Consider the following 111,232-nt stretch of genomic DNA (forward strand, 5'->3'; position numbering starts at 1 on the left):
ACATCGGGAAGGACAACTACTGGTCGTTCACCCCGACGCGCGAGGGTACGTACGCCGGCAAGTGCGCGGAGCTGTGCGGCGAGTACCACTCGATGATGCTGTTCAACGTGGAGGTCGTGAGCGAGGCCGAGTACGAGGACTACCTCGACTCGCTGCGTGACGCCGGTCAGACCGGTGACATCGACGACGCGTACGACCGCCTCCAGAACCTGCCCGGCACGGGCGCGGGGACCGAGGCGTCCGAGGAAGAGGGAGACCACTGATCATGGCGACGACGCTTCCGCTCCAGGAGACGACACCGGGTCGCCCGACCACCCTGCCGCCGCGTCAGGCGGCGCTGCTCAGCGCTTCGCGCGTCGAGCAGAAGGGCAACATCATCGTCAAGTGGATCACCTCCACCGACCACAAGACGATCGGCTACCTGTACCTCATCGCATCCGTCATCTTCTTCCTCCTCGGAGGAGTGATGGCGCTCATCATCCGCGCGGAGCTCTTCGAGCCCGGCATGCAGGTCGTGCCGACCAAGGAGCAGTACAACCAGCTGTTCACCATGCACGGCACGATCATGCTGCTGATGTTCGCGACGCCGCTGTTCGCCGGCTTCGCGAACGCGATCCTGCCGCTGCAGATCGGCGCCCCCGACGTGGCGTTCCCGAGGCTGAACGCGTTCGCGTTCTGGCTGTTCCTCTTCGGGTCCACGATCGCCGTCGCGGGCTTCCTCACGCCGCAGGGTGCCGCGTCCTTCGGCTGGTTCGCGTATCAGCCGCTCGCGAGCGCGACGTTCTCTCCAGGCGTCGGCGGAAACCTGTGGATGCTGGGCCTCGGCATGAGCGGTTTCGGCACGATCCTCGGTGCCGTGAACTTCATCACCACGATCATCACGATGCGCGCGCCCGGCATGACCATGTGGCGGATGCCGATCTTCTCGTGGAACACCCTGATCACCAGCATCCTCGTCCTGATGGCGTTCCCGGTGCTGGCTGCCGCGATCCTCGCTGCAGCGGCTGACCGAGTCCTCGGCGCCCACATCTACGACCCGCAGAACGGCGGTGTGCTGCTGTGGCAGCACCTGTTCTGGTTCTTCGGGCACCCCGAGGTGTACATCATCGCGCTGCCGTTCTTCGGCATCGTGTCGGAGATCTTCCCGGTGTTCAGCCGCAAGCCGATCTTCGGGTACAAGACCCTCGTCTACGCCACGATCGCGATCGCGGCTCTGTCGGTCGCCGTGTGGGCCCACCACATGTACGTCACAGGTGCGGTGCTGCTGCCGTTCTTCGCGATCATGACGATGCTCATCGCGGTCCCCACCGGTGTGAAGATCTTCAACTGGATCGGCACGATGTGGCGAGGGTCGGTGACCTTCGAGACGCCGATGGTGTTCGCGCTCGGCTTCCTGGTGTCGTTCGTCTTCGGCGGTCTCACCGGCGTCATCCTCGCCTCCCCGCCATTGGACTTCCACCTGTCGGACTCGTACTTCGTGGTGGCGCACTTCCACTACGTGGTGTTCGGAACGGTCGTGTTCGCGATGTTCGCGGGCTTCTACTTCTGGTGGCCGAAGTGGACAGGCAAGATGCTCAACGAGCGTCTCGGCTACGTCCACTTCTGGATGCTGTTCATCGGCTTCCACATGACGTTCCTCATCCAGCACTGGCTGGGCGTCGACGGCATGGTCCGCCGCTACGCCGACTACTCGGCGGCCGACGGCTGGACGTGGCAGAACCAGGTGTCGACGATCGGCGCCATGCTGCTGGGCGCGTCGATGATCCCGTTCCTGTTCAACGTGTGGATCACCTCGCGCAAGGCGCCGAAGGTGACGGTGAACGACCCGTGGGGCTATGGCGCGTCGCTGGAGTGGGCGACGTCGTGCCCGCCGCCGCGGCACAACTTCACGTCGATCCCGCGCATCCGCAGCGAGCGGCCCGCGTTCGATCTCAACCACCCCGAAGCCGGCATCCCGGTGGGCGTCGGCCCGGCGAAGGACGCCCCCGAAGCCCCGGTTGCAGACCTCGCCGAGGGAGAGGTGAAGTAAGTGCGCACCAACACCGGACTCTGGTGGCTGCTGTCGGCGTTCTTCCTGCTGGTTGCGCTGCTCTACACCGGCTGGAACCTGCTCGAGAACTGGGCCGCCGCGGTCGATGCGAACCCCGAGGGCACTTGGTGGACCTACTTCACCGACTCGGTCGAATGGGTCGGCACGGTCGGGCTGTTCTTCACGGCCTTCATGGGCGCGCTCATCGCGTTCTACGTCGGCAAGGTGCACAAGGCCCAGGGCGGCGAGCTGCCCGAAGACATCCTGACCGCTGACATCGACGACGGCGACCCGGAGCTGGGCGAGTTCAGCCCCTGGTCGTGGTGGCCGATCGTGCTGGCCTTCTCGGCCGCGCTCGCCATGATCGGACTCGCCGTGGGCGCCTGGCTCATGCCGATCGGCATCGCCGTGTTCGCGGTCGCGATCGTCGGCTGGGTCTACGAGTACTACCGCGGACACTTCGCCCGCTGATCCCGCCCATGCTGTTGCGGCACGCGCGCGTGAGGCTCCTCTGCTGAGGGGCGCTCACGTGCGCCTGCGTGCGGCCGCCGTCTCGGATGTCGGACCGCACCGGTCGACGAACCAGGATGCGGCGTTCACCGCCTCCTGGGGCGCGGCCGTGGCCGACGGGGTCGGTGGGGGACCGGCCGGAGACCTCGCGTCCGCGGCCTTCGTGCACCGCGTCGCCGCAGGGCATCTCCGCGGCGTCCATGCCGAGCAGCTGACCGACAGCATCCGCTCCGCGAACTGGGACCTGCGGCTGCACGCGCAGCGCGACCCCGCGCTCCGCGGAATGGCGACCACGTTCACCGGATTGTTCGTCTCGCGTGACGGCGAGCTCCTCCTCGCGCACACCGGCGACTCGCGCGCGTACCTGCTCCGCGCGGGTGCCCTGACGCAGCAGAGCCGAGACGATTCGCTCGTGCAGGCGCTCGTCGAGCAGGGCCTCGTCTCTGCGGAGGATGCCGCCTCCCACCCGCACCGGAACGTCATCACCGCGTCGCTCAGCGGAGCCGAGCATGACGGCGTGACCGTGGTTGCGCATGAGCATCGTCCGGGCGACCGATGGCTGCTGTGCAGCGACGGATTGACCGACTACGTGGCCGAGATCGATATCCGTGCGGCTCTGGCCGACCACGACTCAGTAGGGGCCGCCGCGGCGGCGTGCGTCGAGCTCGCACTCGAGGCGGGCACGCGCGACAACGTCACCGCCGTCGTCGCGGACGTGACGGCCGACGCCGGCGTCGCGGGAGGCTCGAGGTTCTACGGCGCAGCGGCAGATCGCTTCATGGAAGGCCTGGAGTCGGCCTGAACCGCCGGGTCGGCGCGTCGACCCTGGTCGACCGGCGACGAACCGGCGTCAACCGGAGACCCGCGCCCGGACGACCATGACCTGCGGGTCGAAGACGCGGGGGAGCTCTCCCTCGTCGTTCTCGGTCGGCTGGCCCTCGCGGATCCAGTACTCGTATCCGCCGATCATCTCGCGGACGGGGAAGCCCAACTTCGCGAACTCCACCGCTCCCTTCGCGCCGGCGTTGCATCCGGGACTCCAGCAGTACACCACGACCGGCGTGCCCTCGGGGATCTCACGGGGCGCACGCTCGGCGACGTCGCGGTACGGCATGTGGATCGCGCCCCTGACGCGGCCCTGCGCCCATGCCTCGTCGCCCCGGACGTCGACGAGCACGAACTCCTCGCCGGCCTTCTGCGCGGCGTACACATCGGAGGCGTCGGTCTCGAGGGTGAGCTTGGTGGAGAAGTACGTGAGGGCATCGATCATGCCTCCAGGCTACGGCGGCCGGCGCACTCCGGCGCGTGCGCGTGCCGTCAGCTCGCGCCGGAATCCTGCCGAACCGGCGGCATGGCGACGCAGCCCTGCCGGTGGAACGACGGATGCCCCGGCACGAACCGCTACGGTCGTGCCGGGGCATCCGGTCTGAGGGTGGGCGGCCTACTGGCCGGTCTCCTTCTCGCGGTTTCGCAGGGGCTTCGTGCCCGCTTCCGGCTCCGGGACGATCACGTTCGAAGGACGCACCGCCGTCTCGGAGTTGCGGCCGTCGTCGATCGGCGTGTGCGGAGCGTCGGGCACACCGGCGCGCACGTGCGCCGCCTCGAGCTCGGCGTCCTCCTCGGTGGCGATGTGCTCGAGCGTGTGGTGCTGGTGCGCCAGCGCCGCGTCGAGCTCGCTCTGCGTGACCGGCGTCAGCCGGTCTTCGAAGAACCACCGCGAGATGGCCGCGCGGACGTTCTCGTGCCACGGGATCCGGCCCTTCGCGTTCGGCCGGACGACCAGCGGGGCGTAAGTCTCGAAGTCGACCAGGCGATAGCGGTCGTACTCGTCGACGGGCTGATGCACCTCGATGTACTCGCCGCCGGGGAGGCGGACGATGCGACCGGACTCGTAGCCGTGCAGCGCGATCTCGCGGTCCTTCTTCTGCAGCGCGATGCAGATGCGCTTCGTGACGAAGTACGCGACCACGGGACCGACGAACAGCAGCGCCTGGAGAGTGTGGATGACGCCCTCCATCGTGAGCCAGAAGTGGGTCGCGATGATGTCGGATGCGGCCGAGGCCCACAGCACGGCGTAGAACGTGACGCCGGCGGCGCCGATCGCCGTACGAGTGGCAGCGTTGCGGGGGCGCTGCGCGATGTGGTGCTCGCGCTTGTCGCCCGTGACCCACGCCTCGATGAACGGGTAGATCAGGACGAGCACGATGAACAGACCCAGTCCGACCAGCGGCACGAGGATGTTGAACGACCAGGTGCGGTCGAGGAACACGACCTCCCAGCCCGGCGGGATCAGGCGCAACGCGCCGTCGGCGAAGCCGATGTACCAGTCGGGCTGCGTGCCCGCCGAGACCGGCGACGGGTCGTACGGACCGTAGTTCCAGATCGGGTTGATCGTGAACAGCGATGCGATCAGCACGATGACGCCGAACGTGATGAACAGGAAGCCGCCCATCTTCGACATGTAGACCGGCATCATCGGGTAACCGACCACGTTGCTGTTCGTGCGGGCCGGCCCGGCGAACTGCGTGTGCTTGTTGATCACCATCAGCATGAGGTGGACCACGAGCAGGCCGACGAGGATCGCCGGCAGCAGCAGGATGTGCAGCGTGTACAGACGTCCGACGATCGCGGTTCCGGGGAACTCGCCGCCGAACAGCAGGAACGAGGTCCACGTGCCGATCAGCGGGATGCCCTTGACCATGCCGTCGATGATGCGCAGGCCGTTGCCCGAGAGCACGTCGTCGGGCAGCGAGTAGCCCGTGAAGCCTTCGCCCATCGCGAGGATGAACATCACGAAGCCGATGACCCAGTTGAGCTCGCGCGGCTTGCGGAACGCCCCGGTGAAGAACACGCGGAGCATGTGCACGCCGATGCCGGCGACGAACACCAGCGCAGCCCAGTGGTGGATCTGGCGGACGAGGAGCCCGCCGCGCAGGTCGAACGAGATCTCGAGGGTCGAGGCCATGGCGGCCGACATCTCGATGCCGCGCATCGGGAGGAACGCACCGGTGTAGTGGGTCTCGACCATCGACGCCTGGAAGAAGAACGTCAGGAACGTTCCCGACAGGAGCACGACGACGAACGCCCACATGGCGATCTCGCCGAGCATGAACGACCAGTGATCGGGGAAGATCTTGCGGCCGAGCTCCTTGACGAAGCCCGACAGGCTGGTGCGCTCGTCGATGTAGTTCGCCGTGGCGCCGATGAAGCGGCCGCCCAGCGGCTTGTCACGCGGGGGAGGCGGCTCGGAAGAGACGGCCGGCTCCCGAGTGAGGTTCTCGGTGGGGTGAGTGGCGGTACTCAATGACGCTCCCAGAAGCTCGGGCCGACGGGTTCGGTGAAGTCGCTGCGTGCGACCAGGTAGCCCTCGTCGTCAACGGTGATGGGCAGCTGCGGCAGCGGTCGGGCGGCCGGGCCGAAGATGACCTTGGCGTGATCGGTGACATCGAACTGCGACTGGTGGCAGGGGCACAGCAGGTGATGGGTCTGCTGCTCGTAGAGCGCGACCGGGCAGCCGACGTGCGTGCAGACCTTGGAGTAGGCGACGATGCCGTTGTACGACCACTCCTTGCGCTCCTCCGACTCGACGAGCTGCTCGGGGAGGAGCCGGACGAGGAGGACGATCGCCTTCGCCTTCTCTTCCAGGTAGCCCTCGCTGTGCGACACGTCTGCGAGTGCCTCGGGGATGACGTGCACGGCGGAGCCGAGCGTCAGGTCGGCCGCGCGGATCGGCTCACCGGTCGGGTCGTGCGCCAGGCGCATGCCCTTCTTCCACATGGTGTGCTCGAGGAGCGCCACCGGGTTGCCCGCCTCGGGGTGCTCGGGCGAGTCGAACGGCGCGAGACCGCGGAAGAGCACGATGCCAGGCGCGATCGAGGCGACGAGCGCCGCGATCATCGAGTTGCGGATCATGACGCGGCGCCCGAAGCCGGACTCCTCGTTGGCGTCGGCGAACGCCTTGATCGCCGCGTCGCGCGTCGAATCCCGTCCGCGCGTCGCGTGACGGGGCTCGATGAACTCCTTGTCGGACACGACGGCCTTCGACCAGTGGATCGTGGCGAGGCCGATGGCCAGCAGCGCGAACGCGATGCCCAGGCCGATGAAGAGGTTGTTGGCGCGGATGTCGACGATCCGGCCGCTCTCGATCGGGAAGAGGAAGTAGGCGGCGATCGCCCAGATGCTGGCGCCCACCGACAGGTAGAAGAGCGTGTACACCGTGCGCACGGCACGGCGCATCGCGACCGGGTCCTTGTCGGTCATCCGCTCGCGGTGAGGGGGGAGCCCAGGGTTGCTCACCGGGTCGGGGACCGCGACGGCGAGCCCGGGGGAGGGCTTCCAGGAAGCCCTCTCGTGCTCGAGCGGGTCGTCCTCGTGGGCCATGCTGCTCCTCGTCAAGTGTTGCGTCTTGCGTACGTCGATCAGTTGGACTTCGCCGTGATCCACACGGTGATGGCGATCAGGGAGCCGATGCCGAAGATCCAGATGAAGAGGCCCTCGGAGACGGGGCCGAGCGAGCCGAGCGAGAACCCGCCCGCCGACTCGTTGTCCTGCAGGTAGAGCAGGTAGGTGATGATGTCGCGCTTCTCTTCGGTGGTCAGCGTCATGTCGTTGAACACCGGCATGTTCTGCGGACCGGTCACCATCGCCGCGTACATGTTGAGCGGGGTGGTGGTGTGAAGCGCGGGAGCGTACTTGCCCTCGGTGAGGGCGCCGCCCGCACCTGCGACGTTGTGGCACATCGCGCAGTTGATGCGGAAGAGCTCGCCGCCCTCGGATGCGCTGCCCTCGCCGTCGAGCACCTCTTCGTCGGGGAAGCCCGGGCCCGGAGCGATGGACTGGATGTAGGAGCCGATCGCGGCGATCTGCTCGTCGGTGAACTGCACCGGCTTCTGCGGGGCCTGCGGGCCCTGCATCTGCAGCGGCATGCGGCCAGTGCTCATCTGGAAGTGGACGGCGAGCTCGCCGACCCCGTAGAGCGAGGGGCCGTCCTCGGTGCCCTGGACGTCGAGTCCGTGGCACGTCGCACAGTTCGCCTGGAAGAGCTTCTCGCCGTCCTCGACGGTGAGCGCCGTCGAGGCGGCGGTCTCGGGAGCCGTGGCGGCCATCGCCGCGGATGCGCCGGCGTAGACGCCGCCGGTGATCAGCAGGCCGACGCCGATGAGGGCGGCGGCCGCCCAGGGGCTGCGGCGGCCTTTCGAGCGGCGCGTGGTCTCTCGTGCCATGTCGGGTTTCAGCTCCGCTCTCACTTCAGGAAGTAGATGACGAGGAACAGGGCGATCCAGACGACGTCGACGAAGTGCCAGTAGTACGACACGACGATCGAGGACGTCATCTCCTTGCGCCCGAAGTTCTTGACGGCGTACGCGCGCCCGATCACGAGCAGGAAGGCGATCAGGCCGCCCGTGACGTGAAGGGCGTGGAAGCCGGTGGTCAGGTAGAAGGCGGACGCGTAGGCGTTCGCGTCGATGGGCATGCCCTCCGCGACGAGCTGGGCGTACTCCCAGACCTGGCCCGACACGAAGATGGCGCCGAGCGCGAACGTCAGCCAGAACCACTCGACCATGCCCCACCGCTGCCAGAACGAGTTCTGCTTGACGGTGTACGGCTGGAACCGCTCTGCGGCGAACACTCCCATCTGGCACGTGACGGACGACAGCACGAGGATGATCGTGTTGACGGTCGCGTACGGGATGTTCAGCAGCTGCGTCTCTTCGGCCCACAGGTCGGGAGAGGTGCTGCGAAGGGTGAAGTAGATCGCGAAGAGGCCCGCGAAGAACATCACCTCGCTGCCGAGCCACACGATGGTGCCGACGGCGACCGGATCCGGCCGCTTGACGGACCGCATGGCCTGGGAGTAGGTCGCTGTGGAGGTCGTCACGCTCCCCATTATGGCCGATTCGGGGCCCCGATTTTCGCATCCGCGAGCACGCGTTCGCAGGGACCTCGACTTAGGGCGTCCTAAGAGAACGCCGCGAGTCGGCCGTGAACACGCGGTGAAGACCCGGAATCGCGCGAAGCGGGACCCCGTGTCACGAATCCGTTTCGATTCCCGCGCGCGGCTAGGCTTGTCAGCCATGGCGGAGCTGTACACCTGGCCGGGCATCCTCACGACGCTGCTCGAGCGGCGCGACCTCAGCGTCTCGGAGTCGACGTGGGCGATGCGGCAGATCATGTCGGGGTCCGCGACGCCGTCGCAGCTGTCGGGGTTCCTGGTGGCGCTGCGGGCCAAGGGCGAGACGGTGGACGAGATCGTCGGATTCCGCGACGCGATCCTGGAGGCCGCCGTGCCGCTTCCCGTGGACCCCGCCGTGCTCGACATCGTGGGCACCGGCGGCGACCGCTTCGGCACCGTCAACGTCTCGACGATGGCGGCCCTGGTGGCGGCGGCATCCGGGATCCCCGTCGTCAAGCACGGCAACCGAGCCGCCAGCTCGTCGTCGGGCTCGTCGGACGTGCTCGGAGCGCTCGGCGTCGATCTCGCGCTGTCGCCCGAGGCGGTCGCCGAGACGCTGTCGAGGGCGGGCATCACGTTCGCGTTCGCCGCCGCGTTCCACCCCGGGTTCAAGCACGCCGGCCCGTCGCGCAGCGAGCTCGGCGTGCCGACCGTGTTCAACTTCCTCGGGCCGCTCGTCAACCCCGCTCGCGCCGAGGCGAACGCCGTCGGCGTCGCGCAGCTCGACCGCGTGCCGCTCATCACCGGCGTGTTCCGAACGCGCGGCGCGACGGCGCTGGTGTTCCGGGGCGACGACGGCCTCGACGAGCTCACCACGACCGGCCACAGCCGCCTGTGGGAGATCAGCCTGGGAGACATCCACGAGCACGACCTCGACCCGCGGGATCTCGGCATCCCGCTGGCCGACATCGACGATCTGCTGGGCGGCGACCCCGCCCACAACGCCGCCGTCGTGCGGCGGGTCCTCGGCGGCGAGCAGGGTCCGGTGCGCGACATCGTGCTGCTGAACGCGGCGGCGGGGATCGTCGCGTACCGGCTGTTCCGCGACGCGACCCAGGTTCAGCGTCCGATCCTCGAGCGCCTCGCCGAGGCGCGCGACGACGCCGCGGCTGCGATCGACAGCGGCGCGGCGACGGCGACGCTCGAGCGCTGGATCGAGGCGACACGCGCGCTGGCGTCCTGACCGCGGCGCCCGCGGCGCGGCGCGACGGCCTCTTCCGTGCCGTCGGCGACTGCCGCTAGCGTGAGCGGCGGGGTTCCCGCACGCACATGGAGGATGCCATGACCGCTGAAACCACCGCCCACGTCGAGGGCTCCGTCGAGCCGCCGGCACGCAAGCTCGGCGGCGTGAAGGTCGTGGGCATACTGGGCATCCTCGCCGGGATCGTGCTGATCGTGGCCGGCATCGTGGTCTGGATCATGGTGTCCAGCCAGCTTCAGGCCGAGCGGATCACGATCCCCGACGACGCGATGGCGTTCCAAGGCCAGACGGTCGCGGGCCCGTTCACGGCCTACGTGCAGGCGGACGTGATCCAGCAGCACGCGCTCGAGGCGTCCAGTGGCAGGACGTATGCCGAGCTCGACCAGGACGATCCGCTTCGAGAGACCATGATGAACGCCTCGTTCCTGCGGGCGTCGCTGTTCACCTCGGTCGTGTCGTTCGGCGTCGCGGCCTTCGCGATCGGGATCGGCATCCTCTCGATCATGTTCGGCTGGGCGCTGCACCGGCTCGCGGGCGCGCCCGTGATCGTGCGGCAGGCGACGGTGGTGACGTGACGCGCGGGCACCTCGCGTGAACCCCCACGACGCGCTCACCGAGATCGCCACGCTCCTCGAGCGCGAGCGGTCGTCGCGCTACAAGTCGAAGGCGTTCCGCGCAGCCGCCGATGCGATCGCGGGCCTGAGCGAAGCGGAGCTGGCGGATGCCGCATCCCTGCGCCGCCGCAAGGGGATCGGCGAGTCGACCTTCGCGGTGATCCAGCAGGCGCTCGCCGGCGGGGTGCCGGAGTATCTGGCCGATCTGCGGGAGCGGGCAGGCGAGCAGCGCAGCTCCTCGATGCGCGGACTGCTGCGCGGAGACCTGCACTCGCACAGCGACTGGTCGGACGGCCTGACCTCGATCGATCTGATGGTCGACGCGGCACGGGCGCTCGGACACGAGTACCTCGCCCTCACCGATCATTCGCCGCGGCTGCGCGTGGCGAACGGACTCTCGCCCGAACGGCTCCGCGAGCAGCTGGACGTGGTCGCGGGCATGAGCGGCGACGGCTTCACCCTGCTGTCGGGCATCGAGGTCGACATCCTGGACGACGGATCCCTCGACCAGCTGCCCGAGCTGCTCGACGAGCTCGACGTCGTGGTGGCGTCGGTGCATTCCAAGCTGCGCATGGAGCGCGGTCCGATGACGCGCCGCCTCGTCGCGGCGGCGTCGGATCCGCACGTCGACGTTCTCGGGCATGTCACCGGCCGGCTCGTCCAGGGCTCCCGCGGGACGCGGCCGCAGTCGACCTTCGACGCTCGCGCGGTGTTCTCGGCCTGCGCCGAGCACGGCGTGGCGGTCGAGATCAACTCGCGGCCCGAGCGAGAGGATCCGCCCGACGAGCTCATCGTGCTGGCTATGGAGCTCGGATGCCTCTTCTCGATCGATTCGGACGCCCACGCGCCCGGTCAGCTCTCGCTCCTGGACTACGGTGCGGAGCGCGCCGAGCGTCTCGGAGTGCCGCCGGAGCGCATCGTCACGACGTGGCCGCTCGACAGGCTGCGCGCGTGGGCGACGCGCGAGCGCGGCGCCTGAGCCGTCCGGCCCGGCGCCGCGCCCGCGGCTGCGGGATCGCTCGCTCAGCTCGGCGCCGCGTTCGCGCGGATCACCTCGAGCCGCGCGCGGTACTCCGTCTCGTCGATGTCGCCCTTGGCGAAGCGTTCGGCGAGAGTCGTCTCAGCCTGGCGGACGGGGCTCAAGCGGCCGTGCGGCCCGTAGCCGTTCTCGGCAGCGGCCCGGCGCCAGCGGCGCCCGAAGATCGCGAACAGCAGCGCGATCAGGGCGATCCAGAACAGCGGGATCAGCAGGAACCACCACCCGAAGCCCCACGGGCCGGCCATATGGGCGGGTGCGGAGGCGATCCCTGCGGTCAGTGCAGCGGACATTGCGGATTCCTCTCTCTGGCATGGCCGCGCCGGGGCGGTGCGACCGGATGCGTCGAGTCAACGCGGGTCGCGGCATCCGCGAATCCGTCCGCCGGAGTGAATCCGCCTGCTCCCGGCGGAGTACTCCGGATCGGTCGGAGACCTACTGCCAGGGCGAGGCGAGGCCGGATTCGTACGCGACGATCACGAGCCTCACGCGGTCGCGGGCGTGGAGCTTCTGCATGATGCGGGAGACATGCGTCTTGGCGGTGAGGGGGGAGAGGTGCAGGCGGGCGCCGATCTCGTCGTTGGTGAGGCCCTCGGCGACGAGGCGGAGTACGTCGACCTCGCGATCGGTGAGCGCCTCGATGAGGCGGGGGTCGGGCGCCTCGCGCAGCCCGGAGGCGGCGCGCTCGAGCAGGCGCCGCGTGACGCTGGGCGAGAGCAGCGCGTCGCCGGCCGCCACGGCGCGGACGGCGCGGATGAGGTCGGCGGGCTCGGTGTCTTTCACGAGGAACCCGCTCGCGCCGGCGAGGACCGCCCGTGTGACGTACTCGTCGAGCTCGAAGGTGGTCACGATCACGACGCGGACGGCGCCGAGCCGCTCGTCGTCGGCGATCCGCTCGGTGGCCCACAGTCCATCGCCATCGGGCATGCGGATGTCGACGAGGACGACGTCGACGGGCGTCTCGCGCAGCGCGCGCAGCAGCTCCTGCCCGCCGGATGCCTCGGCCACGACCTCGATGTCGGGTTCCGAGCTGAGCAGCGCACGGAACCCCGCCCGCACGAGCTGATGGTCGTCGGCGAGGGCGACGCGGATCATGCCGGTCCCTCCCACGGCAGTCGCGCCACGACGACCGTGCCCTGTGCATCGCTCTCGACCACGAGACGACCGCCCGTCAGCTCAGCCCGCTCGCGCATGCCGCGCAGACCGCCGCGCTCGAGGGCGTCCGCAGGGATGCCCGCGCCGTCGTCCTCGACGGTGAGCACGAGGTCGCGGTCGTCGCGCTCGACCCGGACGGTCGCGTGCGACGCGGCGGAGTGGCGCACGACGTTGGTCAGGGCCTCCTGGGCGATGCGGTAGGCGGCGGTCTGGACCGCGCTCGGCGGCGCGTCGTCGAGCCTGTCGTCCAGGTCCACGGCGAGGCCGAGTCCGGTGCGGCCGGCGACCAGGCCCGGCAGCTGCGCGAGCTGCGGCTGCGGCGTGAGCGGCGCGGTGTCGGGAGCCCCGGCCTCGTCGCCGCGCAGGAACGCCAGCACGCCGCGGACCTCGTCGAGCCCTGTCGCGCTGAGCGACCGGATGTTCGCGAGGGCCTCGCGGGCGCGTTCCGGCTCGCGATCGAACAGGTGCAGTCCGACGCCCGACTGCACCGCGATCTGGCTGAGCGAGTGCGCGAGGACGTCGTGGAGCTCGCGGGCGATGCGGGATCGCTCCTCCTGCTCGGCGGCCCGCCGCCGCGCAGCCAGCTGCGCGCGCCGCTCCTCGGCGCCAGTGATGCGGGCGCGGATGCCCTCGCCGACCGCGAAGCAGATCGCGAGCCCGAGCGTCGCGATCGCGATCCGCAGGGGATGCCAGTCGTAGCCGGCGAGCTCGGCCCCGACGACGGCCGCGAGCCACGCGGCCCCGACCGCGATCAGTGCCCACAGCCGCGCGCCCCGCACCACGGCGCCGATGATCGCGAACACGAGCGCGATCGGGGGTGGACCCGTCAGGGGAGCGACGAAGAGATCGGCGGCGGCGAGCGCGGCGACGACGGCGATCGTCGGTCCCGGCCAGCGCCGCGCGGCGAGCAGAGCGAGGGCGGATGCCGCGGCGAGAGCCACGCTGATGAGTGCGAGGGGAAGCGGCACGCGCTGCCACCACGACATCGCGATCGTGCCCGGAACCTGCACGACGAGCGACACGAACACGGGGAGGAGCAGGGTCAGGGCGGGACTCGCGCGGAATCGCGGCGCGGTCTCGTCGGCCGCCCTCTCGCGCCACGTCCGCTCCGGCATGCGCTCGATGCTACGCCCGGGCCCGCAGCGGCGGATCCGCCCGACGGAGGCGTCGTGTACTCCCGCGGGAGTACACGACGCCGCTCACGGGACGTCGACCTCGTCGAGGGCGTCGAACGCGTCGACGATGCGGTTCATCGCGGTGCCGAGCGCCCACGTCTCGGCGAGCGCGACGGCATCCGCCTTCTGCTGCGCGCTGAGCGGTCGCAGCCGGGAGTCGGGAACGGCCAGCGGAAGGTCGCGGACGACGGCCACGACCCTCGGCGCGACCTCGAGGTAGGGGAGTGCCGCGAGGATCTTGGCGCGCACGCCGGCCGACATGCCCTCGCCCGCCGCGGCAGCCTCGATGATCCCCTCGAGATCGCCGTGCGCGGCGAGCAGTCCTGCGGCCGTCTTCTCGCCGACCCCGGCGACTCCGGGGAGACCGTCCGACGTGTCGCCGCGCAGCGTCGCGAAGTCGGCGTACTGCGACGGCAGCACCCCGTACTTCGTCACGACCGACGCATCGGTGAGCACTTCGAGGTTGCTCATGCCGCGCGCGGTGTACACCACGCGCACGTCGCGTGCGTCGTCGACGAGCTGGAAGAGGTCGCGATCGCCGGTGACGATGTCGACCGGCATCGTGGCGGTGGAGGCGAGAGTCCCGATGACGTCGTCGGCCTCGTGCTCGGGTGCGCCGATGATGCTGATGCCGACGGCCTCGAGGGCGGCGCGGATGACCGGCACCTGCACCTCGAGCGGGTCGGGGACCACCTCGACGTCGGGGCCGCCCGCGACCACCTCGGCCACGCGGTGCGTCTTGTAGGTCGGAATCAGGTCGACCCGCCACTGCGGGCGCCAGTCGTCGTCCCAGCAGGCGACGAGGTGCGTCGGCCGATACGTCGTGACGAGCTTCGTGATGATGTCGAGGAATCCGCGCACCGCGTTGACGGGTGTGCCGTCGGGGGCGCGCACCGTGTCCGGCACGCCGTAGAAGGCGCGGAAGTAGAGCGAAGCACTGTCGAGCAACATCAGTCGGTCTGCCACAACGGCCATCCTGGCACGCGGTGCCGACGCCACGAGCCGTTCACCTCGCAGACCCCCGCGCGTCGCCTGTCGGCACCCGTCTCGTTCACATCCGCCGCTCACCGTGGTGAGACAGCCGGCGGAAGGAGGCGACATGGGCAGGGACGACGTCCTCGCGTGGGTGGAGTCACCCCTCCAGCTCCTCGGCGCGGCGGAGTGGGCGGCGGCGCACCGCACCACGGTGCCCGTCGCCGGGCGGCTCACGCCGCAGATCTCCGAGACGGCCGACGAGCTGCTCGCGCGGGGCGCGCGCTTCGGAGCCCTCGAGCCCTACCTCGGCGTCCCGTGGAATCTGCTCGCGCGGCACGGGCACTGGCTCGTCGGCGACGGATTCTCGGGCCAGTTCCGCCTTGCAGTGACCGTGCTGCGCCCGCACCGCATCACCTTCCTCGACGACGGTGCCCTCGCGCTCTCCTTCGCCGACACGCTGCTCGGCCGCCGGCCGTACGCGCGGCCGCACGTGCAAGAGCGCGGCCTCACGACACTCGCCGCGCCGTTCGCGGCCGAGGTCGTGCATCGCCGCGCGGGAGCCCGACGTGCCGAAGTGTTCACGGCGTTCGACTTGGGCGCCGACCGCCTCGAGGCGCTCGGCGACCGCGGGTTCGGCATCCGTCGTCACGACTTCTCGTGGACGCGCGCGACGGCGCCCGTGGCGGCCGACCTGGGCCGCCGGATCGTGCTCGGCAGCGCGCGGCCGGTCGACGGCCGCATGTCCTTGACGGACTACCTCGCATGGGTGACGGATGCCGCAGCCGGCGGCGCGGTCTACCTGCCGCATCGCCGCGAGACGCCGGAGCAGCTGGCTGCGGTCGCCGCGATCCGGGGTGTCGAGATCCGTGAGACGCGGCTTCCGGTGGAGCTGGTGCTCGCCGGGGCGGCCGAGCCCCTCGACATCCGCACGCTTCCCTCGAGCACGACGAGCACGCTGCCGCTGGTGCTCGCGGGCACCGGTTCGACCATCCGCCCCAGCGCATCCCCCAGACGGAAGGCCGTCGCGTGAGCGAGGTCGTCGCGATCATCCCCGCGCGCGGCGGATCGAAGGGCGTCGTGCGCAAGAACCTGCGCCGCGTCGGCGGCGTGCCCCTCGTCGCACGCGCCATCGACGCCGCCCTGCGCTGCGACGCGATCGATCGGGTGGTCGTGACCACGGACGACGCCGAGATCGCCGCAGTCGCCGCCGAGTGGGGCGCCGAGACGATCGAGCGCCCCGCCGAGCTGTCGGGCGACGAGGCGAGCTCCGAGAGCGCGCTGCTGCACGCCCTCGAAGAACTCGAGGCGCGCCGCATCGACGTGGCGGTCGTCGCGTTCCTGCAGGCCACCTCGCCCTTCATCGACGTCGACGCCCTCGCGGGCGCGGTGCAGCTCGTGCGCTCGCGCCGCCGAGACAGCGTTTTCTCGGCGGTCGAGACCTACGGGTTCCTGTGGGAGAAGGGTGCGGGAGGCGCCGCGCAAGCCGTCAACCACGACGTCGAGGTGCGGCCGCGCCGGCAGGACCGTGAGCCCCATTACCTCGAGACGGGCAGCTTCTATGTGCTGCGCGCCGCCGGATTCCGCGCGTCGCGCCACCGCTTCTTCGGCAGCGTCGGCATCGCCGAGGTCTCGCCGCGCGGCGCGCTCGAGATCGACACGGCCGATGAGCTGGAGATCGCCCGTGCGCTGGCGCCGCTCGTGGACCGTCCGGCCCCGATCGTCGTGGACGCGGTGGTCACCGACTTCGACGGCGTGCACACCGACGACAGCGTCCGGGTGGACCAGGACGGCCGCGAGTCGGTCACGGTGAGCCGCTCGGACGGCATGGGCGTGTCGCTGCTGCGGGCCGCCGGCATCCCCTTCCTCATCCTCTCGACCGAGACGAACCCGGTCGTGTCGGCGCGCGCGCGCAAGCTCGGCGTCGACGTCCTGCAGGGACAGGGCGACAAGGCCGCCGCCCTGCGGTCGTGGGCGGCCGAGCAGCACCTCCCGCTCTCGCGCATCGCGTATCTCGGCAACGACGTCAACGACCTGCCCTGCCTCGACCTCGTGGGGTGGCCCGTGGCCGTCCCCGAGGCGCACCCGCTCGTGCTGGCGGCGGCGCGCGTCGTGCTCGGCCGTCGCGGCGGCGCGGGCGCCGTTCGCGAGCTCGCCGAGCGCGTGCTCGCCGCCGGCGCGACGGCCGCTGCGCGCGCCCAGCGCGCTCCTCGAGAGCTTCACACCCCGGGCGGCCACGAGGCGCCCGGTCCCACCACCGCACCACAGGAGGCATCATGACCGTCACGATCGGGAACCGCGTCGTCGGAGGCGGGCGACCCGCGTACGTCATCGCCGAGATCGGGCTCAACCACAACGGCGACGTCGAGCTCGCCAAGCGCCTCATCGACGTCGCGGCGGATGCCGGCGCGGACGCGGTGAAGTTCCAGAAGCGCACGCCGGAGATCGCCACGCCCGAGCACATGCGCGATGTGCCGCGCGAGACCCCGTGGGGCACGATGACGTACTTCGAGTACCGCCAGCGTGTCGAGTTCGACCGCGACCAGTACATCGAGGTCTCGGACCATGCCATGCTGCGCGGTCTCGAATGGTTCGCATCGCCGTGGGACGAGCCGAGCGTCGCCTTCCTCGAGGACCTCGGCGTCCACGCGCACAAGGTCGCCTCGGCATGCCTCACCGACCACGGCCTGCTGCGCGCCCTGCGCGACACCGGCAAGACGATCATCCTCTCGACGGGGATGTCGACCACGGACGAGATCGACGCGGCGATCGAGGTCCTGGGCACGGAGCGGCTGCTGCTCATGCACGCGACCTCGACGTACCCGATGGAGCCCGGCGAGGCCAACCTGCGCATGATCCCGGCCCTGCGGGAGCGGTTCCCGGGCGTGCCCGTGGGATATTCCGGGCACGAGCGCGGCCTGCAGATCTCGCTCGCCGCCGTCGCCCTCGGCGCGGTCGCGGTGGAGCGGCACATCACGCTCGATCGCACCATGTGGGGCTCCGACCACGCCGCGTCGCTCGAGCCCGCGGGCCTGCAGCACCTCGTGCGCGACATCCGCGTCATCGAGGCGGCCCTCGGCGACGGCGTGAAGCGCGTCTACCCCGGCGAGCTCGCGCCGATGGCCAAGCTCCGCCGCGTCCCGGCGTGAGTCCATCGCATCGGCGCGGGGATCGCCTGCGCGTCGTCGCGATCGCCGACACCGACTCGTACGTGAAGTGGGCGGCATCCCTCCTCGGCGGAATGGCGGGACGCTGGGATGTCACGGTGCTGGTGCTCAGCACCCCGGTCGTGGTGAGCGACGCGCAGCTCGTGTCGGCGCTGAGCTCCAGCGGGCTGCCGCGCGACCGGGTCGAGCGGGTCGAGTACTCCCGCCTCGCCGTGCGGTTGCGGGAGCTGCGGGCGGATGCCGTCGTGCTCGCCGCTCGCGGACCGCTCGTGCGCGTGCTCGCGCGCGACGCCGCGGCGCTCTCGCCGCGACCCGTGATCGCGACCGGCCTGCCGGGGATCTCGATCCCCGCGACGCGGAAGGCGATCCTCTACCGGCTGCAGAGCGACCTGTTCGTGGTGCACTCGCGCCGCGAGCTGCGCGAGTTCGGAGCGCTGTCGGCTCGGACGGGATACGCGCACCGCTACGCGCTCGCGACGCTGCCGTTCGCGCGCGTCCGCGACGAGCCCAGGCGCGCGGACGACGGCACCGACCTGGTGTTCGCGACGCAGGCGAAGGTCCCGGCGGAGCGGGCGGATCGGCTGCGCGTCGCGCGTATGCTCGTGCGCGCGGCCGAGGCGGCGCCTGACCGGCGGGTCGTGGTCAAGCTGCGCGCCGCAGACGGCGAGCACCAGACGCACGTCGAGCAGGACGGCTACCCCGAGCTGCTCGCGTCGCTCGGACCGCTGCCCGAGAACCTCGTGACCTCCACGGCGCCCATGGGTGCGGCTCTCGACGCCGCGGAGGGGCTCGTGACGGTGAGTTCGACGGCCGCCATCGAGGCGATCGCGCGCGGCGTGCCGGTGCTCGCCCTCGACACGTTCGGCGTGTCCGCTCGGCTCATCAACGAGACGCTCGCCGACGCCGACCTGCTCGGCTCGGAGGACGATGTCGTGGCGCGCCGGTTCCGGCATCCGGACCCGGAATGGCTGGAGGACAACTACTTCCATGCGCCGCACGCGGACGACTGGGAGGACCGGCTCGAGGAGCTCGTGTCGCAGCGTCGTGCCGGGACACTCGCACCGCGCCCGCCGTTCGCGCGCCGGGGTGGCGCGCTGCGCGACGCGTGGGAGCGCAAGATCGCTCTCGGGTCCGACGACACGTCCGCCGCCGGCGCGCTGGCCTACGCGATCGGGATGCCGCTGCGTGCGCTGGTGCGGACGGCGCAGCGGTCACGGCGCGCGGTGCGCACCGCACGCGGCTCAGCGGCCGGCACACTGGCCGAACGGAGCATGACCCTGCGATCATGACGGCATGAACCCTGGTAAAGCGCTCACCGCCGTCCTCGCCGCCACCGCCGTCGTCGTGCTCGTCGCGGGCTGCGCGCCCGCAGACCCGGTGATCGCCCCGGTCACCCGCGACGCGGGATCGCTGCAGGGCGCCACCGTGGAACTCGAGGTGGGGCAGGTGCTGAACATCGACACCGGCGACCTCGCCGTCGACAGCTACAGCGGCGAGGTCGACGACCCGTCGGTCGCACGGTTCGTCCCGGGCCGCGAAGAGGACGGCGCGACCTTCAACCCGGGCGTGGAGGGTCTCGCCGAAGGGGAGACGCGGGTCGTGCTCTCAAACTCCGACGGCGGCATCCAGGACGTCACGTTCACCGTCGAGGTCTCGGATTGAGGCCGCACGGCGTGAGCCCGGCAGTGCGCAGCGGGCGTACGCTTCTGCGATGACCTCCGCCGCGAGCAGGACCGAGCTGCGCGAGCTCCTCGACGAGCTGCGCGCGCACGCGACCGCGCGCCTGGCCGCCATGGATGCGACGATCGCCGAGCTGCGCGCCGACCGCGGCGCGGATGTCGCGGATGACGAGCACGACCCCGAAGGCGTCACGCTCTCGGGGGAGTGGGCGCGCGTGGTCGGGCTGCACGAGGCCGCGGCGCGCGAGATCGCCGAGATCGATGGTGCCGTGCAGCGCTGGGAGGCCGGGAGCTACGGCGTCTGCGTGGACTGCGGCCGGGACATCCCGATCGCCCGCCTGCGCGTACGCCCGTTCGCGACCCGCTGCGTCTCGTGCGCCGAGAAGGCGGGTTCGTGACGTGTCGTTCGGGCCTGCCGGCTCGACCGGAGAGTTCGCCCTGATCGCTGCCGGCGACCCGTGCCCATGCGGCAGCGGGGAACGATTCGGCGGATGCTGCGGCCCGCTGCTGGAGGGAGGCGCCGCTCCGACCGCCGAGACCCTGATGCGGTCGCGCTACACGGCGTTCGTCGTGGGCGATGCGCGCCACCTGGTGGCCACGTGGCATCCGCGAACCCGCCCGGACGACCTCACCCTCGACCCCGCGCAGCGCTGGATGGGACTCGAGATCGTCGACGCCGCGGGTGGCGGCGAGGGAGACGAAGAGGGAGTGGTCGAGTTCCGGGCGCGATGGCGCCAGGGTCGCCACGAGGGCGAGCTTCACGAGCGGAGCAGATTCGGCCGCCGTGCAGGCCGGTGGGTGTATGTGGACGGGACGGTCCACGAGTCCTGACGCGGCTCGCCCCGGGGGCAGCGCCGCACCGCTAGCGTGAAGCACGTGACCACCCAGCAAGAGAAAGCACAGACCCTCGCGCGACTGCATGCCGCGCCCGAGATCCTCCGCGTCGTGAACGTGTGGGACGCCGTCTCGGCGAGGACGATCGCGGCCCTCCCCGAGACGCGTGCCATCGCCACGGCGGGCCACTCGATCGCGGCGTCCTTCGGGTACGCCGATGGCGAGGTCCCGCTCGAGATCGCCCTCGACATGATCGGGCGGATCGTCGAGGCCGTCGGCGACCTGCCCGTGACCGCCGATCTCGACGCCGGGTACGGTGACCCCGGCGAGACCGTGCGCCGCGCGATCGGCAGAGGTGTCGTCGGCGCCAACGTCGAGGATCGCCTGCGGCCTCTCGACGAGGCCGTCGCGGCCGTCGAGGCGATCGTCGCGGCGGGTGAGGCCGAGGGAGTGCCGTTCGTGCTCAACGCCCGTACCGACGCGTTCGTGCGCGGCGGCGGGCGCCCGGTCGAGGCATCCGTCGGCGACGCCATCGAGCGCGGCAGGGCGTATCTCGACGCCGGCGCCGACCTCGTGTTCGTGCCCGGGATCCTCGACGCCGACGTGACACGTCGGCTCGTCGACGGCATCGGCGAGCGCAAGGTGAGCGTCATCGGGGTTCCGGGTGCACTCAGCGCGGCGGAGTACGAAGCGCTCGGCGTGGCCCGCATCTCGTACGGGCCCACGACGCAGCGCGTGGCGCTCACGGCGCTGCAGGACGTCGCGGCCGAGCTCTACCGCGACGGCGTGATCCCGACGTCGACCCGCAACCTCAACTGAACGCGGTGTCCGGCGGCGCGAGGCGCGCCGCCGGACACCGGCGCCGGCTCAGGTGTCGTGCTCGAGGGGCGCGACATCCTCGCGGTGATCGTCGGTCGCCCCCGGTGGGTAGTCCGCGACCTCGGGGCGACTGCGCAGGAACAGGACGCTCACGACGAGGCCGCCCCACACCACGACGATGGCGAGGATGAGGAACGTGATGGCGATGGGGGTCATGACGACGCCTCCTTCCGCTGCGCAGCGGTCACGGGATCGGCCACCGGGTACGCCGGCCACGGCTGGAAGTCGTCCGGCGACTTCCGCCAACGCAGCACGGTCATCACGAGTGTCGCCACGAGCAGGGAAACGATCGTGCCCCAGCCGAACAGTGCGAGATACCAGCCCGGCATGTCGGCGTAGCCGTCGACGACGAGGGTCACGATCCGCGAGATCAGCATGTAGCCGAGCACGACCGGGGCGAGCACGCCGACGAACGCGATCCAGAGCCAGCCGACCTTGAATGTCGAGACGGCGTTCAGGTGGGCGCGCAGCTCGGGACCGCGGCGGAGTACCCAGATCACCAGGATCGTCGTGAGGACCGCGGACGCCACGATCCCGATGTTGTTCGCCCACTGGTCGGTCACGTCGAGCGCGAGGAGCCCGGTCGTGGTGGAGAAGATCAGCACCGACAGGACGGCCGACACGATGCCGACCCCGGTCGCCGCCGCGCGGATCGAGAGGCCGAACTTCTCCTGGATGGCCGCCGACACCACCTGCAGCACCGAGATGAGCGAGGTGAATCCTGCCAAGGCGAGCGAGCCGAAGAAGAGCATGCCGAAGATGGGGCCGCCGGGCATCTGCGACACGATCGCGGGGAACGTGATGAACGAGAGGCCGACTCCCGTGAGGCCCTCCAGCTCGGCGACGGCGATGCCCTGCTGGAAGGCGAAGAACCCGAGCGTCGCGAAGACGCCGATGCCCGCGAGGATCTCGAACGAGGAGTTCGCGAACGCGACGACCAGGCCGGGCGACGTCAGGTTCGAGCGACGCCGGCGGTACGACGCGTACGTGATCATGATTCCGAAGGCGATCGACAGCGAGAAGAAGATCTGGCTGTAGGCCGCGATCCACACATCGGGATCCGCGAGCGCCGCCCAATCCGGCGTGAAGAGCGCGTTGAGACCCTCGGCCGCGCCGTCGAGGAAGAGCGCCCGCACGACCAGGACAGCGAACGCGACGACGAGCAGCGGCAGGCACACCACGTTGACCCGCTGAAGACCCTTCGCGACACCGGCGGCGAGCACCACGATCGCCGCGATCCACACGATCGCGAGCGGGATCAGCACGCCGGGCACGAACTCGAAGCTGATGCCGGGATCGCCGACCTGCAGGTACTCCCCGGTGAGGAAGCCCGCCGGGTCGTCGCCCCAGCGCAGGTCGAAGGAGAAGACGAAGTAGCTGAGCGCCCACGCGATGACGGCGGTGTAGTACAGGCCGATCACGAACGCGATGGCGACCTGGAACCAGCCGAGCGATTCGGTCCAGCGGCCGAACGCCCGCCCGACGCGGCGGAACGTGGTCGGGGCGGCGCCGCGGAACCGGTGCCCGAGGGCGTAGTCCAAGAACAGGATCGGGATGCCCGCGGTCAGCAGCGCCACGAGGTAGGGGATGAGGAACGCCCCGCCCCCGTTCTCGTAAGCGACACCGGGAAAGCGCCAGATGTTGCCCAGTCCGACCGCGGAGCCGATCGCGGCGAGGATGAAGCCGACCTGTCCGGTCCACTGCTCGCGGGGCCGTGCTCCTGGAGATGCGTCTATCCGACTATGCGATTCGGTCACGTCACTGTCCCTTCGCGTACTCAGGTCTGGGACTGCACGCTAGCAGCGGCGCCGGGGTCCTCACCAGGACGCGCGCCGTCCGCAGCAGCCGGTTCGGGGCGCGACGGCGTCGCGACCGCGTCCAGGAGCAGGTCCAGTGCGGCGTGCGCCGCCTCCCGCGCCCGCACGTCGGAGGGTCGCTCGGCGAGCCACAGCGCCGCTTCGTTCATCGCGCCGCTCAGCTGCTGCGTCAGCGCGTCGACCAGCGGGGCCGGCACCGTTCCGAGGGCGGCGACGGCCGCGCGCAGCTCGCGACCCGAGGCGTCTGCATCCAGCTCCCGCCACGTGGCCCAGCCGAGCGCAGAGGGCGCATCGGCCAGGAGCACGCGGGCCGCGCCGTCATCGGTGATCGCGTCGAGGAACGCATGGCTTCCGGCACGGAGCTGAGCCGCGGCATCCGTCTCGCGATCCGCTGCCGCGACCACGCGATCCGCGACCACTGATTGCAGGTGGGCGGCGACGGCGCGCAAGAGCCCGTGCTTGCTCGCGTAGTGGTGATAGACCGCGCCGCGGGTCACTCCTGCCCTCCGCGCGATGTCGTCGACGGATGCTGCGGCGAAGCCCTGTTCGGTGAATCGATCGCACGCGATCTCGAGCACTCGGCGTGCGGTGCGGGCGGCGTCGGCGGCACTGGCTCTGGGCATGACGGTTCCTTTACGTGCGATGTGTATGTATCGTTGGAAGCTATACGTACATCAAGAATGTAAAGGATGGTTCGCGAGATGGAGACCATGACGAGCTTCTATCCGGTCGTGATGACGACGGATGCCCCGGCGGCGGCGCGGTTCTTCACCGACCACTTCGGCTTCGAGGCGACCTTCGCGACCGACTGGTACGTCAGCCTGCGACGAGAGCAGGCGGAGCTGGCGTTCGTCGCCCATGATCACGAGAGCGTGCCGGCGGGATTCGGGACGCCCGCGTCGGGCCTGCTGCTGAATGTCGAGGTCGACGACGCCCGCGCGGCGCATCGGCGACTCGTCCTCGAGGGAAGCCTCGAGTGCGTCCTCGACCTTCGCGACGAGCCGTTCGGTCAGCGGCACTTCATCGTCGCCGCGCCGGGTGGTGTCCTCGTCGATGTGATCGAGCCGATCGAGCCGTCCGCGGAGTTCGTCGCCGCGTTCGCCTGAGCGGACGCGGCGACGGTGCTGCGCGATCTAGACTCGCTGGGTCGCGACCGCAGGAGGGTGACGCATGAGTCTCGCGAAGGAGCTGTTCCGCCGGCGGCCGATCACGCCGCCCGTGGCATCGCCGGGCGGGCTCACGCGCACGATCGGCACGTTCCAGCTCGCGATGCTGGGTGTCGGTGCGACGATCGGCACCGGCGTCTTCTTCGTCATGCACGAGGCGGTGCCGCTGGCGGGACCTGCGGTGATCCTTGCGTTCGTCGTCGCGGCGATCGCCGCGGGACTGTCGGCGGTCTGCTACGCCGAGATGGCGTCGGCGGTGCCGGTGTCGGGTTCGACCTACTCGTACGCATACGCCACCCTCGGCGAGATCGTGGCGATGGGCGTGGCGGCCTGTCTCATGCTCGAGTACGGCGTGTCGACCGCCGCCGTCGCCTCCGGGTGGAGCGGTTACCTCGACCGCCTCGTCGGGGATCTGTTCGGGTGGGACATCCCCGCCGCGCTGTCGGCCGGACCGTTCGAAGGAGGCGTCGTCAATCTCCCCGCCGTCGTCCTGGTGGTGCTGTGCGCGGTGCTTCTCATCCGCGGGACGCGGGAGTCGGCCGTCGTCAACACCGTCATGGTGATCATCAAGATCGGCGTGCTGGTGATGTTCGGCGCGATCGCGATGACGGCCTTCACCCTCGACAACTTCGCCGATTTCGCGCCACACGGCGCCGCGGGCGTGACCGCGGCGGCCGGAACGATCTTCTTCACCTTCATCGGGCTCGACGCCGTCTCCACAGCCGGCGACGAGGTGCGGGATCCGCAGCGGTCGCTGCCGCGCGCGATCCTCGTCGCCCTCGCGACGGTGGTGGCCGTGTACCTCTTCGTCGCGATCGCCGCGGTCGGCGCCCAGCCTGCTGCCGACTTCGAGGATCCCGCGCAGCAGAGCGCAGGCCTCGCCGTGATCCTCGGCGATGTCCTCGGCGCGCAGTGGCCGGGGACCGTGCTGGCCGCGGGTGCGGTGATCTCGATCTTCTCGGTCACGCTCGTGACGCTCTTCGGTCAGACGAGGATCCTGTACTCGATCGGGCGCGACGGCCTGCTGCCGCCGGTGTTCGCCCGGGTCGACCCGCGCACGCACACGCCGGTGTTCTCCACGATCGTCGTCGCCATCGCCGTCGCGCTGCTGGCCGGGCTCATCCCGCTCTCGAACCTGTGGGACATGGTCTCGATGGGGACACTGGTCGCGTTCATCGTCGTCTCGCTCGGGGTGATCGTGCTGCGCCGCACGCGTCCCGACCTGCCCCGCGGATTCCGCGTCCCCGGGTACCCGGTCACGCCGGTGCTGTCCATCCTGGCGTGCGGCTACCTGATCACGGGCCTCGGCTGGTCGACGTACGCGTGGTTCGCGCTGTGGGTGGCCGTGGTGCTGACCTTCTACCTGCTGTGGGGTCGGCGGCACAGCCTGCTGGCGCAGGGGCGTAGCGTGGAGAATGCGACGAAGGGACAGACATGACCCGCATCCTGATCTTCGGAGGACACGGCAAGGTTGCGCTGCTGCTCGAGCCGCTGCTCGTTGCGCAGGGGCACACCGTGACCGCCGTCATCCGCAATCCCGCGCACGAGACCGAGGTCGCAGCGACGGGAGCGCAGCCCGTCGTGGCCGACGTCGAGCTGCTCGACGTCGAACAGCTGACGAACCTCATCGCCGGCAACGATGTCGTCATCTGGTCGGCGGGCGCGGGCGGCGGCAACCCCGGACGCACGTACGCGGTCGACCGCGACGCGGCGATCCGCTCGATGGATGCGGCCGAGGCCGCGGGGGTCGAACGCTACCTGATGGTGTCGTGGCTGGGCTCGCGCGCGGACCACGGAGTTGCGGCCGGCTCGTCGTTCTTCCCCTACGCCGACGCGAAGTGGGCAGCCGACGAGCATCTCGCGGCGAGCGAGCTCGACTGGACGATCCTCGCGCCCGGCACCCTGACCTCCGATCCGCCGACCGGTCGGATCGAACTGGATCCCACGGGCAGGGGAGAGGTGCCGCGCGCCGACGTCGCTGCGACTGTCGCCGCCGCCATCGCCGACGACAGCACGATCGGACGCACCATCCGCTTCGGCGGCGGTGCCGAGGTCATCGGCCACGCCATCGCCGGCTGAGCTCAGTCGTCGCTCGAGTGGAGCCCGCGCCGCGCCGACAGCAGCGTGACCTCCGGTCGGTCCGAGACGAGCCTCTCGGCGCGATCGAGCACATCGCGCACGTGCGAGGACCCGGACGCGACCACCGACACGCCGATGCGCGCCCGACGGTGGAGGTCGTGCTCGCCCACTTCGGCCGCGGCGGCCTCCGTCCGGCGGCTGAGCTCGGCGACGATCGGGCGCAGCACGCTGCGCTTCTCCTTCAGGGAGCGCACATCGCCCAGCAGCAGGTCGAACTCGATCCACCCGATCCACATGGCTCCATCGTGCCAGCGGCCGGATGCGAGGGGCCGCAACCGCGACGCGCCCCGCGTGCCTCATCGCCAAACCGACGAAATGCCGGTAGAACAGCAGAGTCTGCGTTCTGGGGGGATCGCAGGTCCTCATCGACCCGAAGGGACCCCCACACATGAAGATCGTCAAGCGCATCATCATCGGGCTCGTGATCGCCTTCGCCATCTTCTACCTGGTGACGCGCCCGCAGGATGCCGCCAACGCCGTCCAGGGCGCCTTCGGCGCCGTCTGGGGCGCGGGCGTCGCCGTCACCGACTTCTTCGTGGCGCTCGCCGGAGGCTGAGCGTGCTCGATCCGCGCATCGATCGGCACCTGATCGCGGATCAGGGAGAGGTCGTCGTCGACGAGGTGCGCAAGCACTGGGCGGCGACGGTCGGCGCGGTCCTGGAGCTGTTCGCCGGCGTCGTCGTGCTGCTGCTGGGCTTCTTCGTGCCGCCGCAGGCGTGGTGGGTGCCGGCCCTCTTCGGCGGCGTCGTGGTGTCCCACGCCTGCTGGCGGATCCTGGAGCAGCGGATGGACCGGTTCGTCATCACCAACATGCGGGTGTTCCGCGTGCACGGCATCCTGTCGCAGCGCATCGCCACGATGCCCTTGTCGCGCATCCTCGACATCTCGGTGCACAAGCCGGTCGTCGGCCGCATGTTCGGATACGGGCATTTCATCTTCGAGTCCGCCGCCCAGGAACAGGGTCTTCGCGAGATCCGCTTCGTCGGCTACCCCGACGAGCGCGGTCTGACGATCCAGCGCGTGATCCAGCAGGCCGGCCTGCGCGGGTACGCAGGTCGCGGAGATCCGCTGCACCCGGCGCCCGTCGCCGCTCCCGTCGTCGCTCCGCCGCGCCCCCGGGTGCCGGCGTCCGTCGCCGCCGCCGCGGCGTACGATACGCTGCCGGTCGTCGCCGAGCGCGAGGCGCCCGCCGGGGCGGTGGGCTGGGACTGGCTCGCCGATGCCCAGCGGCGCGAGGTGGAACGGCTGGCCGAGCTGCGCGGCGAGCCGCCGCACGGGGAACGCGACGGGTCCGGCCCCGACGGCACCGACACCGCGCCCATCGATCTGCCGCGCTGATCGGCAGGCGTGCTGGACTCTGCGGGAACATCGCGGGCGACCCCCGCGTTCTGTTACCCTGGAGTGTCACTCGTGTGGCTGTTTCGCCACGCCTGTTGCCGGTTCGCGCCGGTCGCCGGATCCCGCAAGGGCTCGTGACATCGCATGACAACAATCCGCTTCGCCTCGGCTCGAGGTGTTCGCCCGCGCTCGCGCGGACCGGGCGCCGATGACGGCGGAGGCCCGAGAACCCAACCCAACAAGGACAACCCACTACATGACTAGCGCAACGACCGCCCCGGCCACCAAGCAGGTCGCGATCAACGACATCGGATCTGCCGAGGACTTCCTGGCCGCGGTCGAGAAGACTCTGAAGTTCTTCAACGACGGCGACCTGATCGAGGGCACCGTGGTGAAGATCGACCGCGACGAGGTCCTCCTCGACGTCGGCTACAAGACCGAGGGCGTCATCCCCTCGCGTGAGCTTTCCATCAAGCACGACGTCGACCCCAACGAGGTCGTCAAGGTCGGCGACGAGGTCGAAGCCCTCGTTCTCCAGAAGGAGGACAAGGAAGGCCGCCTCATCCTCTCCAAGAAGCGCGCGCAGTACGAGCGCGCGTGGGGCGACGTCGAGAAGATCAAGGAGAACGACGGCGTGGTCACCGGTCAGGTGATCGAGGTCGTCAAGGGTGGTCTCATCGTCGACATCGGCCTCCGCGGCTTCCTCCCGGCTTCGCTCATCGAGCTGCGCCGCGTGCGCGACCTCACGCCGTACCTCGGCCAGGAGATCGAGGCGAAGATCCTCGAGCTCGACAAGAACCGCAACAACGTCGTGCTGTCGCGCCGCGCCCTGCTCGAGCAGACGCAGTCCGAGTCGCGCACCACGTTCCTCAACAACCTGCACAAGGGCCAGGTCCGCAAGGGCACGGTCTCGTCGATCGTCAACTTCGGTGCGTTCGTCGACCTGGGCGGCGTGGACGGCCTCGTGCACGTCTCCGAGCTCTCGTGGAAGCACATCGAGCACGCGTCCGAGGTCGTCGAGGTGGGCCAGGAGGTCACCGTCGAGATCCTCGAGGTCGACCTCGACCGCGAGCGCGTCTCGCTGTCGCTGAAGGCGACGCAGGAGGACCCGTGGCAGGTCTTCGCCCGCACGCACGCGATCGGCCAGGTCGCGCCGGGCAAGGTCACCAAGCTCGTTCCGTTCGGCGCGTTCGTTCGCGTCGCGGACGGCATCGAGGGCCTCGTGCACATCTCGGAGCTGTCGGGCAAGCACGTCGAGCTCGCCGAGCAGGTCGTGTCGGTCGGCGAAGAGGTCTTCGTCAAGATCATCGACATCGACCTCGAGCGTCGTCGCATCTCGCTCTCGCTCAAGCAGGCGAACGAGTCGGTCGACCCCTACGGCACTGAGTTCGACCCGGCCCTCTACGGCATGGTCACCGAGTACGACGAGAACGGGGAGTACAAGTACCCCGAGGGCTTCGACCCGGAGACCAACCAGTGGAAGGAAGGCTTCGACGAGCAGCGCGAGAAGTGGGAGCAGGAGTACGCCGCCGCCCACGCTCGCTGGGAGGCCCACAAGGCCGCCGTCATCAAGGCCCTCGAGGCCGAGGCCGCCGCGCCGGTCGAGACCGGTGCCAGCTCCTTCTCGTCCGACAGCGGCCCCGCGGGCACGCTCGCGGACGACGAGGCTCTCGCCGCCCTGCGCGAGAAGCTCTCGGGTCGCTGACCGCAGAAAGCTGATCGAACCGGCCGCACTGCGACCGGTGCGATGACAGAGGGCCGGAACCTTCGGGTTCCGGCCCTCTCGTCGTCGCCGGCCCCGCGTCATGTCGGCGGCTCCGCGTACGCTCGGCGGGTGCCCTCGATCGTCCGTGCCCGACGCTGCCTGGCGGCAGGCGACGGGTGCCGCGGCACGGTGCCGGGCGACGCCCCGGTGGCGCTGTGCGAGGGGCACCTCGCCGCCGCATCCGACTGGGCCGACGCGGAGTACGGCGTGACCGACGTGCTGCCGTCGCCGTGCCTCGTGTGCGGCTCGCGGCTCGGCGTGCGGTATCGGTCCGGCTGGCTGTGCGCGGCGTGCGAATGGCGCCACGGCGACGTGCCCGACGCGGAGCTGCCGCCGCCGCGGGTCGACGTCGTGTACTACCTCCGGTTCGGCGACCGCGTGAAGATCGGCACGAGCTCCAACCCGCGGCAGCGGCTCGCGGCGATCTGGCACGACGAGCTGCTCGCCTTCGAGCGCGGCGGCCGCGCCCTCGAGCAGCGTCGGCACGTCGAGTTCGCCGGCGATCGCTTCCCGCGCACCGAATGGTTCCGGCTGAGCGACGACATCGCACGGCACGTCGCCGTGCTCGCTGCCGGGACCGACGACCCATGGCGGCTGCACGCGCGGTGGGTCAGCGAGGCCCTCGCGGCACGAGGCTGACCGGCTGCGACGGTGTCCAGGCGGTTCAAAGGAACGCCCCTTAGCCTGACGAGCCCACGCAGACGACGGAGGACACATGGGATTCCTGGACCGACTCTTCGGCGGGGACGACGCGGAGCGTCAGTCGCGCCCCGTTCCCCAGAACACGTACGGCCGCCAGGCATCGACTCAGCCGCCGCCGAGCGAGGACGAGGTCGCGATCGAGCGCTACCGCTATCTCCTGCGGACTGCGCCGCCCGAGACGATCGAGCAGGTCCACGCCGAGGCCTTCGCGAAGCTCACCGAGCCGCAGCGGCAGCAGGTGCTGGCCGACATCTCGGCGGGCCTTCCGGCCGCGGAGCAGCCGCGGTCGAGCGACCCGCAGTCCATGGCACGCGCGGCGACCCGGGCCGAGTACATGAACCCTGGGTTCATGGAGCGCACGCTCGGACCGCAGCGCCAGGGTCCTTCGTTCGGCTCCATGCTCGGCTCGTCCATCCTCGGCACCGTCGTCGGCTACGTCATCGGGTCGGCGCTGGTGAGCTCGTTCCTCGCTCCGACGTTCGCGTCCGACCCCGGGAGCCAGGACGATTCGGGGCAGGACGGCACCGCCGACGGCGGTGGCGACGCGGGCGCCGACAGCGGTGCGGATGCCGCGTCCGCCGACGCCGGTGGCTGGGGCGACCCGGGCTCCGGTTGGGGCGGAGACGCCGGTGCCGACGCCGGCGGATTCGGGGACTTCGGAGACTTCGGATTCTGACGTCGCAGTCCACCTCGTGACGCCGGAGCGCCGGCCGACGGGCGAAGCGACCGCGACGCAACCTCACACGGGGGTGGCGGCATCCGTTAGCGTCACGGTATGACCGCCGCGACGCCGGGAGACACGCACGCGCGTGCGGCCCGTGCGCGCAGGCCGAGTCGTGGCCACGACATCGCCGATCGCACGCGCGATCGCACGGCGACGCTGAACCAGCTGCTGCTCGCGGGCGTCGTGTTCGCGTTGGGCGGCCTCGCCGCCCTGACGCCGTTCACCGGCGACCGGGTGATCTTCTTCCTCGGCGTGGTGATGATCGTCGTCGTCACGGGCGCGACGCTGGTGGTTCCGTGGAACTCCCTGCCGTACGGCTGGGTCGCGGTCGTGCCGGCACTCGACATCGCGGCGATCACGCTGCTGCAGCTCGCCGCACCCGACTCGAGGCTCGGACTGCTGTGGATCTTCCCGGTCATGTGGCTCGCCGGCGGGTTCGGCATGCTGGGACTGTTGGGCGTCATCTTCGTGATCGCGGGGATCGTCGCCCTCTTCGCGACGCTGGAGGGCGAGGAGCTGACGTACCGAACGCTCCTGCTGCCGCTCGTGCTGCTCGCGGTGGCGACCACAGCCCACGTCACGACGCGTCGCTCCGACGCGCAGCGGACGCTCTTGGCGAAGCAGTCCCGGCTGCTGCGCAGCGTTCTGGCGCGCACCCGGCGCCAGGAGGAGGTGGTCACCGAGGTGCTCGACGCGGTCGACTTCGGCGTCATCCGCATCGACGCCGACGGCGGCACTGCGGTCACCAACGACGCGCACGGGCGCCTGCAGCAGGGGCTCGAGCCACATGAAGAGGGGGAGCTGGCGGTCTTCCGCGACGACGGGACGACGAGGATCCCACCCGATGAGCTGCCGCTCGAACGTGCACGCCGCGGGGAGTCGTTCGACGACGAGGTGGTGTGGTTCGGGGCCGAGCCCGGCGCGCGCCGGGCGTTGACGATCACGGCGCGGCGTCTCACCGATCCCGACGGCGCGGACGCCGGTGCAGTAGTCGTCTCGAGGGACGTGACAGCCGAACGCGACGCGCTCCGCGCCCGAGACGAGCTGGTCGCGTCGGTCTCGCACGAGCTGCGCACGCCCCTGACGGCGATCCTCGGCTACCTCGACCTCGCCATCGAAGACCCCGACACGCCGGACGCGGTCCGAGCCAACCTCGACATCGCGGAGCGCAACGCCGAGCGGCTCCTTCAGATCGTCGCCGACATCCTCGCCGCGTCGAGATCCTCTCCGTCCGCGCTCGGGACGTCGCTCACCCGCGCTCTCGTCGATGCGAGCGAGATCGTCCGCGCGGCGGCGACGGATGCCGTCACCCGAGCGGCCGCGCGAGCCATCACGGTCGACACCGCGGGCCTCGAGCCCGCCCCGGTCTGGGCGGATGCGCTGCGGCTGCGCCAGGTGGTCGACAACCTGGTGTCGAACGCGATCACCTACAACAAGGACGGGGGCACGGTGCGCGTCGGCACGGCCTCCGACGGGACCTGGAGCTGGATCCTCGTGCGCGACACCGGCATCGGAATCTCGGAGGCGGACCGGTCACGGCTGTTCCACCGCTTCTACAAGGCCGGCGAGCCGCGACGGGCGGGAACCGGCCTCGGGCTCGCGATCACGCGCGACATCGTGCGCGCACACGGCGGCGAGATCGGCTTGCACAGCTCGCCCGGAGTCGGATCGACCTTCATCGTCAAGCTGCCGGCCTCCCGCCCGGAAGGACCCGAGTCATGAGCCTCGACCTCGTCAGCATCCTCGTCATCACGGCGGTGGTCGTCAACGTCAGCGGCGTGCTGTTCATCCTCGAGACGCTGCTGCGCCGCGATGAAGGAGCGGGTCGGATCTGGTCGCTCGGCTTCCTTGCGGCGATGCTGACGACGCTGTCGTACGTCGTGTGGGCGCAGTACGACGACGCGTGGTGGGCGGTCGCCGTGGGCAATGCCGCCTTCGTCGCGGGGACCGGGTGCATGTGGCTCGGCTGCCGCCGTTTCAACGGGCGTCCGATGGCGTGGTCGTCGCTGCTGGTCGCGGCCGGAGTCGCCGGCGCGGCGGGGACGGTCGCGATCGAGGGCGAGTCGGGCGGGGACTGGGCGGGTGCGCTGTGGATGTTCGTCGCGCTCGTGGTGTTCGCGGGCCTCGGCGCTGCGGAATGCCTGCGCGGCGCGCTGCGCGCGTCGCGCACCGCGTGGGTGCTGGGTGTGGTGCTCGGGATCCAGTCGCTCTACTACGTCGCCCGCACGACGGCGTTCCTCATCTCGGGCCCCGACAGCACGCTGTTCCAGACGGCATTCGGGACGATCGCGACGAGCTTCCTCACGGTGACGCTGACGATCGTCGCCGTGGTGGTCACGTCGGTGCTGCGCGCGACGCGAGCGCCGATGCGCGGCTACGTGCGCCACTCCCGGCCGGATGGCGCCCCGGACGGCATCGCCCGGCAGGAGGAGTTCGCCGGCCTCCTCGCGGCGCTCTGCGACCGCGCGGCCGCACGATCGGAGCCCGTCGCCGTGACCGCCGTGCGCATCGACGACCTCGAGCAGATCTCGTCGGCGTTCGGAACCGAGGTGGCGGGTGCGATCGCCGAGGCGTGGCGCGCGGGCGTGCGCCGGCATGCGCCGGCCAATGCGCTCGTGGGGGAGGACGGCTCCAGCGGACTCGTCGTGGCGCTCGCGGTGTCCTCCGCCGAGGACGCGCGCCGCCGGGCGGGCGCGATCTATCGCGGGCTCTTCGACGATCTGGGCGCCGTCGACGGGGGAGTGATCCCCGTCCTCGGCGTCGGGGTCGCCGTCAGCGACGCGGTCGGACACCGTGCCGGCGAGCTCGTGCGCGTCGCCCGGGAGGCGGCCGGTCGCGCGGCGACGACCGTCGAGAGCTCGGTGCTGATGGCTGATACCGGGTGACGCTGTGTCCCCGTGGGCGCCGCGGCGATCGGCTCACGCCGTCAGGCGGTAGCCCACTCCTCGCACGGTCTCGATCCACCGGGGCTGTGCGGGGGATTCGCCGAGCTTGCGACGCAGGTTCGCGACGTGCACCTCGATCGCGCGCGCGTCGCTGTCGCTGACGAACTCGACGGCGGACTGCTCGCCGCGCAGCATGATCGCGAGGTCCGTCTTGGCCCTGACCCGCCGGCCGGCCGCCAGGAGGTCGGCGAGGATGTCGAACTCGCTGCGCGTCAGCACGATGTCCTCGTCATCCACGGTCACGATGCGACTGCCGGGATTCAGGCGCAGCCCGTGGTGCTCGAGCCAGGCGCCGTCGGATGCGGTCGCCGTCGGCGCGGTCTCCGTGCCGGAGCCGGCGACGTGCCTGGGGCGGCGCAGCATCGCGTCGATGCGAGCGCGCAGCTCGCGCGGGCGGAACGGCTTCGCGACGTAGTCGTCGGCTCCGGCCTCGAGACCCTGCAGCGCGTCGATCTCCTCGGTGCGAGCGGTCAGCATGACGATGTACGTCGAGCTGATGGAGCGGATGCGCTTGGCGGTCTCGAAGCCGTCCATGCCCGGCATGTTCACGTCCAGAGTCGTCACGACCGGTCGATGGACGCGGACGAGCTCGACGCCATCCGCTCCGTTCGACGCGCCGTGCACCTCGAAACCGGCCTGCGCCAGCACGGTCGACAGCAGCGAGCGGATGTCATGCTCGTCCTCGATCACGACCGCGACGCGTGCTTCCTGCACAGCTGCACCCCCCGAAGCCGGCGTCGCTTCCGCCGGCCGCTGGATGTCGGTCATGATATCCCACAACGCGCCGGGCATCAGGCGCGGCACGTCGGGCATCAGCCGTGGGGGACGCAGTCGGCGACCGGCGTCGTGCGAGCACCGGCGGGGTGGCGGGCGGCGGGTCCCGATCCGCGCCGCCCGCTCGTTCCGCCGGAACGAGAGGCCGCGCGGCGGGCGGGAAGCGTCCCCACAGCCCGCGCCGCGCGCGTCCTCGGTGCGCGGGTCGGAGTGGCGATCGCCCCCACGATCGCCGCTCCTCCGCGCCGGGAGCCGACCGCACCGCGCGTTCCGCCGCGCGAGGCGGTGGAGCGGCGCAGGCGGCGGGGTGGGATCATGCCGGGCGCAACGTCGTCGCGTCCGGTTCCCATGGCCCATCCTCCCCAGTCACCGCACGTGCGGATCTGCTCCTTCGGGTGCCCACGAGGCTACCCCCAGGCCCTCAACGGGGCCTCAGGCCCGGCTCAGGAACGGCCCAGTCTTGCGCGGCCCGTCGCCCTGGTGCGACCTCGCCGCGTGGCATCCTCGATTCATGCCCCTCGTTGCCCTCACCGGTGGCATCGCCTCCGGAAAGTCCACCATCGCCCGTCGGCTCGCGGAGCGCGGAGCGGTGGTGGTCGACGCCGATCAGCTCGTGCGCGAGGTGCAGCAGCCGGGCTCGCCCGTGCTCGCAGCCATCGCCGCCGAGTTCGGTCCGGACGTGCTGCGCCCCGACGGCTCGCTCGATCGTGCCGGACTCGGAGCACGAGCGTTCGGCGATCCTGCCGCGATCGCCCGTCTCAATGCGATCGTGCACCCGGCGGTGCGCGCGGAATCGGCGCGCCGATTCGAGGAGGCCTTCGCCGCCGACCCCGCCGCCGTCGTCGTCTACGACGTCCCGCTGCTGGTCGAGGCGCGCGTCGACGACCCGTGGGAGCTCGTGATCGTGGCGCACGCGCCGGCCGACGTGCGCGCACGGCGGCTCGTGGAGCTGCGCGGACTCAGCGAGGCAGAGGCCGCCGCGCGCATCGGCTCGCAGGTGCCCGACGACGCCCGGCTCGCGATCGCCGACGTCGTCATCGACACGTCCGGCACGCTCGAGCAGACGCGGCAGCAGGTCGACGAGGTGTGGGATCGACTGTCCGAGCACATCGCGCGCCGCGCTGCGCGGACCCGCTAGCGTCTGTGGCGCGGACGCCGGCGGCGCGGTTCAGCCGTCCTCCTTGGACGGCGGCGCCTGGCGCGCGGCACGACGCCGACGCGCGGTCCGCAGCGCGAGCACGGCGGCCACGACCAGACCGGCGATCACGAGCAGCGCGACGACGGGCACGACGATGGCGAGCACCGAGAGACTCAGCGACGTCACGTCCTCGATCGTGCTCACGACCGGCGCCGCCACCCCCGCGGTGGCGAGGTTGGCGACCGGGCGCACGGCGGCCTTGACGACGTGCACCGCCAGCGCGATCACCACGCCGAGCGCGATCGGCACCCACGCCGTGCCGGTCAGCAGGTCCGGATCGTCCACGCGCACCGTCTCGGCGCTCGACCCCGCTCCGAACGCGATGCCGCCCGCGGCCGGCCGCACGACGGTCTGGATGGCGTCATTGACCGAGTCGACCGCCGGGATCTTGTCGGCGACGATCTCGACCACCAGCAGTGCGCCCACGACCCAGAGCGCGACATCCGACGACAGCCACGCCCATCCCGGCGGCAGTTCGACCACAGGCACGAAGCGGTCCGCGAGACCGAGTACGAACAGCGGCATCCACGCGTTCAGCCCCGCCGCCGTCGCGAGTCCCGATCCGACGAGGAACTCCAGCACGCCCCCACTCTAGGCGCGACGATCCGAGTCCCGCAGTGTCGCCGCCGGTCGGAGCGGCGTACCCTGGGAGACACGTCATGGAGGTGTCGCATGGGCATGCTCTCGAGGTTCCGCCGGCGCAGGCAGCCGTACCGCGCCGTGACCGAGGAGGAGCGCATCTCGCGCTACGTCTACCTCCTCGGGACGCTGCCCGCGTCGGTCATCGAGAGCGCGCACGCGACGGCTTTCCAGGACCTGCCGCCGGAGCGGCGGCGCGAGATGTTCGAACAGCTGCGCCCGTTCATGTCGGAGTCCGAGCGCGACGTCGCCGCCGAGGACCCGACGGTGCTCGCCCGGCTGGTGCGGCGCGCGGAGGAGCACCGGGCGCGACGGGCGGCCGGTGGGGCGAGGGATGCCGTCACCGGCGTCCAGCTCGGCACCGTCGTGGCCGATCGACCCGACGCCGGCGACCCCCGCGACGCGGTCGACGTGCGGACGATGCTGGCCGGCGCCGGCGTCATGTCGCTGGTGGCGAACCAGTTCCTCGTCTCGAGCGCCGTCACCGCCTACTACACCATGGGGGCGGGATCGCTCCAGCTCTCCTCCGAGCCCGCCTGGATCGGCGACACCTATGATCCAGGATCCGCTGCAGGCTTCGACGGCGGCGGATTCGGCGGCGGCTTCGACGCAGGCGGATTCGGCGGATTCGACGCAGGCGGCTTCGGCGGCTTCGACGGGGGCGGAGGCGGCTGAGGCCGCGCGCACCCTCGAGCGCGCTCGCGCGCGCGTCGCGGCATCCGCTCGCCGCGAACGCCGCCCCGATGTCGGAGGCGCCGCCTACGCTGGGACAGATGCAGACCACGCGATCCGTGCGGCCGTTCGAGGTCGTGAGCGAGTACGAGCCGTCGGGCGACCAGCCGCAGGCGATCGCCGAGCTCGCCGCCCGCGTCAACGCGGGCGAGACCGATGTCGTGCTGCTCGGCGCGACGGGCACCGGCAAGTCGGCGACGACGGCGTGGCTCATCGAGGCCGTGCAGCGACCGACGCTCGTGCTGGCGCACAACAAGACCCTGGCGGCGCAGCTGGCGAACGAGTTCCGCGAGCTCATGCCGCACAACGCCGTCGAGTACTTCGTCAGCTACTACGACTACTACCAGCCCGAGGCCTACGTCCCGCAGACCGACACCTTCATCGAGAAGGACTCGTCGATCAACGCCGAGGTGGAGCGCCTGCGCCACTCGACCACCAACTCGCTGCTGAGCCGCCGCGACGTCGTCGTGGTGAGCACCGTGTCGTGCATCTACGGACTCGGCGCGCCCGAGGAGTACATGCGCGCCATGGTCGCGCTGCAGGTGGGCGAGGTGTACGACCGCAACGCCCTCATCCGCAAGTTCATCGCGATGCAGTACAACCGCAACGACGTCGACTTCTCGCGCGGCAACTTCCGCGTGCGCGGCGACACGATCGAGATCATCCCGGTGTACGAGGAGTACGCGATCCGCATCGAGATGTTCGGCGATGAGATCGAGGCGCTCTACATGCTGCACCCGCTGACGGGCGATGTCGTTCAGCGTCTCGACAGCGTGCCGATCTTCCCCGCGTCGCACTACGTGGCCGGCACCGAGACCGTGCAGCGCGCGATCGGCACGATCGAGGAGGAGCTGGCCGAGCGACTGAAGGAGCTCGAGTCGCAGAACAAGCTGCTCGAGGCGCAGCGGCTGCGCATGCGCACCACGTTCGACCTCGAGATGCTGCAGCAGCTCGGGTTCTGCTCGGGGATCGAGAACTACTCGCGTCACCTCGACGGGCGGTCGGCGGGCGAGCCGCCGCACACGCTGCTGGACTTCTTCCCCGACGACTTCCTCATGGTCATCGACGAGTCGCACGTCACCGTTCCCCAGATCGGCGCGATGTACGAGGGGGATGCCTCCCGCAAGCGCACGCTCGTCGAGCACGGCTTCCGGCTGCCGAGCGCGCTCGACAACCGGCCGCTGCGCTGGGACGAGTTCAAGGAGCGCGTCGGGCAGACGGTGTACCTCTCGGCGACGCCCGGCCGCTACGAGATGGGAGTGGCCGACGGCGTCGTCGAGCAGATCATCCGTCCGACGGGCCTGGTCGACCCCGAGATCATCGTGAAGCCGTCCAAGGGCCAGATCGACGACCTGCTCGAAGAGATCCGCGTCCGCGTCGAGCGCGACGAGCGCGTGCTCGTCACCACGCTGACGAAGAAGATGGCGGAGGAGCTCACCGACTTCCTCGGCGAGCACGGCGTCCGGGTGCGCTACCTGCACTCCGATGTCGACACACTGAGGCGCGTCGAGCTGCTGAGCGAGCTCCGGGCGGGCGTCTATGACGTCCTCGTCGGCATCAACCTGCTCCGCGAGGGTCTCGACCTCCCCGAGGTGTCGCTCGTGGCGATCCTGGATGCCGACAAGGAGGGGTTCCTCCGCAGCGGCACGTCGCTCATCCAGACGATCGGGCGCGCGGCGCGCAACGTCTCGGGCCAGGTGCACATGTACGCCGACACCATCACCGATTCGATGCGCAACGCCATCGAAGAGACCGACCGGCGCCGGGAGAAGCAAGTCGCGTACAACAAGGAGCGTGGCATCGACCCGCAGCCGTTGCGCAAGCGGATCGCCGACATCACCGAGGTGCTCGCACGCGAGGCATCCGACACCGACCGCATGCTGCGCGGCAAGGCTGCCGCGAAGACGAAGTCCGGCAAGGGCAAGTCGCCGACGCCGCAGCTGCGGCGGGAGGGGATCGCCGCCGAGGGCGCCGAGCAGCTCGAGGCGACCATCGCGGACCTCAGCGGCCAGATGCTCGCCGCGGCGGGCGAGCTCAAGTTCGAGCTCGCGGCACGGCTGCGCGACGAGGTCCAGGACCTCAAGAAGGAGCTTCGGGCGATGGAGCGGGCAGGCCACGCCTGAGCGCGCGCTGCGCGAACGTCCGGCTACGGGCAGTGCATGAGCGGCTTGGGTCCGGTGCGGTCGAATTCGTGCTGCGAGATCGGAGCCCCGCACAGCGGACACGCGCGCTCGGCGCGCTCGGCCGACGTCGGCGGGGGAGTCGTCTCGTACGGACCCACGGCGGCCGGCCCCGCCATGCGGATGAGCTTGGTGTTGAACCACGCGTACCACCCGCCGGCGTCGCGCACCCGCACGCGGAACGGGCGGCGGTCTGCGGCATCCGTCTCTGTCATAGTCATTAGTGTACTAACTGTTAGCGTCGCTAGAATCGCATGGTGACTGCGACCCCTCCCACCGCCGACGACCTCCTGAAGCTCGAGAACCAGGTGTGCTTCGCGCTGGTCACCGCCGCGCGCAACGTGGTGTCGATCTACCGGCCGATCCTCGAGCCGCTGGGGCTCACGCATCCGCAGTACCTCGTCATGCTCGCGCTGTGGGAGTCGTCGCCCCGGTCGCTGCGCGACCTCGCCGACGAGCTGGCGTTGGAGCCGGCGACGCTGTCGCCCCTCGTGAAGCGACTCGAAGCGCAGGGGCTCATCACCCGCACGAGGCGAGCGGACGACGAGCGGGTGCTCGACGTGGCGCTGACGGCGTCGGGGCGGTCGCTGCGGCGTCGTGCGCTCGAGGTCCCGGAGCGCGTCATGGCGAGCGTCCGCACGGACGCCGCGACCCTCACCGCGCTGCGCGACGCACTCGCGCCGTTCGCAGGCCGGCGCTGACTCCCCGGCCCGCGCGGTAACGGGTGGATGAAGTCTCTCTCATCCCTCTGGCCCGACGCGTCCGGCGAACCTAGGCTCAAGGCACGGCGTGTCGACGACGGTGAACCCGCGTGTCAGCACGGCGGCATCGAACCCACAGCAAGAGGAACATCCATGCGAACCAGGTCAAACCCAGACCGCCCCGTCGCCGTTCGGCGACTCGCCATCATGGCCGTCGCGACCGCGGCGGCCATCGGCGTGAGCGCCCTCGCGGCCCCGGCCGCCCACGCGGCCCCGACCGAGGTGCAGATCCTCGCCACGAACGACTTCCACGGGCGCATCTCCGCCAACGGCACCGAGGCCGGCGCGGCGAAGCTCGCAGGAACGGTCGACGCGCTGCGTGCGGCGAACCCGAACACCGTGTTCGCCGCGGCCGGCGACCTGATCGGGGCCTCGACCTTCGAGTCGTTCATCCAGAGCGACAAGCCGACGATCGACGCGCTCAACGCCGCTGGTCTCGAGGTCTCGGCGGTGGGCAACCACGAGCTCGACCAGGGCTATCAGGACCTCGTGGAGCGCGTCATGGCGCCGTACGACCCGGTGTCGAACCCGTACGGCGGCGCCGAATGGCAGTACGTCGCCGCGAACCTCAAGATGCGGGCGACCGGGGACGACGCCGTCCCCGCCTCCTGGATCAAGGAGTTCGGCGACGTGCAGGTCGGCTTCGTCGGCGCCGTCACCGAAGAGCTCGAGGCGCTGGTGAACCCCGCCGGCATCGCCGACATCGAGGTGCGTGGCATCGTCGACTCCGTCAACGCCGAAGCCGCGGAGCTGTCCGCCGCGGGTGCCGACCTCGTCGTGATGCTGGTGCACGAGGGATCCCCGACCACGGACTGCACCCAGGGCGCCGCGCCCGGGACGACGTGGGGCGAGATCGTCGGCGGCGTCTCGGCCGACGTCGACGCCATCGTGTCGGGTCACACGCACCTCGCGTACAACTGCGAGTACCCCGTTCAGGAATGGATCGACGAGGGCCGCGCCGTCACGACGCGCCCGGTCGTCTCGGCCGGACAGTACGGCACCAACCTCAACCAGCTGGTGTACACGGTCGACGGCGCCACGGGCGAGGTGCAGGCCAAGACCCAGGCGGTGATCGCGATCTCGTCGTACCCGGCGGCGCCGGACGACGAGGTGGCTCAGCTCGTCGCGGCCGCCGTGGCGGAGGCCGACATCCTCGGTGCCGAGCCGCTCGGCGAGATCGCCGGCGCCTTCAACCGCGCGAAGCTCGCGAACGGCACCAGCGAGAACCGGGGCGGCGAGTCGACCCTCGGCAACCTCGTGGCCGAGGTGCAGCAGTGGGCGACCGAGGCACCCGAGTCCGGCGGTGCGCAGATCGCCTTCATGAACCCGGGCGGCCTCCGCACCGACATGGTCGGAACGGTTCCCGCAGACGGATCGTTCCCGCGCACCCTGACCTACAAGCAGGCGGCACTCGTTCAGCCCTTCGCCAACACGCTCGTGAACCTCGAGCTCACCGGCGCGCAGATCAAGACGGTGCTCGAGCAGCAGTGGCAGCGCGACGCCTTCAACGCGCTGCCGACGCGGCCCTACCTGCGACTGGGCGCCTCCGAGGGCTTCCAGTACACCTACACGCAGCAGCTCGTGACCGAGGTGCAGCGCGACAACCCGGGGACGACGGTCAACGAGGAGGGCCTCACCTATCAGGCTCCCGAGGGGACCATCACCGGCATGTGGCTGAACGGCGAGCCGATCGACCTGACGGCGACCTACTCGGTCACCGTCAACTCGTTCCTCGCGGGCGGAGGCGACAACTTCCGCGAGTTCGCGAACGGGGCCGACAAGCGCGACACCGGCAAGGTGGACCTCGCGGCGATGGTCGACTACCTCGAGGAGTTCGCGCCCGCCGGTTCCCCTCTGGCCGTCGACTACTCGCAGCGTGCGGTGGAGGTCGGCTTCGCGGCGGACGCCCCGGCCGCCTACGATCCCGGCGCGACCGTCGCGTTCGGCGTCAAGTCGTGGGCCATGACGGCACCTGGTGACGTCAAGGACACCGAGATCGCCGTGTCGCTCGACGGAGAGGTGCTCGGCACCTTCCCGGTCGACAACACCGTGGGCACGGCGATCTATGACGACTACGGCACCGCTGCCATCTCGGTGGCGCTTCCAGCCGACGTGCCGCTCGGAGCGACCGTCGAACTCGTGCTGACGGGGGCCCAGACCGGCACCACCGTCACCGTGCCCGTCGAGATCGATCGCGCCGACAGCGTCACCGTGGGCACGCCCAACAAGGTGTTCGCGAACTCGAAGGGCAACGGCAAGATCAAGTACGCCGTGACGGTGACCGCGGAGTTCGGCGCCCCCGTCGCGGGCGAGGTCGTCATCTACGACGGCGACGCGCAGATCGCGACGGCGACGCTCACCACGACGGACGCGGGAGGCATCGCGAAGATCAAGCTGCCGAGGCTGGGCAAGGGTGAGCACGACCTGCGCGCCGAGTACAGCGGAAGCGACACGGTGAAGCCCTCGACCAGCGAGCCGGTCACCGTGGTGGTGAAGTAGCACCCGAGTCGATCCTGTGAAGGCGGGGTCTCCGGCGCCCATGTCGGAGGCCCCGCCTAAACTTGTCTGGTGCCCATCGTCCCTGTCGCCATGCCCGTGAACCCCGCGAACGCCAGCGGAAAACTCAGCGTCCGCGGTGCCCGCGTCCACAACCTCAAGGACGTCGACCTCGACATCCCGCGCGATTCGCTCGTCGTGTTCACGGGACTGTCGGGATCGGGCAAGTCGAGCCTCGCGTTCGACACGATCTTCGCCGAGGGGCAGCGCCGCTACGTCGAATCGCTGAGCGCCTACGCGCGCCAGTTCCTGGGGCAGGTGGACCGTCCCGACGTCGACTTCATCGAGGGCCTGAGCCCTGCGGTGTCGATCGACCAGAAGTCGACCAACCGCAACCCGCGGTCGACGGTCGGCACGATCACCGAGATCCACGACTACATGCGTCTGCTGTGGGCGCGCATCGGCGTGCCGCAGTGTCCCGAGTGCGGCGAGGTCATCCAGCGTCAGACGGTGCAGCAGATCGCCGATCAGCTGATGGAGCTGCCCGAGCGCACGCGCTACCAGATCGTCGCTCCCGTGGTGACGCAGAAGAAGGGCGAGTTCGTCGACCTCTTCAAGGAGCTCGGCGCCAAGGGCTATGCCCGCGCGATCGTCGACGGCGAGCTGATCCAGCTCGCAGAGCCCCCGACGCTCAAGAAGAGCTACAAGCACGACATCGCCGTCGTGGTCGACCGTCTCGTCGCCGCCCCCGGCATCCTCGACCGGGTCACCGACTCCGTCGAGACCGCGCTGTCGCTGGCGGGCGGGGTGATGCAGGTCAACTTCGTCGACGAGGAGTGGGATGCCGCGTGGCAGTCCTTCTCCGAGAAGCTGGCCTGCCCGAACGGCCACCCGCTGCAGCTCACCGAGATCGAGCCCCGCACCTTCTCGTTCAACGCACCGTTCGGCGCGTGCCCCACGTGCTCGGGCCTGGGAACCCGCATGTCGGTGGACGTCGACCTCATGCTGGGCGACGAGGACCTCTCGATCCGCGAGGGCGTGCTGATCCCGTGGACCACCCAGGGCAAGGGACTGTTCCAGTACTACGAGCGCCTCCTCGAGGGGCTCGCGGCCGATCTCGGGTTCTCGCTCGACACTCCGTGGAAGAAGCTTCCCGCGGCGGTGCGCGAGGCGGTGCTGCGCGGCGAGAACTACAAGGTGACCGTGCGCTGGAAGAACCGCTATGGCCGCGAGATGCGGTACTCGTCGGGCTTCGAGGGGGTCGTGCCGTACATCGAGCGCCAGTACACGCAGGCCGAATCCGACACGCAGCGCCAGCGCTGGTCCGAGTACCTGCGCGAGGTGCCGTGCCCGGTGTGCGACGGCGACCGGCTCAAGCCCGAGGTGCTCGCGGTGCTCGTGCACGGGCATTCGATCGCGGATGCCTCGCGCCTGAGCCTCGGCGAGGCGCGGGAGTACTTCGCCAAGCTCACCCTCACCGAGCGTGAGGCCACGATCGCCGCGCAGGTGCTGCGCGAGATCCGGGTGCGGCTGGACTTCCTCATCCGCGTGGGCCTGGACTACCTCAGCCTCAGCCGTGCCGCGGCGACGCTGTCGGGCGGCGAGGCGCAGCGCATCCGGCTCGCCACGCAGATCGGGTCGGGCCTGACCGGCGTGCTGTACGTCCTCGACGAGCCTTCGATCGGACTCCATCAGCGCGACAACCGCCGCCTCATCGAGACGCTCGTGGCGCTGCGCGACCTGGGCAACACGCTCATCGTGGTCGAGCACGACGAAGAGACGATCCACGCGGCGGACTGGGTCGTCGACATCGGACCCGGCGCCGGCGTCAACGGCGGCGACGTGGTCCACTCGGGACCACTGGCCGAGCTGCTCGCCGACGCCACGTCGATCACGGGGGACTACCTCTCGGGGCGGCGTGCCATCCCGACGCCGAAGAAGCGGCGCAAGATCGACAAGAGCCGGCAGGTGACGGTCGTGGGCGCCCGCGAGAACAACCTCAAGAACGTGACCGTCGACTTCCCGCTCGGCGTGCTCACGGCGGTCACCGGAGTCAGCGGCTCGGGCAAGTCGACGCTGGTCAACGGCATCCTGTACCAGGTCCTGGCGACGCGTCTCAACGGGGCGCGCCGCGTCGCCGGCAAGCACACGCGGGTGACCGGCCTCGACAACCTCGACAAGGTCGTACACGTCGACCAGGCGCCGATCGGGCGGACGCCGCGCTCGAACCCCGCGACGTACACCGGAGTGTTCGACCGCATCCGGACGCTGTTCAGCGAGACCCCCGAGGCGAAGGTGCGCGGGTACCAGCCGGGCCGCTTCAGCTTCAACGTCAAGGGCGGCCGCTGCGAGGCGTGCTCGGGCGACGGCACGATCAAGATCGAGATGAACTTCCTGCCCGACGTGTACGTGGACTGCGAGGTGTGCCATGGCAAGCGGTACAACCGCGACACGCTCGCCGTGCACTACAAGGGCAAGAACATCGCCGAGGTGCTCGAGATGCCGATCGCGGAGGCCGCCGAGTTCTTCGAGCCGATCCAGGCGATCCACCGCTATCTGAGGACGCTCGTCGACGTGGGCCTGGGCTACGTGCGCCTCGGGCAGTCGGCGACGACGCTGTCGGGCGGCGAGGCGCAGCGCGTGAAGCTCGCGACCGAACTGCAGCGCCGCACCAACGGCCGATCGATCTACGTGCTCGACGAGCCGACCACCGGACTCCACTTCGAGGACGTCCGCAAGCTGCTCGAGGTGCTGAACGGGCTCGTCGACAAGGGCAACACCGTCATCGTGATCGAGCACAACCTCGACGTGATCAAGTCGTCCGACTGGGTGATCGATCTCGGCCCCGAGGGCGGCGCGGGCGGTGGGCAGATCGTGGCGACGGGCACGCCCGAGCAGGTCGCGCGCGTGGAGGGCAGCCACACCGGCGCGTTCCTCGCCGAGGTGCTGGGGCTGCGCGCTCCGGCGGATCTCGTCGAGGCGCGCAAGGCCGGCTGAGCGGCATGGCACGCTCCGCTCCCACCGTCCCGTACAAGCCGAGGCCGGGCGAGATCCCGACGAATCCCGGGGTGTATCGATTCCGGGATGCCGACGGCCGTGTGCTGTACGTGGGCAAGGCGAAGAACCTGCGCGCGCGGCTGTCGAACTACTTCGCACCGCTGCACACGCTGCACGAGCGCACCCGCCGCATGGTCACGACCGCGGCATCCGTCGAGTGGACGGTCGTCGCGACCGACGTGGACTCGCTGCAGCTCGAGTACCAGTGGATCAAGGAGTTCGATCCGCCCTTCAACGTCCGCTACAAGGACGACAAGTCGTACCCGTTCATGGCGATCACTCTCGCCGACGAGGCACCGCGCGTGATCGTCACGCGCAACCGGAGGATCCCGGGGGCCAAGTACTTCGGGCCCTACCCGAAGGTCTGGGCCGTGCACGACACGATCGACCTCATGATCCGGGTGTTCCCGATCCGCACGTGCAGCGACGCGTCGTACAAGAAGGCGATGGCGACCGGCCGCCCCTGCTTCCCCGGGCAGATCGGCCGCTGCGGCGGGCCGTGCTCCATGAAGGTCACGATCGAGGAGCACCGCGCGATCGTCGACGACTTCATCGCGTTCATGGCGGGTGGCGACCAGCGCTTCACCAAGGAGCTCACTGCGCGGATGCGCGAGGCGTCCGCGGCCATGGACTACGAGTCTGCGGCGGTGTACCGCGACAAGCTGCAGGCGATCGACGCCGTTCTCAACAAGAGCGCGCTCGTGCTCGCGTCCGACACCGACGCCGACCTGTTCGGCATCGCCGAGGACGAGCTGGCGGCGACCGTGCAGCACTTCGTCATCCGCGGCGGCCGCGTGCGAGGCGTACGGGCCACGACGATCGAGAAGGAGCTCGACATCTCGGGCGGCGACCTCGTCGACCAGGTGCTGCAGCGCACGTACGGCAACGCCGTCGGCGCCGACATCCCGCGTCAGGTCCTCGTCCCGGAGATGCCCGACGACGCCGCCGATCTCGAGGAATGGCTCCGCGGCCGGCGCGGCAAGGCGGTCTCGATCCAGGTCGCGCAGCGCGGACGCAAGGCCGAGCTGATGAAGACGGCGAGCCTCAACGCGCAGCAGGCGCTCATGCTCCACAAGACCCGGCGCACGAGCGACTACGTCGCGCGCACGCAGGCCCTGACCGATCTGCAGGAGGCGCTGGACCTCGCCGAAGCCCCGCTGCGCATCGAGTGCTTCGACGTGTCGCACCTCAGCGGCACGAACGTCGTGGCCTCGATGGTCGTGTTCGAGGACGGTCTGCCGCGCAAGGATCAGTACCGGTCGTTCAAGGTCGAGGAGACCACCGACGACACCGACTCCCTCTACCAGGTGCTGACCCGGCGGCTTGCGTACGTGGACCGCCCGGAGGATCCGTCGACGGGCGCGGCTGGTCCGGATGCCGCTCCCGACGTCACGGCGGACGGCGAGGTCGTCACCGAACGGCGCCGCCCCCGATTCGCGTACCGGCCGCAGCTGCTCGTCGTCGACGGCGGCAAGCCGCAGGTCGAGGCCGCCGCGCGCGCCCTGCGCGACGCCGGGCACGAGGAGATCGCGCTGTGCGGCATCGCCAAGCGGCTCGAAGAGGTGTGGCTGCCGGGGGAGGAGTACCCGGTGATCCTCCCGCGCACGTCCGAGGCGCTCTACCTGCTGCAGCGACTGCGCGACGAGGCGCACCGGTTCGCGATCACGCATCAGCGCCGGCGCCGGCGCCGCGACATCCAGAGCGTGCTCGCCGAGGTCCCCGGTCTCGGAGAGGCGCGCATCAAGGCCCTGCTGCGGCACTTCGGCTCGGTGTCGGCGCTCAAGAAGGCGACGCCCGACGAGATCACCGAGCTGCCCGGCGTCGGTCCCAAGCTCGCCGCGGCGATCCACGCCCACCTCGCGCAGTCGAGCGTGCCCTCGGCCCAGTAGGCTGGGGCCGACAACGGGGGTGGTCATGGGCGAGGCGACGCGTCGCGACGACGGCGGGCGTGACACGGGCGAGGTGCTGATCGTCACCGGCATGTCGGGGGCGGGACGGTCGACCGCGGCGAACGCCCTGGAAGACCTCGACTGGTACGTCGTCGACAACCTTCCGCCGCAGATGCTCAAGCCGCTGCTCGAGCTCACCGAGCTCGCGGCCGGCGTGCTGCCGCGCGTGGCCGTCGTGGTGGACGTCCGGGGGCGCGACCTGTTCTCGGACCTCCCGGAGGCGATGCGCGCGCTGCGCGAGCGCCGCCAGATCCGATTGATGTTCCTGGATGCCTCGGATGATGTGCTGGTGCGCCGGTTCGAGGCGGTGCGTCGCCCGCATCCGCTGCAGGGGGATGGGACCCTGCTCGACGGCATCCGTCTGGAGCGCCAGCGCCTCGCGGCGGTGCGCGAGAGCGCCGACGTCATCATCGACACATCGACGTACAACATCCATCAGCTGGCGACGCAGGTCAGCGATCTGTTCCGCGAGGAGGGCGCCGCGCGGCACACGCTCACGCTGCTGAGTTTCGGGTTCAAGTACGGCCTTCCCCCCGACGCCGACCTCGTCGCCGACATGCGGTTCCTGCCGAACCCGTTCTGGAGCGAGGAGCTGCGCGCCCTCACCGGCGAGGACGCCGACGTGCGCGACTTCGTGCTCGCGCAGGAGGGCGCCCGCGAGTTCCTCGACGCATACGCGACGGCGCTGCATCCCGTGCTCGAGGGGTACCAGCGCGAGAACAAGCGCCACTCCGTGGTCGCGATCGGCTGCACGGGCGGGAAGCACCGCTCCGTCGTGATGGTGCGCGAGCTCGCCGAGCGGCTCGGCACCGTCCCAGGCGTCGCGGTGCGCGTGAAGCATCGCGACCTCGGACGCGAATGAACCGCCGGGGGCTGGGTGGGACCGGACCCGGCCGAGTAGGCTGTTCCCTTGTCCTGAACCCCACTGCGAAGGAGACCCGTGTCGCTCACCGCTGACGTGAAGGCCGAGCTGATCACCGTGCGCGACCCGCGCCCGACGGCCCGCGTAGCAGAGCTGACGTCGCTGCTGCGGTTCTCGGGCGGGCTGCACTCGATCGCGAACCGCGTCGCCGTCGAGGCCGAGGTCGACTCGGACGTGCTCGCGCGTCGCACTGCGCGCGACCTCGTCGAGCTCTACGGCGTGCGCCCCGAGCTCGTCCACGTTCAGGGATCGGGTGCCCGCAACGGAAGCCACTACGCCGTCCGCGTCATCGAGGGCGGCGAGACCCTCGCGCGCCAGACCGGCCTCCTCGACCAGCGACGCAGGCCCGTCCGCGGGCTGCCGAACAAGCTCACGACCGGCTCGCGCGCCGACCTCGCCGCGATCTGGCGCGGTGCCTTCCTCGCGGCCGGCACGCTGAGCGAGCCCGGCCGGTCGGCGGCGCTCGAGATCACCTGCCCGTCGTCCGAGGCCGCGATGGCCCTGGTGGGCGCCGCGCACCGCCTCGGCATCGCGGGCAAGGCCCGCGAGGTCCGCGGCGTGCCCCGCGTGGTGGTGCGCGAGGGCGAGGCCATCCGCGCTGCCTTGGCCGCCATGGGAGCCGCGCGCGCCGCGTCGGAGTGGGATCAGATGCGTCAGCGCCGCGAGGTGCGAGCGGGCGTCAACCGCCTCGTGAACTTCGACGACGCGAACCTCCGCCGCTCCGCGCAGGCCGCCGTCGCCGCGTGCGCGCGCGTGGAGCGCGCCCTCGAGATCCTCGGCGACGAGGTGCCCGAGCACCTCCGCGAAGCCGGCGAGCTGCGCCTCGCCCACCGCGATGCGAGCCTCGATGAGCTCGGCCACCACGCCGACCCGCCGCTGACGAAGGATGCGGTCGCAGGACGCATCCGCAGGCTTCTCGCGATGGCCGACAAGAAGGCCGACGCCGACGGCGTGCCCGGGACCGAGTCCGCCGTGCCGGCAGGCATCGAGGACTGACGCCGCCCGTCCCGGACTCGGAGTATTCGCCCTGTCACAGGGGGAAGCAACCCCCTCGCCCGTGCGTTGGTGCTCAGTAGGATGAAGCCGTCACCCTCGCAGCGCCGGAGCTTCTCGGCGCCGTGCCGACAGGAAGAAGAGAACATGGCCAAGTACACCTTGCCCGACCTCCCCTACGACTACGCCGCCCTCGAGCCGCACATCAGCGGCAAGATCATGGAGCTGCACCACAGCAAGCACCACCAGGCATATGTGACCGGGGCCAACACCGCGCTCGAGCAGCTCGCCGAGGCGCGCGGGTCCGGCAACCTCGCGAATGTGAACAAGCTCGAGAAGGACCTCGCCTTCAACCTCGGCGGTCACGTCAACCACTCGATCTTCTGGACGAACCTGTCTCCGGAGGGCGGCGGAGAACCCGAGGGCGAACTGCGCGCCGCGATCGACGAGTTCTTCGGCGGATTCGACAAGTTCCAGGCGCACTTCACCGCCGCCGCCACCGGCATCCAGGGCTCGGGCTGGGCCGTCCTCAGCTGGGACCCCATCGGCGAGCAGCTTCTCATCCAGCAGCTGTTCGACCAGCAGAGCAACACCGCCCAGGGCACCATCCCGATCTTCCAGCTCGACATGTGGGAGCACGCCTTCTACCTCGACTACCTCAACGTCAAGGCCGACTACGTCAAGGCGGTCTGGAACATCGCGAACTGGCAGAACGTGGCGCAGCGCCTCGACGCCGCCCGCCAGAAGACCTCGGGCCTGCTGGTACTGTCATAGCAGGCGCGGCGTCCCGGCGGGACCGCCCGCCGGGACGCCGTTGTCCAGTCTGAATCGCACCAAACCGCGCATTCGCGCACGACACATCTCAGGAGAAATTCCGTGGCTGTCAAGATCGGCATCAACGGCTTCGGCCGAATCGGACGCAACTTCCTTCGCGCGGCTCTCGCGCAGGGCGCGGACCTCGAAATCGTGGCGGTGAACGACCTCACCGACAACAAGACGCTCGCGCACCTGCTGAAGTACGACTCGGTGGGCGGTCCCCTCGGTGAGTCGGTCTCGTACGACGGCGACTCGATCACCGTCGGCGGCAAGGCCATCAAGGTCTTCGAGGAGCGCGACCCCGCGAACCTGCCTTGGGGCGAGCTCGGCGTCGACATCGTCATCGAGTCCACCGGTCGCTTCACCAAGGCCGAGGACGCCAAGAAGCACATCGCCGGCGGCGCCAAGAAGGTGCTCATCTCCGCCCCCGCGACCGGCGACGACGTCACGATCGTCATGGGCGTGAACGAGGGCGAGTACGACCCCGAGAACCACGTCATCATCTCGAACGCGTCGTGCACCACGAACTGCCTCGCGCCCCTCGCGAAGGTCTTCAACGACGCGTTCGGCATCGAGCGCGGCTTCATGATGACCGCCCACGCGTACACGGCCGACCAGAACCTCCAGGACGGCCCGCACAGCGACCTGCGCCGTGCCCGCGCCGCCGCGATCAACATCGTCCCCGCCTCGACCGGCGCGGCCAAGGCCATCGGCCGCGTGCTGCCCGAGCTCAACGGCAAGCTCAGCGGCTCCTCCTACCGCGTGCCGGTCCCGACCGGCTCGATCGTCGACCTGACGATCGTCACGCCGACCGAGGGACTCACCGCCGAGCAGGTGAACGAGGCCTACAAGGCGGCCGCGGCCGAGGGCCGGCTCGCCGGCTACCTCGAGTACACCGAGGACCCGATCGTCTCGAGCGACATCCAGCTCAACCCGCACTCGTCGATCTTCGACTCGGAGCTGACCAACGTCAGCGGCAACCTCGTCAAGGTGTCGGCCTGGTACGACAACGAGTGGGGTTACTCGAACCGCCTGGTCGACCTCACCGAGTACGTCGCCGAGCGTCTGTAAGCGTCGCCATGGCTCTGCGCACCCTGGATTCGCTGGGTTCGCTGGCCGGCAAGCGCGTCATCGTCCGTGCTGACCTCAATGTCCCTCTCGGGGATGGGGTCATCACGGACGATGGCCGTGTGCGGGCCACGCTCCCCACGCTCAACGCCCTGATCAACCAGGGCGCCCGCGTCGTCGTCTGCTCCCACCTCGGGCGGCCGGACGGCGCCCCGGATTCGAAGTACAGTCTCGCGCCGGTCGCCCAGCGGCTGGCCGAGCTGCTCGGCAAGCCGGTGGCGTTCGCGCGCGACACGGTGGGGGAGTCGGCCCATGAGGCCGTCGCGGCCCTCGAGGACGGCGATGTCGCGGTCATCGAGAACCTCCGGTTCAACCCGGGCGAGACGTCCAAGGACGACTCCACGCGTCGCGCGTTCGCGGAGGAGCTCGCGGAGCTCGGCGACGTGCTCGTGTCGGACGGCTTCGGCGTCGTCCACCGCAAGCAGGCGTCGGTCTACGACCTGGCGCAGCTGCTGCCCTCCGCGGCGGGCCTGCTCATCGAGAAGGAAGTCGACGTCCTCGACCGCCTGACCGAGACTCCCGAGAGCCCGTACGCGGTCGTCCTCGGCGGGTCGAAGGTGAGCGACAAGCTCGGCGTCATCCAGCACCTGCTCCCGCGCGTCGACAAGCTCCTGGTCGGTGGAGGGATGATGTTCACGTTCCTCGCCGCCGAGGGCTACAAGGTCGGCTCGAGCCTGCTCGAACAGGACCAGCTCGACACGGTGAGGGGCTACATCGCCCAGGCGAAGGAGCGGGGCGTCGAGCTCGTGCTGCCCGTCGATGCCGTGGTCGCGGCATCCTTCTCCGCCGACGCGGATCACGTCGTCGCGCGTGCCGACGCGCTCGAAGACACCGCCTTCGGCGCGTCCGGGCTCGGCCTCGACATCGGGCCCGAGACCGCCGCGCTCTTCGCGGACGCCGTGCGCGGCTCGAAGACCGTCTTCTGGAACGGCCCGATGGGCGTGTTCGAGATGCCGGCGTTCGCGTCCGGCACGAAGACCGTCGCGAAGGCGCTCACCGAGGTCGACGGCCTGTCGGTCGTCGGCGGCGGCGATTCCGCCGCGGCCGTGCGTCAGCTCGGTTTCGCCGACGACGCCTTCGGTCACATCTCGACCGGCGGCGGCGCCAGCCTCGAGTTCCTCGAGGGCAAGAAGCTCCCCGGACTGGAGGTCCTCGGATGGCAGTGAGCAGCCGGACCCCGCTCATCGCGGGCAACTGGAAGATGAACCTCGACCACCTGCAGGCGGTGGCGTTCGTGCAGAAGCTGCACTGGACGCTGAAAGACGCCAAGCACGAGGACGGCTCGGTCGAGGTGGCGGTCTTCCCGCCGTTCACCGACCTGCGCACCGTGCAGACGCTGCTGGATGCCGACAAGATCCCGTTCGCGCTCGGCGCGCAGGACCTCTCGGCGCACGACAGCGGCGCCTACACGGGCGAGGTGTCGGGTGCGTTCCTGGCCAAGCTCGATGCCCGCTACGTCATCATCGGCCACTCCGAGCGCCGGCAGTACCACGCCGAGACGGACGAGGTCGTGGGCTCCAAGGTCCAGGCGGCACTTCGTCACGGCCTCGTGCCGGTGATCTGCGTCGGCGAGACCAGCGAGGACCTGGAGAAGTTCGGTGCGAGCGCCGTGCCGGTCAGCCAGCTGTCGGTGGCTCTGGAGGGCGTGAAGGCGGATGCCGACATCGTCGTCGCGTACGAGCCGGTGTGGGCGATCGGCTCAGGCCAGGCTGCCACGCCTGAGCAGGCCCAGGACGTGTGCGCGAAGCTCCGCGAGGTGGTCGCGGCGAAGCTCGGGGAGGACGCCGCGGCGCGCACCCGCGTGCTCTACGGCGGGTCGGTGAAGGCCGCGAACATCGCGAGCTTCATGCGTGAGCCCGATGTCGACGGCGCCCTGGTCGGAGGTGCGAGCCTCGTCGTCGACGAGTTCGCCGCGATCATCCGGTACCAGAAGCACGTCGGCGTGTGAGCTGACCTATACTGAGACACTGCGTGCCGATTCCTGGCGCGCTGAAAGGCGTTGATCTGTGCAGATCCTCGAGTTCGTCCTGCAGGTGCTCCTGGGCATCACGAGCCTCCTGCTGACACTTCTCATCCTGCTCCACAAGGGGCGCGGCGGCGGCCTCTCCGACATGTTCGGCGGCGGCATGACCTCGGCCCTCGGCTCGTCCGGCCTCGCAGAGCGCAACCTCAACCGGTTCACCGTGGTGCTCGCGCTGGTCTGGTTCGCCGCGATCGTCGCACTCGGCCTGATCACGAAGTTCCAGGCGCTCTGATGGCGACGGGAGGCAACGCGATCCGCGGCACCCGTGTCGGTGCCGGGCCGATGGGCGAGCAGGACCACGGCTTCCACGCCGAGCGCATCGCGATCTCGTACTGGGATGCCCTCGGCAACGAGACAGTCCGCTACTTCGCCGCCGGGATCCCCGAGGAGGAGATCCCCGAGACGATCGACTCGCCGCACTCCGGCCTTCCCGCCGGTCGCGACAAGGACAACCCGCCGGCTCTCGCGAAGACCGAGCCGTACAAGACGCACCTCGCATACGTGAAGGAGCGCCGCACCGAGGAAGAGGCCGAGGCCCTCCTCGAAGACGCACTCCAGCAGTTGCGCGAGCGCCGCGGTCAGGACTGACGCGTGAGATACGAGAAGAGCGGATGCCGAAGCATCCGCTCTTCTCGTATCTCAGGCCGACCCACTCGGCCGATGGTCAGTACTCCCGGTCGATGAGGTCTGGAGGCACCTGCGAGGCGGCGGCCTCGTCGACGAAGAACACCGTGCGCTTGCGGCCCTTCGCGCCGGCGGCGGGCACGCTCTCGTAGCTCGCGCCGGCCAGTGCGAGACCCAGCGCCGAGGCCTTGTCGGCGCCCGAGACGACGAGCCATACGCGTTTCGAGCCGTTGATGACGGGCCGCGTCATCGTGATGCGCTCGGGGGGCGGCTTGGGGGAGTCGCGCACCGCGACCACGGAGCGATCGGTGATCTGGATCTCGGGGCGGTCGGGGAACAGCGAAGCGATGTGCGCATCGGGACCGACCCCGAGGAAGCACACGTCGAAGGACGGCCATGGTCCGTCCGGGCCGGGGAATCCGGCGAGCTCCCGCGCGTACGCCGCAGCCGCGGCGTCGAGATCCGGCTCCTCGTCGCTCGCGAGCGGAGCGTGGAGGTTCGCTGCCGGGATGTCGAGGCCGTCCAGGAACGCATCGCGTGCCTGCTGGTCGTTGCGGTCGGCGTGGCCTCGCGGCACGAAGCGCTCGTCGCTCCACCAGAAGTGCACGAGGGACCAGTCGATGCGCGCGACGCGATCGCTGCGCGCGGCCGCCGTCAGGACCGCGGACCCCATCGAGCCGCCGGTGAGCGAGACGTGCGCGAGCTTGCCCTCGTCGACGCGCTTGGCGACCCTGTTCAGGAAGCGGGCCGCGACCGAGTCGGCGAGCGTCGTGGGATCGGGACTGATGACGACGCGCTTCTCCGCCCAGGCCTCAACCATGATCGCCACTCACCCGCGAGAACCGCTCATCAGACCTGCGTCTCCTTCGTCGCCGGCGGGTCGAGCAGCTCCCAACCCTCGGTGATGACTCGACCATACAGGACGTCCGGGTCGAGGCGCCGGAGCTCCTCGGCCAGGCACTCGCGGAGCGTGCGGCGAGGGAAGGCGAGCTCGTGGCTGGGCTGTCCGGGCTGGGTGAGGATCGCGACACCGGGGGTGGGACGCTCGAGCAGCACCTCGCCGCTCGGACGCACCAGCGCGACGGATTTGATGCCGTGCGGCCAGTCCTCGGGGTCGAGGTACTCCCAGTCGACCGTCACGTCCAGCGTCAGCCGCAGCCAGGCGGCCAGCAGCGCGGTGGACGGCGAGTCCGAGGCGCCGCGCACGCGCACGCCGACGACAGGCTCGTACGGCGGCTGATCGAGGATCGCGGCGAGCTGCTCGCGCCAGCGGGTGAGGCGGGTCCAGGCCAGATCGGTGTCGCCGGGAGCGTACTGGTCGCCGAGGCCGGCGACGAAAGCCGACGGGTCGGCCTTCGTCGCGGCATCCGTGATGCGCCGCTGCGCGATCCGGCCGATCGACGTCTTCGAGATGTTCTCGGGCGTGCGGTTGGGCCACCACACGACGACCGGCGCGTCGGGGAGGAGGAGACCGGTCACGAGGCTCTCGAGGTTGGACTGGCCCGCGTCGCCGAATGCCCGCAGCGTCACGACCTCGCTCGCGCCGGCGTCGCCACCCACCCGGATCTGGGCGTCGAGCCGGGACTCGCCGTCGGCGCCGTCGGGGAGCATCAGCACGATGACGCGCATCGGATGCTCGCGGGATGCATCGTTGGCGGCCTCGATCACCTCTTCGACGGCGCCTTCGCGCGTGAGGATCACGAGGGTCAGCACACGGCCGAGCGCGACAGCGCCGCCCTCCTCACGCACGCTGACGAGTGCGCGCGAGATCCTGCTGACAGTGGTGTCGGGAAGGTCGACGATCACGGGCGCCTCCAGCTGCGGCCGTCGCGGGCGAGCATCTCGTCCGCGGATGCCGGGCCCCACGACCCGGGCGAGTACTGTTCGAGCGGGACGCCCTGGGCTTCCCAGAACCGCTCGATCGGGTCGAGGATCCGCCATGAGAGCTCCACCTCTTCGTGCCGGGGGAACAGCGGCGGGTCGCCGAGGAGCACGTCGAGGATCAGCCGCTCGTAGGCTTCGGGGCTTGCCTCGGTGAAGGCGTGGCCATAGCCGAAGTCCATCGTGACGTCGCGCACCTGGGCACCGGCACCGGGGACCTTCGAGCCGAAGCGGATCGTGACGCCCTCGTCGGGCTGCACGCGGATCACGAGGGCGTTCTGGCCCTGACCGGAGGTCTGGCTGCGCGAGAAGAGCAGCTCGGGCGCACGCTTGAACACCACCGCGATCTCGGTCACGCGGCGGCCGAGGCGCTTGCCGGTGCGCAGGTAGAACGGCACGCCCGCCCAGCGGCGCGTGTTCACCTCGAGCGTGATCGCGGCGTAGGTCTCGGTCGTGGAGTGCGGGTTCATCCCGTCCTCCTCGAGGAACCCGAGCACCTTCTCGCCACCCTGCCAGCCGCCCGCGTACTGCCCGCGCGCCGTCGAGCGCGCGAGGTCCGCGGGCAGCGTGACCGCCGCGAGCACCTTCTCCTTCTCGGCGCGGAGGTCCTTCGCGTCGAACGAGATGGGCTCCTCCATCGCGGTGAGCGCCATGAGCTGCAGGAGATGGTTCTGGATGACGTCGCGCGCGGCGCCGACCCCGTCGTAGTAGCCGGCACGACCGCCCACGCCGATGTCCTCGGCCATCGTGATCTGCACGTGGTCGACATAGTTGCGGTTCCAGATCGGCTCGTAGAGCTCGTTCGCGAAGCGCAGCGCGAGAATGTTCTGGACCGTCTCCTTGCCGAGGTAGTGGTCGATGCGGAAGATCGAGTCGGTCGGGAACGCCGAGCGCAGCACGTCGTTGAGGGCGCGCGCCGATTCCTGGTCGTGCCCGAAGGGCTTCTCGATCACCACGCGGCGCCACCGGTCGACCTGGTCGGCCGTGTCGTCGACGAGTCCCGACGCCTTCAGCTGTTCCGCGACGACCGGGAAGTCCTTGGGCGGGATCGACAGGTAGAACGCGTGGTTGCCCATCGTGCCGCGCTCCGTGTCGAGGCGGTCGACGGTCTCGCGCAGGCGCCGGAACGCGTCGGGGTCGCCGAACTCGCCCGAGACGAACCGGATGCCCTGCAGCAGCTGCTGCCAGGTCTCGTCGCGGAACTCGGTGCGCGCGTGCTGGCGCACCGCGTCATAGACGACCTGGGCGAAGTCCTGATCCTCCCAGTCGCGGCGTGCGAAGCCGACGAGCGCGAAGCCCGGGGGCAGCAGGCCGCGATTGGCGAGGTCGTAGACGGCGGGCATGAGCTTCTTGCGGGAAAGGTCTCCCGTGACGCCGAAGATGACGAGCGCGCTCGGACCGGCGATGCGGTTGAGGCGACGATCCTCGGGGTCGCGCAGCGGGTTGTGCCCGCGCGAGATCTCGACGGTCATTGAGGCTTGAGCTCCTACTGGGCCGCTTCGAAGAGCGACATCACTTCGATCTGGGGGTCGGTGAGCGTGAGGGTGACCACCGGGCGGCCGTGGCCGTCGGCCAGGACGCTCGCGTCTCCCGCGGCCTGCGCCTGGATGAGCTGGCCGAACGTGAACGGCCGGCCGGGGATCTCGAGGTCGACGTCGGTCTGCTCGATGATCTGCAGGAAGACGCCGTTGGCGGGTCCGCCCTTGTGGTACTGACCGGTCGAGTGCAGGAATCGCGGACCCCAGCCGAAGGTGGTCGGGCGCCCGGAGTCGGCGGCCACGAGCTCGCGCAGACCTGCGAGCTGCGGCAGCTCGAGTCGGTTGACGTATGCCTGGATCGCCACGTATCCGTCCTCGGGGAGCCGCGCCCACAGGGCGTCGAGGACTCCCGCGACGGTTCCGGATGCCGCGAGCCCAGGCTCCGACACGCGCACCTCGACGCCGTCGACGGTGAACGCGGGGGCGGTCGGCTCGGGGCGGGCGTCCAGCAGGCCGCGCGCCGCGGTCTTGGCGGACTCGACGTCGGGCTGATCGAAGGGGTTGATCCCCAGCATCCGTCCGGCGATAGCCGTCGCGTACTCCCACACCACGAACTGAGCCCCGAGCGAGCCGCTCACGAGGATCTCGCCCTCGTGGTGCTCGAAGAGGTGGAACTGCTTCGCCTCGTCGACCAGACGCACGATCTGCAGGTCGGCCGGCTTGCTCTCGACCTCGGGCGAGACCGGAAGCAGGACGACGGGCAGGATGCCGGTGCCGTTCTTTCCGGTCGACTCCGCGATCAGCTGCTCGATCCAGTCGGGCAGCCCGACGATGTGCGTGCCGTCGGTGATGAGACCGAGCTTGTCGCGGCGGGGCTCGCCGCCGGCGATGGCCGCCGCGAGCACCAGGGCGGGGTTGTCGGGGCTGTCGATCGCGACCTCGAGGAGAGAGGCCTCGGCCTCGTCGAGGAGCTCACGGATGTCGGCGCCCGCGAGACCGGCCGGCACCAGGCCGAACGCGGTCAGCGCCGAGTAGCGCCCGCCCACCGTCGGGTCGGCGTTGAAGACGGTGTAGCCGTCGGCCCGTGCCGCCTCGTCCAGCGGCGAACCGGGATCGGTCACCACGACGATGCGCTCCGCGGGGTCGATGCCCAGGTCCCGGAAAGCCGCCTCGAACGCCCGCTTGGCCGAGTCGGTCTCGACGGTCGAGCCCGACTTCGACGAGACCACGAGCACGGTCCTGCTGAGGTCGCCGCCCTCCGCGTCGCCGTCGAGCGCGGCGAGCACCTGGCCGGGTGCGGTCGAGTCGAGGATGACCAGCGGCACGCCGGCCGTCTGCGCGATGACCTCGGGAGCGAGCGACGAACCGCCCATGCCCGCGAGCACGACGCGAGTCACTCCCTGTGCCCGCAGACGCCCGCGGAGGGCTTCGATCTCGGCGACCAGCGGTCGCGAGTTCTCGACCGCCTGCACCCAGCCGAGCCGCTGCGCGGCCTCGGCCTCGGCGTCGGGACCCCACAGCGAGGCGTCGCCCGCCGTGATGCCCGACGCCACGAGGCTCGCGGCCAGCCCCGGCAGCGTCTCGTGCACGACGGACTTGACGCGGCCCGAGAGGTGGATGTCGAAGGTCATCGGGTGGCCTGCAGGGCGTCTTCGAGCGCCGTCTTGACGGTGCCCTGCAGGTCGTGCCATGACGCGATGAACTTGTCGACGCCCTCGTCCTCGAGCACCTGGGTCACGTCGGCGAAGTCGACTCCGACCGCCGCGAGGCGCGCGAACACCTCGTGCGCCGCCTCGTACGTGCCGGTCACCGTGTCGCCGGCGATCTGCCCGTGGTCGAACGTGGCCTCGAGCGTCTTCTGCGGCATCGTGTTGACGGTGCCGGGGGCGACGAGCTCGGTGACGTACAGCGTGTCGGGCAGGGCCGGGTCCTTGACGCCCGTGGACGCCCACAGAGGGCGCTGGACGTGGGCTCCGGCATCCGTCAGCGCCTTCGCGCGGTCGGTGGCGAACTCCTTCTCGAACAGCTCGTACGCCAGACGCGCGTTCGCGACGCCCGCGAGCGACTTCAGGCCCGCCGCCTCGTCGGTGCCGACCGCGGTCAGGCGCTTGTCGACCTCGGTGTCCACGCGCGACACGAAGAACGACGCGACCGAATGGATCTGCGAGATGTCGTGGCCGTTCGCCTTCGCCTGCTCGATGCCCGAGAGGAACGCGTCGATCACCCCGGCGTAGCGCTCCAGGCTGAAGATCAGCGTGACGTTGACCGAGATGCCCTCGGCGAGGGTCGCGGCGATCGCCGGAAGCCCCGCCTTGGTGGCCGGGATCTTGATGTGGACGTTCGGCCGGCCGACCTTCGCCCACAGCTCCTTGGCCTGCGCGATCGTGCCTTCGGTGTCGTGTGCGAGGTCGGGGGAGACCTCGATCGACACGCGGCCGTCGACGCCGCCCGTCGCGTCGTACACCGGGCGGAATATGTCTGCGGCGTCGCGAACGTCATCGGTCGTCGCGGCGAAGATCGTCTCGTCGACCGTCGCGCCCGCCTGGGCGAGCTGCGTGATCTGCTCGGCGTATGCGTGGCCGCCGCCGCCGATGGCGCCCTGGAAGATCGTCGGATTGGTCGTCACGCCGCTGACGTTGCGCGTCGAGATGAGCTCGGTCAGGTTGCCGGAGGTGATGCGCTCGCGCGACAGGTCGTCGAGCCAGATGCTGACGCCCTCGGCGACCAGCTTCTCGGTAGGGGTGCTCATGCTGCCTTCTCCTCGTGCTTACTGTGCCGCGGCCGCTGCGGCCGCGATGGTCTCGCGGGCTGCCTCGACGACGGCGTCGGCGGTGATGCCGAACTTCTGGAACAGGGTCTTGTAGTCGGCCGACGCGCCGAAGTGGTCGATCGCGACCGATCGGCCGGCGTCGCCGACGATGCCGCGCCACGTGAGCGGGGAACCGGCCTCGACCGACACGCGCGCCTTCACGGCCGCGGGCAGGACCTTCTCGCGGTAGGCCTCGTCCTGCTCGGCGAACCACTCGAGCGACGGCGCCGACACGACGCGCGCGTTCACACCCTCGGCCGCGAGCGTCTCGCGCGCGGCGACGGCGAGCTGGACCTCCGAGCCGGTGGCGATGAGGATCACGTCGGGAGTGCCGTTCGGCGCCTCGGCGAGGATGTACGCGCCCTTTGCGACGCCATCGGTCGACGCGAACACGTCGCCCGACGCCTCGCCATCCCCGCGCTCGAACACCGGGATGTTCTGACGCGTCAGCGCGATGCCGGAAGGCCCGCCCTGACGGCGCAGGATCTCGAGCCACGCCGCCGACGTCTCGTTGGCGTCGGCCGGGCGGACCACCGTGAAGTTGGGGATCGCGCGCAGCGTCGCGAGCTGCTCGACCGGCTGGTGGGTCGGACCGTCCTCGCCGAGGGCGACCGAGTCGTGCGTCCACACGAAGATCGACGGGATGTCCATCAGCGCCGCGAGACGCACCGACGGGCGCATGTAGTCGCTGAAGATGAGGAACGTGCCGCCGAACGGACGCGTCGGGCCGTGGAGCTTGATGCCGTTGACGATCGCGCCCATGGCATGCTCGCGGATGCCGAAGTGCAGCACGCGGCCGTAGGGGTCGCCCGACCACTCGTGCGTCGACCACTCGGACGGGATGAACGACTTCGCGTCCTTGATCGTGGTGAGGTTCGACTCGGCGAGGTCGGCCGATCCGCCCCACAGCTCCGGCAGCTCGGCGGCCAGGGCGTTGATGACCAGACCCGAGGCGGCGCGCGTCGAGACGTCCTTGCCGGCCTCGAACGTCGGAAGCGCCGATGCCACGCCCTCGGGAAGCTCGGCGGCCAGGAGCCGGTCGAGCAGAGCCTTGCGCTCGGGGTTGGCGGCCGCCCACGCGTCGAAGGACTCCTGCCACTCCGCGCGTGCCTCGGCGGCGCGGTCCTTCAGCGCCCGCGTGTGCGCGAGCACGTCGTCCGCCACCACGAAGGACTGCTCGGCGTCGAAGCCCAGCACCTTCTTGGTCGCGGCGAGCTCGTCGGCGCCCAGCGCCGAGCCGTGGATCTTGCCGGTGTTCTGCTTGCCGGGGGAGGGCCAGCCGATGATGGTGCGGAGGATGATGAGCGACGGCTTGTCGGTCTCGCCCTTCGCGGCCTGGATCGCGGAGTGCAGTTCGGCGACGTCTTCGACGTACTCGCCGGTCTTCTTCCAGTCCACGGTCTGCACGTGCCAGCCGTAGGCCTCGTAGCGCTTGGCGACATCCTCGGTGTAGGCGACGTTCGTGTCGTCCTCGATCGAGATCTGGTTCGAGTCGTAGATCGCGACGAGGTTGCCGAGCTGCTGGTGGCCGGCGAGGCTCGACGCCTCGCTCGTGACGCCCTCCTGCAGGTCGCCGTCGCCGGCGATCACGTAGACGAAGTGGTCGAACGGCGACGTGCCGGCCGGAGCCTCCGGGTCGAACAGGCCGCGCTCGTAGCGGGCGGCATACGCGAAGCCGACGGCGGAGGCCAGGCCCTGGCCCAGCGGGCCAGTGGTGATCTCGACGCCGGCGGTGTGGCCGTACTCGGGGTGACCCGGGGTCTTCGAGCCCCACGTGCGCAGCGCCTTCAGGTCATCGAGCTCGAGCCCGAAGCCGCCGAGGTAGAGCTGCACGTACTGCGTCAGCGACGAATGCCCCGCCGAAAGGATGAACCGGTCGCGGCCCAGCCAGTGCGTGTCGGCGGGATCGTGCCGCAGCACCCGCTGGTACAGCAGGTACGCGGCCGGCGCGAGGCTCATCGCGGTCCCCGGGTGGCCGTTGCCGACCTTCTCCACGGCGTCCGCCGCCAGTACGCGAGCGGTGTCCACCGCGCGCCGATCGATCTCATCCCAACGCAGATCCGTCACCGGGCCGCCTTTCTCGAGGAGGTGCGCCCGTAGAACGAGGCCGGTCCGCGGCCCTTGTCCGGATGGAGAAGGGGGAATCGGCGGGCGGGCGCGCGTGTGGTCTCAGCATAGCGAAGCGGCATGCCGCCGAGGCCATGCGAGCCTCTGTGTGACGGAGTCTTGCGCTCTCCGCCGCGCGTCCCGTGTCATCGCGGTGTCGTCGCGGTCACGTTCTGCTCACGCGTGACGCCTCGGCGTTGTGAGGGCGCAGTCCCGAACCGGGGCCGTCGCAGGCGATGCCATAGACTTGACCGAGTTCTGCTGGCGGCGATTGCGGGGGCGATGGACAACACGAAGACGGCCGGGGTCGAGGCATCCTCCGGCGTCCCGCACCGCTCCCGCCAGGGCTTCGGCCGCACCGTCCGCGCGTACGTCGCGCTCATGAAGCCGCGCGTGCTCGAGCTGCTGCTGGTCACGACGGTGCCGGTCATGATCCTCGCTCAGGGCGGGTTCCCGAATCTCTGGCTCGTGATCGCGACGGTGATCGGCGGCACGGCGAGCGCCGGCTCGGCGGCCGCATTCAACATGTACCTCGACCGCGACATCGACGCGCACATGCAGCGGACCGTCAACCGTCCGCTGGTGACGGGCGAGGTGTCGCCGCGCGGCGCGCTGGTCTTCGCGTGGACCCTCGCGGTGTTCTCGACGGTGTGGCTGTGGCTCACCACGAACTGGCTGGCAGCCACCCTCTCGGCCGCGGCGATCTTCTTCTACGTCGTCATCTACACGATGATCCTCAAGCGCCGCACCGAGCAGAACATCGTGTGGGGCGGCATCGCGGGCTGCTTCCCGGTGCTCATCGGCTGGACCGCGGTGACCGGCTCGCTGGCCTGGCCGCCGGTGATCCTGTTCGCCCTCGTCTTCCTGTGGACGCCGCCGCACTACTGGCCGCTGTCGATGAAGTACCGGCAGCAGTACGAGGACGTGCACGTGCCGATGCTCGGCGCCACCCGCAACGGCTCGCAGGTGGGCCTCCAGGTCATCCTCTACGCGTGGGCGACCGTCGCGTGCTCGCTCCTGCTCATCCCGGTCGCAGGCATGGGGATCGTCTACACGGTGTCGGCGCTGGTGTTCGGCGGCTGGTTCATCTACGAGTCGCACGTGCTGTACAACCGTGCCGTGCGCGGCACCGAGCCACGGCCGATGCGCGTGTTCCACGCGTCGATCACGTACCTCACCCTCCTGTTCGTCGCGATCGCGATCGATCCGCTCCTGCCCTTCTGAGCGAAGACGGAGAAGGGCGCCCGGCGAGCCGGGCGGCCTTCTCCGCGTTCGGGATCAGCGGGACGCGGATGCCTCGTCGGTCGGCTTCTCCGCGGGCTCGTCGGCCGGCTTCTCCGCGGGTTCGTCGCCGGCGGGCGCGGTGGCGATCGCCTCGGTGTAGCCGAGGCCTCGCTCGTAGCCGTGGGTCCCCGCGGGCGCGTCATCGGCGTCGGCGTCGGCCTCCCAGTCGATCGGCTCGACGACCTCGGCGGCCGGGTGCGGACGCAGAGTCGAAGCGGCCGCGACCGCGAGGGTGAGCAGCACGCCGATGATGCCGGCTCCGAGCATCGCCGCGCCCACCAGGACGATCGAGGGGCCGACGTAGACGTCGACCGGGGTCGCCGAGCCGTCGTTGATGGTCGACGTCATGGTGCCGAGCTTGTCGTTCACGATGTACAGGCCGACACCGGCGCTGGCCAGCGACGCGGCGAGAAGACCCCAGAACGGGATGCTGCGGACGAGACGGGGACGGGTGGACATGTGTCGATCACTCCTCGGATGCGCGTGCCCGGGTGGCCGCGGCATCCCTCACCCTACGCAAGCCGGTCCGTGCGCGACCGATGCGCCTCCTATGCGTTCCCTGTGCGTGCCGCGTCGGGTGCGGGAGCGACGGACTTCTCGAGGTGCAGGACGACCACCGTGTAGACGGCCGCCGAGAGGGACGCGAGCACCATGTGGATGCCGACGAGGATCTCGGGCAGCCCTTCCCTGGCCTGCCACACGCCGACGGCGATCTGCACGAGGATCGCCGCGCTGAGCACGAGGAGCCACGTGCGGACGGGCAGGTGCAGCACCCAGGCGGAGATCGTGAGCGTCGCCACGAGCGCCGCGAGGACATAGCCCGGCCACGAGTGCACGTGCGAGAGGACGGTCGCGTCGAAACCCGTGCGGATGATGTCCGCGTCGCCGGAATGCGGTCCGGAACCCGTGGTCAGGACGCCGAAGAGGATCGTGGCCGCCAAGGCGACGCCCGCGACCAGCGTGAGCACCGCGAACCACCGCGGCACGGCACGTTCGCGCGGGCCGTCGGCCGCGTGCATGCGCACGAGGTAGGCGGCCGTGACGCACACCAGCAGCAGCGACGACACGTAGTGGAACCCGACGATGAAGGCGTTCAGATCGCTGACGACCGCGAGTCCACCGACGACGGCCTGCGCCATGACTCCGGCGAGAACCACCCAGGCGAGCGCGGCGAGATCTCGGCGCCGCGTGGTGCGATGCAGGGAGTCCACCATCCCGACGATGACGGCCGCCAGGAGCACTCCGGAGAAGAAGCCGAAGGCGGGCAGTCCGAACGGCGCGGTGACGGCGTACGCGAGCACGGCAGCGACGACGCCGCCGATGGCGAACCCGACGGCTCGCCGGACCAGCGCGCGGCCGCCGACCGCGGCGAGGGTGAGCAGCACCACGGCCAGTGCGAGGATCCCGACGACCCCCGTCATGGTCCGGTTGCCGAATTCGATGATGCCGTGGATCCCCTGCTCGGGGAGCGGCACCAGGGAATCCGGCGTGCAGAGCGGCCATTCGGAGCACCCGAGCCCGGATCCGGTGAGCCGCACGGCCCCGCCGGTGCCGATGATCACGACCTCGGCGATGAACGACAGCCAGGCCAGGACGCGCAGCGGCGTGCCGATCACGACGCCGGTATATGTGGACGGCGTCGCCGAACTCGTGAGCATGGAGGCCTCCGGGTGCGCACCGCGTCCGCGGAGCGCGACGCGACTCTCGGCGAGAAAGTCACGGCGCGGCCTGGGGCGGGGCGGAACCTGTAGAATCGAGGGGTCGGTTGCACGCGCACTCAGCCACCAGGGCCAGGGGCGCGGAGCACCACTGACAGTCTAGGCGCGATGCTCAGCGCCGCATGAGAGGGCCCGAGAAGCGGCATCCCCCTCCGGTATCTCCACCGGAGGTCACGGCTGCCGGGACGGATGACACCGTCCGGGCCCGGAGGAGAACGTGACGATGACTGATGTGCTGATCGACCGCCCGGAGCTGGAAGGCCTGGGTGTCTACGAGTTCGGGTGGCACGACGCCGACGCCGCGGGCGCGGTGGCGAAACGAGGTATCGACGAGGCCGTGGTGCGTGGCATCTCTGCGCTCAAGAACGAACCCGAATGGATGCTGAAGACCCGTCTGAAGGGCTACCAGCTGTTCGGTCGCAAGCCGATGCCGACGTGGGGTGCGGACCTCAGCGAGATCGACTTCGACAACATCAAGTACTTCGTGCGCTCCACCGAGAAGCAGGCGCAGTCGTGGGAGGACCTCCCCGAGGACATCCGCAACACGTACGAGAAGCTGGGCATCCCGGAGGCAGAACGTCAGCGCCTGGTCGCCGGCGTCGCGGCCCAGTACGAGTCCGAGGTCGTCTACCACCAGATCCGCGAGGACCTCGAGGCCCAGGGCGTGATCTTCATGGACACCGACACGGCGCTGCGCGAGCACCCCGAGTTCTTCGAAGAGTACTTCGGCACCGTGATCCCCGCCGGGGACAACAAGTTCGCCGCGCTCAACACCGCGGTGTGGTCCGGCGGCTCGTTCGTCTACGTGCCCCCGGGCGTGCACGTCGAGATCCCGCTGCAGGCGTACTTCCGCATCAACACCGAGAACATGGGCCAGTTCGAGCGGACGCTGATCATCGCCGACGAGGGCTCCTACGTGCACTACATCGAAGGCTGCACGGCGCCCATCTACAAGAGCGACTCGCTGCACTCGGCCGTCGTCGAGATCATCGTCAAGAAGAACGCCCGCGTGCGCTACACGACGATCCAGAACTGGTCGAACAACGTCTACAACCTCGTCACCAAGCGGGCTGTCGCCCACGAGGGCGCGACGATGGAGTGGATCGACGGCAACATCGGCTCCAAGGTCACGATGAAGTACCCGTCGATCTTCCTGATGGGCGAGCACGCGAAGGGCGAGACCCTCTCGGTGGCCTTCGCGGGCCCCGGCCAGCACCAGGACGCCGGCGCCAAGATGATCCACATGGCGCCGTACACGCAGTCCTCGATCGTCTCGAAGTCGATCGCGCGCGGCGGCGGGCGCGCCGGCTACCGCGGCGAGGTCCGCGTCGACGCCAACGCGCACCACTCGGCCAACACCGTCCGCTGCGACGCCCTGCTCGTCGACACCATCTCGCGCTCCGACACGTACCCGGCCATCGACATCCGCGTCGACGACGTGCAGCTCGGCCACGAGGCCACCGTGTCCAAAGTCAGCGAAGAGCAGCTCTTCTACCTCATGAGCCGAGGCCTCCCCGAAGACGAGGCCATGGCGATGATCGTGCGCGGCTTCATCGAGCCGATCGCCCGTGAGCTGCCCATGGAGTACGCGCTAGAACTCAACAAGCTCATCGAGATGGGCATGGAAGGATCCGTCGGCTAGTGAGCTCTGCGACTCAGGCCCCCGCCACCGTCCCCGGCGCGAAGGGCCACACCGATGGCGCCGGTGCGTTCGTCCCGGTTCAGACCCGCTCCGAGCGATTCCGCTCCTATGACCCGGCCGCCTTCGAGGCGCCCACCGGGCGCGAGGTCAACTGGAAGCACACTCCCGTCGCGCGGCTGCAGCGGCTGTTCGCGGATGCTGCGGGCGACGCCGGTGCGGTCTCGCTCGCTGTGACGGGTCCGCTGGCCGCCGCAGGCCTGGCCGTCGGGTCCTCGCCGCGTGGCGAGGTGTTCGAGCCCGAGGACCTCCCTGCCGCGGTCGCGTGGAGCCGGTCGGCCGAGGCTCTCTACGTGAAGATCCCGGCCGAGGCCGAGCTCGACGAGCCCGTCGTGGTCGAGGCCGTCGGCGGCGGCGCGGACCTCGTCGCCCACGCGCACGTCGTGGTCGAGGCATCCCGTCACAGCCGTGCCACGGTCGTCCTGCGTCACAACGGCTCCGCCCAGTTCGCCCAGAACGTCGAGATCATCGTGCGCGAGGGAGCGCGGCTCGAGCTCATCACGGTGCAGCGGTGGGACGACGACGCCGTCCACGCGGCGTCGCACCAAGGCCGCGTCGACCGTGACGCGACGCTCCGCCACATCGTGGTGAGCTTCGGCGGCGGCATGGTGCGCGTGAACCCGAGCATCGAGCTCGCGGGTACCGGATCGCGCGCCGAGCTGTACGGCCTCAGCTATGCCGACTCGGGTCAGCACCTCGAGAGCCAGGTGTACCTCCACCACAAGGGTGCCGAGACCACCGGCGACGTCCTGTACAAGGGCGCGCTGCAGGGCTCGGGCGCGCGCAGCGTGTGGATCGGCGACGTGCTCATCGGACCGGATGCCGTGGGCACCGACTCCTACGAGGCCAACCGCAACCTCGTGCTCACCGACGGTGCGCGCGCGGAGTCCATCCCCAACCTCGAGATCGAGACGGGCGACATCCGCGGCGCCGGCCACGCGAGCGCCACCGGGCGCTTCGACGACGAGCAGCTGTTCTACCTGCAGGCACGCGGCATCCGCGAAGACGAGGCCCGCCGTCTCGTCGTCCTCGGCTTCCTCGCCGAGATCGTGCAGAAGATCGGTGTCGAAGACCTCGAGACCGAGCTGTTCGCTGCCATCGAGGAGGAGCTCGCCAAGGAGGTCTCGCGATGACCGCCCAGCGGGTGTGCGGCCTCAGCGACCTCGTGCAGGACGAAGCGCGCCGTTTCGAGGTGGACGGCGTCGCGATGGCCGTCGTGCTCGACTCGAACGGCGACGTGCACGCGATCGGCGACACCTGCACCCACGGCGACATCTCCCTTGCCGAGGGCTTCGTCGACGGCGACACGCTCGAATGCTGGGCACACGGCTCGGCGTTCTCGCTGCGCACAGGAAAGCCCCTCAACCTCCCCGCGTATGAGCCGGTCCCGGTCTTCGCGGTCACGATCGACGGCGATGACGTGCTCATCGACCCGACCGTCAAGCTCGATCTGAACTGACAAGAACTGAAGAAGGTAGTCACCATGTCTGTCCTCGAGATCCGCGACCTCCACGTGACGGTCGAGACGGATGCCGGAACCACGCCCATCCTCAACGGTGTGACGCTCACGATCCGCACGGGTGAGACGCACGCCATCATGGGCCCCAACGGCTCCGGCAAGTCGACCCTCGCCTACACGATCGCCGGTCACCCGAAGTACACCGTCACGAGCGGCTCCATCACGCTCGACGGCGAGGACGTCCTGGCGATGTCGGTCGACGAGCGCGCCCGCGCCGGCCTGTTCCTGGCGATGCAGTACCCCGTCGAGATCCCCGGCGTCACCGTCACGAACTTCCTCCGCACGGCGAAGACCGCGATCGACGGCGAGGCGCCCTCGATCCGCACGTGGACGAAGGACGTCAAGTCGTCCATGAAGAACCTGCGCATGGACCCGAAGTTCGCGCAGCGCAACGTCAACGAGGGGTTCTCGGGCGGCGAGAAGAAGCGCCACGAGATCCTGCAGCTCGAGCTCCTGCGGCCGCAGATCGCGGTGCTCGACGAGACCGACTCCGGCCTGGACGTCGACGCGCTCAAGATCGTGTCGGAGGGTGTCAACCGCGCCAAGGCGGAGACCGACCTGGGCGTGCTCCTGATCACGCACTACACCCGCATCCTGCGCTACATCTCGCCCGATTTCGTGCACGTCATGGTGAGCGGGCGCATCGTCGAGGAAGGCGGGCCCGAGCTCGCCGACCGCCTCGAGGACGAGGGCTACGACCGCTACCTCCCCGCGGGCGCAGAGGAGCCGGCCGAGGCTCCCCTCGGCAGCGAAGCGTAGGATCGTTACATGACCGCAACACTCACGCCCGAGAAGTACGACGAGGTCACCGAGGCTCTGAAGGACGTCATGGACCCCGAACTGGGGATCAACGTCGTCGACCTCGGCCTCATCTACGATCTCGCGTGGGACGACGAGAACGACGCGCTGGTCATCCACATGACCCTCACCTCGGCTGGCTGCCCCCTGACGGACGTGCTCGAGGAGCAGACCGCGCAGGCGCTGGACGACGTCGTCGAGCGGTTCCGCATCAACTGGGTGTGGATGCCGCCGTGGGGACCGGAGCGGATCACCGACGACGGCCGCGACATGATGCGCGCGCTCGGCTTCGCCATCTGACGCGACCTGGGTCCCTCGCCCTGCGGCGGTGAGCGTGTCACACTCGCCCCATGGCCTCTCTTGCAGCGCGCCTCGTCTCGGCGGCGGCGTTGACCGCCCTGGTCGGCGTGACCGCGACGTCGTGCACGTTCACCGGCGCGGCACCCGTCTCTTCGGCGAGCCCGACGGCGACGCCCGACCCCAACCCGGGAGCCGACGCGCTGGCGATCGTGACGCCGGAGCAGGTCGATGCGGCCGTGGCCGACCTCGACGACTCGGTCGAGGCGGCGATGGATGCGACCGGGACGCCCGGGATCGCCGTGGGCGTGGTGTATCAGGGGGACGTCGTGTACGCAGAAGGCTACGGCGTTCGTGACGTCGACAGCGGTGAGCCCGTCGATGCCGGCACGGTGTTCCCGCTCGCGTCGGTGTCGAAGTCGCTGAGCGCGACCGTGGTGGCGCGAGCCATCGACGAGGGCATCGTCACGTGGGAGACACCGGTGGCCGATCATCTCGAGGGCTTCACGCTGTCGGATCCGTACGTCGGCGCGCACGTGACGATCGCGGACATGTTCGCGCACCGCTCCGGGCTGTACGAGCATGCCGGGGACGAGCTCGAAGAGATCGGGTACGACAGAGCCGAAGTGCTGGAGCGGCTGCGGTACATCCCGCTCGAACCGTTCCGCACGGTCTACAACTACGGCAACTTCGACATCACCGCGGCGGGGGAGTCGGTGGCGCGAGCCGCCGGCGAGGACTGGGCCGACCTCTCGGAGCGTCTCCTCTACGAACCGCTCGGGATGGACTCGACGAGCTCCCGCTTCGCCGACCTCGAGTCCCGGGACGATCGCGCGCTCGGCCATGTCGAACGCGAAGGGGAGTGGATCGTCAGTCCGCAGCAGCGTCAGCCGGACGAGCAGTCGCCCGCTGGAGGCGCGAGCTCGAACGTCGACGACCTGACGATCTGGCTGCGCATGGTGCTCGCGTCGGGCATGCACGACGGCGAGGAATTCGTCTCGTCGGCCGCGCTGCTGCCTGCCGTGTCACCCGAGATGCCCACCGGGGTGCCTGGCTCGCTCGGCTCGCGGTCGGGCTTCTACGGCTACGGGTTCAACGTCGGGACGACCGCCGGCGGGCTCGTCGACGTGAATCACTCCGGCGCGTTCGCGCTCGGCGCGGGGACGGTGTTCAAGATGCTCCCTGCGGCAGGCCTCGGGATCGTCGTGCTCTCCAACGGCGCGGCGAACGGCGTGCCCGAGGGCATCGCCGCGCGCTTCACCGACATCGCGCAGTACGGCCACGAGCGGCGCGACTGGCTGTCGCTGTATCGCGGCGTGTTCGAGGAGGAGATGGCGCCTCTCGGGGAGCTGGTCGGCGAGGAGCCACCCGCAGGCCCCGCTCCCGCGGCCGACCTCGCTTCGTACGCGGGCGAGTATGGCAACGACTACTTCGGCCCTGCGCGCGTGACGCTCGAGGGCGACACCCTGGTGCTCAGCCTCGGCCCGACCGGCCGGTGGTCGCTCGAGCACTGGTCGGGCGACGAGTTCGTGTTCCGCCCGGAGAGCGAGAACGGCACGCCCGGCACCATCTCCCGCGCCACGTTCAGCGGAGCCGCGCTCGTGCTCGAGTACTTCGACCAGCACGGCCTCGGCACCTTCACCCGCTGACTCGCGGGCGGGACCTCCGCTTCACACGGTGACGCAGAGCGGATGCCTTGTCCCGGTGCTCGATAGTCTCGAAGAGTGAGCGTCACCCCACTGCAGACCCTGCCGATCGATCAGCTCCGTCAGCGGACCAGCACGAAGTGGCGCAGGTACCCGGACGACGTCATCCCGATGTTCGTGGCTGAGACGGACTTCGTCCCGGCACCGGCGATCCAGGCCGTGCTCGCACGCGCGGTGGAGCTCGGCGACACCGGCTACACTCCGCCCGACCCCGGCCTTGCGGCCGCGTACGCGGGTTTCGCGCAGCGACGGTTCGGCTGGACCGTCGACCCCGCGCGCATCCGCACCACGTGCGACGTCATGATGGGCGTGGTCGAGATCCTCCGCCACGTCACGTCGCCGGGCGACCGTGTCGTGGTCACGCCGCCGGTCTACCCGCCGTTCTTCGACTGCATCCCCGAGGCGGGTGCCGTCGTGGAGCGCGTGCCCCTCGTCGACACCGGTTCGTCATGGGAACTCGATCTGCGGGGGATCGAGGCCGCGTTCCAAGACGGCGCGCGCGCGATCCTGCTGTGCAACCCGCACAACCCCACCGGCACCGTCCACTCGCGCGAGACCCTGGCCGAGCTCGCCGCCATCGCGGATCGGCACGGCGCCGTGGTCGTCAGTGACGAGATCCACGCGCCGCTGACGAACACAGGAGCGACGTTCACCCCCTTCCTCGATGCCTCGCCCGCGGCGGCGCGCGTGGGATACACCGTCGCGAGTGCGAGCAAGGCCTTCAACCTCGCCGGCCTCAAGTGCGCCCTGATGGTGACCGCCGATGACGCGACGACCGCCGTCGTGCGCGCGCTGCCCGACGAGGTCGAATGGCGCACGGGCCTCTTCGGCGCATTGGCCGCCGTCGCGGCGTTCTCGCCCGAGAGCGACGCGTGGCTCGACGCACAGCTCGTCGCGCTCGACGAGAACCGCAGGCTCCTCGCCGAGCTGCTGGCCGAGCACGTTCCCGGCGCCCGCTACCGGATCCCCGACGCCGGATTCCTGGCGTGGGTGGACGTCACCGACCTCGGCTGGGGTGAGAACCCCGCGGTGAAGGTGCTGCGCGACGCGAAGGTCGCCCTGCATCTCGGCCCGCTGTTCGGAGACGAGGGCAGGGGGCACGTCCGCATCAACTTCGGCTGCTCGCCCGAGCTGCTCGCCGAGGCCATCGCGCGGATCGGCGCGCTCGTCACGTCGTGACCGACGAGGACGGTCCCGACTCGACGCTCTTCGTCCGTGAGGCACTGCGCCGCTATCAGCTCACGGTCATGGAGACGCGCCGGGTCGGCGAGTCGTTCAACACCATCTACCGGATCCGAGCGGTGGAGGGCGACTTCGCGCTGCGTGTCGGCCCGAGCCGCGGCATCCATCGCACCGGCGCGATCGACGCCGAGGCGGCGTGGACGACGCAGCTGCGGCGCGCCGACGTGGCTGCGCCCCGCGTGGTGCGCACCGTCGACGGCGCCGCCGGCGTGACGGACGCGGCGGGCAGCGGGCGGCGCGCCGCCGTGCTGACGTGGGCGGCGGGAACGGCCATCCCCGAACCGGCGTCCGCCGCGCAGATCGCGGCGCTCGGCGAGTTGAGCGCGCGCCTGCACAGGGCGACGCCGCCGAGCGACACGCTGCCCGCCGGTGTGCTGGATGCCCGTGATCCGTTGGCTTTCGCGGTGCCGGATGTGCTGTCGACGATGCCGACGCGGTTCCGAGGGCTGTTCCTGGACCGCGCGGCGCGTGCGCGCGAGCAGCTGGCGTCGATCTGGCACGGGACCGAGGAGAATCCGCGCATCATCCACTTCGACCTCACGCCTCGCAACGTCGTGACCGGTCGGACGGGCACGCTGCTTCCCATCGATTTCGAGGATCTCGCCTGGGGGCACCGCGTTCAGGACATCGCCCACTCCCTCTACGGCATCGGTCGCGGCGAGCTGTCGAATCGAACCGTCGACGCCTTCCGCTCGGGTTACGAGCGCCGCCTTCCGTGGCCGGGGACGAGCGAGCGCCTGTTCGGCGATCTGTTCGCCTCACGGCGCCTCGGCATGGTCAATCTCGCCGTGTTCCTCGGCCGCCCCGGACTCGACGCATACCTCGAACGCCATGCCATGGCCCTGCGCCGCAGTGCGGAAAGCTAGCCTGGACGGATGACATCGCCGACCGCGCAGCAGACCGAGGCGACCGGCATCTGGAGCTCGCGGTACATCTGGGTGACGGTCGGCGCCGTCGCGCTCATCTTCCTCGCGGCGATGCAGTCGCTCGCCGTGACCACGGTGATGCCGGTCGTGAGCGACGACCTCGACGGCGATCGGCTGTACGCCGTCGCCTTCGCGGGCATCCTCGCGACGAGCGTCATCGGCATGGTGGCGGTGGGAGCGTGGTGCGATCGCGGCGGAGTGCTCGCGCCGCTCACGACGGCGGTCGTGCTGTTCGTCGCCGGCCTGCTGATCGCCGGCCTCGCGCCGACCATGCCGCTGCTCGTCGTCGGCCGCCTGGTGCAGGGACTGGGGACCGGCGGGCAGACCGTCGCGCTCTACGTCGTCGTGGCGCGCGTCTACCCCGGCGCGCTGCACGGAAGAGTCTTCGCGGCGTTCTCGGCGGCCTGGGTGGTGCCGTCGCTGATCGGCCCGTTCCTGGCGGGCGCCGTCACCGAGTTCCTCCACTGGCGGTGGGTGTTCCTGGGTGTCGCGGGCCTCACCGTCGCCGCGTTCGCCCTGGTGGTGGTGCGTCTGCACGGACTCCCGCTCCACACCGACGAGCCGGCGTCCGGAGGCGTCGGAGGGCGGCTGGCGTGCGCCGTCGCGGTGGCGGCAGGAGCGCTCGGCCTGAGCCTGGCCGGCGAGCTCGGCGGCTGGGCATGGGCGGCGGTCGCGGCATCCGTCGTCGTCATCGGCATCGCGTCGCGACCCCTGCTGCCGCGCGGCACGCTGCGAGCCGCACGCGGGCTCCCGAGCGTCGTGCTGATGCGCGGCCTCATCGCGGGGGCGCTGTTCGGCGCCGAGATCTACGTGCCCTACCTCCTGATCGACGAGTACGGATTCTCCCCGACCTGGGCGGGGCTCGGGCTCACCGCGGCCGCGCTCGCATGGGCCGGCGCCGCCGAGCTCCAGGGCCGGTTCGGGGACCGCATGGGCAACGCGCGCATCACCCTCGTCGGCACGGCGCTCCTGGTGGCGTCGCTGGCGATCGCCATGGTGACGGCGCTGCTGCATCTGCATCCGGCCGTGCTCATCGTCGGCTGGGGGTTCGCCGGCGGGGGTATGGGGCTCATGTATCCGCGACTGACCGTGCTGACGCTGGCGTACTCGACGCCGAGCAACCAGGGGTTCAACTCGTCGGCGCTGTCGATCTCGGACTCGGTCGGTTCGGCGTCGTCGATCGCCGTCCTCGGTCTCGCGTTCACCGCGCTGGTGGGGACGGATGCCGGGTTCCCGGCCGTGTTCGCCATCGCCGGCGCTCTCGCGCTCGCGGCCCTGGTGCCCGGCCTGCGACTCGGGCACGCGCACGAACGGCGCTAGTTCTCGGCTCGGCCGAGCCTCCAGTAGCCCATGAAGGCGACGGCGCGACGGTCGACGCCGTGCTCGCTCACCAGGTGGCGGCGCAGCACCTTGATCGCACCCGCCTCGCCCGCGAGCCACGCGTAGAGCCGCGCGCTCTTGAGCGCGGCGCCGCCCTTGGCGGTGCGGGGAACCTCCCACAGGATGTCGGTGTCGATGTCGACCTCTTCTACGTCGGCGCCCTCGCCTTCCGGAGCGAGCGTGCGCGCGGCATCCGTCACCGACGACACCAGGTACGCGTGTCGATCGTCGTGGCCGCGGGCGCCGATCCGGTATTCGAAGCCCGGATGGCGCGGCAGGTAGCGGGCATCGTCCTCGTGCGGCACCTCGAGGGCCACGACGCCGCGTGCATCGCGGGGCAGCTGCTCCAGGATCGCGGCGATGGCCGGCGCGGCGGTCTCGTCTCCGGCGAGCAGGATGCTGTCGACGCGTGCCGGGGGCACGAAGTCGATGCCGAAGCTCACGTCGCCGTACGAGACCGTGGGCGCGAAGATGAGCACCTCGTCTCCCACCTTCGCCCGTGCGATCCAGTCGGACGCGGGACCGAGCACGTCGTGCGACACCATGTCGACGTCGACCTCGCGGGCGTCGTTGCGGACGTACCGCGTCGTGTACGTGCGGAACGGCGGACGCCGCTCGTCGGGGAGCTCACGCCATTTCGCGTACCAGTCGTCGCCCGTGGGCATCGCGTCCAGCGGTGCCGTCGCGGTGGGGAACACGATCTTGACGCGCTGGTCGAGGCCGGGATCGCCGTACTCGGCGAGATCGTCGCCGGTGAAGGTGAATCGGCGGAAGCTCGGCGTCACGTCGGTGATCGCCGCGACCCGGGCGTGGAAGAACCGGTAGGGCTCAGCGGACCGCGGCATCGGACACTCCTGTCTGGACGGATGCGGGGGAGTCGGCGGCCGCTGAGACGTGATGGCGTCCACGCGGCAGCACGATCGGGGACCCGGAGACCGGATCAGGGACGACGAGGGCGTCGAGGTCGAATACCTCGCGGATGAGGTCGCTCGTCATGACGTCGTTCGGGGGGCCGCTGGCCACGACGCGGCCCGAGCGCAGCGCGAACAGGTGATCCGCGTAGCGGGCCGCGAGGTTCATATCGTGGAGCACCATGACGATCGTGGTTCCGCGGTCGCGGTTGAGGTCGGTCAGGAGATCCAGCACCTCCACCTGGTGAGCGACGTCGAGGAACGTCGTCGGCTCGTCGAGCAGCAGGATGTCGGTCTCCTGCGCGAGCGCCATCGCGATCCACACGCGCTGGCGCTGGCCGCCCGAGAGCTCGTCGACCGAGCGGTCGGCGAAGTCGGTCATACCCGTTGCGGCGAGGGACTGCGCCACCACCTGATAGTCGCGTTCGCTCCAGCGCGAGAGGAGCTTCTGGTGGGGGTGGCGTCCGCGTCCGACGAGATCCGCGACGGCGATGCCCTCGGGTGCGATCGGGCTCTGCGGAAGGAGGCCGAGAGTGCGCGCGACCTCCTTGGACGGCCGCGAGTGCAGCTCCTTCCCGTCCAGGAGCACGCGTCCCGTCCGCGGCGGGAGCAGGCGCGCGAGCGCGCGCAGCAGCGTCGACTTTCCGCATCCGTTCGCGCCCACGATCGCCGTGATGCGGCCGGATGGGACGGCGAGGTCGAGTCCGTCGACGATCGTGCGGTCGCCGTACGCGAGGGTCAGGTCGTGCGCCGCCAGCGTATGGGCGCCGGCGAGGTCGCGGGTGTCGGTCATAGCGAGCCTCCGGAACGGTTCGTCCTGATGAGGAGGTAGATGAGGTAGGGAGCGCCGAGCACGCCGGTGATGACGCCGACCGGGTACCGGCTGTCGAACGCGAACTGCCCGACGAGATCGGCGACGAGGACGAGCAGGGCGCCGACGAGTCCGGACGGCAGGAGGAGGGACGAGCCGGGCCCGACGAGGCGGGCCGCGATCGGGCCGGCCATGAACGCGACGAATGCGATCGGTCCGGTGGCCGCCGTCGCGAAGGCGAGCAGGGCGACCGCGATGACGATCGCGGTCACGCGCGTGCCGCGGATCGGCACGCCCAGGCTCGCCGCCGCATCGTCGCCGAGCCGGAGCACGCCGAGCCCGCGCCCCTGCGCGAGCAGCGCCGGCACGAGCACGACGCACGCGAGGGCGAGCGGGAGCACGACCGACCACGAGGCTCCGTTGAGGCTGCCGGTGAGCCACCGCATCGCCGCCTGGAGATCCCACACGGCGGAACCCGACAGCAGATACGTGATCGCGCTGTCGAGCATCGCGGCGACGCCGATGCCGATGAGGATGAGGCGGGTGCCCGCGAACCCGCCCTTGTTCGACAGCAGGTAGATCGCGAGGGCGGTGAGGAGCGCCCCGCCGAGGGCGAGGAGCGACACCGCCGTCTCGCTGAGCGAGAGCACGACGATCCCGAACACGGCCGCGGCACTGGCGCCCGACGTGATGCCGATGATGTCGGGAGAGGCCAGCGGGTTGCGCAGCATGGTCTGGAAGGTGACGCCCGCGATCCCGAACGAGAATCCGGCGAGGATCGCCAGCACGGACCGCGGAAGCCGCAGCTCGCCCACAGTGAACGACGCGCCGGGGACGGTCTCGCCCGCGATCACCCGGGCGACGTCGTCCAGCCCGTAGAACGTCTGGCCGATCATGAGCGAGAGAGCGAAGACGACGACGATCGCGGCGGCGAGCGTGCCCGTCACCAGCGCGCGGCGGCGATTGCGCCGTCGCCGGCCGTCGATGACCGCGGCGACGGACTCTTCGCGGGCGGTCGTGCGCTCGAGGGTGGCGGTGCTCACAGCTCCCTCACCTTCTGGCGTCGCACGATCCAGATGAAGAACGGCGCGCCGATGAGCGCGGTGATGATGCCCACCTCGATCTCGTCGGGCCTCGCGACCACGCGTCCGATGACGTCGGCGGCCACGAGCAGCCCTGCACCGGCGATCGCCGAGAACGGCAGCAGCCACCGGTGATCGGTTCCGACGAGCAGTCGGCACAGGTGCGGGATCACGAGCCCCACGAACGCGATCGGACCTGCCACGGCCGTCGCGGCGCCGCACAGGATCACCGCGCCGGCTGAGGCGACCAAGCGCGTGCGGAACACGTGCTCGCCGAGACCGGCGGCGAGATCGTCACCCAGGGCGAGCGAGTTCATCCCACGTGCGCACACGAAGCACACGACGGCGCCCGCGATCAGCACCGGGGCGACGACAGCGATGCGGTCCCACGTCGCACCCCCCACGCCGCCGATCTGCCAGAACCGGAAGGTCTCCATGAGGTCGACGCGGGGGAGCAGGATCGCACTCACGAGCGACATGAAGGCGGCGGTGGCCGCCGCTCCCGCGAGGGCGAGCTTCAACGGCGTCGCGCCGCCGCGCCCGAGCGAGCCGATGGCGTAGACGAACACCGCCGCACCGGCCGCGCCGGCGATCGCCACGGCCATGAACGTGTAAGGGTGCGACATGCCGAAGAAGGCGATCCCGATGACGACGGCGAGCGCGGCGCCGCCCGACACGCCCAGGATGCCCGGGTCGGCCAGCGGATTGCGCGTGACCGCCTGCATCGTCGCTCCCGAGAGCGCGAGGGCCGCGCCGACCAGCAGCGCGAGCGCGGTGCGCGGCAGGCGGGCGACGACCGCCGCCTGGGCGACCCCGTCGACGCCTCCGCCCAGCCCCGCCACGATGTCACCGAACGAGACTTCGCGGACGCCGAAGGCGACGGATGCCACGCACAGCGCCGCGAGCACCGCGCAGGCGACCGCGAGCCACAGCATCCGCACCGCGACCGGCCGCCGCAGTGAGGCGGCGTCCGGCACGGGTGTGCGGGTCGGGGTGAGGGTCACAGGCGGGGCTCCGGCGGGAACTCGGACAGGGTCGCTTCAGGCTCTGGCGGGATCGGGTCGCGACGGCTCAGCCGAGCGCGCCCGCGAGCACGGCGAAGTACTCGTCGACGCCCCATCCGATCGACAGCGGCGAGGGGTTCGCCGACGCGGCGAGCGGGGTCGACTCCTCGAGGATCGCGATACGGCCCTCGGCGATCGCCGGGATCTGGGACAGCAGAGGGTCGGCCTGCAGCTGGGCGATGATCGAGCCGCTCGCGTCGCCGTAGGTCACGAACACGTCGACGTCGGCGAAGCGGTCGGCCTCCTCGGAGCTGACGGTGGCGTAGAACGCCTCGCCGTCCGATTCCTCGGTGACGACGGCCGGCTCCGGCAGGCCGAGACTCGTGAGGAAGCCGGGGCGGGTGTCGAGGCTGGTGTAGAAGCCGATCTGGCTGAGGTCGGACGGATCGATGTACGAGAACAGCACCGTCGAGTCTGCGAGCTCCGGGTGGTTCGCGAGCGCCGCGTCGACCTCGCCCTGCAGCTCCTCGATGAGCGCCTCGCCCTCGTCGGCGAGTCCGAGCGCCTGCGAGTTCAGGCGGATCATGTCCTCGTACGACGTTCCCCATGCGACCTCGGGGTAGGCGACGACCGGAGCGATCTTCGACAGCGTGTCGTACTCCTCCTGTGTGAGGCCCGAGTAGGCGGCCAGGATGACGTCGGGCTGCGTGTCGGCGACCGCCTCGAAGTCGATGCCGTCGACCTCGTCGAAGAGCACCGGCGTCTCGGCGCCGAGTTCCTCGAGCTTCTCCTCGACCCACGGCAGCACACCGTCGCCGTCGTCGTCGCCCCACGTCACCTCGGCCATGCCCACCGGCACGACGCCGAGGGCGATCGGCACCTCCTGGTTCGACCACGAGACGGTCGCCACGCGCTCGGGCTGCGATTCGATGACGGTGTCGCCGAAGGCGTGCTCGATCGTGACGGGGAACTCGCCCGACGACGCGGTGTCTCCCGCGGAGTCCGTGTCTGCGGCTCCTGTGCTCGCGCATCCGACAAGGGCGACGGCGGTGAGCGTGGCCACGGCGGTGGCGGCGGCGATGCGGTTTCGAGGCACGGCGATCTCCGGTTCGAAGAGGGGGGAAGTAAGGACAGCCTTACATTACCTAGAGCGACCATCCCGCGCCAATCGACATTGCCTTGGATGACGAAAACCCCGGCCGAAGCCGGGGTTTCCTTCGATGAACGGATGCCTCGTGCCGAGGCATCCGGTCACTTCTTGGCGGCGTCCGCCTTCCTCACGAGCGCCCACGCGCCGGGGATGATCGCAGCCGCCAGTGCGGCCTTCACGATGCCGCCCAGGATGAAGGGGAGCAGGCCCACCTCGAGGATCGCCCAGAACGAGTAGTCGAGGCCCATCACGACGTTGAGGATGAAGGCCATGTAGGGGATGCCGAACACGAAGGGAACGACGCTCGCAGCGGCGAACCCGACGAAGGCGAGGACAGGACGACGGTCCCATTCGCGCTGCGCGAACCATCCGGCGACGAACGCGGCGAAGACGAACCCGATGATGAACCCGAAGCTGGGCTTGGCCATGGCGGCGACCGTTCCGGTGAAGCCCGCGAACACCGGAAGGCCGGCGAGTCCGGCGAGCAGATACGTCGTGAGGGCGGCCGCACCCCGCCACGCGCCGAGCGCGGCGCCGACCACGATGACACCGAGGGTCTGTCCCGTGATCGGCACCGGCCACAGCGGGATCTCGACCTGAGCGAGCAGTGCGACGACTGCAGCGCCGGCGACGACGACGCCGGCGTCGAGGGCGAAAGCGCGGGCGCGCGAGGACGGGCGGGCGATGACGTCGGCGAGCACGCGACGGGTGGGCGCGGACGGGGCGGCGATGGTTGACATGGGAATCAGCCTAGAGGCGGTCGCCGGCGCCTACTTGGACGCTGTCCACGAATGAATCGCAGTTCGACTGTCCGGTCTCCACACTCGGACGGTGGCCTGCGCAGGGGAGCAGGGGAGTCGGCGACCTATACTGGGAGGCTGGCCGTTCGGCCAGAACCCCTCACTCCATCGACGGAACGGACATCCGCTGTGCTCGCCGTGCACGACCTCGAGATCCGCGTGGGCGCCCGCGTGCTCATGTCGGAGGTCTCCTTCCGCGTGTCCGGCGGCGACAAGATCGGCCTCGTGGGTCGCAACGGTGCCGGCAAGACCACGCTGACGAAGGTGCTCGCGGGCGACCTGCTCCCCAGCGCCGGCCGCGTCGACCGCTCCGGCGAGCTCGGCTACCTGCCACAGGATCCTCGGTCCGGCGACCCCGAGATGCTCGCGCGCACGCGCATTCTGGACGCTCGCGGACTCGGCACGCTCGCGATCGGCATGCATGAGGCATCCCTCGCCATGGCGAGCGACGACGCCGACGTCGCGGCCCGCGCGATGCGCAAGTACGCGAACCTCACCGAGCGCTTCGAGGCGCTGGGCGGCTACGCGGCAGAGGCCGAGGCGGCCTCGATCGCGCACAACCTGTCGCTGCCCGACCGCATCCTGGATCAGCCGCTCAAGACGCTCTCGGGCGGCCAGCGCCGGCGCATCGAGCTCGCGCGCATCCTGTTCTCGGACGCCGGCACGATGATCCTCGACGAGCCCACCAACCACCTCGACGCCGACAGCGTGGTGTGGCTCCGCGATTTCCTGAAGGGGTACAAGGGCGGGCTCATCGTCATCAGCCACGACGTCGAGCTCGTCGGCGAGACGGTCAACCGCGTCTTCTACCTCGACGCGAACCGCCAGGTCATCGACGTCTACAACATGAATTGGAAGAACTACCTGCGCCAGCGGGTGGCCGACGAGGAGCGCCGCAAGAAGGAGCGCGCGAACGTCGAGAAGAAGGCGACGGCGCTGCAGCAGCAGGCGGCCCGCTTCGGCGCGAAGGCGTCCAAGGCGGCGGCCGCGCACCAGATGGTCGCACGTGCCGAGAAGATGCTGTCGGGCCTGGACGAAGTGCGCCAGGAGGATCGCGTCGCCAAACTGCGGTTCCCGAAGCCTGCTCCCTGCGGCAAGACCCCGCTCACGGCATCCGGCCTGTCGAAGTCGTACGGCTCGCTCGAGATCTTCACGGATGTCGACCTCGCGATCGACCGGGGCTCGAAGGTCGTCGTGCTGGGGCTGAACGGCGCAGGGAAGACGACGCTGCTGCGGATCCTCGCGGGCGTCGACCGCGCCGACACCGGCATCGTCGAGCCGGGGCACGGCCTGAAGATCGGGTACTACGCGCAGGAGCACGAGAACCTGGACGTCTCGCGGTCGGTGCTCGACAACATGATGTCGGCCGCGCCCGACATCACCGCGACCGACGCCCGCAAGGTGCTCGGGTCGTTCCTGTTCACGGGCGACGACGTGCTCAAGCCCGCCGGTGTGCTGTCGGGCGGCGAGAAGACGCGGCTGTCGCTGGCGACCCTCGTCGTCTCGTCCGCGAACGTGCTGCTGCTGGACGAGCCGACCAACAACCTCGACCCCGCGTCGCGCGAAGAGATCCTCGGCGCACTCGCGCACTACGAAGGCGCCGTGATCCTCGTCTCGCACGACGAGGGAGCCGTAGAGGCGCTCAACCCGGAGCGCGTCCTCATCCTCCCCGACGGCGTCGAGGACATCTGGGGCCGCGACTACGCGGACCTGATCAGCCTCGCCTGACCCCGGCCGGGCCCATCAGCGACCGGCGGCATCGAGGATCGCGTCTTCGTCCTCTGCGTCGCGGTCGCGTCGGCGAGCGGATGTCGCGGCGACCGGCTGCTCCGCGGCCTCCTCCGCCTCTTCGCGCCGATGCCGGCGCTCGGTGCGGATCACGTAGCCGATGAACACGAACCCCATCACCGCGAACAGGATCCACTGGATCGCGTACGAGAGGTGCGGGCCCGGGTCGTCCGAGGGGGACTCGAGCGCGCTCGGGGTCGTGGCGGGCGCCGGGTCCTCCGAGACGAGCACGCCGTAGGCGCTGCGCTCGAGGGCGTCGCCGACGCCAGGGGACACCGTGTCGGCGATGAGCGGGAGGTTGATCGTCGGCACCTGGCCATCGGGCGCTGAACGCCCCGAGGCCGGCAGCGGCTCACCGGGCCGCAGACGGGCGATCACCGTCACGTCGCCCTGGGGTGCGGCGGGAACGGCGTCCGGCTCGGGCTGATCCTGCCCCGGAGGCACCCATCCGCGGTCGATCAGCAGGACGCGTCCGTCGTCGAGACGGAACGGCACGAGCACCTCGAACGCGGCCGTCCCGCCATGCGGGCGGTTGCGTGCAAGCAGCTGATCGTCGACGACGTACTGCCCGGTGAGCCGGACGGGGCGCCACTCGTCCTGCGCGTCGAGCTCTCCGCCGGGCGCGATGACCTCGGCGAGCGGCGCCGGTTCGGCGTCGTAGTTGCGCTCGACCAGCGCCAGCTGTCCCGCCCGCTCCTCGTTGCGGGAGAACTGCCAGTTCGAGAGGAAGGCGCACGCCACCGCGAAGACGAGTGCGAGCGCGATGTAGATCGCCCAGCGTCCCGCTCGCGGGAGGCTCTGCATGCTGACGGCGCGGCGCGGGCTCATCGCTCCTCGATCCCCGGCGGTGGAGCGGCGTCCATGTCCGGTGCGAAAACACGGGCAGATGACGCGACACGCCGGGCCGAGGCATCCGTCGCCGGCGTGTCGCCGTTGTCGACTGGTGTTTTCGCGACGGCCGGAGTTGCCGGATCGGTCGGAGGGTACGGGTCGCTCGGAGCTTCCGCTTCGCGTCGGGCGAGCGGTGCGACCGCGACCGGGAAGCCCCGCGCCTCGAGGAATCCCTGCAGGTAGTCGCGATGCTCGTCGCATGCGACCCACGTCTTCGTCCGGTCGGCGGTGTGGATGCGAGGGTTGCGCCACTCGATGCGCCAGCGCGCGGTCCCGCGACAGCCTGCCCGCGAGCAGATCGCGTCGGCGACCGGCTCGGAACCCAGGAGACTCATGCCGCCTCGTCGGGCCGGGGCGGCTCGGCGGGGGTGGCGCCGCCCTCGGCGCTCGATCCCGGGCGGGTCGCGCGGGGCTCGGCCGGATGCGGCGTCTCCTCCACACGGATGACGCGCGGCGACGCGGGCGCCGGATGCGCCGGCGCGGCCGGGAGCGCCGGCTCGGGGTCCTCTCGGCGGTTGCGTCGCGCCTCCTGGCCGACGTTCGCGGAGACGACCGCGATGTAGGGCAGGAAGATCGCGGCAGCTCCCAGCAGCCACGTGTACCACCCGTAGGGCGTGATGAGCACCATGGCCACGAGGCACGCGATGCGGATGCCCATCATCACGAGATAGCGGGTCGACCGCGCGCCGACATCGTCGCGTGGGGCACGCGGCAGTGACGTCGCCGACGGGGCGCGGTTCGAGTTCTTCACGGTCCTTAAAGCGTACGCCGATCGGGCCGTCCGATCTCGGTCAGCTGTAGCTGTCGTACTGGTACGCGTACTGCGACATCCACGCGATGAAGCCGAAGAACGCGATGATCCCGAGGATCCACAGCGCGAGCCCGACGTATCCGACGATCGTGCCCGCGAGCGCCATGCCACGGCCGTTCTCGCCGTTCGTCTTGAGCTGGTTGAGCGAGATGTGCCCGGTGATCACGGCGCCGATGGATCCGACGATCGGCAGCAGGCCGATGAAGCCGACGATCGAGGCGATGAGCGAGACGATGGCCAGCACGTTCGTCTTCGGCTGCGCGCCGTACCCATAACCGTAGGCGGGTGCTCCGCCGTACGGCGCACCGTACGTGGGCGCCGAGCCGTAGGGGGCGGTGCCCGGAGCGCCGCCGGGTGCGCCGTACGCAGGCGCCGCGCCTGGCGTCGGTGCGCCGTAGGCGGGTGCAGCGCCGGGTGTCGGGGCGCCGGGTGTCGGGGTGCCGTAGGCGGGTGCGCCGTACGCCGGCGGCGGGTATGAACCGGGTGCCGGCTGCCCGGCCGGAGCGGCGGGCGGCGCCGGCGGCTGGGCTCCCGGCTCGGTCGCGGGGTTCGGGGCGGTGCTGTCGCTCACGGCGTGCCTTTCGTCGATGACTGCCCCCAGCGTCCCAGCGCACCGCAGGGGTGTCAATTCCGGCGCCGCTAGGCTGGTCCGGATCCGTCACCGAACCCGGGAGCACCATATGTCCAGCGATCGCGTCGTCCTCGTCACCGGCGGAAACCGCGGCATCGGCCGCGCCATCGCCGAGCGCTTCGTCGCCGAGGGCTTCAAGGTCGCCGTGACCGCCCGCTCGGGCGAGGGGCCGGAGGGGACGCTGTCGGTGCGCGCGGACGTGACGGATGCCGCGGCCGTCGACGCGGCGTTCACCGAGGTCGAGAACACCCTCGGTCCGGTCGAGATCGTGGTCGCCAACGCGGGCATCACCAAGGACACGCTGCTTCTGCGCATGACCGAGGACGACTTCGACAGCGTCGTGGCGACGAACCTCGGTGGAGCGTTCCGGGTCGTCAAGCGCGCGTCGAAGGGCATGCTGCGCGCGCGGTGGGGGCGCGTCGTCCTGATCTCGAGCGTCGTGGGGCTGTACGGCTCCGCCGGTCAGATCAATTACGCGGCCTCCAAGAGCGCGCTGGTCGGCTTCGCGCGCTCGCTCACGCGCGAGCTCGGCGCGCGCGGCATCACGGCGAACGTCGTCGCGCCCGGCTTCATCGAGACCGACATGACGGCCGAGCTCCCCGAAGACACCCAGGCCGAGTACAAGAAGAACATCCCGGCGGGGCGCTTCGCCACCGCCGACGAGGTCGCCGGGGTCGTCGCCTGGATCGCCTCGGACGACGCGGCCTACATCTCGGGCGCGGTCATCCCCGTCGACGGCGGCCTGGGCATGGGGCACTAGCCCGCTCGCGACCGGCCGAGCCGAGCCGAGCCGTCGTAGGTCAGCGGATCGCGCGGAGTATCGCCTCGGCGACCGCTCCCGGTCGCGAGAACTGCGGCCAGTGCCCGGTCGGGTCGCCTTCGGCGCCCAGCTGGATGATCCGGACGTCCTCGAGCGCGGCGAGCTCGGCCGCCCACGCCGGGGCGGTCCGGATGATGTCCCGGATCTGCGATTCGGGCACCGTGCTCGTGATCATCGTGGCGGGCACCGCGCGCCGGCGTTCGTCGGACAGCCGGATGGGGTCGCTCGGCACGCGCTCGGGTACGGACTTCGTCCGCGCATCGAGCTCCGCCCGGGTCTGGTCGTCGAGATCGGCGACCTCGCCCTCTTCGAACGAATCCCAGCCCGGGAACGGGATGACGCCGTCGACGACGGGGAAGTCCCAGATCGAGCCGCCGTCGCCGGGTGGGAACGTGTCGAGGAAGATCACGTGCGCGACCCGGTCGGGCCGCGCATCCACAGCGCCGTAGACGACGTTGCCGCCGCCGGAGTGGCCGACGAGCACGATGTCGCCGTCGTGGCGGTCGATCTCGGCGACGGTCGCGTCGACCCAGTCGGCGATGCCGATCCCGGCGCTCAGCGAGGCGGGCTCGCCCACGCCCGGCATCGTGAGGGGATGGGTGCGGTGGCCCGCTGCCTCGAGCGCCGGGGTCACCTCGCCCCACGTCGACGCATCCAGCCAGAGCCCGGGAACGAGGATGATGTTCATGCTGTGAAACTACTCGCGGGCACCGACACTCGCGAGGTCACGGCAGCAGCGGGATGACCTCACGCAGATCCACCGGCCCGACCACGAGGTCGGCGCTCGCCCGCACCGCCGGCTTGGCGTTGAACGCGAGCCCGAGGCCCGCCTCGGCCATCATCACCAGGTCGTTGGCGCCGTCGCCGATGGCGATCGTGCGGCCGAGGGCGACGCCGTGCTCGCCGGCCCATTCGCGCAGCGCGGCGGCCTTGCCCGCGGCATCCACGATCCCGCCGTCCACGGACCCTGTCAGCACGCCGTCGGCGGCCTCGAGGCGGTTCGCGCGCCAGAAGTCCACGCCGAGGTCAGGGGCGACCGTGTCGAGGATCTCGTGGAAGCCGCCCGACACGACCCCCACCAGCCCGCCGCGCTCGTGCACCGCCGCGATGAGCTGGTGCACGCCGGGCGTCGGCTCGATGCGAGCGAGGACGCGCGCGAACGCCGAGACCGGCACCCCCTCCAGTGCCGTGACGCGCGAGCGAAGGCTCGTGGCGAAATCGACCTCGCCGCGCATCGCGGCCTCCGTCGCGGCAGCCACCTCTGCGCCGCGCCCCGCCTCGTCGGCGATGAGCTCGATGACCTCGTTGCGGATCAGGGTCGAATCGGCGTCGAGCACGACGAGGAAACGCACGGGTCGAGGCATCCCACCACGCTAGCGGTCGCCGATCGGCGCCCCGAATCGCCGGTCACCGTTCGACGCGGATGCCCTTGCCGACGACCGTGATGCCGCTGTCGGTCACGGTGAAGCCGCGGGAGAGGTCGCGTTCGCGATCGACGCCCACGGTCGCGCCGTCCTCGAGCACGACGTTCTTGTCGAGGATCGCGCGGTGGATGCGCGCGCCGGCGCCCACGTGCACGTAGTCGAACAGCACCGAGTCGGTGATCGTCGATCCGCCGCCGGCGAGCGTCCACGGGCCGACGACGCTGCGCTCGAGATGCGTCCCCGACAGCACGGACCCGAGCGAGACGATCGAGTCGATCGCGTTGCCGATGCGCCCCACAGAGTCGCGCACGAACTTGGCGGGAGGCGAGTTGACCGCCTGGGAGTGGATGGGCCAGTCGGTGTTGTAGAGGTTGAACACGGGCAGGGTCGAGATGAGATCCCGGTGCGCGTCGAAGAACGAGTCGATGGTCCCGACGTCGCGCCAGTAGTAGCGGTCCCGATCGGTCGAGCCCGGCACGTCGTTGCGGTTCATGTCGTACACGCCCGCTTCGCCGCGGCCGACGAAGTAGGGGATGATGTCGCCGCCCATGTCGTGGTTCGACGTGGGGTTCTCTCCGTCGGTCTCGACGGCCTCGACGAGGGCGTCGGTGTCGAAGATGTAGTTGCCCATCGAGGCGAGCACCTGGTCGGGCGCATCGGCGAGGCCGGTCGCGTCCAGCGGCTTCTCGAGGAACTGGTTGATCCGCATCGGGTCGCCCTTGTCGACGTCGATCACGCCGAACTGGTTCGCGAGGGAGATCGGCTGACGGATGCCGGCGACCGTGGCCCGCGCGCCGGATTCGATGTGCGCGGCGAGCATCTGCCGGAAGTCCATCCGGTACACGTGGTCGGCGCCGATGACGACCACGATGTCGGGCTGCTCGTCGATGATCAGGTTGAGGCTCTGCAGGATCGCGTCGGCCGACCCCGAGAACCAGCGCTTGCCGAGGCGCTGCTGCGCCGGCACCGAGGTGACGTAGGAGTCGAGCAGCGCCGACATCCGCCACGTCTGCGAGATGTGTCGGTCGAGGCTGTGCGACTTGTACTGCGTGAGCACGACGATCTGCCGAAGCCCCGAGTTGATGAGGTTCGAGATCGCGAAGTCGATCAGCCGGTACTGCCCTCCGAAGGGCACGGCAGGCTTCGCCCGGTCCGCGGTCAGCGGCATCAGTCGCTTGCCTTCGCCGCCGGCGAGGATGATTCCGAAGACCTTGGGTGCTGCTGGCATGGCCCCACACTATGACCCCTCGAGCCGGTGTACTAGCGTTCGAGACATGCGAGTCGACGTCGTCACCAAGGAGTACCCGCCCGAGATATACGGGGGCGCCGGGGTCCATGTGACGGAGCTCGTGAAGGCCCTGCGGGCGAGCCTCGACGTGCGCGTCCACGCGTTCGGCGCCGCGCGGGACGAGGCGGGCACGACCTCGTACGACGTGCCCGCCGAGCTCGCCGCCGCCAACGCCGCCGTGCAGACACTGGGCACCGACCTCGAGATCGTGACGGATGTCGCCGGCGCCGACGTCGTCCACAGCCACACCTGGTACGCGAACTTCGCCGGGCACCTCGCGTCGCTGCTGCACGGCATTCCGCACATCGTCACCGCCCACAGTCTCGAGCCGCTGCGACCGTGGAAGGCGGAGCAGCTCGGCGGCGGCTACGCCGTGTCGAGCTGGATCGAGAAGACGGCGTACGAGGGCGCCGCCGCCATCGTCGCGGTCAGCGAGGGCATGCGTGCCGACATCCTGCGCAGCTATCCTGCGCTCGACCCCGGCCGCGTGCGCGTGATCTACAACGGCATCGACGTCGAGGCGTGGCATCCGGTGGACGATGCCGAGCTGCTGCGCGAGCTGGGCATCGATCCCGCGCGGCCCTCGGTGGTGTTCGTCGGCCGCATCACGCGTCAGAAGGGCCTCCCGTACTTCCTGCGCGCGGCGGAGAGGCTTCCCGCCGGCGTGCAGGTGATCCTGTGCGCCGGAGCCCCCGACACGCCGCAGATCATGGCCGAGGTCGAAGGCCTCGTGCGCGGGCTCCAGCAGACGCGCGACGGCGTCGTGTGGCTGGACCGCATGCTGTCGCGCCACGAGCTGTGCGCCATCCTGACCGCCGCGACGACCTTCGTCTGCCCGTCGGTGTACGAGCCCCTCGGCATCGTCAACCTCGAGGCGATGGCGTGCGGCGCCGCCGTCGTCGGCACCGCGACCGGCGGCATCCCCGAGGTCGTCGTCGATGGCGTCACGGGGCGTCTCGTGCCCATCGAGCAGGTCCAGGACGGAACAGGCACGCCGATCGACCCGGACCGTTTCGTGTCCGACCTCGCACGTGTCCTCACCGAGGTCGTGAGCGACCCCGAGCGGGCCCGCGCCTACGGCGCGGCCGGCCGTCGGCGGGCGACCGAGGAGTTCAGCTGGCAGCGCATCGCCGACCAGACGGCGGCGCTGTACGCGGAGGTCGCCGCCGACGGCCGATAGGCTAGCGGCATGCCCGAGGTGCTCGAATACTCCGACGTCGTCGTCCGCCGAAACGCCCGGAACATCGTCGATCACCTGGACTGGACCGTCAGCGACGACGAGCGGTGGGTCGTGCTCGGCCCGAACGGCGCGGGCAAGACCACGGTGCTGCAGATGGCCGACACGCTGCTGCACCCGACCTCGGGCGTGGTCACGATCCTCGGGGAGAGGCTCGGTCGCACCGACGTGTTCGAGCTGCGTCCTCGCATCGGCTTCGCCTCCTCGGCGATGGCCCGGCGCGTACCGCCGGAGGAGACGGTGCTCAATGTCGTGCTCACCGCGGCGTACTCGGTGCTCGGCCGCTGGCGCGAGGACTACGAGGACATCGACGAGCGCCGCGCGCTGCGCGTCCTCGCCGAGTGGCGGCTCGACCACCTGGCCGATCGCACGTTCGGCACGCTGAGCGACGGCGAGCAGAAGCGCGTGCAGATCGCCCGCGCCGTCATGACCGATCCCGAGCTGCTGCTCCTCGACGAGCCGACGGCGAGCCTCGACCTGGGCGCGCGGGAAGAGCTGCTCGCGCTGCTCGGCGGTTATGCGCAGGCCCCGACCACACCGGCGATGATCATGGTCACCCACCACGTGGAGGAGATCCCGATCGGGTTCACGCACGTGCTGCTGCTGCGCGACGGCCAGGCCGTGGCATCCGGGCCCATCCGCGACACGCTCACCGCCGACGCGCTGACCGAGACGTTCGGAGTGCCGATCCGCCTGTCCGAAGACGGCGGACGCTTCGCCGCTCGCGCCACGCTCTGACCCTCGACGGGCCGATTCCGCAGGCGAGCCGAGAGGCTGATAGAATCGACCTTTGGTGCGTTCGCACCGCAGACTTTGACCGCACTGGCAAAATCCAGCGCACCCTCCTCAAAGGACCATCATGAAGACTGACATGCACCCCGACTACCAGGCCGTCGTGTTCCGCGACCTCGGCTCGGGCGAGACCTTCCTCACCCGTTCGACGGTGACCAGCGACAAGACGATCGAGCTCGACGGTGTCGAGTACCCCGTCATCGACGTCGAGATCTCGTCCGCCTCGCACCCGTTCTACACGGGCAAGCAGCGCATCATGGACTCGGCCGGCCGCGTCGAGAAGTTCAACCAGCGCTTCAAGAACTTCGGCGGCGCTTCCAAGTAAGCCCGCTTGCACGAGAAGACCCCGCCTCGGCGGGGTCTTCTTCGTTCTGCGACGAAGGAGCAGAACGAAGAAGGGGCGGTTCCTGAGCCTGTCGAAGGGCTTCGTCTGCGCTCAGCGGATGGGCCAGCGGCCGTCGAGTGGGTCGTCGGGGTCGAGGCGCCCGATCTGGATGAAGTAGTCGGTGAGGCTCGCGGCCTGGGCCCGTGCCCAGGCGACCTGCCGCGTGTGCAGCTCGTGCACGGTATCGGGCAGCCACGGCGCGAATCGCTCGGCGAGAGCCTGCGCCACCCGGCCGGCGGCGATCGCGTCGGCCGACGCATCGTGCGCGTCGTCGAGGCGCACGGCGTAGTGCGCAGCGACCACCTGGAGGGTGCGCTTGCCCCGACGCCACCTGTCGTAGGCCTTGTCGACGACGAGGGGATCGATGACCGGGAACGGATCGACGATCGGTGGAACGCCGTGCCGCAGGGCCTCGTACTTGAGCAGCGAGAAGTCGTACGGCGCGTTGTAGGCGACCACCGGGATGCCGGCGTCGAGCAGCGCGCGGACGGCCTCGACGACCTCGGCGACGACGCGCGACGCCGGGCGGCCCTCGGCCCGCGCCCGTCCGGTGGTGATGCCGTGGATCGCGCTGGCGCCCTCCGGGATCTCGATGCCCGGGTCGGCGAGCCAGTCGCGCGCGCGGATGACTGAGCCCGCGGCATCCAGCAGCCCCACGTGCGCGGTGACGATGCGGTCGGCCGTGACGTCGACCCCGGTCGTCTCGAGGTCGAAGACCCCCACCACGCGCGTCCACTCGGGAGTGTCGAACAGGGCCAGCTGCTCCGCGGGCGAGGGCTTCATGCCCCTCACGGTATGCACCGCCCCTGACATCGACCGCGAGGCGCTCCGCGCGGTGCCGCACTCGTAGACTCGACGGGTGGCCGTCACGAACCCTTACACCCCGCTGCTCGACGAGATCCCGGTCGAGCGGCGTGAGGTCGCGGTGCTCGGGGGCACGACGGCGTACTGGGTGTACGGGCGGTCCGACGCCGAGACCACCATCGTGGCCGTCCACGGGTTCCGCGGCGAGCACCACGGCCTCGAACCGGTCGTGGCGCACCTGCCGGGGATTCGCGTCGTGTCGCCGGATCTGCCGGGCTTCGGCGAGACTGCCCCCGTCCCGGGTCGGACGCACGACCTCGAGCTCTACGCCCAGTGGCTCACCGGGTTCGCCTCGGCCGTGGCCCCCGGCGCGGTGATCCTCGGGCACTCGTTCGGCTCGATCGTGGTCGCGGCTGCCGTCGCCGCCGGGCTCGAGACTCCGCGCGTGATCCTCGTGAACCCCATCGGCGCGCCGGCGCTCGAAGGTCCTCGTGGGGTGCTCACGCGGCTCGCGGTCTTCTACTACTGGGCGGGGGCGCGCCTTCCGCGCCCGATCGGTGACGCTCTGCTGCGCAACGGACTCATCGTGCGGGGGATGAGCATCACGATGGCGAAGACGAAGGACCCCGGCATCCGTCGATTCGTGCACGATCAGCACGACACCTACTTCTCGCGCTTCGCGGACCGCGACGTGCTGCACGATGCGTTCCTGGCCTCGGTGTCGCACGACGTGCGAGAGTTCGCGCCGAGCATCGCGCAGCCGACCCTGCTCGTCGCCGCACAGCGCGACGACATCACGCCGATCGAGGCCGAGAGGCGGCTGGCGACAATGTTCCCGCGTGCCGAGCTGGTCGAGATCCCCGACGTCGGGCACCTCATCCACTACGAGACGCCTGCTCCCGCCGCCGCCGCGATCACGCGGTTTGTCGCGCCTTCCGGCGCCGATACGCGTTGACGTTCATGCGGTTGCCGCAGTTTCCGGTGTCGCAGTAGCGCTTCGACCCGTTCTTCGAGAAGTCCACGTACACGCCGAGGCAGTCATCGGCCGAGCACACCCGGACCCGGTCGTACTCGTCGGCGCGGATCACGTCGACGAACGCCATGGCGGCTTCGACGAGGACGCGGGTCGCCAGCGGCGCGTCGTCGCTCGTGGCATGGATGTGCCAGTCGTAGCCGTCGTGGATCACGAGGCGGGGGAGCGCGCGCCCGTCGCGGAGCATGTCGTTCACGAGCGGGACGGCCGCCTCGCGATCCACCTCCCAGAGCCGACGCAGGCGCGGGCGGATGGCGCGGATCTCGGCGAGCTCGGCCTCGTCCCGGCGGATGAGGCCCGTATAGGGGTTGACGCGCAGGTAGGCGTCGAAGTCGTCGGGGGTCTGCAGGGTGTCCTCACCGTCGTAGCCGGGCAGGGTGTTCACGAGGTACGCGGCGGCACGCAGACTCTGCTCCGTGTCATGGATGAAGACCATCTTGACTCCTGACATCGACGTCGCTACTGTCACCAGTGTACGCACGTTTCACTCCTGACAGTCGGATGCCGCCCATGACCGCCTCGACCGCGTCCCTGCCCGTCATCACCCCGGGCGCCGGGCCGGTCGCGAACGCGCGGCTTCGCACGACGGGCCTGGCACTCGGCCTCGCCTCCGCCCTGGCGTTCTCGTCGAGCGGCCCCTTCGTGAAGCCCCTGCTCGAGGCGGGGTGGTCGCTCGGCGCTGCGCTCCTCGTGCGCATGGGCGTCGCGGGCATCGTCCTCTCGCCGGCGCTGTTCGTCGCGATGAGGCGCCAGCGCGGCTTCCTGCGCCGCCACTGGAGGCTGATCGTCGGGTTCGGCCTCATGCCCGTGCTGGGGTGTCAGCTGTTCTTCTTCTCGGCGATGCAGCGCATGCCGGTGGCCGTCGCCCTGCTCATCCAATATCTCGCGCCGGTCATGCTCGTCGCGTGGGTGTGGGCGCGCACGCGACGGGCGCCGTCCGCCCTCGTGCTGTGGGGCTCGGTCGTCGCGATCGCGGGGCTCGTCCTGGTGGTCGACATCTCGGGTGCTTCGTTCGACCTCGTCGGCACGCTGTTCGCGCTGGGGGCCGCAGTGTGCGTGTGCGCGTACTTCGTCATTTCGGAGCGCGCCGGCGACGATCTTCCGCCACTCGCCCTCGCCGCGAGCGGCCTGCTCACGGGCGCCGCGGTGATGGGCGTGCTGTGCCTCACGGGGATCATGCCGTTCCGGGCGCCGGCGGTGTCGGTCGAGCTCGCGGGGACCGTCGTGCCGTGGTTCGTGCCGATGCTGTGGGTCGCGGGCGTCGCGACCACGCTCGGCTACGCGCTCGGCGTCATGGCGGTGCCGCGCATCGGCTCGCGGGTGGCATCCTTCGTCGGACTGTCGGAGGTGCTCTTCGCACTCGGCTTCGCGTGGCTGTTCCTCGGCGAGGTGCCGGCTCCGGTGCAGTTCATCGGCGGCGCGCTCATCCTCGTGGGCGTCGTGCTGGTGCGCGCCGACGCCTCGGCGGCGAGCGGCCCGAAGCGCGGAGCCGCTCCGCTCACGGCTCCCGCCGCGCCAGTTCCATGAGCGGCGTCACGCGGTGCTCGATGACCTCTCCCATCACCAGCGACGTCTCGGTGCGCTCGACGCCCTCGATCGCGAGAATCCGGGCGTCGGTGTCGAAGAGGTGCTGGGTGTCGCGGCACGCGACGCGCACGAGCAGGTCGATCTGACCTGACAGTCCGTGCGCCTGCACGACCTCCGGCACGCGGGCGAGCTCGACGGCGATGCGGGGGAGATCCGCCTGCCGCACGATGACGCTGATGAACGCCTCGATCGGGAACCCGAGCGCGGTCGACGAGATCGCCCGCTCGTACGAGAGGAAGACGCCGGTGCGGTCCAGGCGCGCCATGCGGGCCTGCACGGTATTGCGCGACAGTCCGAGGCGCTCGGCGAGGGCGACGACGGTCGCGCGGGGGTCGGCGGAAAGCGCTGCGAGCAGCTCGAGGTCGACATGATCCAGGGCACCCATAGTGCGAAACGTTAGCACGGTATGAGGGCGTCCCATTTGTCAACATGCTCAAGCAGACGAGGAATGCTTGAGCGAGGTGCGATGCGGACGTAGCCTCGAATCATCCGGCGACGAAGCCGGTGGCCACGACGCGAAACCCCACGAAGGACCTTCGCACGAGGAGTGATGACGATGACGCACACCCTGACACCCACAGCGGATCTCGCCACCGACATCGAGGATGTCGCGCGACTGCTGACCCCCGATGGCGAGCGCATCGCCGATCCCGAGCTCGAGCGCTGGGTGGAGGATGTCGACGCCTCCGTGCTCCGCGGCCTCTACCGCGACATGGTGCTCGTGCGTCGCATCGACACCGAGGGAGTGGCCCTGCAGCGTCAGGGACAGCTCGCCCTGTGGCCGCCGTGCCAAGGCCAGGAGGCCACCCAGGTGGGCACCGCCCGCGCGCTGCGCGACGACGACTTCGTCTTCCCGAGCTACCGCGAGACCGGAGTCGTGCACGTGCGCGGCGCCCGGCCGGCGGACTTCGTGCTGGCGTGGCGCGGCGAAGAGCACTCGACCTACAACCCCTACGACATCAACACCGCGACGCAGCAGATCATCATCGGCGCGCAGTCGCTGCATGCCGTGGGCTACGCGATGGGCATCCAGCGCGACGGCACGGACCAGGTGTCGGTGGCGTATTTCGGCGACGGTGCCTCGAGTCAGGGCGACGTGAACGAGGCCATGGTGTTCGCCTCGTCGTACCGCGCGCCGGTCGTCTTCGTGTGCACCAACAACCATTGGGCGATCTCGGAGCCCGTCACGGTGCAGGCCAAGTACCCGATCGCCGGGCGTGCCCCAGGGTTCGGCATCCCGAGCATGCGGGTCGACGGCAACGACGTGCTCGCGTGCCTCGCGGCGATGCGCTGGGCGCTCGACCACGCGCGTCGTGGCAACGGGCCTGCCTTCATCGAAGCCGTGACCTACCGCATGGGCCCGCACACCACATCGGACGACCCGACGCGCTACCGCGACAAGGACGAGGTCGAGACGTGGCGCCGCCGCGACCCGATCGCACGCCTCGAGGCGCTGCTGCGCGCACAGGGTGCGTTCGACGAGGAGTTCGCCGCGAGCGTCGAGACGGACGCCGACGCGCTGGCACGCGACGTGCGCGAGGCCGCGATGAACGCCACCACGCGCGAGCCGCTGACGATCCTCGACCACGTGTACGCCGAGCCGCACTCCGGGATCGACGAGCAGCGCGCATGGTTCGGCGCGTACCTCGACGGCTTCGCCGCGACGGACGCCGGCTCGGAGGAGGTGGCACGATGACGCAGCTCACGATGGCGAAGTCCATCAACGAAGGCCTCCGCCGCGCGATGGCGGACGACCCGAAGGTTCTCGTGATGGGGGAGGACATCGGCAAGCTCGGCGGTGTCTTCCGCATCACCGACGGACTGCAGGCCGAGTTCGGCGCCGAGCGCGTCATCGACACGCCGCTTGCCGAGGCTGGCATCATGGGCACCGCCGTGGGCCTGGCCTTCCGCGGGTATCGGCCGGTCGTCGAGATCCAGTTCGACGGGTTCGTCTATCCCGCCTTCGACCAGATCGTGTGCCAGGTGGCGAAGCTCCACTACCGCACGCGCGGCAACGTGACCATGCCGATCACGATCCGCATCCCCTGGGCGGGCGGCGTGGGCGCCGCCGAGCACCACTCCGAGTCGCCCGAGGCGTACTTCGTGCACACGTCGGGACTCCGCGTCGTCGCGGTGTCGAACCCGCAGGATGCGTATGTGATGCTGCGTCAGGCGATCGCCTCGAACGACCCCGTGGTGTACTTCGAGCCCAAGCGGCTGTACCACACCAAGGGCGAGGTGGACCTCGGCGTGGACCTCGCGGACGCGCCCCCCATGGGACTCGCCCGCATCGCGCGCGAGGGCACCGACGTCACGCTCCTGACGTACGGCTCGCAGGTCGGCATCGCGCTCGACGCGGCGACCGCCGCCGAGGACGAGGGCGTGTCGATCGAGGTCATCGACCTCCGCTCGATCTCGCCGGTCGACTACCGTACCGTCACCGCGTCGGTGCGCAAGACCGGCCGTGTGGTCGTAACGCACGAGGCCGCGCGCGAGGCCGGCGTGGGCGCCGAGCTCATCGCGAGCGTCACCGAGCGCTGCTTCCACTACCTGGAGGCGCCGCCGCAGCGCGTCACGGGCCACGACACGCCGTACCCGCCGGCGAAGCTCGAGAAGCATCATCTGCCCGATCTCGACCGGATCCTCGACGCCGTCGACCGCGTCTTGGACCGGCCGAACAGCCTGACGGGGGTGTTCGAGCAGTGAGCGTCCAGGACTTCCGCCTGCCGGACCTCGGCGAGGGGCTTCCCGAGGCCGAGCTCGTGCAGTGGCTGGTCGCCGAAGGCGACACGGTCGCCCTGAACCAGACGATCGCCGAGGTCGAGACGGCCAAGGCCGTCGTCGAGCTGCCGTCGCCGCACGCCGGGACCGTCACGGCGCTGCACGCGGCGCCCGGCGATGTCGTCGCCGTGGGCTCGGTGCTGATCTCGTTCGACACGGGCACGGACGCGGGTGCGCCGGCATCCGAGCCGAGCGAGGCGGTCGGCACCGCCGCCGCGTCGCCGTCACCCGAGTCGGGCACGCAGGTCTCGGCGCCCGCAGCCGAGCCGAACCTCGTCGGCTATGGAGCCGCGCCGCGTGGCGGCGGGCGTCCGCAACGTCGCGCGCGGGCGGCGAGCGCACGGCCGGCCGCGAGCGACACCGCGGTGCTCGAGGCCGCGCCCCACGACGCGATCCAGCTGAACGACGTGACCGAGCGCCCCGTCGAGCGCCCCCGGTCGACTCCGCCGGTGCGGCGCTTCGCCAAGCAGCTCGGGATCGACCTCGCCCTCGTCGAGGCCACCGGCGCGTCCGGCATCATCACGCGCGCGGACGTCGAGGCGTACGCCGAGCGCGTGGGCAAGGCGCCGGCGGCGGCCGTGGCCGAGGCCCCGCAGACGGAGCGGCTGGAGCCGCTCGGCGCTGCGACGCCGGGGGAGCGGACCACGCGGACGCCGATCCGCGGCGTGCGCAAGCACACGGCGGAGGCGATGGTGCGCAGCGCCTTCACGGCGCCGCATGTGACGACCTTCCTCACCGTCGACATCACCGAGACGATGTCGCTCCTCGCGTCGCTGAAGGCCGATCGGGCTCTTGCCGACCACCGCATCGGCATCCTCGCCGTCGCGGCGAAGGCCGTGTGCCTCGCGCTCGGTCGTCACCCGGAGCTCAACTCCCGGTGGGATGACGCAGCAGGCGAGATCGTCCAGCACCACTACGTCAACCTCGGCATCGCCGCGGCGACCGGGCGCGGGCTCGTCGTGCCGAACATCCGCGACGCGCAGGAGCTGACGCTCGTCGAGCTCGCCGACGCCATCCGGCAGCTCGCCGAGACGGCTCGCGCCGGAAAGACGCCACCGACCGACATGATGGGCGGCACCTTCTCGATCACGAACGTGGGCGTCTTCGGCGTCGATGCCGGAACGCCGATCATCAACCCGGGTGAGGCCGGAATCCTCGCGCTCGGGGCGGTGCGGCGCCAGCCCTGGGAGCATCGCGGCGAGATCGCGCTGCGCGATGTGATGACCCTCGCCCTCTCGTTCGACCATCGCCTCGTCGACGGCGAGCAGGGATCGCGGTTCATGGTCGAGGTCGCCGACGTGCTGCGGGAACCCGGGAGGGCCATGCTGCTGCGCTGAGCCGGGGGCAGGGGCGACGGATGCCGCGGCATGATGCCGCGGCATCCGTCGCCGGGAAGCTCCGGGCGATGCGCCAGTGGCGCGTGGAGGGGCGTGGGCGCCGGTTATGCGATCTTCGGGTAGAAGAGCCCGAGACCGTGTGCTCGCAGCACCTCGTAGGCATCCGCGTACGTCTGCGGCTCGGGCGCTCCGGGCGGGCCGTAACGCGCGAGCAGCAGGCCCAGGAGTCCTCGGCCCGGGGAGCTCAGCGGCTTGTGCTTGTGCGGCCCATCCTTGAGGTCGATGTGCTGATCCTCGTGCGGGTTGGGCGGCACGTACATCGGATGGACCACGGGCCACGTCTCGGGATTCCTCGGCGTGTCGAGGTTCACGATGCCGAAGAGGTCGTTCGCCTCGGCGTCCCGCCGGGTGAGCGGCCGCAGCCCGTGCAGGCGCGTCAGCGTGGCGATGACGGCGGCGTGGTGCATCTCGTCGTGGACGATGGTCCCCGCTCGCGTGTAGGCCGACACCGCGATCGCCGGCACCCGCACGCCCAAGCGGTCGAACGCGAAGCCCATCTCGCCCGGTTCGTCTCCGGCGACCGGCGGCGTGGCAGGCGGCGGCGGCACGTGGTCGTAGGTGCCGCCGTGCTCGTCGAACGTGATGAGCAGCAGCGTGTTCATCGCGTTCGAACCACCCGGGGTCGCACTGTGCTTGATCGCGTTGTACACGTCGGCGACGAGCTTCTCGCCGGCGCGGACGTCGGACACCGCAGAGTCCAGGACCAGCCGGCCGTCGACCTCGCTCTCGCGGAACACCCCGAACGGCGGGTGGAAGTCGTTGTGGTTGTACACCATGCGCGGCTCGATGAATGCGTACGCCGGCAGACGCCCGGCTGCGGCGTCCTCATAGAACTCCGACATGTGACCGAACCGGCCGGTCCGCCAGTGCTCCTCCAGCACCGGCGCATGCATCATGCCGGTCAGCGAGACGAGCTGCAGCTCGTCGAAGTAGATCTTCCAGGGGATGCCGGCCTCTTCGAGGCGGTTGAAGATCGTCGGGGTGGCGGCCGCGTCCAGCCACTTGTCGTAGCCACCGCCGTGCTTGTTCGTGACGTGACCGTGCGAGGTCGAGGCGTGGAAGAACGAGCGGTTGCAGTACGTCTGCGACGGCACCGCGGCGAACCACGCGTCGAAAACCGCGAAGCCCTTCGCCAGGGTGGACAGCACCGGGAGCTGCTCGGGCGAGAAGCCGCCCATGATGTGCGACAGCTCATCGAGCGTCGGCTTCTTGCCGTGCCGTTCGATGTTGTTCGCGTAGTCGCGGACGAACCCGTCCATCGTGGGGGCCGTTCCCGGCGGCGGGGCGTTGTAGGGCGCCGTCATGCCGTCGATCTGGCTGGTCGCGTTGGCCGCGGGCTCGACGGTGCCGAAGAGCTGGGTGTTGACGTGCGGGAACTCCTCGCCGGGATCCGGGTTGGGTCTGCCCATCACCTCGTCGGTCGGGCCCGTGTACGTGTGCGCGGCGATGCGCTCGCCGGCGGGGCCGGGGTTCGCGTAGTCGCCGAACGCCAGCCCGTCGAAGGTCTCGCCGTCGGGCAGCGTCTCGGGCGTGTAGAGCCAGCCGAGGAGGTTGTCGAACGAGCGGTTCTCGCCCATGATCACCACGACGTGATCGAACCCGGGCTCGGACCGCGGGGGCACGGCCCCGATGTCGACCGACCCTTCGCGGTAGCCGAGCGGGTATGCGATCGCCGCTCCCGCCGCCGCTCCGATGCCGCCGCCCACGGCGAGTCCGGCGGCCGCGATCCCGCCCAGTTTGAGGAAGTCGCGGCGCGAGCTGAGGTCCGCGTCCTCGCCGCCCTGAGCGCGCGACGGAGCGGGCGTCTGCGGATCTGCGACGCGACCCGCCCCGTCTGCGTCGTCCGTGTGGCTTTGCCCCGCCATCGCGCCCAGACTACGGCAGCTGCCGCTCAGGCGGTGAGAGCGGCGCGCGCCATCGTCTGGAGGATGCCGCGCACGTCGTGATCCGCCGCGTGCCCGCGCAGCGCTCGCGCGGTGTGGGGCGTGGAGTTGATGAGTCCGAAGCACGCGTGGGCGCGCACGCGGAGGTCGTCCTCGTCCCTGTCCGGGTGCACGGCCGACAGGATGCCGATCCACACCTCGACGTACTCCCGCTGCAGGCGGCGGACGGTGTGGCGGTCCGCGTCGCTGAGGCTCGCGAGGTCGCGGTCCTGCACCCGGATGACGTCGGCATCGCGCAGGGCGAACTCGACGTGGAACGCGATCAGCGCGTCGAGGCGGTCGGCCGGTCCGCCCTGGCCCGCGATCACGGACCTGCCGCCCGAGAGCAGCCGCTCGCTCACCTCGACGAGGATGGCACCGAGGAGCGCCTGCTTGTTGGCGAAGTGACGGTACAGCGCAGGCCCGCTCACGCCCACCGCACTCCCGATGTCCTCCAGGCTCACACCGCTGAATCCACGCTCGGCGAACAGCGCGGCCGCCTCATGCAGGATCGCGGCGTGGCGGTCTGCCTTCGCGCGGTTGCGATCGGTGACACCGCTGTTCATCTCAGTGCTCCGCTTGTCATTTCAGTTAAGGCTCGCTAACCTAATCCTCAGTTAGTGAACACTAACCAATCCGATCCCGCCGGGACAACGGGCGTGATCCGATCGTGACGTCGACGACGATGCGCGAGGGAGCTGAAATGAGCGCGCTGACGACAGCAGCCGTGCACGACGAGGCGTTCGAGCGCAGGCGCGACGCGCAGGCGGCGCTCGCCGGACGACTGCGCGAGCGGGTCGCCGAGGTCGCGCTCGGCGGTCCGGCCGCATCCCGCGAACGCCATGTCTCGCGCGGCAAGCTGCTGCCGCGGGACCGCGTCGCCCGCCTGCTGGACGAGGGGAGTCCCTTCCTCGAGGTCGCCCCGCTCGCCGCGGAGGGCCTGTACGGGGGCGATGCCCCCGCGGCAGGGGTCATCGCGGGGATCGGTCTCGTGCACGGGCGGCACGTCATGGTCGTGTGCAACGACGCGACGGTCAAGGGCGGCACGTACTACCCGATGACCGTCAAGAAGCATCTGCGCGCGCAGGAGATCGCGTTCGAGAACCGGCTGCCGTGCGTGTACCTGGTCGACTCGGGCGGTGCGTTCCTGCCCATGCAGGACGAGGTGTTCCCCGACCGCGATCATTTCGGGCGCATCTTCTTCAACCAGGCGCGACTGTCGGCGGCCGGCATCCCGCAGATCGCCGCCGTTCTCGGGTCCTGTACGGCGGGCGGCGCCTACGTCCCGGCGATGAGCGACGAGACGGTCATCGTGCGCAACCAGGGCACGATCTTCCTCGGCGGCCCGCCGCTCGTGAAGGCGGCCATCGGCGAGGTCGTGACTGCGGAAGAGCTCGGCGGGGGAGAGCTCCACGCGCGTCGTTCGGGCGTCGTCGACCATCTCGCCGAGGACGACGAGCACGCCCTCGAGATCGTCCGCGACATCATCGCGACGCTCCCGTCGCCCGCAGAGCCCGCGTGGGACGTCGTGCCGAGCGTCGAACCCGCGGTCGCGGCATCCGATCTCTACGGTGTCGTCCCCGTCGACGTGAACCAGCCGTACGACGTGCGCGAGGTGATCGCGCGGCTCGTCGACGGCAGCGAGTTCCACGAGTTCAAGCGAGAGTACGGCGACACGCTCGTCACGGGATTCGCGCGGATCCACGGCCATCCGGTGGGCATCGTCGCCAACAACGGCGTGCTGTTCAGCGAGTCGGCGCTCAAGGGCGCGCACTTCATCGAGCTCTGCGACCAGCGCGGCGTGCCGCTGCTGTTCCTGCAGAACATCTCGGGCTTCATGGTGGGGCGGGATGCCGAGTCCGGCGGCATCGCGAAGGACGGGGCCAAGATGGTCACGGCCGTCGCCACGACGCGCGTCCCGAAGCTCACGGTCGTGATCGGCGGCTCGTTCGGCGCCGGCAACTACTCGATGTGCGGGCGCGCGTACTCTCCGCGCTTCCTGTGGACGTGGCCCGCGAGCCGCATCTCGGTCATGGGCGGCACGCAGGCGGCGTCGGTGCTCTCCACCGTCAAGCGCGATCAGCTCGAAGCACGAGGTGAGGAGTGGTCCGCGGAGGATCAGTCCGCGTTCGAGGCGCCGATCCGCGCTCAGTACGAGCAGCAGGGCGACCCCTTCTACGCGACCGCGCGCCTGTGGGACGACGGCATCGTCGACCCCCTCGACACCCGCGACCTCCTCGGGCTGGCGCTCGACGTCGTGTCGCGCTCGCCCCTGCCGGAGCCCCGCTTCGGCGTCTTCCGGATGTGACCGCATGACCGACGCCCTCTTCGACACCGTCCTCGTCGCCAACCGCGGCGAGATCGCGCGGCGCGTGATCCGCACGCTCCGGCGTCTCGGCATCCGCTCGGTCGCCGTCTACAGCGACGCCGACGCGGGCGCACCCCACGTGCGAGAGGCCGATGTCTCGGTGCGCATCGGTCCGGCGCCGGCAACGCAGTCGTACCTCGATGTCGCCGCCGTCATCGCCGCCGCCCTCGAGACGGGCGCCCAGGCGGTGCACCCGGGATACGGGTTCCTCTCGGAGAACGTCGCGTTCTCGCGCGCGTGCGCGGAGGCCGGGCTCGTGTTCATCGGTCCGGGGGAGCGCGCACTCGATGTCATGGGCGACAAGATCCGCGCCAAGGAGCACGTCGCGGCGCATGACGTGCCCACTGTTCCCGGCTTCAGCGCGGCGGGCATGACGGATGCCGGCATCGCGGCGGCGGCGGCCGAGACCGGCTTCCCACTGCTGGTGAAGCCGTCGGCGGGCGGCGGCGGCAAAGGCATGCAGGTCGTGCGCGGCGCCGGCGACCTCGCTGACGCGCTCGCCACGGCGCGTCGCGTGGCCGCCGCGGCGTTCGGCGACGACACGCTGCTGCTCGAGCGCCTCATCGAGCGCCCGCGGCACATCGAGGTGCAGGTGCTGGCGGATGCCCACGGCACGGTCGTGCATCTCGGCGAGCGGGAGTGCACACTGCAGCGCCGGCATCAGAAGGTCGTGGAGGAGGCGCCGTCGCCGGTGGTCGACGCCGAGACGCGTGCGCGCCTGGGCGCCGCCGCCTGCGCGGCCGCGGCATCCGTGGACTACCGGGGTGCAGGCACCGTCGAGTTCCTCGTCGCGGGCGATCGCCCGGATGAGTTCTTCTTCATCGAGATGAACACGCGCCTGCAGGTCGAGCACCCCGTCACCGAGCTGGTGGCGCGCATCGGGGCGGGCGAGCCGATCGATCTCGTGGAGCAGCAGCTGCGCATCGCGGCGGGGCTCCCGCTCGCGTTCTCGCAGGACGAGGTGCGGCTCGAAGGCCACGCGATCGAGGCGCGCGTCTACGCCGAGTCGCCAGAGCGCGGCTTCCTCCCTGCCACCGGCGACGTGCTGCTCTGGCGCGAGGCGCCGGGCGTGCGGACGGACTCCGCCGTCGAGTCGGGCAGCGCGGTGAGCTCCGACTACGACCCGATGATCGCCAAGGTCATCGCGCGCGGCGCCGACCGTGCCGACGCGCTCGCGCGACTCGATCGCGCCCTGGCCGACACCGTGCTGTTCGGAGTCGAGACGAACATCGGTTTCCTGCGGACGCTCCTCGCCGACGAAGCGGTGCAGGAGGGGGCCATGGACACCGGCCTCATCGACCGCTTGCCGCGGTACTCGGCGCCCCAGCCCGGACCGAATGCGCTCCGGGTGGCGGCGGAGATGTCGAGACTGCGCGACGGCGTCGCTTCTTCGCGGGAGAGGGCCGGTGGCGGCCCGATCGCCGCTCCGCAGGGGATGCGCGGCGCCGCGAGCGCGTTGTGGCTGGCGGGGACCGGGTGGCGGGCCGGAGGCGCCGCCGTGCGATCGGTGCAGCATTTCGAGACGGATGGCGGCGTCGTGCTGTCGATCGACGCTCCGGGCTCCGTGTCTCACGGCGAGTCGGACGCCGCGTCGCCGGTCGTGTCGGTCGGGAGTGTCGCACACCGGGCACGGGTCATCGGTCGCGCTCTCCCAGGCGGCGCGCACGCCGAGTGGGACCGCGAGGGATGGCTGTGGGTCCATGCGGACGACTCCACGTACCGCCTGCGTCCCCTGACCCGACGTGCCGCGATGGAACGACGTCTCGCCGCGCGCGAGCGGGCCGCGGCCGCCGCCGATCCCGACCTGCGCGCACCGATGCCAGGTGCCGTGGTGGCGGTGCACGTGGCCGACGGCGCGATCGTGGCCACGGGCGACCGCATCGTCACCATCGAGGCGATGAAGATGGAGCATCCCGTCCTCGCGCCCCACGACGGAATCGTGCGCGTCGACGTCGCCGTCGGCGAGCAGGTGCATCGCGATCAGGTGCTCGCGCACGTCACCGCCGCCGCGGCCGAGGCCATGGCATCCGTCACACCTTCCGACATTCCGGCGGCCGCCCACGAGGCGCCCGCCGCCACCTCCTGACACCCGAGGAGCATCATGAACAGCTACGACGGCTACGACCTCAGCGACGACGAGCGCGAGCTCGCCGGCATGGTCCGCCAGTTCGCCGACGACGTCGTCGCACCGCGTTCGTACGAGGCCGACCGCACCCACACCCTGCCGCTCGACGTCGTGGCGCAGATGGGCGAACTGGGACTCTTCGGACTCCCGTTCCCCGAGGAGTACGGCGGACAGGGCGGCGACTACTTCGCGCTGTGCCTCGCGATCGAGGCGCTCGGCCGCGTCGATCAGTCGATCGCGATCACTCTCGAGGCCGGCGTGAGCCTCGGCGCGATGCCTGTGTTCCGCTTCGGCACCGAGGAGCAGAAGCAGGCGCTGCTGCCCGATCTGCTGGCCGGGCGCGCCCTGGCGGGCTTCGGCCTCACGGAGCCGGAGGCGGGATCGGATGCCGGGGCCACCCGCACGACGGCGCGGCTCGAGGGCGGTGAATGGGTGATCAACGGCTCGAAGCAGTTCATCACCAACTCGGGCACCGACATCACGCGGTTCGTCACGGTCACGGCCGTCACGGGCGAGCAGGACGGCCGCAAGGAGATCTCGACCATCGTCGTGCCGAGCGGCACGCCGGGCTTCACCGTCGAGCCCGCCTACGACAAGGTCGGCTGGCGGGCATCCGACACCCACCCGCTCACGTTCCAGGACGTCCGCGTGCCTGAGGCGAACCTGCTGGGGGAGCGCGGGCGCGGTTTCGCGAACTTCCTGCACATCCTCGACGAGGGCCGCATCGCGATCGCCGCGCTCTCGACGGGCGCGGCGGAGGGATGCCTCGAGGCGGCCGTCGACTACGCGAAGAAGCGCACCGTGTTCGGCGAGGCGCTCGCGACGCGGCAGGGCATGCAGTTCCTGCTGGCGCGCATGCAGCAGCGCGTGCACGTGGCGCGTCTGGCATGGCAGCACGCCGCGCGACTGCGCGACGCGGGCAAGCCCTTCAAGACCGAGGCCGCGATGGCCAAGCTCACGGCGAGCGACGCGGCCATGGACAACGCGCGCGATGCGACCCAGGTGTTCGGCGGCAACGGATTCATGAACGAGTACTCGGTCGGGCGCCATTACCGCGACTCGAAGATCCTCGAGATCGGCGAGGGCACCAACGAGGTGCAGCTCCTCGTCATCGCCCGGGCACTCGGCGTGGCGTGAGGGTAGCGTGGCACCCGTGACCGACCAGACGCCCGCGATCGTCCAGCGCGGCCTGTACTACGACGAACTGGAGGTCGGCGCCCGCTACCTCCACCGCCCGGGGCGCACCGCGACCGAGGCCGACAACGTGCTGTTCTCGTCGCTCACCATGAACACCCAGGCGCTGCACCTGGACGCCGCATTCGCCGAAGGGCAGCCGTTCCGGCAGCGACTGATGAACTCGATGTGGACGCTCTCGACGATGGTCGGGGCGTCCGTGTCGCAGATCACGCAGGGCACGCTCGTGGCGCAGCTCGGGCTCACCGACATCTCGTTCCCGGCGCCGCTGTTCCACGGTGACACGCTGAACACCGAGACCGAGGTCGTCGACAAGAGACTGTCGGCGTCGCGACCCGGCCAGGGCATCGTGACGCTGCGCCACACCGGGCGCAACCAGCACGGCACCGTCGTCGCGGTCGCCACGCGCGTGGCGCTGATGTGGTGCGACGCCGACGCGCAGGAGCAGCCGTGACGTTCGACCTGGGCCCCGCGCTGCTGTTCTGCCCCGCCGATCGGCCCGAGCGCTACGCGAAGGCGCTCGAGCGCGCCGACGCGGTGATCCTCGACCTCGAGGACGCGGTCGCTCCGCACGACAAGACGGCCGCCCGCGGCCACCTCATCGAGTCCGAGCTCGACCCGGCGCACGTCATCGTGCGGGTGAACCCGCCCGAGACCGACGCGTTCATCGCCGACCTCGCGACCCTCTCGCAGACCGACTACCGCCGCATCATGGTCGCCAAGGCCGAGTCGCCCAAGCGCGTCGGACGCATCGACGCGCGGTTCGAGGTGATCGCGCTCTGCGAGACGGCGAAGGGCGTCGCGCAGGCCGACCGCCTTTCCGCCCTCGACAACGTCACCGCGCTCATGTGGGGGGCGGAGGACCTCGTCGCGAGCCTCGGCGGCACGTCCAGCCGCAAGCCCGGCGGCGGCTACCGCGACATCGCCCGCTACGCGCGCTCCCGTGTGCTGCTGGCCGCCGGCGCTCGTGGCAAGGCGGCGATCGACGCGGTGCACCTCGACATCGGCGACACCAAGCGCCTCACGATCGAGGCGACGGATGCCGCGGCATCCGGATTCGCCGCCACCGCGTGCATCCACCCCAGCCAGGTCGACATCATCCGCGCGGCGTACCGGCCCGATCCGAAGTCGGTGGCGTGGGCGCGGGCCGTGCTCGACGCCGCGAAGGGGGAGAAGGGCGTCTTCTCGCACGACGGGCGCATGGTCGACGAACCCGTGCTGCGGCATGCTCGTGCCGTGCTCGGGCGCGCCGAGCGCTGACGGGCGCTACCGGCGAGCGGTCACTGTGCGGACGTGGGCACGCTGGCCCTGGCGTCCGACAAGGCTGAGGTACTCGACGGGACCCGCGCTGGTGGCACCGAACCAGTGCGGGATCCTGGTGTCGAACTCGGCGGCCTCGCCGGCGTGGAGGCGCAGATCGTGCTCGCCCAGGATGAGGCGCAGCGTCCCGTTGAGCACGTACGCCCAGTCATACCCCTCATGGGTGTGCAGCTCAGGCACGGCGTCGTCGCTGCCCGTGGGGAGAACGAACTTGAAGGCCTGGATCCCTCCGGGCCGGCGTGTGAGCGGGATGATGACGGACCCGTCGGAACACGACACCGGGCGCAGATCGATGCGAGGGTCGGCGGTGCGGGGCGCGTCCACGAGCGAGTCGATCGTGACGCCGTAATAGCGCGCCAGCGGCAGGAGCTGCTCCAGCGTCGGTCGCCGCAGCCCCGCCTCGAGCCGCGACAACGTGCTGGCTGAGATGCCCGTCGCGGCGGAAAGAGCGGTCAGGGTGACATCTCGGTGCAGGCGCAGGTGCTTGAGACGCGGCCCGACCGCGTCGAGGGTCTGATCGGTGGCGCCGTCCATGATTCCACTTTGCCATTCAGCAAAGACATTTGCAGCATCTGTCGCAGCCGGGTGATCCTGGGCTCCGGCAATACGAGCGACAGAGGGATCATGTCAGTGAACGCGGACCAGGCAGACGACTTCGACAAGGGCTATTGGGAGGACCACTGGACCCGGACCGCGGCTGACGAGGGGCGGGGCCTTCCCGTTCACCCGTACCTCCGACCGGAGACGGCATCCTTGCCCGTGGGATCCGCGCTCGACGCGGGGTGCGGGATCGGAACCGAGGCGCTGTGGCTTGCCCAGCACGGCTGGCAGGTCACCGGAGCCGACATCTCGGGAACGGCCCTGGCTATCGCGCGGGCGCGGACGCAGGATGCGGGCCTGAGTGACCGGATCGAATGGATCGAGACGGACCTGACCCGGTGGGAGCCGGATCGGCGGTGGGATCTCGTCGTGACCAGCTACGCCCATGCCGACATCGGCCAACTCGCCTTCTACCGGCGGATCGCTTCCTGGGTCGCCCCCGGCGGCACCCTCCTCATCGTCGGGCACGTCCACGATCATGCGACCGGCGCTGACGGGCACCGTCATCCCGACGGTGCGACGGCGACTCTCGGCGACATCACGGGATTGTTCCGCGATCAGGGGTGGCGGGTCGGATCGGCGTACGAGAACAGCCGCGCCGTCTCTGCGAATGGGCGATCGGTGCAGCTGTTCGATGTGATCCTCCGCCTTCACCGCACGGCACTCTGACCGACCTCCCCCTCGACGTGGCGTCGGACCCGATTCGACGCCGCATCTCCGCGCCGGCTGGCCGAAGTGACCAGGCGGACCTGGCTGCAAAGGACTTCGCAATCATGACCTCCACCTCGCCTGTCGATACGAATGACGACGCGCCGATCGTCGACGATCCGCGGCGACGCCGCGTGATCCTCTGGGCCGTCTGCACCGCCCTCATGGCGGTCGTCGCCTCGGTGTCCGGGCTCAACGTCGCGCAGCCCCAGCTGGCGACGACGTTCGACGCCTCTCAGGGCCACGTGCTCTGGATCATCAACGCATACATCCTCGCCCTCGCCGCCCTTCTGCTGCCCCTGGGAGCTGCCGGCGACCGCCTGGGGCGCAAGCCCGTGCTCATCGCCGGGCTCGTCGTGTTCGGCGTCGCGAACATCGTCGCCGCTGCGGCACCGGTCATCGAGATCATGCTCGCCGCGCGCGTGCTCAGCGGCGTCGGCGCCGCGATGATCATGCCCGTCACCCTGTCGGTGATCACGTCCTCGTTCCCCGACGGCGACCGCGCCAAAGCGATCGGCATGTGGACCGCCGTCGCCGGGGGCGGCGGAATCCTCGGCATGTACCTTTCCGCGCTGCTGGTGGATGTCGCCAGCTGGCGGTGGCTGTTCGCCCTGCCCGTCGTGCTCACCGCTGCCGCGATGCTGATCGGCATCCGCAGGGTGCCGAACTCCCGCGGAGCGGCACCGGGGCCGTTCGATCTGCTCGGCGCTCTCACGTCGATCATCGCCACGGTGGGCCTCACCTTCGCACTGCACGAGGCGCCCACCCTCGGGTGGAGCGATCCGATCGTCCTCATCACCCTGGCGGCAGCTGTGGCCGCCCTCGTCGGATTCATCCTGTGGGAGCTGCGCACTCCGTTCCCGCTGCTGGACGTCCGGTACTTCCGCACCAGGGGCCTGTCGTCCGGCACGACGCTGCTACTCGTCCTGTTCGGCATCCAGGGCGGTGTCTCACTCGTGCTCTACCCGTACTTCCAGGTGGTCCTCGGCTGGAGCGCGCTGCTGGCGACGCTCGGGCTCATGCCGATGGCGGTGGTGATGATGGTCGCCTCCGGCCTCGCACCGCGGCTGGCCGCGCGGGTCGGGACGCGCGCGGCGATGGTCACCGGACTCAGTATCGCCACGGTCGGGCTCGCGCTCATGGCGGTCCTCGTCTCAGCCACCGGGGGCTACCTCACGGTTCTGTCGGGGCTGATCGCCATGGGGCTGGGGGTGGGGCTCGCGATGACTCCGTCGACGGAGGCGATCACGTCCTCGCTCCCGAGGGCGCAGCAGGGCGTGGCCTCAGCGCTCAACGACCTCACCCGCGAACTCGGCGCCGCGCTGGGCATAGCGCTCCTCGGAGGTGTCCTGGTCGCCGGATACCAGAGCTACATCGAAGATCGCCTCGATGGCGTGCCGGCAAACCTCGCGACCACGGCACGCGAAGGTGTCGCCAACGCCGTCGAGGTCGGCCACCGGGCGGGAGCACACGCGGAGCAGATCCTCACGGCCGCGCGGGAGGCGTTCATCGCCGGATGGCAGCATGCCATGTGGGTAGGTGTCGTCCTCATGGCGGCTCTCGCGCTCGTCATCGCCATCCACGGCCCGCGCGGAAGCGGGGATCGCGGCGAGCTGAGCGCCGAGTCCCGCGACGAGCCCGTCGCCGGACCTCGTTAGGCGACGAGCCCCGCGTAGGCGACGAGTCGCAGGTGGTCGCGCTCGTACACGAAGTCATGGGCCGAGCCGTTCAGCAGGCGCTCGCCGGCCGGGGGAAGCTCGCCCGCGGTCGCATGACGCATCATCTCGCGCATGAACGCACCGTGACTGACGACGATCAGCGAGGCAGCGGCCGGCGCGGTGGCGCGGCGATGATCCCGTACGGCGCGGCCGAGGGCCGCGATGCCGCGCGTCCGAAGGTCCTGCCAGGGTTCCGCTCCCGGCACCTCGGCCGTGTACCAGTCGCCCCAGCGGGCGCGGAACTCGTCCACCCCGATGCCCTCGGCCTCGCCGTAGGAGCGCTCGCGCAGCCCGCGATACGTGCGCGGCGCGGCGAGGCCGAGCTCGCTGGCGATGATCTCGGCCGTCTCGAGAGCGCGGGCGAGGTCGCTCGAGACGATCGTGGCCGGAAGCGCGGCATCGAGCCGGGTCTGGAGCAGCGCCGCGGTCGCGCGCGCCTGCGCACGACCGGTGTCGTTGAGGGGGATGTCGGTGGCGCCCTGGATCCGGCGATCGCGGTTCCAATCGGTCTCGCCGTGGCGGATCAGGATCAGCGCGGTCACGCTTCGAGCCTACCCAGCCTGGCAGACGGTGGGACGCGGCGGTCAGTCGAGCGGGGGCAGCGATTCGACCAGCGCGCGCAGCACCTCGCTCGTGCCGGCATCGATCTTGACGGTCGCTCGCGAATCGCCGCGGGTCTCGCCGCGGTTGACGATCACGACGGGCAGGCGCCGCCGGCGAGCGCGCTCGAGCAGACGGATGCCCGAGTTCACGACGAGCGACGACCCCGCGACCAGCAGCGCCTCGCTGGTATGGACGAGCTGCTCCGCCTCGCGGAACTTCTCGGCCGGGATGAACTCGCCGAAGAAGACGACATCGGGCTTGAGTACCCCGCCGCAGACACTGCACGCCGGGATGCGGAATCCGTCGACGCTC

112 protein-coding genes (2 of these 112 cut by a window edge) are annotated in these 111,232 nt (G+C 70.5%); 67 read left to right on the forward strand and 45 right to left on the reverse strand.

Going from position 1 to position 111,232, the window contains the following annotated elements; genetic code table 11:
* The 4 genes in view from ctaC to AC3ANN_RS07315 are tightly spaced (at most 58 nt apart) and all read left to right on the forward strand, a layout consistent with a single transcriptional unit that may run on beyond the window.
* Window positions 1–263, forward strand: the final stretch of a protein-coding gene (ctaC, locus tag AC3ANN_RS07300) for an aa3-type cytochrome oxidase subunit II (RefSeq protein WP_488340315.1). The gene continues 637 nt to the left of window position 1, outside the view; only the last 263 of its 900 coding nucleotides appear in the window; its start codon lies beyond the left edge, outside the window; it ends in the stop codon at window positions 261–263.
* Window positions 264–265: 2 nt separating this feature from the next.
* Window positions 266–2,029: an aa3-type cytochrome oxidase subunit I gene (gene ctaD / locus AC3ANN_RS07305; RefSeq protein WP_488340316.1), complete on the forward strand. Its 1,764-nt coding sequence runs from the start codon at window positions 266–268 to the stop codon at window positions 2,027–2,029.
* Entirely contained in the window at window positions 2,030–2,500 is a 471-nt protein-coding gene (locus AC3ANN_RS07310) for a cytochrome c oxidase subunit 4 (RefSeq protein WP_488340317.1), read from the forward strand.
* Between the two features lie 58 nt (window positions 2,501–2,558).
* A complete protein-coding gene (locus AC3ANN_RS07315; RefSeq protein ID WP_488340318.1) occupies window positions 2,559–3,341 on the forward strand; it encodes a PP2C family protein-serine/threonine phosphatase in 783 nt (260 codons plus the stop codon).
* A gap of 48 nt (window positions 3,342–3,389) precedes the next feature.
* Here AC3ANN_RS07315 and AC3ANN_RS07320 read toward each other — a convergent pair whose 3' ends face one another.
* The 5 genes from AC3ANN_RS07320 to ctaE all read right to left on the reverse strand — a co-directional run bounded on the left by AC3ANN_RS07320 (window position 3,390) and on the right by ctaE (window position 8,426).
* Window positions 3,390–3,809: a rhodanese-like domain-containing protein gene (locus tag AC3ANN_RS07320; RefSeq protein WP_488340319.1), complete on the reverse strand. Its 420-nt coding sequence runs from the start codon at window positions 3,807–3,809 to the stop codon at window positions 3,390–3,392.
* A 171-nt stretch (window positions 3,810–3,980) separates the two neighbouring features.
* Entirely contained in the window at window positions 3,981–5,843 is a 1,863-nt protein-coding gene (gene qcrB / locus AC3ANN_RS07325) for a cytochrome bc1 complex cytochrome b subunit (protein WP_488340320.1), read from the reverse strand.
* Window positions 5,840–6,919, reverse strand: a complete 1,080-nt coding sequence (qcrA, locus tag AC3ANN_RS07330) for a cytochrome bc1 complex Rieske iron-sulfur subunit (RefSeq protein WP_488340321.1) — start codon at window positions 6,917–6,919, stop codon at window positions 5,840–5,842. The genes qcrB and qcrA overlap by 4 nt, the downstream gene beginning before the upstream one ends.
* A gap of 38 nt (window positions 6,920–6,957) precedes the next feature.
* Entirely contained in the window at window positions 6,958–7,761 is an 804-nt protein-coding gene (gene qcrC, locus AC3ANN_RS07335) for a cytochrome bc1 complex diheme cytochrome c subunit (protein ID WP_488340322.1), read from the reverse strand.
* Window positions 7,762–7,781: 20 nt separating this feature from the next.
* Window positions 7,782–8,426, reverse strand: a complete 645-nt coding sequence (gene ctaE / locus AC3ANN_RS07340; RefSeq protein ID WP_488340323.1) for an aa3-type cytochrome oxidase subunit III — start codon at window positions 8,424–8,426, stop codon at window positions 7,782–7,784.
* A 187-nt stretch (window positions 8,427–8,613) separates the two neighbouring features.
* Between ctaE and trpD the strand changes: the two genes are divergently transcribed.
* The 3 genes from trpD to AC3ANN_RS07355 all read left to right on the forward strand — a co-directional run bounded on the left by trpD (window position 8,614) and on the right by AC3ANN_RS07355 (window position 11,286).
* Complete coding sequence (trpD, locus tag AC3ANN_RS07345; RefSeq protein WP_488340324.1) at window positions 8,614–9,675, forward strand: anthranilate phosphoribosyltransferase; 1,062 nt, start codon at window positions 8,614–8,616, stop codon at window positions 9,673–9,675.
* 98 nt (window positions 9,676–9,773) lie between these two features.
* The gene (locus tag AC3ANN_RS07350) at window positions 9,774–10,268 is read left to right on the forward strand and encodes an aromatic ring-opening dioxygenase LigA (protein ID WP_488340325.1); all 495 of its coding nucleotides are present in this window, start codon (window positions 9,774–9,776) and stop codon (window positions 10,266–10,268) included.
* A 16-nt stretch (window positions 10,269–10,284) separates the two neighbouring features.
* Window positions 10,285–11,286 carry a PHP domain-containing protein gene (locus tag AC3ANN_RS07355; RefSeq protein ID WP_488340326.1) on the forward strand — a complete coding sequence of 334 codons (1,002 nt, stop codon included), beginning with the start codon at window positions 10,285–10,287 and terminating at the stop codon, window positions 11,284–11,286.
* A 44-nt stretch (window positions 11,287–11,330) separates the two neighbouring features.
* On the opposite strand, the gene AC3ANN_RS07360 is transcribed toward AC3ANN_RS07355, so the two are convergent.
* The 4 genes from AC3ANN_RS07360 to AC3ANN_RS07375 form a co-directional block, all read right to left on the reverse strand.
* A complete protein-coding gene (locus AC3ANN_RS07360; protein WP_488340327.1) occupies window positions 11,331–11,636 on the reverse strand; it encodes an SHOCT domain-containing protein in 306 nt (101 codons plus the stop codon).
* Between the two features lie 142 nt (window positions 11,637–11,778).
* Complete coding sequence (locus AC3ANN_RS07365; RefSeq protein ID WP_488340328.1) at window positions 11,779–12,438, reverse strand: response regulator transcription factor; 660 nt, start codon at window positions 12,436–12,438, stop codon at window positions 11,779–11,781.
* The gene (locus AC3ANN_RS07370) at window positions 12,435–13,613 is read right to left on the reverse strand and encodes a sensor histidine kinase (protein WP_488340329.1); all 1,179 of its coding nucleotides are present in this window, start codon (window positions 13,611–13,613) and stop codon (window positions 12,435–12,437) included. Before AC3ANN_RS07370 ends, AC3ANN_RS07365 begins: the two co-directional genes overlap by 4 nt.
* An 84-nt stretch (window positions 13,614–13,697) precedes the next feature.
* Window positions 13,698–14,639, reverse strand: coding sequence for a 5'-3' exonuclease (locus AC3ANN_RS07375; protein WP_488340330.1), 942 nt, complete (start codon window positions 14,637–14,639; stop codon window positions 13,698–13,700).
* Between the two features lie 133 nt (window positions 14,640–14,772).
* Here AC3ANN_RS07375 and AC3ANN_RS07380 point away from each other — a divergent pair, with 133 nt between their 5' ends.
* The 8 genes from AC3ANN_RS07380 to AC3ANN_RS07415 are packed head-to-tail and all read left to right on the forward strand — an operon-like array spanning window position 14,773 to window position 21,144.
* Window positions 14,773–15,678 carry a hypothetical protein gene (locus AC3ANN_RS07380; protein ID WP_488340331.1) on the forward strand — a complete coding sequence of 302 codons (906 nt, stop codon included), beginning with the start codon at window positions 14,773–14,775 and terminating at the stop codon, window positions 15,676–15,678.
* Window positions 15,675–16,925, forward strand: coding sequence for a cytidylyltransferase domain-containing protein (locus AC3ANN_RS07385; RefSeq protein ID WP_488340332.1), 1,251 nt, complete (start codon window positions 15,675–15,677; stop codon window positions 16,923–16,925). Before AC3ANN_RS07380 ends, AC3ANN_RS07385 begins: the two co-directional genes overlap by 4 nt.
* Window positions 16,922–17,794 carry an N-acetylneuraminate synthase family protein gene (locus AC3ANN_RS07390; RefSeq protein WP_488340333.1) on the forward strand — a complete coding sequence of 291 codons (873 nt, stop codon included), beginning with the start codon at window positions 16,922–16,924 and terminating at the stop codon, window positions 17,792–17,794. Before AC3ANN_RS07385 ends, AC3ANN_RS07390 begins: the two co-directional genes overlap by 4 nt.
* Window positions 17,791–19,101 (forward strand): DUF6716 putative glycosyltransferase, encoded by a 1,311-nt coding sequence (locus AC3ANN_RS07395; RefSeq protein WP_488340334.1) that lies wholly within the window; start codon window positions 17,791–17,793, stop codon window positions 19,099–19,101. Before AC3ANN_RS07390 ends, AC3ANN_RS07395 begins: the two co-directional genes overlap by 4 nt.
* Window positions 19,102–19,105: 4 nt before the next feature.
* The gene (locus AC3ANN_RS07400) at window positions 19,106–19,474 is read left to right on the forward strand and encodes a hypothetical protein (protein ID WP_488340335.1); all 369 of its coding nucleotides are present in this window, start codon (window positions 19,106–19,108) and stop codon (window positions 19,472–19,474) included.
* Window positions 19,475–19,523: 49 nt separating this feature from the next.
* Window positions 19,524–19,889: a TraR/DksA family transcriptional regulator gene (locus AC3ANN_RS07405; RefSeq protein ID WP_488340336.1), complete on the forward strand. Its 366-nt coding sequence runs from the start codon at window positions 19,524–19,526 to the stop codon at window positions 19,887–19,889.
* A gap of 1 nt (window position 19,890) precedes the next feature.
* Window positions 19,891–20,322, forward strand: a complete 432-nt coding sequence (locus tag AC3ANN_RS07410) for a YchJ family protein (protein WP_488340337.1) — start codon at window positions 19,891–19,893, stop codon at window positions 20,320–20,322.
* A 45-nt stretch (window positions 20,323–20,367) separates the two neighbouring features.
* Window positions 20,368–21,144 carry an isocitrate lyase/PEP mutase family protein gene (locus AC3ANN_RS07415; protein ID WP_488340338.1) on the forward strand — a complete coding sequence of 259 codons (777 nt, stop codon included), beginning with the start codon at window positions 20,368–20,370 and terminating at the stop codon, window positions 21,142–21,144.
* A gap of 48 nt (window positions 21,145–21,192) precedes the next feature.
* Here the strand turns inward: AC3ANN_RS07415 and AC3ANN_RS07420 are convergent, their stop codons facing one another.
* The 3 genes from AC3ANN_RS07420 to AC3ANN_RS07430 are packed head-to-tail and all read right to left on the reverse strand — an operon-like array spanning window position 21,193 to window position 23,644.
* Window positions 21,193–21,360 carry a methionine/alanine import family NSS transporter small subunit gene (locus AC3ANN_RS07420; RefSeq protein ID WP_488340339.1) on the reverse strand — a complete coding sequence of 56 codons (168 nt, stop codon included), beginning with the start codon at window positions 21,358–21,360 and terminating at the stop codon, window positions 21,193–21,195.
* Window positions 21,357–22,961: a sodium-dependent transporter gene (locus tag AC3ANN_RS07425; RefSeq protein WP_488340340.1), complete on the reverse strand. Its 1,605-nt coding sequence runs from the start codon at window positions 22,959–22,961 to the stop codon at window positions 21,357–21,359. Before AC3ANN_RS07425 ends, AC3ANN_RS07420 begins: the two co-directional genes overlap by 4 nt.
* Window positions 22,962–22,981: 20 nt before the next feature.
* On the reverse strand, window positions 22,982–23,644 hold the full coding sequence (locus tag AC3ANN_RS07430) for a TetR/AcrR family transcriptional regulator (RefSeq protein WP_488340341.1): 663 nt from the start codon (window positions 23,642–23,644) through the stop codon (window positions 22,982–22,984).
* A 66-nt stretch (window positions 23,645–23,710) separates the two neighbouring features.
* On the opposite strand from AC3ANN_RS07430, the gene AC3ANN_RS07435 reads away from it, so the two are divergent.
* The 3 genes from AC3ANN_RS07435 (at window position 23,711) to AC3ANN_RS07445 (ending at window position 26,266) form a co-directional block, all read left to right on the forward strand.
* On the forward strand, window positions 23,711–24,127 hold the full coding sequence (locus AC3ANN_RS07435; protein WP_488340342.1) for a VOC family protein: 417 nt from the start codon (window positions 23,711–23,713) through the stop codon (window positions 24,125–24,127).
* A 64-nt stretch (window positions 24,128–24,191) separates the two neighbouring features.
* Window positions 24,192–25,625, forward strand: a complete 1,434-nt coding sequence (locus tag AC3ANN_RS07440) for an APC family permease (RefSeq protein WP_488340343.1) — start codon at window positions 24,192–24,194, stop codon at window positions 25,623–25,625.
* Window positions 25,622–26,266: an SDR family oxidoreductase gene (locus AC3ANN_RS07445; protein WP_488340344.1), complete on the forward strand. Its 645-nt coding sequence runs from the start codon at window positions 25,622–25,624 to the stop codon at window positions 26,264–26,266. Before AC3ANN_RS07440 ends, AC3ANN_RS07445 begins: the two co-directional genes overlap by 4 nt.
* Before the next feature lie 2 nt (window positions 26,267–26,268).
* Here AC3ANN_RS07445 and AC3ANN_RS07450 read toward each other — a convergent pair whose 3' ends face one another.
* On the reverse strand, window positions 26,269–26,562 hold the full coding sequence (locus tag AC3ANN_RS07450; protein ID WP_488340345.1) for a DUF503 domain-containing protein: 294 nt from the start codon (window positions 26,560–26,562) through the stop codon (window positions 26,269–26,271).
* Window positions 26,563–26,714: 152 nt separating this feature from the next.
* On the opposite strand from AC3ANN_RS07450, the gene AC3ANN_RS07455 reads away from it, so the two are divergent.
* From AC3ANN_RS07455 to AC3ANN_RS07485, 7 genes are all read left to right on the forward strand, one after another.
* Complete coding sequence (locus AC3ANN_RS07455) at window positions 26,715–26,882, forward strand: hypothetical protein (protein ID WP_488340346.1); 168 nt, start codon at window positions 26,715–26,717, stop codon at window positions 26,880–26,882.
* 2 nt (window positions 26,883–26,884) lie between these two features.
* Complete coding sequence (locus tag AC3ANN_RS07460; protein ID WP_488340347.1) at window positions 26,885–27,664, forward strand: PH domain-containing protein; 780 nt, start codon at window positions 26,885–26,887, stop codon at window positions 27,662–27,664.
* A 256-nt stretch (window positions 27,665–27,920) separates the two neighbouring features.
* The gene (gene rpsA / locus AC3ANN_RS07465) at window positions 27,921–29,369 is read left to right on the forward strand and encodes a 30S ribosomal protein S1 (RefSeq protein ID WP_488340348.1); all 1,449 of its coding nucleotides are present in this window, start codon (window positions 27,921–27,923) and stop codon (window positions 29,367–29,369) included.
* 129 nt (window positions 29,370–29,498) lie between these two features.
* Window positions 29,499–30,068 (forward strand): GIY-YIG nuclease family protein, encoded by a 570-nt coding sequence (locus tag AC3ANN_RS07470; protein ID WP_488340349.1) that lies wholly within the window; start codon window positions 29,499–29,501, stop codon window positions 30,066–30,068.
* A gap of 76 nt (window positions 30,069–30,144) precedes the next feature.
* Window positions 30,145–30,807 carry a hypothetical protein gene (locus AC3ANN_RS07475; protein WP_488340350.1) on the forward strand — a complete coding sequence of 221 codons (663 nt, stop codon included), beginning with the start codon at window positions 30,145–30,147 and terminating at the stop codon, window positions 30,805–30,807.
* A gap of 99 nt (window positions 30,808–30,906) precedes the next feature.
* The gene (locus AC3ANN_RS07480; RefSeq protein WP_488340351.1) at window positions 30,907–32,577 is read left to right on the forward strand and encodes a sensor histidine kinase; all 1,671 of its coding nucleotides are present in this window, start codon (window positions 30,907–30,909) and stop codon (window positions 32,575–32,577) included.
* Entirely contained in the window at window positions 32,574–33,740 is a 1,167-nt protein-coding gene (locus AC3ANN_RS07485) for a hypothetical protein (protein WP_488340352.1), read from the forward strand. The genes AC3ANN_RS07480 and AC3ANN_RS07485 overlap by 4 nt, the downstream gene beginning before the upstream one ends.
* A 33-nt stretch (window positions 33,741–33,773) precedes the next feature.
* On the opposite strand, the gene AC3ANN_RS07490 is transcribed toward AC3ANN_RS07485, so the two are convergent.
* Window positions 33,774–34,568 (reverse strand): response regulator transcription factor, encoded by a 795-nt coding sequence (locus AC3ANN_RS07490; protein WP_488340353.1) that lies wholly within the window; start codon window positions 34,566–34,568, stop codon window positions 33,774–33,776.
* Between the two features lie 517 nt (window positions 34,569–35,085).
* On the opposite strand from AC3ANN_RS07490, the gene coaE reads away from it, so the two are divergent.
* Entirely contained in the window at window positions 35,086–35,712 is a 627-nt protein-coding gene (gene coaE / locus AC3ANN_RS07495) for a dephospho-CoA kinase (protein ID WP_488340354.1), read from the forward strand.
* Between the two features lie 30 nt (window positions 35,713–35,742).
* On the opposite strand, the gene AC3ANN_RS07500 is transcribed toward coaE, so the two are convergent.
* Window positions 35,743–36,354 carry a DUF4126 domain-containing protein gene (locus AC3ANN_RS07500; protein WP_488340355.1) on the reverse strand — a complete coding sequence of 204 codons (612 nt, stop codon included), beginning with the start codon at window positions 36,352–36,354 and terminating at the stop codon, window positions 35,743–35,745.
* 90 nt (window positions 36,355–36,444) lie between these two features.
* On the opposite strand from AC3ANN_RS07500, the gene AC3ANN_RS07505 reads away from it, so the two are divergent.
* On the forward strand, window positions 36,445–37,086 hold the full coding sequence (locus AC3ANN_RS07505) for a hypothetical protein (RefSeq protein WP_488340356.1): 642 nt from the start codon (window positions 36,445–36,447) through the stop codon (window positions 37,084–37,086).
* Window positions 37,087–37,184: 98 nt separating this feature from the next.
* Window positions 37,185–39,266: an excinuclease ABC subunit UvrB gene (gene uvrB / locus AC3ANN_RS07510; RefSeq protein WP_488340357.1), complete on the forward strand. Its 2,082-nt coding sequence runs from the start codon at window positions 37,185–37,187 to the stop codon at window positions 39,264–39,266.
* 23 nt (window positions 39,267–39,289) lie between these two features.
* Here uvrB and AC3ANN_RS07515 read toward each other — a convergent pair whose 3' ends face one another.
* On the reverse strand, window positions 39,290–39,544 hold the full coding sequence (locus tag AC3ANN_RS07515) for a hypothetical protein (RefSeq protein WP_488340358.1): 255 nt from the start codon (window positions 39,542–39,544) through the stop codon (window positions 39,290–39,292).
* A gap of 36 nt (window positions 39,545–39,580) precedes the next feature.
* Between AC3ANN_RS07515 and AC3ANN_RS07520 the strand changes: the two genes are divergently transcribed.
* From AC3ANN_RS07520 to AC3ANN_RS07575, 12 genes are all read left to right on the forward strand, one after another.
* Window positions 39,581–40,024: a MarR family winged helix-turn-helix transcriptional regulator gene (locus AC3ANN_RS07520; protein WP_488340359.1), complete on the forward strand. Its 444-nt coding sequence runs from the start codon at window positions 39,581–39,583 to the stop codon at window positions 40,022–40,024.
* A gap of 207 nt (window positions 40,025–40,231) precedes the next feature.
* Window positions 40,232–42,583, forward strand: coding sequence for a 5'-nucleotidase C-terminal domain-containing protein (locus AC3ANN_RS07525; protein WP_488340360.1), 2,352 nt, complete (start codon window positions 40,232–40,234; stop codon window positions 42,581–42,583).
* Window positions 42,584–42,673: 90 nt separating this feature from the next.
* Window positions 42,674–45,577, forward strand: coding sequence for an excinuclease ABC subunit UvrA (gene uvrA / locus AC3ANN_RS07530; RefSeq protein ID WP_488340800.1), 2,904 nt, complete (start codon window positions 42,674–42,676; stop codon window positions 45,575–45,577).
* Window positions 45,578–45,582: 5 nt separating this feature from the next.
* Complete coding sequence (uvrC, locus tag AC3ANN_RS07535) at window positions 45,583–47,526, forward strand: excinuclease ABC subunit UvrC (protein WP_488340361.1); 1,944 nt, start codon at window positions 45,583–45,585, stop codon at window positions 47,524–47,526.
* A 25-nt stretch (window positions 47,527–47,551) separates the two neighbouring features.
* Window positions 47,552–48,448, forward strand: coding sequence for an RNase adapter RapZ (rapZ, locus tag AC3ANN_RS07540; protein WP_488340362.1), 897 nt, complete (start codon window positions 47,552–47,554; stop codon window positions 48,446–48,448).
* Window positions 48,449–48,526: 78 nt separating this feature from the next.
* Window positions 48,527–49,504 (forward strand): DNA-binding protein WhiA, encoded by a 978-nt coding sequence (gene whiA / locus AC3ANN_RS07545; protein ID WP_488340363.1) that lies wholly within the window; start codon window positions 48,527–48,529, stop codon window positions 49,502–49,504.
* A gap of 144 nt (window positions 49,505–49,648) precedes the next feature.
* Window positions 49,649–50,275 (forward strand): superoxide dismutase, encoded by a 627-nt coding sequence (locus AC3ANN_RS07550; protein ID WP_488340364.1) that lies wholly within the window; start codon window positions 49,649–49,651, stop codon window positions 50,273–50,275.
* Window positions 50,276–50,377: 102 nt separating this feature from the next.
* A complete protein-coding gene (gene gap / locus AC3ANN_RS07555) occupies window positions 50,378–51,388 on the forward strand; it encodes a type I glyceraldehyde-3-phosphate dehydrogenase (protein ID WP_488340365.1) in 1,011 nt (336 codons plus the stop codon).
* A gap of 8 nt (window positions 51,389–51,396) precedes the next feature.
* Window positions 51,397–52,611 carry a phosphoglycerate kinase gene (locus AC3ANN_RS07560; protein ID WP_488340366.1) on the forward strand — a complete coding sequence of 405 codons (1,215 nt, stop codon included), beginning with the start codon at window positions 51,397–51,399 and terminating at the stop codon, window positions 52,609–52,611.
* Complete coding sequence (gene tpiA / locus AC3ANN_RS07565; RefSeq protein ID WP_488340367.1) at window positions 52,602–53,393, forward strand: triose-phosphate isomerase; 792 nt, start codon at window positions 52,602–52,604, stop codon at window positions 53,391–53,393. The genes AC3ANN_RS07560 and tpiA overlap by 10 nt, the downstream gene beginning before the upstream one ends.
* A 58-nt stretch (window positions 53,394–53,451) precedes the next feature.
* The gene (gene secG / locus AC3ANN_RS07570; RefSeq protein WP_488340368.1) at window positions 53,452–53,700 is read left to right on the forward strand and encodes a preprotein translocase subunit SecG; all 249 of its coding nucleotides are present in this window, start codon (window positions 53,452–53,454) and stop codon (window positions 53,698–53,700) included.
* The gene (locus AC3ANN_RS07575) at window positions 53,700–54,056 is read left to right on the forward strand and encodes an RNA polymerase-binding protein RbpA (protein ID WP_488340369.1); all 357 of its coding nucleotides are present in this window, start codon (window positions 53,700–53,702) and stop codon (window positions 54,054–54,056) included. The genes secG and AC3ANN_RS07575 overlap by 1 nt, the downstream gene beginning before the upstream one ends.
* A gap of 76 nt (window positions 54,057–54,132) precedes the next feature.
* Here the strand turns inward: AC3ANN_RS07575 and pgl are convergent, their stop codons facing one another.
* From pgl to tkt, 6 genes are read right to left on the reverse strand one after another with little or no spacing between them, the layout of a single operon-like run.
* Window positions 54,133–54,912 carry a 6-phosphogluconolactonase gene (gene pgl / locus AC3ANN_RS07580; protein WP_488340370.1) on the reverse strand — a complete coding sequence of 260 codons (780 nt, stop codon included), beginning with the start codon at window positions 54,910–54,912 and terminating at the stop codon, window positions 54,133–54,135.
* A gap of 29 nt (window positions 54,913–54,941) precedes the next feature.
* Window positions 54,942–55,898: a glucose-6-phosphate dehydrogenase assembly protein OpcA gene (locus AC3ANN_RS07585; RefSeq protein WP_488340371.1), complete on the reverse strand. Its 957-nt coding sequence runs from the start codon at window positions 55,896–55,898 to the stop codon at window positions 54,942–54,944.
* Complete coding sequence (gene zwf, locus AC3ANN_RS07590; protein WP_488340372.1) at window positions 55,895–57,445, reverse strand: glucose-6-phosphate dehydrogenase; 1,551 nt, start codon at window positions 57,443–57,445, stop codon at window positions 55,895–55,897. Before zwf ends, AC3ANN_RS07585 begins: the two co-directional genes overlap by 4 nt.
* A gap of 14 nt (window positions 57,446–57,459) precedes the next feature.
* Window positions 57,460–59,082: a glucose-6-phosphate isomerase gene (locus AC3ANN_RS07595; RefSeq protein ID WP_488340373.1), complete on the reverse strand. Its 1,623-nt coding sequence runs from the start codon at window positions 59,080–59,082 to the stop codon at window positions 57,460–57,462.
* Entirely contained in the window at window positions 59,079–60,200 is a 1,122-nt protein-coding gene (gene tal, locus AC3ANN_RS07600) for a transaldolase (protein WP_488340374.1), read from the reverse strand. Before tal ends, AC3ANN_RS07595 begins: the two co-directional genes overlap by 4 nt.
* A gap of 18 nt (window positions 60,201–60,218) precedes the next feature.
* Complete coding sequence (gene tkt / locus AC3ANN_RS07605; protein ID WP_488340375.1) at window positions 60,219–62,327, reverse strand: transketolase; 2,109 nt, start codon at window positions 62,325–62,327, stop codon at window positions 60,219–60,221.
* A gap of 321 nt (window positions 62,328–62,648) precedes the next feature.
* On the opposite strand from tkt, the gene AC3ANN_RS07610 reads away from it, so the two are divergent.
* Entirely contained in the window at window positions 62,649–63,590 is a 942-nt protein-coding gene (locus AC3ANN_RS07610) for a heme o synthase (protein ID WP_488340376.1), read from the forward strand.
* A gap of 54 nt (window positions 63,591–63,644) precedes the next feature.
* On the opposite strand, the gene AC3ANN_RS07615 is transcribed toward AC3ANN_RS07610, so the two are convergent.
* Window positions 63,645–64,109, reverse strand: coding sequence for a dinucleotide-utilizing enzyme (locus AC3ANN_RS07615; protein ID WP_488340377.1), 465 nt, complete (start codon window positions 64,107–64,109; stop codon window positions 63,645–63,647).
* Window positions 64,110–64,198: 89 nt separating this feature from the next.
* On the reverse strand, window positions 64,199–65,308 hold the full coding sequence (locus tag AC3ANN_RS07620) for a COX15/CtaA family protein (protein ID WP_488340378.1): 1,110 nt from the start codon (window positions 65,306–65,308) through the stop codon (window positions 64,199–64,201).
* A 283-nt stretch (window positions 65,309–65,591) separates the two neighbouring features.
* Between AC3ANN_RS07620 and sufB the strand changes: the two genes are divergently transcribed.
* The 9 genes from sufB (at window position 65,592) to AC3ANN_RS07665 (ending at window position 74,875) form a co-directional block, all read left to right on the forward strand.
* On the forward strand, window positions 65,592–67,010 hold the full coding sequence (gene sufB, locus AC3ANN_RS07625; RefSeq protein WP_488340379.1) for a Fe-S cluster assembly protein SufB: 1,419 nt from the start codon (window positions 65,592–65,594) through the stop codon (window positions 67,008–67,010).
* The gene (gene sufD / locus AC3ANN_RS07630) at window positions 67,010–68,200 is read left to right on the forward strand and encodes a Fe-S cluster assembly protein SufD (protein ID WP_488340380.1); all 1,191 of its coding nucleotides are present in this window, start codon (window positions 67,010–67,012) and stop codon (window positions 68,198–68,200) included. The genes sufB and sufD overlap by 1 nt, the downstream gene beginning before the upstream one ends.
* Complete coding sequence (locus tag AC3ANN_RS07635) at window positions 68,197–68,526, forward strand: non-heme iron oxygenase ferredoxin subunit (protein ID WP_488340381.1); 330 nt, start codon at window positions 68,197–68,199, stop codon at window positions 68,524–68,526. The genes sufD and AC3ANN_RS07635 overlap by 4 nt, the downstream gene beginning before the upstream one ends.
* A 24-nt stretch (window positions 68,527–68,550) precedes the next feature.
* Complete coding sequence (sufC, locus tag AC3ANN_RS07640; protein ID WP_488340382.1) at window positions 68,551–69,345, forward strand: Fe-S cluster assembly ATPase SufC; 795 nt, start codon at window positions 68,551–68,553, stop codon at window positions 69,343–69,345.
* A gap of 9 nt (window positions 69,346–69,354) precedes the next feature.
* Entirely contained in the window at window positions 69,355–69,684 is a 330-nt protein-coding gene (locus AC3ANN_RS07645) for a metal-sulfur cluster assembly factor (protein WP_018170657.1), read from the forward strand.
* Between the two features lie 50 nt (window positions 69,685–69,734).
* Entirely contained in the window at window positions 69,735–71,330 is a 1,596-nt protein-coding gene (locus tag AC3ANN_RS07650) for a serine hydrolase (RefSeq protein ID WP_488340383.1), read from the forward strand.
* Window positions 71,331–71,405: 75 nt separating this feature from the next.
* A complete protein-coding gene (locus AC3ANN_RS07655) occupies window positions 71,406–72,566 on the forward strand; it encodes a MalY/PatB family protein (protein WP_488340384.1) in 1,161 nt (386 codons plus the stop codon).
* Window positions 72,563–73,495 carry a phosphotransferase enzyme family protein gene (locus AC3ANN_RS07660; protein WP_488340385.1) on the forward strand — a complete coding sequence of 311 codons (933 nt, stop codon included), beginning with the start codon at window positions 72,563–72,565 and terminating at the stop codon, window positions 73,493–73,495. Before AC3ANN_RS07655 ends, AC3ANN_RS07660 begins: the two co-directional genes overlap by 4 nt.
* A gap of 9 nt (window positions 73,496–73,504) precedes the next feature.
* Window positions 73,505–74,875 (forward strand): MFS transporter, encoded by a 1,371-nt coding sequence (locus tag AC3ANN_RS07665; protein WP_488340386.1) that lies wholly within the window; start codon window positions 73,505–73,507, stop codon window positions 74,873–74,875.
* Here the strand turns inward: AC3ANN_RS07665 and AC3ANN_RS07670 are convergent.
* The 6 genes from AC3ANN_RS07670 to AC3ANN_RS07695 form a co-directional block, all read right to left on the reverse strand.
* A complete protein-coding gene (locus AC3ANN_RS07670) occupies window positions 74,872–75,780 on the reverse strand; it encodes a siderophore-interacting protein (protein WP_488340387.1) in 909 nt (302 codons plus the stop codon). The genes AC3ANN_RS07665 and AC3ANN_RS07670 overlap by 4 nt on opposite strands.
* Window positions 75,764–76,639 (reverse strand): ABC transporter ATP-binding protein, encoded by an 876-nt coding sequence (locus AC3ANN_RS07675; RefSeq protein WP_488340388.1) that lies wholly within the window; start codon window positions 76,637–76,639, stop codon window positions 75,764–75,766. Before AC3ANN_RS07675 ends, AC3ANN_RS07670 begins: the two co-directional genes overlap by 17 nt.
* On the reverse strand, window positions 76,636–77,700 hold the full coding sequence (locus AC3ANN_RS07680; RefSeq protein ID WP_488340389.1) for a FecCD family ABC transporter permease: 1,065 nt from the start codon (window positions 77,698–77,700) through the stop codon (window positions 76,636–76,638). Before AC3ANN_RS07680 ends, AC3ANN_RS07675 begins: the two co-directional genes overlap by 4 nt.
* On the reverse strand, window positions 77,697–78,743 hold the full coding sequence (locus tag AC3ANN_RS07685) for a FecCD family ABC transporter permease (protein WP_488340390.1): 1,047 nt from the start codon (window positions 78,741–78,743) through the stop codon (window positions 77,697–77,699). Before AC3ANN_RS07685 ends, AC3ANN_RS07680 begins: the two co-directional genes overlap by 4 nt.
* 67 nt (window positions 78,744–78,810) lie before the next feature.
* Entirely contained in the window at window positions 78,811–79,839 is a 1,029-nt protein-coding gene (locus AC3ANN_RS07690) for an iron-siderophore ABC transporter substrate-binding protein (protein WP_488340391.1), read from the reverse strand.
* A gap of 155 nt (window positions 79,840–79,994) precedes the next feature.
* Window positions 79,995–80,633 carry a biotin transporter BioY gene (locus AC3ANN_RS07695; RefSeq protein ID WP_488340392.1) on the reverse strand — a complete coding sequence of 213 codons (639 nt, stop codon included), beginning with the start codon at window positions 80,631–80,633 and terminating at the stop codon, window positions 79,995–79,997.
* A gap of 189 nt (window positions 80,634–80,822) precedes the next feature.
* Here AC3ANN_RS07695 and AC3ANN_RS07700 point away from each other — a divergent pair, with 189 nt between their 5' ends.
* Entirely contained in the window at window positions 80,823–82,421 is a 1,599-nt protein-coding gene (locus tag AC3ANN_RS07700; protein ID WP_488340393.1) for an ABC-F family ATP-binding cassette domain-containing protein, read from the forward strand.
* Between the two features lie 15 nt (window positions 82,422–82,436).
* On the opposite strand, the gene AC3ANN_RS07705 is transcribed toward AC3ANN_RS07700, so the two are convergent.
* Genes AC3ANN_RS07705 through AC3ANN_RS07720 form a run of 4 tightly spaced genes read right to left on the reverse strand, consistent with a single transcriptional unit; the run spans window position 82,437 to window position 84,754 of the window.
* Complete coding sequence (locus AC3ANN_RS07705; protein WP_488340394.1) at window positions 82,437–83,309, reverse strand: SURF1 family cytochrome oxidase biogenesis protein; 873 nt, start codon at window positions 83,307–83,309, stop codon at window positions 82,437–82,439.
* Entirely contained in the window at window positions 83,306–83,707 is a 402-nt protein-coding gene (locus AC3ANN_RS07710) for a hypothetical protein (RefSeq protein ID WP_488340395.1), read from the reverse strand. The genes AC3ANN_RS07705 and AC3ANN_RS07710 overlap by 4 nt, the downstream gene beginning before the upstream one ends.
* Window positions 83,704–84,123 carry a DUF3099 domain-containing protein gene (locus tag AC3ANN_RS07715; protein WP_488340396.1) on the reverse strand — a complete coding sequence of 140 codons (420 nt, stop codon included), beginning with the start codon at window positions 84,121–84,123 and terminating at the stop codon, window positions 83,704–83,706. The genes AC3ANN_RS07710 and AC3ANN_RS07715 overlap by 4 nt, the downstream gene beginning before the upstream one ends.
* A gap of 40 nt (window positions 84,124–84,163) precedes the next feature.
* Window positions 84,164–84,754 (reverse strand): DUF4190 domain-containing protein, encoded by a 591-nt coding sequence (locus AC3ANN_RS07720; RefSeq protein WP_488340397.1) that lies wholly within the window; start codon window positions 84,752–84,754, stop codon window positions 84,164–84,166.
* Window positions 84,755–84,863: 109 nt separating this feature from the next.
* Between AC3ANN_RS07720 and fabG the strand changes: the two genes are divergently transcribed.
* The gene (fabG, locus tag AC3ANN_RS07725; RefSeq protein WP_488340398.1) at window positions 84,864–85,574 is read left to right on the forward strand and encodes a 3-oxoacyl-ACP reductase FabG; all 711 of its coding nucleotides are present in this window, start codon (window positions 84,864–84,866) and stop codon (window positions 85,572–85,574) included.
* A gap of 40 nt (window positions 85,575–85,614) precedes the next feature.
* On the opposite strand, the gene AC3ANN_RS07730 is transcribed toward fabG, so the two are convergent.
* The 3 genes from AC3ANN_RS07730 to AC3ANN_RS07740 are packed head-to-tail and all read right to left on the reverse strand — an operon-like array spanning window position 85,615 to window position 88,286.
* Window positions 85,615–86,322, reverse strand: a complete 708-nt coding sequence (locus AC3ANN_RS07730; RefSeq protein ID WP_488340399.1) for an alpha/beta fold hydrolase — start codon at window positions 86,320–86,322, stop codon at window positions 85,615–85,617.
* A gap of 37 nt (window positions 86,323–86,359) precedes the next feature.
* Window positions 86,360–86,998: a phosphoserine phosphatase SerB gene (gene serB, locus AC3ANN_RS07735; RefSeq protein WP_488340400.1), complete on the reverse strand. Its 639-nt coding sequence runs from the start codon at window positions 86,996–86,998 to the stop codon at window positions 86,360–86,362.
* 43 nt (window positions 86,999–87,041) lie between these two features.
* Window positions 87,042–88,286 carry a glucose-1-phosphate adenylyltransferase gene (locus tag AC3ANN_RS07740; RefSeq protein ID WP_488340401.1) on the reverse strand — a complete coding sequence of 415 codons (1,245 nt, stop codon included), beginning with the start codon at window positions 88,284–88,286 and terminating at the stop codon, window positions 87,042–87,044.
* A gap of 46 nt (window positions 88,287–88,332) precedes the next feature.
* Between AC3ANN_RS07740 and glgA the strand changes: the two genes are divergently transcribed.
* The 3 genes from glgA (at window position 88,333) to AC3ANN_RS07755 (ending at window position 90,700) form a co-directional block, all read left to right on the forward strand.
* Window positions 88,333–89,526: a glycogen synthase gene (gene glgA / locus AC3ANN_RS07745; RefSeq protein WP_488340402.1), complete on the forward strand. Its 1,194-nt coding sequence runs from the start codon at window positions 88,333–88,335 to the stop codon at window positions 89,524–89,526.
* Window positions 89,527–89,535: 9 nt separating this feature from the next.
* On the forward strand, window positions 89,536–90,321 hold the full coding sequence (locus tag AC3ANN_RS07750; RefSeq protein WP_488340403.1) for an ABC transporter ATP-binding protein: 786 nt from the start codon (window positions 89,536–89,538) through the stop codon (window positions 90,319–90,321).
* A gap of 121 nt (window positions 90,322–90,442) precedes the next feature.
* Complete coding sequence (locus AC3ANN_RS07755) at window positions 90,443–90,700, forward strand: type B 50S ribosomal protein L31 (protein WP_488340404.1); 258 nt, start codon at window positions 90,443–90,445, stop codon at window positions 90,698–90,700.
* 111 nt (window positions 90,701–90,811) lie between these two features.
* On the opposite strand, the gene AC3ANN_RS07760 is transcribed toward AC3ANN_RS07755, so the two are convergent.
* Window positions 90,812–91,543: an exonuclease domain-containing protein gene (locus AC3ANN_RS07760; protein ID WP_488340405.1), complete on the reverse strand. Its 732-nt coding sequence runs from the start codon at window positions 91,541–91,543 to the stop codon at window positions 90,812–90,814.
* Between the two features lie 76 nt (window positions 91,544–91,619).
* Here AC3ANN_RS07760 and AC3ANN_RS07765 point away from each other — a divergent pair, with 76 nt between their 5' ends.
* Complete coding sequence (locus AC3ANN_RS07765) at window positions 91,620–92,519, forward strand: alpha/beta fold hydrolase (RefSeq protein WP_488340406.1); 900 nt, start codon at window positions 91,620–91,622, stop codon at window positions 92,517–92,519.
* Here the strand turns inward: AC3ANN_RS07765 and AC3ANN_RS07770 are convergent.
* Complete coding sequence (locus AC3ANN_RS07770; RefSeq protein WP_488340407.1) at window positions 92,479–93,033, reverse strand: CGNR zinc finger domain-containing protein; 555 nt, start codon at window positions 93,031–93,033, stop codon at window positions 92,479–92,481. The genes AC3ANN_RS07765 and AC3ANN_RS07770 overlap by 41 nt on opposite strands.
* A 74-nt stretch (window positions 93,034–93,107) precedes the next feature.
* Between AC3ANN_RS07770 and AC3ANN_RS07775 the strand changes: the two genes are divergently transcribed.
* Entirely contained in the window at window positions 93,108–94,124 is a 1,017-nt protein-coding gene (locus tag AC3ANN_RS07775; protein WP_488340408.1) for an EamA family transporter, read from the forward strand.
* On the opposite strand, the gene AC3ANN_RS07780 is transcribed toward AC3ANN_RS07775, so the two are convergent.
* Window positions 94,096–94,569 (reverse strand): Lrp/AsnC family transcriptional regulator, encoded by a 474-nt coding sequence (locus AC3ANN_RS07780; RefSeq protein WP_488340409.1) that lies wholly within the window; start codon window positions 94,567–94,569, stop codon window positions 94,096–94,098. The two genes, AC3ANN_RS07775 and AC3ANN_RS07780, sit on opposite strands and share 29 nt — an antisense overlap.
* 165 nt (window positions 94,570–94,734) lie before the next feature.
* On the opposite strand from AC3ANN_RS07780, the gene pdhA reads away from it, so the two are divergent.
* Genes pdhA through AC3ANN_RS07795 form a run of 3 tightly spaced genes read left to right on the forward strand, consistent with a single transcriptional unit; the run spans window position 94,735 to window position 98,302 of the window.
* On the forward strand, window positions 94,735–95,880 hold the full coding sequence (pdhA, locus tag AC3ANN_RS07785; RefSeq protein WP_488340410.1) for a pyruvate dehydrogenase (acetyl-transferring) E1 component subunit alpha: 1,146 nt from the start codon (window positions 94,735–94,737) through the stop codon (window positions 95,878–95,880).
* Window positions 95,877–96,890, forward strand: coding sequence for an alpha-ketoacid dehydrogenase subunit beta (locus AC3ANN_RS07790; protein WP_488340411.1), 1,014 nt, complete (start codon window positions 95,877–95,879; stop codon window positions 96,888–96,890). Before pdhA ends, AC3ANN_RS07790 begins: the two co-directional genes overlap by 4 nt.
* A complete protein-coding gene (locus AC3ANN_RS07795; protein WP_488340412.1) occupies window positions 96,887–98,302 on the forward strand; it encodes a dihydrolipoamide acetyltransferase family protein in 1,416 nt (471 codons plus the stop codon). The genes AC3ANN_RS07790 and AC3ANN_RS07795 overlap by 4 nt, the downstream gene beginning before the upstream one ends.
* Before the next feature lie 104 nt (window positions 98,303–98,406).
* Here the strand turns inward: AC3ANN_RS07795 and AC3ANN_RS07800 are convergent, their stop codons facing one another.
* Both AC3ANN_RS07800 and AC3ANN_RS07805 read right to left on the reverse strand, forming a co-directional pair.
* Window positions 98,407–100,227 carry an alkaline phosphatase family protein gene (locus AC3ANN_RS07800; protein WP_488340413.1) on the reverse strand — a complete coding sequence of 607 codons (1,821 nt, stop codon included), beginning with the start codon at window positions 100,225–100,227 and terminating at the stop codon, window positions 98,407–98,409.
* 26 nt (window positions 100,228–100,253) lie between these two features.
* Window positions 100,254–100,850: an SACE_7040 family transcriptional regulator gene (locus AC3ANN_RS07805; RefSeq protein ID WP_488340414.1), complete on the reverse strand. Its 597-nt coding sequence runs from the start codon at window positions 100,848–100,850 to the stop codon at window positions 100,254–100,256.
* 137 nt (window positions 100,851–100,987) lie between these two features.
* On the opposite strand from AC3ANN_RS07805, the gene AC3ANN_RS07810 reads away from it, so the two are divergent.
* From AC3ANN_RS07810 to AC3ANN_RS07830, 5 genes are read left to right on the forward strand one after another with little or no spacing between them, the layout of a single operon-like run.
* Window positions 100,988–102,592, forward strand: a complete 1,605-nt coding sequence (locus AC3ANN_RS07810; protein WP_488340415.1) for a carboxyl transferase domain-containing protein — start codon at window positions 100,988–100,990, stop codon at window positions 102,590–102,592.
* Window positions 102,593–102,596: 4 nt separating this feature from the next.
* A complete protein-coding gene (locus AC3ANN_RS07815; protein ID WP_488340416.1) occupies window positions 102,597–104,738 on the forward strand; it encodes an acetyl/propionyl/methylcrotonyl-CoA carboxylase subunit alpha in 2,142 nt (713 codons plus the stop codon).
* A gap of 15 nt (window positions 104,739–104,753) precedes the next feature.
* The gene (locus AC3ANN_RS07820; protein WP_488340417.1) at window positions 104,754–105,914 is read left to right on the forward strand and encodes an acyl-CoA dehydrogenase family protein; all 1,161 of its coding nucleotides are present in this window, start codon (window positions 104,754–104,756) and stop codon (window positions 105,912–105,914) included.
* Between the two features lie 16 nt (window positions 105,915–105,930).
* Window positions 105,931–106,425 (forward strand): MaoC family dehydratase, encoded by a 495-nt coding sequence (locus tag AC3ANN_RS07825; protein ID WP_488340418.1) that lies wholly within the window; start codon window positions 105,931–105,933, stop codon window positions 106,423–106,425.
* The gene (locus AC3ANN_RS07830) at window positions 106,422–107,231 is read left to right on the forward strand and encodes an HpcH/HpaI aldolase/citrate lyase family protein (protein WP_488340419.1); all 810 of its coding nucleotides are present in this window, start codon (window positions 106,422–106,424) and stop codon (window positions 107,229–107,231) included. The genes AC3ANN_RS07825 and AC3ANN_RS07830 overlap by 4 nt, the downstream gene beginning before the upstream one ends.
* Before the next feature lie 6 nt (window positions 107,232–107,237).
* Here AC3ANN_RS07830 and AC3ANN_RS07835 read toward each other — a convergent pair whose 3' ends face one another.
* The gene (locus AC3ANN_RS07835) at window positions 107,238–107,825 is read right to left on the reverse strand and encodes a helix-turn-helix domain-containing protein (RefSeq protein WP_488340420.1); all 588 of its coding nucleotides are present in this window, start codon (window positions 107,823–107,825) and stop codon (window positions 107,238–107,240) included.
* A 90-nt stretch (window positions 107,826–107,915) separates the two neighbouring features.
* Here AC3ANN_RS07835 and AC3ANN_RS07840 point away from each other — a divergent pair, with 90 nt between their 5' ends.
* Together AC3ANN_RS07840 and AC3ANN_RS07845 are read left to right on the forward strand one after the other, a co-directional pair.
* Window positions 107,916–108,560, forward strand: a complete 645-nt coding sequence (locus tag AC3ANN_RS07840; RefSeq protein ID WP_488340421.1) for an SAM-dependent methyltransferase — start codon at window positions 107,916–107,918, stop codon at window positions 108,558–108,560.
* 104 nt (window positions 108,561–108,664) lie between these two features.
* Window positions 108,665–110,257: an MFS transporter gene (locus AC3ANN_RS07845; protein ID WP_488340422.1), complete on the forward strand. Its 1,593-nt coding sequence runs from the start codon at window positions 108,665–108,667 to the stop codon at window positions 110,255–110,257.
* Here the strand turns inward: AC3ANN_RS07845 and AC3ANN_RS07850 are convergent.
* Window positions 110,254–110,859 (reverse strand): histidine phosphatase family protein, encoded by a 606-nt coding sequence (locus AC3ANN_RS07850; RefSeq protein WP_488340423.1) that lies wholly within the window; start codon window positions 110,857–110,859, stop codon window positions 110,254–110,256. The two genes, AC3ANN_RS07845 and AC3ANN_RS07850, sit on opposite strands and share 4 nt — an antisense overlap.
* Before the next feature lie 42 nt (window positions 110,860–110,901).
* Window positions 110,902–111,232, reverse strand: the 3' end of a protein-coding gene (locus tag AC3ANN_RS07855; RefSeq protein ID WP_488340424.1) for a Sir2 family NAD-dependent protein deacetylase. 527 nt of this gene lie beyond the right edge of the window; the window shows 331 of its 858 coding nt (coding positions 528–858); the start codon falls outside the window, past its right edge — the gene reads right to left on this strand; it ends in the stop codon at window positions 110,902–110,904.

This window comes from Microbacterium sp. STRO-2N (assembly GCF_057747775.1).

Excerpts from the sequence above, each read along its gene's own strand:
- ctaD (WP_488340316.1), top strand. The coding sequence starts at position 266 with ATGGCGACGACGCTTCCGCTCCAGGAGACGACACCGGGTCGCCCGACC.
- AC3ANN_RS07320 (WP_488340319.1), bottom strand. The coding sequence starts at position 3,809 with ATGATCGATGCCCTCACGTACTTCTCCACCAAGCTCACCCTCGAGACC.
- qcrA (WP_488340321.1), bottom strand. The coding sequence starts at position 6,919 with ATGGCCCACGAGGACGACCCGCTCGAGCACGAGAGGGCTTCCTGGAAG.
- qcrC (WP_488340322.1), bottom strand. The coding sequence starts at position 7,761 with ATGGCACGAGAGACCACGCGCCGCTCGAAAGGCCGCCGCAGCCCCTGG.
- ctaE (WP_488340323.1), bottom strand. The coding sequence starts at position 8,426 with ATGGGGAGCGTGACGACCTCCACAGCGACCTACTCCCAGGCCATGCGG.
- trpD (WP_488340324.1), top strand. The coding sequence starts at position 8,614 with ATGGCGGAGCTGTACACCTGGCCGGGCATCCTCACGACGCTGCTCGAG.
- AC3ANN_RS07350 (WP_488340325.1), top strand. The coding sequence starts at position 9,774 with ATGACCGCTGAAACCACCGCCCACGTCGAGGGCTCCGTCGAGCCGCCG.
- AC3ANN_RS07360 (WP_488340327.1), bottom strand. The coding sequence starts at position 11,636 with ATGTCCGCTGCACTGACCGCAGGGATCGCCTCCGCACCCGCCCATATG.
- AC3ANN_RS07365 (WP_488340328.1), bottom strand. The coding sequence starts at position 12,438 with ATGATCCGCGTCGCCCTCGCCGACGACCATCAGCTCGTGCGGGCGGGG.
- AC3ANN_RS07370 (WP_488340329.1), bottom strand. The coding sequence starts at position 13,613 with ATGCCGGAGCGGACGTGGCGCGAGAGGGCGGCCGACGAGACCGCGCCG.
- AC3ANN_RS07380 (WP_488340331.1), top strand. The coding sequence starts at position 14,773 with ATGGGCAGGGACGACGTCCTCGCGTGGGTGGAGTCACCCCTCCAGCTC.
- AC3ANN_RS07390 (WP_488340333.1), top strand. The coding sequence starts at position 16,922 with ATGACCGTCACGATCGGGAACCGCGTCGTCGGAGGCGGGCGACCCGCG.
- AC3ANN_RS07400 (WP_488340335.1), top strand. The coding sequence starts at position 19,106 with ATGAACCCTGGTAAAGCGCTCACCGCCGTCCTCGCCGCCACCGCCGTC.
- AC3ANN_RS07405 (WP_488340336.1), top strand. The coding sequence starts at position 19,524 with ATGACCTCCGCCGCGAGCAGGACCGAGCTGCGCGAGCTCCTCGACGAG.
- AC3ANN_RS07420 (WP_488340339.1), bottom strand. The coding sequence starts at position 21,360 with ATGACCCCCATCGCCATCACGTTCCTCATCCTCGCCATCGTCGTGGTG.
- AC3ANN_RS07430 (WP_488340341.1), bottom strand. The coding sequence starts at position 23,644 with ATGCCCAGAGCCAGTGCCGCCGACGCCGCCCGCACCGCACGCCGAGTG.
- AC3ANN_RS07435 (WP_488340342.1), top strand. The coding sequence starts at position 23,711 with ATGGTTCGCGAGATGGAGACCATGACGAGCTTCTATCCGGTCGTGATG.
- AC3ANN_RS07440 (WP_488340343.1), top strand. The coding sequence starts at position 24,192 with ATGAGTCTCGCGAAGGAGCTGTTCCGCCGGCGGCCGATCACGCCGCCC.
- AC3ANN_RS07445 (WP_488340344.1), top strand. The coding sequence starts at position 25,622 with ATGACCCGCATCCTGATCTTCGGAGGACACGGCAAGGTTGCGCTGCTG.
- AC3ANN_RS07450 (WP_488340345.1), bottom strand. The coding sequence starts at position 26,562 with ATGTGGATCGGGTGGATCGAGTTCGACCTGCTGCTGGGCGATGTGCGC.
- AC3ANN_RS07455 (WP_488340346.1), top strand. The coding sequence starts at position 26,715 with ATGAAGATCGTCAAGCGCATCATCATCGGGCTCGTGATCGCCTTCGCC.
- rpsA (WP_488340348.1), top strand. The coding sequence starts at position 27,921 with ATGACTAGCGCAACGACCGCCCCGGCCACCAAGCAGGTCGCGATCAAC.
- AC3ANN_RS07475 (WP_488340350.1), top strand. The coding sequence starts at position 30,145 with ATGGGATTCCTGGACCGACTCTTCGGCGGGGACGACGCGGAGCGTCAG.
- AC3ANN_RS07480 (WP_488340351.1), top strand. The coding sequence starts at position 30,907 with ATGACCGCCGCGACGCCGGGAGACACGCACGCGCGTGCGGCCCGTGCG.
- AC3ANN_RS07485 (WP_488340352.1), top strand. The coding sequence starts at position 32,574 with ATGAGCCTCGACCTCGTCAGCATCCTCGTCATCACGGCGGTGGTCGTC.
- AC3ANN_RS07490 (WP_488340353.1), bottom strand. The coding sequence starts at position 34,568 with ATGACCGACATCCAGCGGCCGGCGGAAGCGACGCCGGCTTCGGGGGGT.
- coaE (WP_488340354.1), top strand. The coding sequence starts at position 35,086 with ATGCCCCTCGTTGCCCTCACCGGTGGCATCGCCTCCGGAAAGTCCACC.
- AC3ANN_RS07505 (WP_488340356.1), top strand. The coding sequence starts at position 36,445 with ATGGGCATGCTCTCGAGGTTCCGCCGGCGCAGGCAGCCGTACCGCGCC.
- uvrB (WP_488340357.1), top strand. The coding sequence starts at position 37,185 with ATGCAGACCACGCGATCCGTGCGGCCGTTCGAGGTCGTGAGCGAGTAC.
- AC3ANN_RS07515 (WP_488340358.1), bottom strand. The coding sequence starts at position 39,544 with ATGACTATGACAGAGACGGATGCCGCAGACCGCCGCCCGTTCCGCGTG.
- AC3ANN_RS07525 (WP_488340360.1), top strand. The coding sequence starts at position 40,232 with ATGGCCGTCGCGACCGCGGCGGCCATCGGCGTGAGCGCCCTCGCGGCC.
- uvrA (WP_488340800.1), top strand. The coding sequence starts at position 42,674 with ATGCCCGTGAACCCCGCGAACGCCAGCGGAAAACTCAGCGTCCGCGGT.
- uvrC (WP_488340361.1), top strand. The coding sequence starts at position 45,583 with ATGGCACGCTCCGCTCCCACCGTCCCGTACAAGCCGAGGCCGGGCGAG.
- rapZ (WP_488340362.1), top strand. The coding sequence starts at position 47,552 with ATGGGCGAGGCGACGCGTCGCGACGACGGCGGGCGTGACACGGGCGAG.
- AC3ANN_RS07550 (WP_488340364.1), top strand. The coding sequence starts at position 49,649 with ATGGCCAAGTACACCTTGCCCGACCTCCCCTACGACTACGCCGCCCTC.
- AC3ANN_RS07560 (WP_488340366.1), top strand. The coding sequence starts at position 51,397 with ATGGCTCTGCGCACCCTGGATTCGCTGGGTTCGCTGGCCGGCAAGCGC.
- tpiA (WP_488340367.1), top strand. The coding sequence starts at position 52,602 with ATGGCAGTGAGCAGCCGGACCCCGCTCATCGCGGGCAACTGGAAGATG.
- AC3ANN_RS07575 (WP_488340369.1), top strand. The coding sequence starts at position 53,700 with ATGGCGACGGGAGGCAACGCGATCCGCGGCACCCGTGTCGGTGCCGGG.
- pgl (WP_488340370.1), bottom strand. The coding sequence starts at position 54,912 with ATGGTTGAGGCCTGGGCGGAGAAGCGCGTCGTCATCAGTCCCGATCCC.
- zwf (WP_488340372.1), bottom strand. The coding sequence starts at position 57,445 with ATGACCGTCGAGATCTCGCGCGGGCACAACCCGCTGCGCGACCCCGAG.
- AC3ANN_RS07595 (WP_488340373.1), bottom strand. The coding sequence starts at position 59,082 with ATGACCTTCGACATCCACCTCTCGGGCCGCGTCAAGTCCGTCGTGCAC.
- tal (WP_488340374.1), bottom strand. The coding sequence starts at position 60,200 with ATGAGCACCCCTACCGAGAAGCTGGTCGCCGAGGGCGTCAGCATCTGG.
- AC3ANN_RS07610 (WP_488340376.1), top strand. The coding sequence starts at position 62,649 with ATGGACAACACGAAGACGGCCGGGGTCGAGGCATCCTCCGGCGTCCCG.
- AC3ANN_RS07615 (WP_488340377.1), bottom strand. The coding sequence starts at position 64,109 with ATGTCCACCCGTCCCCGTCTCGTCCGCAGCATCCCGTTCTGGGGTCTT.
- AC3ANN_RS07620 (WP_488340378.1), bottom strand. The coding sequence starts at position 65,308 with ATGCTCACGAGTTCGGCGACGCCGTCCACATATACCGGCGTCGTGATC.
- sufB (WP_488340379.1), top strand. The coding sequence starts at position 65,592 with ATGACTGATGTGCTGATCGACCGCCCGGAGCTGGAAGGCCTGGGTGTC.
- AC3ANN_RS07635 (WP_488340381.1), top strand. The coding sequence starts at position 68,197 with ATGACCGCCCAGCGGGTGTGCGGCCTCAGCGACCTCGTGCAGGACGAA.
- sufC (WP_488340382.1), top strand. The coding sequence starts at position 68,551 with ATGTCTGTCCTCGAGATCCGCGACCTCCACGTGACGGTCGAGACGGAT.
- AC3ANN_RS07645 (WP_018170657.1), top strand. The coding sequence starts at position 69,355 with ATGACCGCAACACTCACGCCCGAGAAGTACGACGAGGTCACCGAGGCT.
- AC3ANN_RS07650 (WP_488340383.1), top strand. The coding sequence starts at position 69,735 with ATGGCCTCTCTTGCAGCGCGCCTCGTCTCGGCGGCGGCGTTGACCGCC.
- AC3ANN_RS07665 (WP_488340386.1), top strand. The coding sequence starts at position 73,505 with ATGACATCGCCGACCGCGCAGCAGACCGAGGCGACCGGCATCTGGAGC.
- AC3ANN_RS07670 (WP_488340387.1), bottom strand. The coding sequence starts at position 75,780 with ATGCCGCGGTCCGCTGAGCCCTACCGGTTCTTCCACGCCCGGGTCGCG.
- AC3ANN_RS07675 (WP_488340388.1), bottom strand. The coding sequence starts at position 76,639 with ATGACCGACACCCGCGACCTCGCCGGCGCCCATACGCTGGCGGCGCAC.
- AC3ANN_RS07695 (WP_488340392.1), bottom strand. The coding sequence starts at position 80,633 with ATGTCAACCATCGCCGCCCCGTCCGCGCCCACCCGTCGCGTGCTCGCC.
- AC3ANN_RS07705 (WP_488340394.1), bottom strand. The coding sequence starts at position 83,309 with ATGAGCCCGCGCCGCGCCGTCAGCATGCAGAGCCTCCCGCGAGCGGGA.
- AC3ANN_RS07710 (WP_488340395.1), bottom strand. The coding sequence starts at position 83,707 with ATGAGTCTCCTGGGTTCCGAGCCGGTCGCCGACGCGATCTGCTCGCGG.
- fabG (WP_488340398.1), top strand. The coding sequence starts at position 84,864 with ATGTCCAGCGATCGCGTCGTCCTCGTCACCGGCGGAAACCGCGGCATC.
- AC3ANN_RS07730 (WP_488340399.1), bottom strand. The coding sequence starts at position 86,322 with ATGAACATCATCCTCGTTCCCGGGCTCTGGCTGGATGCGTCGACGTGG.
- serB (WP_488340400.1), bottom strand. The coding sequence starts at position 86,998 with ATGCCTCGACCCGTGCGTTTCCTCGTCGTGCTCGACGCCGATTCGACC.
- AC3ANN_RS07740 (WP_488340401.1), bottom strand. The coding sequence starts at position 88,286 with ATGCCAGCAGCACCCAAGGTCTTCGGAATCATCCTCGCCGGCGGCGAA.
- glgA (WP_488340402.1), top strand. The coding sequence starts at position 88,333 with ATGCGAGTCGACGTCGTCACCAAGGAGTACCCGCCCGAGATATACGGG.
- AC3ANN_RS07750 (WP_488340403.1), top strand. The coding sequence starts at position 89,536 with ATGCCCGAGGTGCTCGAATACTCCGACGTCGTCGTCCGCCGAAACGCC.
- AC3ANN_RS07755 (WP_488340404.1), top strand. The coding sequence starts at position 90,443 with ATGAAGACTGACATGCACCCCGACTACCAGGCCGTCGTGTTCCGCGAC.
- AC3ANN_RS07760 (WP_488340405.1), bottom strand. The coding sequence starts at position 91,543 with ATGAAGCCCTCGCCCGCGGAGCAGCTGGCCCTGTTCGACACTCCCGAG.
- AC3ANN_RS07770 (WP_488340407.1), bottom strand. The coding sequence starts at position 93,033 with ATGGTCTTCATCCATGACACGGAGCAGAGTCTGCGTGCCGCCGCGTAC.
- AC3ANN_RS07775 (WP_488340408.1), top strand. The coding sequence starts at position 93,108 with ATGACCGCCTCGACCGCGTCCCTGCCCGTCATCACCCCGGGCGCCGGG.
- AC3ANN_RS07780 (WP_488340409.1), bottom strand. The coding sequence starts at position 94,569 with ATGGGTGCCCTGGATCATGTCGACCTCGAGCTGCTCGCAGCGCTTTCC.
- pdhA (WP_488340410.1), top strand. The coding sequence starts at position 94,735 with ATGACGATGACGCACACCCTGACACCCACAGCGGATCTCGCCACCGAC.
- AC3ANN_RS07790 (WP_488340411.1), top strand. The coding sequence starts at position 95,877 with ATGACGCAGCTCACGATGGCGAAGTCCATCAACGAAGGCCTCCGCCGC.
- AC3ANN_RS07800 (WP_488340413.1), bottom strand. The coding sequence starts at position 100,227 with ATGGCGGGGCAAAGCCACACGGACGACGCAGACGGGGCGGGTCGCGTC.
- AC3ANN_RS07805 (WP_488340414.1), bottom strand. The coding sequence starts at position 100,850 with ATGAACAGCGGTGTCACCGATCGCAACCGCGCGAAGGCAGACCGCCAC.
- AC3ANN_RS07810 (WP_488340415.1), top strand. The coding sequence starts at position 100,988 with ATGAGCGCGCTGACGACAGCAGCCGTGCACGACGAGGCGTTCGAGCGC.
- AC3ANN_RS07815 (WP_488340416.1), top strand. The coding sequence starts at position 102,597 with ATGACCGACGCCCTCTTCGACACCGTCCTCGTCGCCAACCGCGGCGAG.
- AC3ANN_RS07820 (WP_488340417.1), top strand. The coding sequence starts at position 104,754 with ATGAACAGCTACGACGGCTACGACCTCAGCGACGACGAGCGCGAGCTC.
- AC3ANN_RS07835 (WP_488340420.1), bottom strand. The coding sequence starts at position 107,825 with ATGGACGGCGCCACCGATCAGACCCTCGACGCGGTCGGGCCGCGTCTC.
- AC3ANN_RS07840 (WP_488340421.1), top strand. The coding sequence starts at position 107,916 with ATGTCAGTGAACGCGGACCAGGCAGACGACTTCGACAAGGGCTATTGG.
- AC3ANN_RS07845 (WP_488340422.1), top strand. The coding sequence starts at position 108,665 with ATGACCTCCACCTCGCCTGTCGATACGAATGACGACGCGCCGATCGTC.